This window comes from Amycolatopsis sp. NPDC043885, assembly GCF_056435685.1.
Map to the genome: position 1 here is coordinate 110970 of NZ_JBWKEA010000007.1, position 106577 is coordinate 217546.

Sequence of the window (106577 nt, forward strand, 5' to 3'; positions counted from 1 at the left end):
TCCGCGACTCGCCCTTGACTCTCACATCTATGTGAGACTTTAGCGTCACGGCATGTCCGACCGACACCTCGAAATCTCCGCCGGGCCGCGGGAATGGCTCGGCCTCGCCGTGCTCGTCCTGCCGACCGCACTGCTGTCCATGGACGCCACGGTGCTCTACCTGGCGCTTCCCAGTCTCTCCGCCGAGCTGGCCCCGAGCCCGGGCCAGCTGCTGTGGATCTCCGACGCCTACGGCTTCCTGGTCGCCGGTTTCCTCGTCACCATGGGCACGCTGGGGGACCGCGTCGGCAGACGACGGCTCCTGCTGATCGGCGCGGCGGCCTTCCTGGTCGTTTCGGTATTGGCGGCCTACGCGCCGTCGGCCGAACTGCTCATCGTCGCCCGCGGGCTGCTCGGCATCGCCGGCGCCACGCTCATGCCGTCCACCCTCGCGCTGATCGGGAACATGTTCCGTGATCCGCGTCAGCGCGGTGTCGCGATCGGGCTGTGGTCCGCCGGCCTGTCCGGCGGAGTGGCGCTCGGTCCGGTGGCGGGTGGGCTGCTGCTCGAGTGGTTCTGGTGGGGTTCGGTGTTCCTGCTGGCCGTCCCGGTGATGCTCCTGCTGCTGCTCGCCGGCCCGTTCCTGCTGCCGGAGCACCGCGATCCCGAACCCGGCGAACTGGACGTGGCGAGCGTGGCCCTGTCCCTGGTGACCGTGCTGCCGATCGTCTACGGCATCAAGCATCTCGCGGAAGGAGGATCGGTTGTGCCTGGCGGGATCGCCCTGCTGCTCGGCGGTGGCACCGGAATCGTGTTCCTGCGGCGGCAGCGGCGGCTGAGCGTGCCTTTGATCGACCTCCGGCTGTTCGCGGCGCGGCCGTTCCGGAACGCGCTGCTCATCCTCCTCGCCGCGCTCGCCTGCGTCGCCGGGATCTATCTGTTCGCCGCGCTTTATCTTCAGCAGGAAGCCGATTTGTCTCCGATCGTGGCCGGGATGTGGCTGGTGCCTTCCGCGGTCGCGATGGTCCTCACGTCGGTCGCGGCTCCGGCGCTGGCTCGCCGGATCCCGGTCCACCGCCTGTTCGCGTCGTCCTTGGTGGTGTCGGCGCTCGGCTTCGCCGTGCTGGCCTGGACCCCGGCCGAAGAGGGGATCGCGCCACTCGTCGCCGGTCTCATGCTCATCTACCTCGGTCTGGGGCCGGTGATGGCGCTGAGCACGGAGATCGTGGTCGGCGCGGCACCGCCGGCCCGGGCAGGTGCGGCATCGGCGTTGTCGGAGACCAGCGTCGAGTTCGGGCTGGCGCTCGGGGTCGCGGTACTCGGCAGCATCGGCACCTTCGTCCAGCGTGGGCACGGTTTCACGACCGGGCTCGCCGTGGTCGCGGTGATCGGTGTGGCGGTACTGTGTGGACTCGCCGTACTCGCCGGCAGGCGACCGGCGGCCTGACCAGCGCCGCGCTCAGTTGCCAATCAGGCATCCGTGAGGATCTTCCGCAATCGCGTCAAGGCCCGGTGCTGCGCCACCCGCACGGCCCCCGCGGTTGAGCCGACCACGCCGGCGGTCTCCTCCGCGGACAGGCCGACGACGATCCGCAACACGACGATCTCCCGCTGTTTGTCCGGCAGGATCCGCAGCAGTTCGCCCATCCGGTCGCTCAATTCGTTGTGCAGCGCGTGCTGTTCCGGGCCGGCGGATTCCGAGACCCCGTCGGGGACTTCGGCGACGGGTTCGGTGCGGTTGCGGGCGGCGGAGCGGCGGGCGTCGGCGACCTTGTGGTGGGCGATGCCGTAGACGAACGCGAGGAACGGCCGCCCTCGTTCGCGGTAGGTCGGCAGCGCGCGGAGGATCGCCACGCAGACCTCCTGCGCGACGTCGTCGGCCGAGGCGAAAGTCCGTTCCTGTCTGCCGATCCGTGCCCGGCAGTACCGGATCACGAGCGGGCGGATGGTGGTCAGCAGCTGGTTCAGGGCCCGCTGGTCACCTCGTCCGGCGGCCGCGACGGGTTCGTCGAGGGTGTACCAGCGCGACGGCGTCACCTGTTCGGGTTCCGACTCCGCCGGGGCGCCCGGCGCCACCAGCGCGAGTTCCCTGATCATCGCGCGGTTCTTGATCCGGGACAGGGTGTCGTCGACGTCGAGGCCCAGCCTCAGCGCGTCGATGAAGGCGCTGTTGGCGCCGTCCAGGCGGTCGACGAAGCCGGGGTCGTGCTCCGCCAGACGGTCACGCGCGTGGCGAAGGGTCGCGCTGACCGCCTCGTCCGAGATGCCGAGCACGCCGGCGATCTCTCGCGACGAATAGCCGTCCAGCGCCCATGCCATGCCGAGTTGCTGACGTTTCGGCAGCTCCCCCAGCATCGTCAGGACGGACGACGCCTCGTCGGCGAGGATGGTGAGTTTGTCCTCCCGGCCGGCGTCGTCGAAGGCCCAGTCGGCCCGGGCCGCTGTCTGTTCCTTCGCCCGCCGATGCCCGACCCGGCGGACCCAGGCCTTCGGCTGGATGATGCCCGGCCAGCCCTCGTAGGCGTTGAGCATCGCCTCCGCCGCCGCGTCCCGCGCGGGGGCCAACGCGAAGCCCGCCTTGCACAGAAAGCCGGTGAGCAGCGGAAATTCGGCGTGGAAGAACTCGTCGAACCCTTCGTGGCCCATCACCCGCACTCACCGCTCTCCGCCGCCTGACGCGAATGCCCTCACAGATCAGGTGCAGTGAGCGGGCCGCTGAGTGTAACGATTCGGTCAAGGTGATGTTTGCGTGGTGCGCCCGGCCGGATACCCGGCGTCGAGGGAGAAGTCGTTTGACGAGGAAGGGAAAATCGGGAAAAAGGAGGTGATAGGAAAATGGAAATGAGGATGGCGGGTGACCTGAGTGAGGCCGCTTGCCGCGGTGAGGATCCCGAACTGTTCTTCCCGGTCACCGAAACCGGTCCCGGCGCACGGCAGGCGGCCAGGGCGAAGGCCGTCTGCGCACGGTGCCCGGTCATCTCGGCCTGCCTGGCCTGCGCCGTGGAAAACGGGCTGGCCCATGGAATTTTCGGCGGGCTGACCGGCAGTGAGCGGCGCCAGGTGATTCGCGTCGGCTCTGCCGCCTGAAAGCGTTTGATCGCGTTATCGAATTTCCGTCGTGTTCTTCGTGCGCGCGAAAAAAGAGGGGCCCGGTTCCGTGAACCGGGCCCCTCTGTCAATGATGGTCAGGCGGCAGCGGTCTCCTCGGCCAGCCGCTCGTTGCCCGACTGTGTCTTGAGCGGCTTGTGCTTGAGGAAGGCGACGGCGACGACGACCAGCAGCGCGATCGGCGCGCTGATCAGGAACAGTTCGCTGGTCGCCTCCCCGTAGGCCTCGCGGACGACGTTCGCGACCGGTTCGGGCAGCGTGGCGATGTTCGGCACCGCGCCGCCGTCGCCACCGCCGGGCAGCGGCCCGAGCTTCTCGCTCATCAGCGCGAGGACCCGGTTCGCGAGCACGGCGCCCAGCGCGCTCACCCCGATGGAGCCGCCGAGGCTGCGGAAGAACGACAGCGTGGAGGTCGCCGTGCCGAGGTCGTGCGCGTCGACGTCGTTCTGGGAAACCAGGACCAGGTTCTGCATCAGCATGCCGACGCCCACGCCCAGCAGCACCATGTACGCGCCGAGGACGACGAGGTTCGTCTTCGCGTCGATGGTGCCCAGCAAGCCCAGGCCCGCGGTCATCAGCGCCGCGCCGAGCAGCAGGTGGCTCTTCCACTTGCCGGTCCGGCTGATCAGCTGGCCGGAGACCGTGGAGGACACGAGGATGCCGAAGATCATCGGCAGGCTCAGCAGTCCGGCCACCGTCGGCGACTTGCCGAGCGAGAGCTGGAAGTACTGCGACAGGAACACCGTGCCGCCGAACATCGCGACACCGACGAGGAAGCTCGCCAGGGTGGTCAGGGCCACCGTGTGATTGCGGAAGAGGCCCAGCGGCAGGATCGGCTCCGCCACCTTCGACTCGACGTAGACGGCGAGGGCGAGGATGACCACGCCGGCGGTCACCAGGCCGACCGTCCACCAGGAGCCCCACGCGAACTGGTGCCCGGCCAGCGACGACCAGACCAGCAGCGTCGAGACACCGGCCATGATCAGGAACGCGCCGAGGTAGTCGACCTTCACGTCACGTTTGATCGTGGGCAGGTTCAGGGTGCGCTGCAGCAGCAGGATCGCCGCGATCGCGAACGGGACGCCGAGGAAGAAGCACCAGCGCCAGCCCAGCCACGAGGTGTCCACCATGACGCCGCCGATCAGCGGGCCCGCGATGGTCCCGACGGCGAACACGGCACCGAAGATGCCCGAGTACTTCCCGAGTTCCCGCGGGGAGACGATGGCGGCCATGATCACCTGCGCGAGCGCGGTGAGCCCGCCCGCGCCGATGCCCTGCGCGACCCGGCTGCCGATCAGGAGCTCGATGTTGCCCGCGAACCCGGCGACCAGCGAACCGATCACGAACAGGCCGAGTGAGAGCTGGATCAGCAGTTTCTTGTTGTACAGGTCGGAAAGCTTGCCCCAGAGCGGAACCGTCGCGGTCATCGCGAGCAGCTCGGTGGTGACCACCCAGGTGTAGGAGGCCTGCGAGCCGCCGAGTTCGGAGACGATCCGCGGCAACGCGTTCGCGACCACCGTCGAGGCGAGGATGGCGACGAACATGCCCATCATCAGCCCCGACATCGCTTCGAGGACCTGTTTGCGGTCCATCGAGCCCGCCGGGGCCTCCGGTTCCCGTGGTTCGGTCATGGATACGGACATGGTCGTCCCCCTTCGTGTTCTGTGGTGCCGTGCGCGTCAGCGCGCGCGGCCGCCGGGCTCCGGGAGCCCGGCGAGAAGCGTTTCGACGGCGTCGTCCAGCAGGTCGAGCGCGGACACCCGGCCGTCGTGCTGGTACCAGAGCATGAGCACGGCGTTCACCGCGCCGCCGAGCGTGGACAGCAGCAGCGCCGGGTACAGATCGGCCTTGGGATCGGCGCCGGTACGGCGCGCGATCGCCTCGATCAGCGGCGCGATGGTGTCGTGGTTCATGGCCACCGCGCGCGAATGCAGGGTGGCGTTCTCCTGAATGGCCTTCATGCGGCCGAGCCACTCTTCGCGGTTCTCGTCGACCTGGGCGAAGTCTTCCTTCAACGCGTCGGCAAAGGCGCGTGGAGTGCTGACTTCCTTCGGTGTGGCAAGGAATTTGTCGATGGTGCGCTGGGTCCGCTCGGCGGTGTCGGCGTGCGCGATGACGACAGCGTCCTCTTTGGACGCGAAGTAGTTGAAGAAGGTGCGCGGTGAAACCCCCGCCGCCGCGCTGATGTCCTCGACCGTCACCTGGTCCAGGCCGCGTTCGGCGACGAGCCGGACGGCGGTGGTCGCCAGCGCGCGGTGGGTTTCCAGCCGCTTGCGCTCGCGGAGACCTTTGACGGGTTCGGGCATGAGCACCACGATACGCCCGAAGATGCAGATACTGCAAAATTGCAGTCTGTGAAGCGTGCCACTGGCGGACGGCGGCGGGCCGCCTGGCAGACTGCGGCGGGTGAGCGGAACGGTGCTGGTACTGGGCGGACGCAGCGAGATCGGCCTCGCGGTCGCGGAACGGCTCGCCAAGGGCGGGGCGCGCCGGATCGTGCTGGCCGCGCGTCGGAGCGCGGACCTCAGCGCGGAGTCCCGGCGACTGCTTGCCGCGGGGGCGGAAACCGTCGAAGCCGTCGAGTTCGACGCCGACGACCTAGCCGGACACGGCCCGTTCCTGGAGAAGGTCGTCTCGGAGCACGGGCCGCTCGACGTCGTCGTCACCGCTTTCGGGATCCTCGGCGACCAGGCGCGCGCCGAAGCGGACGCCGCTCACGCCGTCGCGATCGTGCACACGGACTATGTGGCTCATGTGAGTGTGCTGACGCATGTGGCCAAGGTGCTTCGTGAGCAAGGAAACGGAAGCCTGGTGGTCTTCTCGTCGGTCGCCGGGGTGCGGGTCCGGCGGGCGAACTACGTCTACGGTTCGGCGAAAGCGGGTCTCGACGGTTTCGCGAGCGGCCTGGCCGACGCCCTGCACGGCACCGGCGTGCACCTCCTTCTCGTCCGGCCGGGGTTCGTGATCGGGCGGATGACCGAGGGAATGTCGCCCGCCCCGTTCTCCAGCACCCCGGACCAGGTCGCCGACGCGACGGTCGCCGCGCTCCGGAAGCGCCGGGGAACCGTGTGGGTGCCGGGACTTCTGAGGCTGGTGTTCTCGGTGATGCGCGTGGTGCCACGCGCGATCTGGCGCCGGATGCCCCGGTAGGGGAGCGCTGCGCGGTCGGTCCGGCACTCGGTGTCGCGGCCGGTTGTCTGCTTGATCACTCCGGCTGGTCCGAACGGGCTTTAAGACCCGGTTATGACACGTTTCTCAGGTAATTCCCAGCTAACGCGGTGATCCTCGATCACGGGGGATCATTCACGGAAGCGGGGAGAAGTCGTGCTGCTCACGTCGCGAGGACGGCGGATCGGCGGCCGCGTCGCACTGGGCCTGGTGTCGACGGCCGTACTGGGTGTCACGGGTTTCGCGTGGACCCAGTTGAGCCGTTTGGACCAAGCGATCGTCACGGCCGACGTCATCGCGCCGTCCGCCCAGGTGCCCGAAGGGCCGGCGGGTGAACCGCTGAAGGTGGCGCAGAACATCCTGCTCGTCGGAATCGACTCCCGCACCGACACGAACGGGAACCCGTTGCCGCAGAACGTCCTCGACGCGCTGCACGCCGGGGACAGCGACGACGGCGGTGACACCACCGACACCATGATCGTGGTCCACATCCCGGCGGGCGGAGCGGGCGCGACGGCCATCTCGATCCCGCGCGATTCCTATGTGGACATCGCGGGCGGGCTCGGCAAGCACAAGATCAATTCGGCGTACAGTCGCGGCAAGAACGCCGCGATGAACTTTCTGCGCGCGCAGGGGCTCTCCGGTGCGCAGCTCGAGGTCAAGGCCAACGAGGCGGGCGCCAAACTCACGATCCGGACGATCGAGCAGTTCACCGGGCTGTCGATCAACCACTACGCGGCGGTCAACCTCGCCGGGTTCTCCGCGCTGAGCGAAGCCGTCGGCGGGGTCGAGGTCTGCCTCAACGAAGCGGTGCAGGACAAGTTCTCCGGGGCGTCGTTCCCGGCGGGCAAACAGCTGCTTTCCGGGCCGCAGGCGCTCGCTTTCGTGCGGCAGCGGCACGGGCTGCCCAGCGACCTCGACCGCATCGCGCGGCAGCAGGCGTTCCTTTCGAGCATGGCCAAGACCGTCCTGGATGCCGGGACGTTCACCGATCCCACCAAGCTGAGCGATCTGGTCGGCGCGGTGCAGGGTTCGGTCGTGCTCGACCGCGGCTGGGACGTGCTCAGCTTCGCGCAGCAGTTGCGGGGGATGAGTTCCGGGGCGCTGAAGTTCCAGACGATCCCGGTCCAGAGTCTCTCCCTGCCGACGCCGTCGGACGGCGACGCGGTGAAGGTGGATCCGGCCGAGGTGCAGGCGTTCGTGAAGGCCGCGCTGAACTCGACGAGCGTCGCCGCGGTGGGGGAGCCGACCGGCGGGATCGGGATCAAACCGGTCGCGGCCACCTCTTCCGTTGCAGCGCCGCCTTCGTCTTCCACACCGCCCGCGATGGCGGGCTGCGTGAACTGAGCGGTCAGCTTTCGGCCAGTTTCGTCCGGCCGTCGACGATCGCGAGGCCCAACTTGACCTGGGTGTCAGGCACGATCTCGCCGCCGGTTGCTCGTGAGACGCGAGGGCCCGGGATACCGGAGCGCACGGGTGCCGGTCATCGCTTCGATCGGTTCCGCTGGGCCGCGGGCGGGATGTAGCGCCGCGAATTGCTCGCAGATCGTGCTGTAGACCAAGAGTGATCCGATGCCGCCCTCGGCCACCAGGTGCGCCCGGCCGTCGACGGTGATGGTCTGGGTGCTCAGCTCGCCGCCGGAGGGCTTGTCTGAACTTTGGACATGCCGAGGGGCCCGTCGCCGGTGTGGCTGGCGGGCTCCTCGGGGTTCAGCGGTGGTGCAGGGTGTTGCGGCGGGGTTGTCGGAGCGGATCTCGGTATTGGGGCGGGATGAATTCCGGTAGCCTGTCGGCTGTCATGCGGGCTTGCCAGTCGCCGTGGTGGATCAGCCGGTGGTGGAACCCGCACAGCAGCACCAGATTCCGGGGATCGGTGGGTCCACCGTCTGCCCAATGGTGAATGTGATGGGCGTGGCAGTGCTTGGGTTTCCGATGACATCCGGGGAAGGCGCAGCCCCGGTCGCGGATGTTCAACGCACGTCGTTGGCCTGGCGTGACGAAGCGTCGTAGCCGTCCCACATCGAGGGGTTCTCCGGCAGCGCTCATCACCACGGGCAACATCAGGCAATCGCAGGCTGCCAGCCGGGCTTCGCGGGCGGTCATCGTGCCGGCGAAGTCCAGGCACGCGGTCCCGAGGCCGGTTTTGAGTTCGTCGAGTCCGATGGTGACATTGACGAGGGTGCGGTAGCCGCTGGTGCCGGGCTGGTCGGGGCAGGCGATGGCCAGGTCGAGGATGTCGGCCCAGGCGTCTCCCAGGCGTTCGCATTTCATCCGCGGATCCGCTTGGCCGAACTCGTCCACCGGCCGTGGCTGGGCATACGCCTCCAACGCGGCCGCGGTGCGGGCACCGGTCTCGTCGTCCAGGATACCGGTGAGTTTCCAGAACCCGTCCTTGCGGCGCTCCAGGGTGGCTTCCCGGCGCGGCTCCTTGGGTTCGGGATCCTTCGGCTCGTTGCCGTCCGGGTCCAGCAAGCCGAGCAGGTTCGCTTCAGCGTCCGCCAACTGGCGGGGACCGGCGTCGCGGGCGAGGGTGGCGAGAATCTTCTCCGCACTCGCCCGATCCTCTGCGGAGGTGTCGGCGGGGAGGTTCTTCACGATCTCCAGGATCTGATCGATCCGCTCATCCCCGACCAAGCCTTCGGCGGCGACAACGGCAGTAGCCGGTGCCGCAGCAGGAACCTCGGTGCCGTCCAACGCACGCGTGGGATTAAGCGCGATGGCCCGGTTCACCACCGAACGGGCTTCACCGACCGACAACCCCGCGATATCGGCGAACCAGTTGGCCGTACGGCCATACCCGTACAAGTCCTTGACGCGCCGAGACTCGATCTCCGCCAGGACCGCTGCACGCCATGCGCAAGCTCCAGTTCGCCGGCACGCTACAACTCCTGTGGCAACTCGGGAAGGAAAGCCTCGGACACCCCTCAACACTACCGCAAAACAATCGAACAAGCGTTCGCAATTTTAAGCAACAAGCGAAACGCGCGAACAACACTGAAGAGTGATTCGGCCGCGAAACCGCGACTACCCTAAAGCAATTAGTCGCCTAATTGCGCGGGACGACGCACATGTTCCGCCGGGAGCGAGCAGGCCGGGAGCAAGTAGCCGGCTAATTGCGAAGACGGGGCACGAGGCGGCCACCACGGAAACCGGCCCCAAGATTCTTTTGAACCGCGCCGCGCCGCCGTCCGTGTCACTGGCGTCGGGGAAGTCGCCGAAACGGGGATGGTGTGATGAAGCGTCGGCCGGGCTGGACGATTCTGGTGGCTCTCTCCCTCTGCCTCGCCGGTTGTGCCGCGACCGTGGGCGGGGTGGCGCAACCGGTGGATCCCACCCGGGTCGCCGGGCTCGAGATCACCGACGGCCCCAGTGGTCTCAAACCCGGCGTGCTCGACGCCGGTCTCCCGGTCGACGGTGGTGACGGCGGGGAGATCGACAGGCTCGCGGCCAACGCCGTGGCCGACGTCCAGCGGTACTGGCGCGAGTATCTGCCCGCGACCTTCGATCGCGCGTTCCGGCCGCTGGCCACTCTCGTCTCCTACGATTCGGCGGGTCGCGGGCGTGAGATCTGCGGGGCCTCGACGGCCGGGCTGGTGAACGCCTTCTACTGCTCGGGGCAAGACGTCGTCGCGTGGGATCGCGGGGAGTTGCTGCCGACACTCAACGACTCCATCGGCCCGGCGGCGGTCATGGCCGTACTCGCCCACGAGATCGGCCACGCCGTCCAGTTCCGGCTGGGTCTGCCCGCCGCGAGCCCGTCGATCGTCAAGGAGCAGCAGGCCGACTGCTACACCGGGGCGTACTTTCGCTGGGTCGCCGAGGGCAGGTCGCCGATGTTCCAGGTTTCCACCGGCCGCGGGCTCAATGAGGTGCTCACAGCACTGTTCCAGATCCGTGACTCCGCCGGGGTGGCTTTCGACGACGACGGCGCGCACGGCAACGCGTTCGATCGGGTTTCCGCGTTCCAGTTCGGCTTCACCGACGGGCCCGCCCGGTGCGCCGAGATCGACGAGCGGGAAATCGAAGGCCGGAGCACACAAGGCGGATTCGGTTCGGCCGGGGAGAACGTCCGCCTCGACGATCGTCAGGCACTCGCCGACCTCACCACCAGTCTGCGGCAGGCTTTCCGGCTCGCGGCCACCCCGCCGACGCTCACCACCGGAGCGGCCTGCGGTGTGACGGCGGAGGACGCGCTCGCGTCGTACTGCTCGGAGTCCAACCAGATCAACCTCGACCTCGACGGGCTCGTCCGCATCGGCACCCCGCCGCGCCGGGGGCGGCAGGGCGGCATCGGTGACTTCGCCGCGTTCGCGGAGGTCGCGTCGCGCTACACGCTTGCGGTCCAGCAGGAGGGCGGGTTCCGGCTCGACGGTCCGGTGGCCGCGCAACGCACGGCCTGCCTCACCGGCTTCTGGGCGTCGACCATCGTGGACGGCGGGGCGCTCACGTTGTCACCGGGCGACCTCGACGAGGCCATCGCCGAGATGCTGACGCGGAACAGCCTGATCGCCGCGGACGTCCGGGGCCGGACACTCCCGGCAGGCTTCGCCAGGGTCGCCGCCTTCCGTGACGGCTTCTCCTCCGGCAGCCAAAGGACTTGCGGCGACAAGTACCGCTAGACGCAAGTCCGTGAAGGCCTCCTTCCCTACCCTCAAGGTAGTGAAGGAGGCCTTCACGGACTTGGCCCTCAGGTCATACGAAAGCGCTCTGGCCGGTGATCGCCTTTCCGACGATCAGCGTGTTCATCTCCCGCGTGCCTTCGAACGAGTAGATCGCCTCGGCGTCGGTGAAGAACCGCATGATGTTGTTGTCCAGCACGATCCCGTTGCCGCCGAAGATCTCGCGGCCCCAGGCGACGACTTCCCGCATCCGCGAGGTCACAAAGGCCTTCGCGAGTGACGAGTGTTCGTCCTTGAAGATCCCGGCGTCCTGCAGCCTCGCCAGTTGCACCAGCATGCCCCACGACGCGGTGATGTTGCCGAGGCTCTTCACCAGCAGGTCCTGCACCAGTTGGAACCGCGCGATCGGACGGCCGAACTGCTGGCGTTCCTTGGCGTAGTCCAGCGCCAGTTCGTAGGCGCCGATCATCACGCCCAGCGCCTGCCAGGCCACGCCGCCGCGGGTCGCGCGCAGGATCTCGGCGACGTCGCGGAACGAGTCGATGCCCTGCAGCCGGTTGGCCTCCGGCACCCGGACGTCGGTCAGCGTGATCTCGGCGTTTTCGACGATCCGGAACGCGAACTTGTTCTCGATCTTGACCGGCACGAACCCGGGCGAGTCCTTCTCGACCACGAAACCCTTGACGTGGTTGTCCTCCTCGTCGCGGGCCCACACGATGACGAGGTCCGCGAAGGTCGCGTTGCCGATCCACTTCTTGGCGCCGTTGAGGATCCAGGTGTCGCCCTCGCGGCGCGCCGTCGTCCGCATGCCGCCCGCGACGTCGGAACCGCCGAGCGGCTCGGTCATCGCGAAGGCGCCGATCTTGTCCATCGCGGCCATCGACGGGAGCCAGCGGTCGCACTGTTCCTGGTCACCGCCCGAATGGATGCTGTACATCGCCAGTCCGTTGTGGACACCGAAGAAGGTGGCCACCGACGGGTCCGTGCGGGTCATCTCCATCGCCATCATGCCGCTGAGCAGGTGGCTGGTGGCCGGAAGGTGCTCGCCATAGCCCTCATAGGGCAGTCCGGCGACGCCGAGTTCACGGAACTTGCCGACGAGTTCGTGCGGGAACTCGCCCTTGGCCCAGTGATCGTTCACGAGCGGCTTGACCTCGGCGCGCATGAAGTCACGCGTCTTGAGCAGCAGCTTGCGCTCCTCCTCGGGCAGCAGGTCCTCGTAGGCGTAGAAGTCGGCGGTCATGTCAGTTCTCCTCCTTGTCGGCACTGTCCAAAGCGGACAGCACCGCGAGCTGCTTGCGGTCGCGCGCCTCGGCGAGTTCCGAGTACGTGGAGGAGCCGTAAGCGGATTCCACGGCTTCGATGAGCCGTTCCTGTTCTTCGGGGGTCTGCGAGGGCGTGCCGAGGCCCGCCCACATCTTCTTCATCGACTCGCCGATGTGCTCGGCCATGTGCCGGTACCCGCCGGGGCCGCCGCCCAGATGCGAGCCGAGGAACGGCCCGACCGTGGACCAGCGGATGCCGAGCGAGTTCGTCATCACCGCGTCCAGTTCGGACGGTGACACGACGTCCTGTTCCACCAGGTAGATCGCTTCGCGGCTCAGCGCGTTCTGCAGCCGGTTGCCGACGAAGCCGGGGATCTCCTTGCGTTCCACCACCGGCGTACGGCCGACGAACCGGTAGAACCCCACGGCCCGCCCGACCGACTCCGCGCTCGTGCGCTCGCCGGGGACGACCTCGACCAGCGGGATCAGGTGCGGCGGGTTGAACGGGTGTCCGATGAGGACTCGCGACGCGTCGTCCAGCTCAGCCGCGAACGCCGTCGAGGGGATCGCGGACGACGAGCTGAGCAACAGCGCGTGCGACGGCGCTTCGCGGACCAGGGTCGCGAACAGTTCCTTCTTGAACTCGACGTTCTCGGGCCCGTTCTCCTGCACGACATCCGCGTTCCGGACCGCTTCGGAGACGTCCGCTGCGAGGTGGACGCGAGGGGAGAGATCCGCGACGGTCCGGCCGAGATGCGGGGCGAACGCCTCCAGCGCGCCGGCGACGGCGTCGGCGAGATCCGGTCGCGGGTCCGAGACCCGGACCTCCATGCCGTGCGCGGCGAACAACGCCGTCCACGAAAGGCCGATGGTGCCCGCGCCGATCACCGCGGCGTTCCGAAAAGTCATGACCGTGCTCCCTTCAAGTAGTCGAAGACCGGCTTGACCGGGGCGAGTGTCAGGTCGGTGAGGATGTGGCTCGCCGAAACGACCTCCAGCACCGGGAGATCGGCGAGCGGGGCCAGCACGTGCTGGAACAGCTGCAGCCGCGCCGGCCCGGTCCACGCTTCCTTGACCGCCACGTCGGTGATCTCGGTGCGGACCAGCTCGAAGACCCGGGGCGATCCGTCGTAGTCCGGGATGGTCTTGAGCATGAACGTCGGCACGGTGATCTGCGTTTCGGCCTCGCGGACGTCCAGCCGGTGGTGCTTGTAACCCATGGTCGCGGTCGCGACGCGCTGGCTGCCGTAGTCGAGCGTCCCGACTAGCGCGCCGTTCTCGGCGAACAGCCTCGGCGAGCCGATGGTCTTCGGGTAGGCGCTGATCTCGCGGCCGGACGCGGTGGCCGGGAAGTTGTCGAGGTACATCGCGTGCAGGTACTCGCCACGCTCGCCCTCGAAGCTCACCGGGATCGCCTGCCCGGACTCGGTGTAGGGCCCGTAACCGCTGACGTCGCCCATCTTCATCACCTCGAACCGCACCAGCGGCTCGTCGATCTCCAGCGGCTCCGGCACGACGGCGCGCAGGGCGTCGGCGTCGGTGCGGTAGACGATGTTCAGGTACTCACGGTTCGTGAACCGGGGTACCACCGGCGCGTACGCCGGATTCGTGAGCGGCGTGGTCACGTGCCGGAGGACTTCTTGCTGTTTCATCTCACTCACCTGTCCACTGTGGAGCGCGGCGCTCGGCGAAGGCCCGCATGCCCTCGCGGACGTCGGCCGACTTCATCAGCGCCGGGAGGTCCGCACGCTGGGTGGCAAACGCTTGCGCGTCGGGAACTCCGTCGGCGGCGCGGACGATCTTCTTGACCAGGGCCAGCGCCAGGGGAGCGTTGGCGGCGATCTGTTCCGCGAGTTGCAGAGCGACGGCGGCGGCCTCGCCGCTCGGGACGACCCGGTTCACCAGACCGAGGCTTCCGGCGCGTGCGGCGCCGATCGGCTCGCCGGTGAGCAGGAACTCCATCGCCAGGTGGTGCGGGATCCGCTTCGGCAGCCGGATCACGCCGCCACCGGCGGCGATCAGCCCGCGTTTCACCTCGGGCATCCCGAACTTCGCGTCTTCGGCGGCGACGATCAGGTCGCAGCCCAGCGCCAGTTCGAAGCCGCCGCCCATGGCCCACCCTTCGACGGCCGCGATCAGGGGCTTCGACAGTTCGGCCTCGGTCAGCCCGCCGAACCCGCGGCCGGGGACCTCGGGCGATTCACCTTTCAGCGCCGCCTTGAGGTCCATCCCGGCGCTGAACGAACCGTCCGCGCCGGTCAGGACTCCGGCCCGCAGCGCGGGATCGGACTCCAGCAGGTCGAGTGCCTCGGCCAGACCGGCGGCGACGGCGGCGTTCACCGCGTTGCGGGCCGAGGGCCGGTCGATCGTGATCAGCAGCGTGCCGCCGACCCGTTCCGTACGTACTTCGGTGCTCATGGTTTCTTCCTCAGCGAGTGGTGGCGAGTTCGCGCAGGACTTCTTCGGTGTCCTGCCCCGGCAGGGGAGCCAGCCGCCGGACGGAGCCGGGGGTCGCGGAGAACTTCACCGGGATGCCGATGGTGCGGATCGAGCCCTCGCTCGGGTGCTCGACGACGTCGAGCAGGTGGCCGTCGCGGACGTATTCGTCGTCCTGCGCCTTGTCGAGTTCGAGGACGGGGGCCATCGGGATGCTGTGCTTCGCGCAGACCTCGGTCCACTCCTCGGTGGTCAGCGCCGGGGCGCATTCGGCGATCATCGCGGCCAGCGCCTCGTGGTCGGCGCCGTCGATCGCGTCGCCGTTGACCCGTGGGTCCTCGGCCAGTTCCGGCCGTCCGGCGGCGTGGAAGAAGTCACGGAAGTTCCGCGGGTTGTACGGGATCACGCAGGCCATGCCGTCCTTGGTGTGCACCGCCTGGTGGCCCGGATTCAGCGACGGGCTGAAGCCGGTCGGGCCCTCCGCGGGCTCGAAGACGTGCCCGGCGAGGTGCTCGACCAGGTTGAACGCGATCAGCGTGTCGGTCATCGGGATCTCGACCCGCTGGCCCTCGCCGGTCCGGTCACGGTGCACCAGCGCGGCGAGCACGGTGTAGGCGATGGTCAGGGAGGAGACCTTGTCGCCGATGATCGTCGGCAGGTAGACCGGCTTGCCCAGTGCGCGGTTCGCGACGTCGACCAGCCCGGACGACGCCTGCACGGTCTCGTCGTAGGCGGCGTGCCCCGCGCGGTCGGAATCGCCGCGGAACCCTTGCGCGTGGGCGTAGATCAGGCCGTGATTGCGCGCGGCGAGGTCTGCGTAATTCATGCCGAGCCTGCTCAGCGCGCCGGGACGCATATTGGTGATCAGCACGTCTGCGGTGTCGATCAGGTTGAGCGCCTGCTCTCGCTCCTCTTCGTCCTTGAGGTTGAGGGCGACGCTGCGCTTGTTGCGGTTCACGTTCAGGTTGAGCGGCGTCATCCCCGGTGTCGTGCGGAACCTGCCCACCCGCACGGTGTCGGCGGGGGACTCGATCTTGATCACGTCGGCGCCGAGGTCGCCGAGGATCTGCGCGGCGTACGGCCCCATGACCACCGTCGAGAGGTCGATCACGCGAACGCCGTCCAGTGGGCCGGTGGCGGTCTGAGTCATTTTGCTTCCCTTCGCCGTTGTTCGCTCTACAACCGAAGTTAGGCGCGAATAGCGGTAAAGGGAATGATCAAGAAACGAAGAATGGTATGACCGCGGTGGTCATACCATTCTTTGCGGCTCGTGAGTGGTAAGGACGGTTAGAACCGTCCTTACCACTCACGAGCCCCGAGTCGGACCTGGACCTTTGCCGCCTCAGGTCGAAAGCTGTTCGGCGAAGATCTCGCGGACCGCTTCGACCAGTCCGGCGAGGTCGCCCTCCTCGGCGCGGTCGCGCCGCCAGACCAGTGCGGTCTCCAGCTGGGGCCGGAAATCCGAGAAGGGGAGGATGGTGGCGCCGTCGACAAGGAACAGATGCATCGGGCTGGCCGGATCCAGCATCGTGATCGAGAACGACGAACCGTTCGCGACCAGCTCGGAAATGCCCGAATATTCGGTTCCGCCGACTTTGAGCCTTTTCCTGATGCCCGCCTTCGACAGGGTGTGGTCCATATCGTCCGAATAGGCCGGAATGCTTTCCGATGCGGACGGGATATAGGACAGATCGCTCAATTCGGCGATGGTGACGGTCTCCCGTCCGGCGAACCGGTCCGCCGGGACGACGGCGCCGAGCCGCTCCACCTGCACCGGGACGATCTCCAGCGCGGGATCGACGACCGGCATCCGGACCAGCGACAACGCCAGTTTGCCCTCGTGCACCGCGGCGACCAGATCGGGTGTCGTGCCCGGCCAGCGCTTGAGTTCGAAGCGGTCGCGGCAGCGTTCTTCGAGGCGTTTGACCCGTTCCCGCAGAGCCGGGTGCACGCCGGCGGGGATGCCGATGAACACGGTGCTGCGCTGGGGTTTCACCGCTTCCTTCAACCGCCAAGGGATCGCGTTGACCTGTTCGAGGACGTCCCGCGCGATCGGCAGCAGCGCGGAGCCCGCCGCGGTGAGCGTGACGTGATGCGTGCTGCGGTCGAACAGCCGGTGACCCAGTTCGTGTTCGAGATCCTTGATGCGCTGGCTCAGCGGGGAGGCGGCCATATGCAGTCTTCGGGCCGCCTGGGAGAAGTTCAGTTCCTCGGCGACGGCCACGAAATACCGCAGGTGCAACATCTCCACGTGCTCACCCTAACCGCAGAGCCACGGTGAACGCGGCGCCGCCTTCGGGCGCCGGGCCCGCCGTCAGCGTCCCGCCCATGCGGGTGATCAGCCCGTGCGCCAGCGCGAGCCCGATACCCGAACCGACCGGGCGGCGGTCGCGGTAGCGCTGGTTCAGCACCCCGCGCTCGAACGCGACCGGGTAGTCCTCCGGCGCCAGACCGGGCCCGCCGTCCCGCACCGCCAGCCGGGCCTGCCCGCCGGCCGCCACCAGGGAGAACATGATCGGCGCGCCCGCCGGGGTCACGCGCAGGGCGTTCTCGGCCAGCCCGTCGACGACCTGGCGGAGCCGCCGCGGATCGGCGACGACCGGGACCTCGCCGGGCGGCCGCTCGACCAGCAGCGTGACGTCCTGCCGCGCGCACCGCAGCCGCCAGACGTCCGCGCATTCGTCGAGCAGCGCCGCGAGATCGAGGCGCGCCGGGTCGAGGCGGAACTCGTCCGCGCCGAGCCGTGCCAGTTCCAGCAGGTCGCTGACCAGTCGTTCCAGCCGTTCCGCCTCGCGATGGATGGTCCTCCCGGCGCGCCGCGCGTCCTCGCCTTCGGCCACGCCGTCACCGATCGCCTCCGCGAACCCGGTGACGGCGGTCAGCGGTGTCCGCAGTTCGTGCGACACCGAAAGCAGGAACTCGCGCTGCCGAGCCTCGCTGTACTGCAGGGCGTCGGCCAGTTCGTTGACCGATTTCGCCACGTCCGCGACCTCGGACGGCCCTTCCACCGGAACACGCAGGTCACGGCGCCCGGCCCGCATCCCGTTCGCCACCGACGCGGCCCGGCGCAGCGGCCGCGACAGCATCCGGCTCAGCAGCAGCCCGGCGATCGCGGCGACCGCCAGCCCGGCGCCGAGTGCGAGCACGGTGTTGCGCACCAACGTCCTGCCGCGCGCTTCGCCGATCTCCGTCGACTGGACCAGGGCGAACGCGGCACCTCTCGCGCCAACCGCGCGGACTTCGACGAGGTACTGCCTGCCTTCGACGACCACTGTGCCCGAGCGGGTGAACCCCGTTTTGGTGGCGGCGATCGCCGCCACCGTCCCGTCACCGTCGACCGTCCCGTTCGGACGGCGGACGACGACGTCGATCCCTTGTCCCCGAACCACTTCCGCGGCCTTTCCGACACGGAGCCGGTTGCCGATCCCGGTCTCGTCGAGCTGGCTCGCGACCACGTCGGCCTGCGCGGAAAGCGACTGCCGGAGCACGTCGCTGCCCGTGGTGCGGATGAGCCGGGCCGCGACCAGTCCGGCGACCACCACCGCGACCGCGGCGACCGCGAGGCACACCACGGTGATCCGCAGCGCGAGCGAAGTCCGGTTCATCCGGTGTCCGCCGCGTAACCGATCCCACGGACCGTCCTGATCGGACTGTGCTCGCCCAGTTTCCCGCGCAGCTGGGCGATGTGGACGTCGACGGTCCGCGTGCCCGCCGACGCGGCGTAGCCCCAGACGGAACTGAGCAACTGCTCGCGGCTGAACACCTGACCGGGCCGTCGCACCAGATGGGTGAGCAGATCGAACTCGGTCGACGTCAGCGTGATCTCGGTATCGGCGGCCCAGGCACGACGCTGGGTGACGTCGACGCGCACGCCGCCCGCCGTGTAGGTCTCGGCGCGCGAAGGCGCTCCGGCGGCGCGGCGCAGGACGGTCCGGACCCTTGCCGAGAGCTCACGCGGGCTGAACGGTTTCGTCAGGTAGTCGTCGGCGCCGATCTCCAGGCCCAGCAAGCGGTCCAGCTCGTCGTCGCGCGCGGTCACGAACAGCACCGGCGTCCAGTCGCCGTCCGCGCGCAGCGTCCGGCAGATCTCGATACCGTCCATTCCGGACAGTCCGATGTCGAGCACGATCGCGACCGGGCGCAGCCGCCGGATCGTGGCCAGCGCCGCGCCGCCGTCCGCCTCCACGTGCACGCCGAACCCGTCCCGCCGCAAGTACAGCGAAGCGAGTTCGGCGATCGCGGGGTCGTCCTCGACGACCAGCACCAGCCCGCGTCCCGGTTGTGTCGTCACCGGCCGATCCTGTCACGGGGCGGGGTCGCCCGCCATGTCCTGCTCGATCGAGTCGAGCGTGTGCTGGACGTCGCTCAGCTCACCCGGCGCCGGGCTCGAAGCGGGTTCGTCGTCGGTGCACGCGACCGCGCCGAAGAGCGCGAGCGCGGTCAAACCGGCGGCCAGGAGACGTTTCACTTGCCCGCCTTGCAGTGCGCGCCCGCGAACGCGTCGAGCTTCTGCTTCGCCGCGGTGAGCTCGGGCAGCCTGCCGTTGCGCTTGTCGGCGCGCTTCTGAAGCTTGTCGGCGGCGTCGTTGTGCCCCTTCTTGCGCTGGCCCTCGGCCCTGGCCTTGAGATTCGCCACCGAACCGCGGATCTCGGGGCCACCGTTGATGCGTTCGGTGAGTTTGGTGGTGCGCTGGGTGAGTTTCGGCAGCCATTCGGCGCACAACTGCTGGGACTCTTCGGGGCTCAGGGTGATCGGTGCCTGGGCCGAGGCCGCGGGAGCGAGAGCGACGAGGCCGGCCGCGGTCAGGCAGACGGCGATGGTGTGTTTCAGCATGCGAAGAGCGTCGCGCGGCCGGATACGAGGAATGTGGGGGAAATGTTCGGGTTTCGTAAGCGATACTCGGACGATGGGGCTCAAGACCTTGACCGCCACCGTCGTGGCGACACTGCTGCTCACCGCCGCACCCGCCGTCGCGTCACCCGTGTTCGTCCTGCGTGACGGCGTCAGCGAGCCGGTGTTCTCCTACGAGAAGGCCATCCGGGAGACCGCCTGGGTCGAGACCGGCCAGGACCTCGACCGCGACGGGCGGACCGACCGGGTCGCCGCCGACATCATCCGCCCGGCGGAACCGGCCGCGCGCGGTCAGCGCGTTCCGGTGATCATGGACGTGAGCCCGTACTACGAGAAGGTCGGGCGCGGCAACGAGCGTCAGCCGAAGACGTACCTCCCCGACGGCACGCCGTCGCAGTTCCCGCTCTTCTACGACAACTACTTCGTCCCTCGCGGATACGCGGTCGTGCTGGTCGACGTCGGGGGCACCAATCGCTCGTCCGGGTGCTTCGACGACGTCGCGTCCGGCAACGGCGTCGTGAACTGGCTCAACGGGCGCGCTCAGGCTTTCCGCACGCCGTTCGGCCCCGAGCGCGTGCGGGCGGAGTGGGCGAACGGGGCGGTCGGCGCGATCGGGAAGTCGCAGGACGGGGCGACCGCGATCGGGATGGCCGCGTCCGGGATCGAAGGCCTGAAGACCATCGTGCCGATCGCCGGGGTCAGCTCGTACTACGAGGTCCACAACTCGCACGGCGCCTATTTCGGCTGGGCGGGCGGCCCCGGTTTCTACAACGAGCGTGCCGGGAAGCTGTGCCGTCCGTTCGAAGAGGACAACGCGCGCCGCGCGGGGACGGACGGGAACTTCAACGACTACTGGCGCGAGCTCGACTACGTGGCGAAGACCGGCAAGGTGCGTGCGAGCGTTTTCGCGTCGATGGGCTTCCACGACCTCAACGTGAACCCCATCCAGTTCGGACCCTGGTGGGAGGCGCTGAACGCGCACGGCGTGCCGCGCAAGGCGTGGCTGCACCAGGCGGCGCACGTCGACCCGTTCGACCTCGACCGGTCACGGTTCGTGCGGACGCTGCACCGCTGGTTCGACCGCTGGCTGCTCGGCGTCCGCAACGGTGTCGAGACCGAGCCCGCGATCCGGATCGAGCACACCCCGGACCGCTGGACCGACGAACGCCGCTGGCCCCCGGACTCGCGGTCACGCACCCTGTGGCCCACGGTGTCGGGTGGGCTGGGGAACCGGCCTTCGTCAGGTTCCGCCGCGGTGACCGACGATCCGGCGCGCGGAGCGTCGCAGTGGGTGGAGAACCCGTCGGAGCCGAGTCCGGATCGGGTCGTTTTCGCAGGTGAGCCAGTGCGGGCGGATACCCGCGTCGCCGGGACGGCCACCGTCACGGTCACCGCCCGCTCGGACAAACCCGCCGCACGGATCGGCGCGGTGCTGGTCGACTACGGCCCCGCGACCGCGCGGAACACGAAATTCCCCGCGCTCGGTACGAAGAACCTGACCACCCGCTCCTGCTGGGGCGCGGGCACCGCCGCGGACACCGGCTGCTTCCTCGACACCGTCGCGGATCTGACCACTGTGGACAAACGGATCGTGGCGACCGGCTGGGCGGACCTCGGCCACCACCGCTCACTGTGGCGGGGCGAACCGCTCGTGCCCGGCAAGGCGTACACGATGACCTTCCGGCTGAGCAGCCTCGACCACGTCGTCCCGGCGGGGCACCGGCTGGCCCTCGTCCTGGGCGGGACCGACGGGGACATGTTCGACCCGGCGCTGCCCGCGCTCGGTGCCCGGGTGACCTTCGAGCTGGGCGCGACTTCGCTCTCGGTGCCGGTCGCCGGGCGCATTTAGTCCTCTGAATGCGAGAGAGAAGGAGCACGGATGGCGAAGATCCAGCGCATTTCCGTCCACGGTCACACGAGCGCGAGCCCCGAAGCCGTCTACGCCCTCCTCGAAGACCGCGAGCGTTGGCCCGACTGGTCACCCATGGGCGCGTTCCGCCTGCTCCAGAAGGGGGACGAGAACGGCCTCGGTGCCGTCGGCGTCTTCAGCACCAACGGCGTCCACAGCTGCGAAGAGGTCATCGCGCTCGAACCCGGCAAGCGTTTCGGCTACGCCCTGAAGAACGGGCTCCCGCTGCGCGACTACCGCGCCTACGTGGACCTCACTCCCGAGCGGAAGGGCACCGCGATCCACTGGCATTCCACGTTCACCGCCAAGATCCCGGGCACCGGCTGGTTCTATCGCCGGTTCCTCGGCCACTTCATCGGGCGTATGGTCGAGAGCCTCGTGGCGCGCGCCTCGCGTGGCGCACCATAAAGTAGGCGCATGGCAGCCCCACGACGCACCCAGGAGGAACGCAGCGCCGCGATGCGCGTCAGGCTGCTCGACGCCACGATCGACTGTCTCGTCGAATACGGCTACGCGGGCACCACGACCACCCGCGTCGCGGATCGCGCCGGGGTGACCCGCGGCGCGCAGGTGCACCATTTCCCGACCAAGACCGACCTCGTCACCTCCGCGATCCGGCATCTCGCGGCCAAGCGCACCGAGGTCGCGATGGCGGAGATCGACCGGCTCAAGGCCTCGGCGGATCCGGTCGGGGACGCGTTGCAACTGCTGTGGGAGATGCACCAGGGGCCGGTCTTCTCGGCGACGGTTGAGCTGTGGGTGGCGTCGCGGACCGACGCGGAACTGCGCGCCCAGATGGCGGTGGTCGAGCCGATCGCGACGAGCAGCCTGGTCGAGTTCGGCAAGGCGCTGCTGCCGGACCATTCGGCGCATCCGGAGTTCCTGCACGCGGTGTACACGGCGATGGACGTCGTCCGCGGCATCCTCATCGCCAGCTGGGCGACCCGCGACCGGACCGAGCTGGAGGCGCGCTGGGAGCGTGGCCGCCGTCATCTGATCCTGCTGTTCGAGGCGCTGATGCGGCCCACTCCCTCTCGCTAGGCGTGTTACTCTCCTCAGGAGAGTGAGGAGGTCACGTGCTCGGAAACCCGTACGACCCCGACTGCCCCACCCGCGCGCTGCTCGACCGCATCGGCGATCAGTGGACCGTGCTGATCGTCGGCGTGCTCGGCGACGGTCCGCTCCGGTTCACCGAGATCGGCAAACGCGTGCGCGGCATCTCGCAGAAGGTCCTCACTCAGACGCTGCGCAGCCTCGTCCGCGACGGCATCCTGACGCGCACCGCGTACCCGGAGATTCCTCCGCACGTCGAGTACGAGCTGACCGCGCTCGGCCGCAACCTCGCCGAACCGCTCGAGATGCTCGACCAGTGGGCTCGTGTCCACATGGGCGAAGTGCTCGACGCGCGCAAGAACCACGACGGTCAGCTCTCGGCCTGACCGAACAGCCGGTCGAGGTAGTAGTCCACAGTGGACAGCGCCTCCTCGGGCGTGCGGTGGTTCATCACGATGTTGGTGCCCTGCGAATCGGCGAGTGCCCAGAGGATCGCGGATTCGTGCATCGGGTCGGCCGACTTGTCGACATCGCCCGCCTCCTGGCCCTGGCGGATCAGGACGGCGAACAGTTCGAACAGCTGCGGGACGCCGTCGGTGAACGCGGCCGCGAACGACGGATCGGAGATCGCGCGGATGAAGAACGCGACGCCCATCAGCCAGTCGCCGCGCCCGCGCTCGTCGAGCGGCAGGATCTCCGTCATGATCGCGCGGATGATGGCCTTCGGTGCCGACGGCAGTTCGCCGGCTTCCAGCTGGGCCTTGATGCGCTCTTCGTAGACCTGTGAGCGGCGTTCGACGGCGAACAGCAGCATCTCGTCCTTGGTCTTGAAGTAATGCTGCACCAAACCCATCGACATGCCCGCTTCGGCGGCGACGTGCCGGAGGCTGACTCCTTCGAGGCCTCGCGTGGCCGTCAGCCGCGTCAGCGCCTCGGCGATCTCCGCTCGTCGCGTGGCGTGATCCACCTGCTTCGGCACCTTCACCGCCCGTTCCGCTGTTTGCCATGCGATCGCATTGCCACTACTGTCCGACGCTATTACGATGCGATCGCATTGTAAACGCTCGTCGGGGGTGATTTCGGTGGAAGCCGAACGGGGGAAGGTGCGGTTGAGGCCGCCGCGGAACGCGCTGGATCAGCGGGTCGTGGGCTGGTGGAGGCTGCAGGGAACGCTTTTCTGGGGTGCGCCGGTGCTGGTACTGGTGGTGCTCGGGCTGCTCATCACGCCCGCGCGCTTCTGGCTGCTGACACCGGCGGCGGTATTCGCGGTGCTGGGCCTGGTCTGGGTGATCGCGATGCCGCTGTGGTGGTTCAAGGTGCATCGCTGGGAGGTCACGGAGACGGCGGTGTACGCCCGCTCCGGGTTCTTCTGGCAGGAGTGGCGCGTCGCGCCGATGTCGCGGATCCAGACCGTGGACACCCTGCGCGGTCCGCTGCAGCAGCTGTTCAAGCTCGCGACCGTCACGGTCACCACGGCGTCGGCGCGGGGCGCGGTCAAGATCCGCGGGCTCGACCACGAACTGGCCGCGAGCCTGGCGGAGCAGCTCACCGAAACGACGCAGGCGACGCCGGGGGACGCGACATGACCTCGGGCGAGTTCGAGGGCTGGAACACACTCGACAAACGGACGCTCGCCGTCACCGCGCTGATGATGACCGGCGCGGCCGTCGGTGCCGCGATCCCGACCACGGCCGCGATCGTGAGCGGCGGAGGAAGGTTCTGGGTCGCGCTCGTCTGGGTCGTCGCCGGCGGGGTGGTCCTCATCGGCGGCGGCGTACTGGTGGAGCTCTTCTACTGGAAGGGCGTGCGCTACCGGGTCACGCCGGACCGGCTGGAGACGGCGTTCACCCTGGTCTTCAGGTCGCGGAAATCCCTGCAGCGGGAACGGATCCGCAACGTCGACCTGACGGCGAACCCGCTGCATCGGCTGTTCGGCGTCGCGGTGGTGACCATCGGCACCGGGTCGCACGAGTCGGGCGGGCAGGGCCGGATCAAGCTCAACCCCGTCTCACGCGCCGAGGCCGAACGGCTGCGCGCCGACCTGCTGCGCCGCGCGGAAATCGCGGAGGCCGACGAGAACGCGCCGCTCGCCGAGCTGGACCGGAGCTGGATCCGCTACGCACCGATGTCGTTCCTGACCCCGACCCTGGGACTGGCCGCGGGCGGCGGCCTGATGCAGGTCTCCGAATGGGTGGGACTGCAGAAAGGCCTGATCGACTGGGTGATCGGCCTGTTCCGCGGTATCCCGCTGGTGGTGGCGATCCTGATCCTGCTGGCGATCGCGATGGTCGTTGGCCTGATCGGCGCGCTGGGCCTGTGGATCGAGATGTGGTGGAACTTCCGGCTCGACCGCGAACCCGGCGGCACCCTGCGGGTGCGCCGAGGCCTGTTCACCACGCGCTCGATCTCGATCGAGGAACGCCGGATGCGCGGCATCGACCTCGTCGAGCCGCTCGGGAACCGGATCTCCGGCGCGGCGCGCGTCGACGCGATCGCCACCGGCATGCGGCAAAGCGACGACAAGGACAAGACCGACTACCACACGCTTTTGCCCGCCGCGCCCGTCGTGACGGCCAACCGGGTCGCCGCGTCGGTCCTGCGCGAACCGGTCTCGCCGACCGAAGCCGTCCGGCTCACCGGACACCCCCGCGCCGCGCGGGGACGGCTGCTGCGCTGGTGGGTCGGTTCGGTGGTGGTCCTGCTGGCGATCTTCGCGCTCCTCGGCTTCCTGCTGACCGACGTCCTCCTGGTGATCGGCGCCGCGCTCGGCGTCGTGCTGCTGCCGGCGTCGGTGCTGCTGGCGCTGGACGCCTATCGCAACCTCGGGCACGGGATCACCGGGCGGTACCTCGTCGGACGGCACGGGACCGTGCGGCGGAGCACGTTCGCCCTGGAACGCGAAGGCGTGATCGGCTGGACGGTGAAACAATCGATCTTCCAGCGGCGCAAGGGATTGCTGACCGTCGTGGCGACCACGGCCGCCGGTGCCGGGGCGTACTCCGTGTACGACGCGGGGGAGGAGCAGGGCCTGCTTTTCGCGGAGGAGTCCGTGCCGGAGCTGTTGACGCCCTTCCTGGAACGGGCCTGACGCTTCAAGGCGGGCGACCGTGTCGCGAAAGCCACTTTCGCAACTTCGCCGGGGGCGGTTGGCCTGGCGTGTTCTTGACTGTCCACAAGGGACATCGAGTTAGGACAAGGTGACCGATTGGGGTGCCTTGGGTGGGTTTTGCGTGGGGGTCGTGAGTGACGATTCGGGTTAGAACACGAATCGCCACTCACGACCCCCGCGCAAAACCGCGCATATGGCACTAACTGGACATCTGGCCGCCACGGCCGGCGGTCGTGTTGCGAAAACCACGTCGCCGGGAGCGCCGCCCATCGCTTCGGTCGTCACCGAAGCGTCCACTGGCTACCGTCGTGACATGACCTCATTCGCCGCCCTGCACGTCCCCGGTTCCCCGCTGCTCCTGCCGAACGTCTGGGAGTTCGGCACGGCCGCCTTCCTTGCCGTGCATGGCTTCTCGGCGCTCGGCACGACCAGTCTCGGGGTCTCGGCCGCCGAGGGCGAGCCGGACGGCGCCCCGTCCTCGAAGGAAGCCACCGTCCGGCTGGCGCGGCGGCTCACCGGGCTGGACACGCTCATCAGTGTCGATCTCGCCGACGGGTTCAGCGAAGACCCGGGCGAGGTCGGCGCGCTGGCGGCTGAGCTCGCCGAAGCCGGTGTCGCGGGCATCAACCTCGAAGACGCGCTGGGCGATCCCGTGCGGCACGCCGCCAAGATCGCGGCGGTGAAGGAACGCGCTCCCGGTCTCTTCGTCAACGCGCGGACGGACACGCATTGGCTGGGGGAGCCCGACATCGGCACCGCGATCGACCGTTCTCTGTCCTATGTGGACGCGGGCGCCGACGGGGTCTTCGTGCCGGGGCTCGCCGAACCCGCGGACGTCATGCGGCTGGTGAAGGCCGTCCGGGTGCCGGTGAACCTGCTGTTCCTGCCCGGCAAGGTCACCGTCGCGCGAGCGGCCGAACTCGGCGTCGCCCGGGTCAGTCTCGGTTCGCTGCCGTACCGGATGGCGCTGGCCGCCACGCTGCGCACGGTGGAGGCCGTTCGCGACGGCGGTGAACTCCCGTTGGCCCCGCCGTCGTACGCCGACGTCGCCGCCGTGCTCCCGGAATCTCATTAATCTCGGGAGCATGCAGACCTTCGGAGCCGAATTCGCCGTCCCGCCCGGTTATCTGAACACGCCCAGTATCGGCATCCCGCCGTCGCACGTGGCCGACGCCGTGGCGGAGGCGGTCGAGCGGTGGCGCCGCGGCGAAGCCCGTCCGGCGGACTTCGACGAGCCCGTCGCGCGGACCAGGGCGGGGTTCGGCGCGCTGATCGGGGTCCCGGCGGAGCGGGTCGCGATCGGGGCGTCCGTCTCGCAGCTGATCGCGAACGTGGCCGCCGGTCTGCCCGACGGCGCCAGTGTGCTGGCCGCCGCGAACGACTTCACGAGCGTCACCTTCCCGTTCGCGGCCCAGGCGCACCGCGGGGTGAAGGTCACCGAAGTCCCGTTGGCCGAGCTGTCCGCACGCGTCGAGGGGCACGACCTCGTCGCGGTCAGCGTCGTCCAGTCGGCCGATGGTGCCCAGGTCGACCTCGGCGCGCTCAGGGCCGCGGCCGAGGCGGCGGGTGCCGCGGTCCTGCTCGACGCCACGCAGGCCGCCGGGTGGCAGCCACTGGACCTCGGCTGGGCCGACTGGGTGGTCGCCGCCGGATACAAATGGCTGCTCGCGCCGCGCGGGGCGGCGTGGCTGGCCGCGCATCCGCGGGTGCTGGAGCGGGCGGTGCCGGTCGCCGCGAACTGGTACGCGGGGGAGGACCGCTGGCAGACCGTCTACGGCCTCCCGTTGCGCCTCGCCGAGGGCACCCGCTCGCTCGACCTGTCCCCGGCCTGGCTCGCGTTCGCCGGCGCCGCGGTGTCGCTGGACTACCTCGCGTCCCTGGACCTCGCCGCCGTCCGCGCGCACTGCGTGGGGCTCGCCGACTCACTCCTCGAAGCGCTCGGCTCACCCGGTCAGGGGAGCGCGATCGTCTCGCTCGACGCCGACGCCCGCCGGGTGCAGGAAGCGGGCATCGTGGCCGGTACCCGGGCCGGAAGGCAGCGATTCGGCTTCCATCTCTACAACACGGCTGACGACGTCGAACGGGTGATAAGCACGTTCAGGTGAACCGCCGGAGCGGCGTGAACTACCGTATGTTCCCGTGGTTGGTGCGCAATTTACCCCGGGACCGACGGAAACGGCCCGGCTTCAGCCGGTGCGACCGGCAGGGCCGGGCGGGCCGCCGCCCGCGCCGAATCCGCCGAGGGACACCAAGGGCCTGGCGCTCAAGGGCGCCGGACTGGTCGCCATCGCGGTCGTGTCCGCCCTGCTCTGGTGGCTGATCCGGCACGAGCCGGAACCCACCCCGGTCGCGGACCCGCCGTCGAAGAGCGGCCAGTTCCAGTACACGCTGGTCGAGGGGCCGCAGGTGACCACCGACTGCGCGAGCAAGGCCTACGGCGACACCAAGAAGTTCTTCACCGAGACGCCGTGCACGCGCCTTTCACGGGCGCTGTACACGACCGAGACCGGTGGGAAGAAGGCACTGGTGTCGGTCGTCCTGGTCACCATGCCCGGCGAGGTCACCGCGACCCAGCTCAAGGCGCTCACCGACAAGGACGGCACGGGCAACGTGTCCGACCTGGTGCGCGACGGGACCTTCAAGGCGCAGGGCGCTCCGAAGATCTCCGGGCAGGACGCGGCCTACGACTCCCACGTCAGCGGGCCGGAAGTGGCCATCGTGCTGGCCGGTTTCTACAACAAGCAGACCGACAAGCAGCTGCTGGAGCGGATCGCGACCGACGCCCTGCGGCTTTCGGGTGACCTGCGCCGCTGACCGGACCCTCAAGCGCTATGAAAGGTCCCTTCCTTGCAAAATTTGCAAGGAAGGGACCTTTCATAGCACGCGCGACGGGACCGAAGCCGCGCGAAAGACCTCAGACCGACTGGCCCGGCATGGCGATCGCCACCGGCTTCGCGCCGAACTCGGCCCGCCACGCCGTCCCCCGCCGCGCCGACCCGATCAGCGCGTTCAGCGCCGTCGTCCGCAAAGCCGCGTCGTCCGTCCGGTCGATCACGCCGAGCCAGGCCGAGGTCGCGTCCGCCTCGGCCGTCGCCACCAGTTCCATCGCCGAGTTCGCCTCGGTCACCGGCCTCGGCGGCACGTACGCGGCCTCCGGACCGGTGGGCGTCTGACCCGCCGCGGAAAGCATCCGTTCGCAGACGTCCCTCCGTTTGACGTGCTCGGCCGTGCCCCTGGCCACCGCGCCGGTGAAGGCGGCGGGCAGATACGCGCTGACCAACCCGTACACCCAGATCGCCGCGTGTTCGGCCGCCAGCGCCTGCTGGACGGCCTCCGCGCTCTCCCCGCCGAGCCGGACCCCGGCGGGCACTTCGACCGCGCCGGCGTCGTCGCCGCGGCCGAGCTTCTCCGAACTCTGCTGCAGCGCCGCGCAGCCCGCCGCGATCGAGGCGACCATCCCGGCGCGGTAGCGGGGCAGCGAAGGCACGAGGCCCTCGGCCTGCTTGCGGGCCTGGGCGAGCCGTTCCTTGAGCCCGTCCACCGACGACGGCGGGGTCTCCGCGGGACCGGACTGCTCCGGCTTCGGCCGGTTGAGCCGGTCGACCTCGGTCTTGAGCGCGGCCGCGTGCGCGGCCCGCGCGGTGGCGACCGCTTCGCCTTCGGCGCCCAGCGCCTTCGCGCCGGCCGCGTCGGTCTCCGCCGCGCGCAGCAGGGGACCCAGCGGGTCGGGGCTTTCGTCGAAGCCGGGGGAGCAGGCGGACGCCAGCGGCACGGCCAGCGCGGCCAGCGCTCCCATCCGCAGGAAAGTGCGACGGCTCGGCTCTGTCGATCTTCCGGTCACGCCGCCCCATCCTGCCAGTAGCCCGCGCGGGGCCGCCGCTCGCGCGTCACGCTGGGGTGACCGGATAAGCTGGACCACTACCGAACCCGGATCCACGCCGCCGGGTCGCCCACAGCCGAACAGGAGCGCTCCACCGTGCCCAACGACCTCGCCAGCAGGCTGGAGCCCATCGTGGCCGAAGCCGTCAAGGCCGCGGGTTTCGACCTCGATTCCTTCGAGGTCCAGCAGGCAGGCCGCCGCCAGCTGGTCAAGGTCGTCGTCGACGGGGACGACGGCGTCGGGCTGGACGAGGTGGCGAGCGTCAGCCGTGCCGTCTCCGCCGCGCTCGACGAGAACGAGCACGTGATCGCCAGCGCGTACACGCTCGAAGTCACCTCGCCGGGTCTCGACCGGCCCTTGACCTTGCAGCGGCACTGGCGGCGCGCGAAGTTCCGCCTCGTCAAGGTCACGCCGGCCGAAGGCGCGGCGTTCATCGGCCGCGTCGGGCACGCGGGGGAGAAATCCGCGCGAGTGCTCGTGGACGGCGAGATCCGGGACGTCCCCTACGCCTCGGTGACCAAGGCGGTCATCGAGATCGAGTTCAAGCAACCACCTGCCGAGGACCTGAAACTGTTGGAAAACGATGCGTCGGCCCTGAACGCCGCCACCACGGAGCCGAAGGAGGAGCCGAAGTGAACGTCGACATCGCCGCGCTGCGCGCGATCGAACGGGACAAGGACATCCCCTTCGAGACGGTGATCGAAGCGATCGAAACCGCGCTCCTCACCGCGTACAAGCACACCGAGGGCCACCAGCCGCACGCCAGGATCGACATCGATCGCAAGAGCGGGCTGGTCCGTGTCCTCGCGCACACCCTCACCCCGGACGGCCAGACCGACGAGGAGTGGGACGACACCCCCGAGGGCTTCGGCCGGATCGCGGCGACCACCGCGCGGCAGGTCATCCTGCAGCGGCTGCGCGACGCCGAGCACGAGAAGACCTTCGGCGAGTTCTCCGCCAAGGAGAACGAGATCGTCGCCGGCGTGGTGCAGCGTGACGCCCGCGCCAACGCCCGCGGCATGGTCGTCATCCAGGTCGGCGACATCGAAGGCGTGCTGCCCGCGATCGAGCAGGTGCCCGGCGAGACCTACGAGCACGGCGACCGGATCAAGGCCTACGTCGTGACCGTCTCGCGCGGCAACCGGGGCCCGCAGATCACGCTGTCCCGTTCGCATCCGAAGCTGGTGCACAAGCTGTTCGCCCTCGAGGTCCCCGAAATCGCCGACGGCACGGTCGAGATCGCCGCCGTCGCGCGGGAGCCGGGACACCGGACCAAGATCGCGGTCCGCTCGACGGTGCCCGGCGTCAACGCCAAGGGCGCCTGCATCGGCCCGGTCGGCGCGCGCGTGCGCAACGTGATGAGCGAGCTGGCGGGCGAGAAGATCGACATCATCGACTTCTCCGAAGACCCGGCGAAGTTCGTCGGGAATGCGCTGTCGCCCGCGAAGGTTGTCTCCGTACAGGTCGTCGACGAGCGGGCCAAGACCGCTCGGGTCGTCGTCCCGGACTACCAGCTTTCGCTCGCGATCGGCAAGGAAGGGCAGAACGCCCGCCTCGCCGCCCGGCTCACCGGCTGGCGTATCGACATCCGCAGTGACGCCGCCCCTGAGCAGGGTGACGAAGCACACGCCGGGCAGGCGCGGCCCGCCGCGGCAACCGGTTCGGCTGAGTGAAGGTCGAAGCGCTAGACTTACGAGTGGTTCAGAGCCCGCGGCCGGGAACCGACCTCCAGCATGACCGGGAAACTCCGGTTCGCACCTGTGTGGGTTGCCGTAAGCGGGCCTTGATCGGCGAGTTGCTGCGAGTGGTCGCGGCGGACGGTCGGCTGATCGTCGACGAACGTCGGCGGTTGCCGGGCCGGGGTGCCTGGTTGCACCCCGAGCCGGACTGTCTGGCCAAGGCCGAGCGGCGCAGAGCGTTCCCCCGGGCACTTCGTGTTCCAGGGTCGCTCGACGCCCAGGGTGTCCACGAACGCCTGGAGCGGCTCGCCGAGGAATGAGGGGCGCCGGGACATCCCCGGTGCCGGATGGAATCAGGAAGCAGGTCGACCCGTCATGAGTCAGCCGTGAAGCTGAATCAATGAACGCGCGACAATAGGACGAGGTCTGCGGGTCTGCCGCCGGCCTCCCCAGATGAGGAGAGCTGTGCCAGGCAAGGCCCGAGTACATGAGCTCGCGAAAGAGCTCGGCATCACCAGCAAGGAAGTTCTCGCCAAGTTGAAGGAACAGGGCGAGTTCGTGAAGTCCGCGTCGTCCACCGTCGAGGCGCCGGTCGCCCGTCGTCTCCGTGACGCGTATCCGTCCAAGGACGGCAAGAAGAAGCCGGTTCCGACCCCCGGCCCGCGCCCTTCACCCGCGCCGCCCGCGAAGCCCGCTGCCCCGGCTCCGGCCGCGAAGCCCGCTCAGCCCGCGCCCGCGGCGAAGTCCGAGGCCCCGGCCGCCCCCGCGGCATCCGCTCCGGCGGCGTCTGAAACGTCGGCCCCGGCCCAGCAACCGTCCCGGCCCGCTCCGGGCGCCCGCCCGGGTCCGCGCCCCGGCCCCCGGCCGCCGGCGCCCAAGGAAGAGGTCGCTCCGGCGGCGAAGGCCGCTCCGGCCGAGCCGAAGAAGGAGACCCCTCCGGCACCCGCCACCCCGCCCGCGTCCCAGACGCCGTCGCAGGGTTCGGTCGTGCCGCCGAAGCCGCAGGGCCCCAAGCCCGGCGGTCCGAAGCCCGGCCCGCGCACCCCGCGTGTCGGCAACAACCCGTTCGGCGTGGGTTCCGGTTCCCCGGCCCCGCGCCCGTCCGCCCCGCGTCCCGGCGGCGGCAACCAGCAGGGCGGCGACAACCGTCCGCCGCGTCCCGGTGGCGGGCAGGGCGGCGACCGTCCGGCCCCGCGTCCCGGTGGCGGCGCTCCCGGCGGTAACCGGCCCAGCCCGGGCAACATGCCCCCGCGCCCGAACCCCGGCATGATGCCGGGCCGCCCGGCCCGTCCGGCCGGTGGTCCCGGTGGCGGCCGCGGTGGTCCCGGTGGCGGAGCCCGTGGTGGCCCCGGCGGCGGCGCTCGTGGCGGTCCCGGTGGCGGCGGCGGAGGTTTCCGCGGTGGTCCCGGTGGCGGCGGCGGTGGCGGTTTCCGTCCCGGCGGCGGTGGCGGCGGTTTCCGTCCCGGTGGCGGTGGCCCCGGTGGCGGTGGCGGTGCCCCGGCCGGTGGCGGCGGTTTCCGTGGCGGCGGCGGTCGTGGCGGCCCCGGTGGCCGTGGCGGTACCGCGGGTGCCTTCGGGCGTCCCGGTGGCCCCTCGCGCAAGGGGCGTAAGTCGAAGCGGCAGAAGCGCCAGGAGTACATGGACAACATGCAGGCGCCCAGCGTCGGTGGTGTCCGTCTGCCCAAGGGGCAGGGCGAGACGATCCGCCTGCCGCGTGGTGCCTCGCTGACCGACTTCGCCGAGAAGATCGACGCCAACCCGGCTTCGCTGGTGCAGGTGCTCTTCCACCTCGGTGAGATGGTCACCGCGACGCAGTCGGTGTCCGACGACATCCTGGAACTGCTCGGCGGCGAAATGAACTACAACGTTCAGGTCGTCAGTCCCGAGGAAGAGGACCGGGAGCTGCTCGAGACCTTCGACATCACCTACGGCGAAGACGCGGGTGAGGAAGAGGATCTGCAGGTCCGTCCGCCGGTCGTGACCATCATGGGTCACGTCGACCACGGTAAGACCCGACTGCTCGACACGATCCGCAAGACGAAGGTGCGCGAAGGTGAAGCCGGTGGCATCACCCAGCACATCGGCGCCTACCAGATCGAGACCGAGCTCGAAGGCAACCCGCGTCTGATCACCTTCATCGACACCCCGGGTCACGAGGCGTTCACCGCCATGCGTGCCCGCGGTGCCAACTCGACCGACATCGCGGTGATCGTGGTGGCGGCCGACGACGGTGTGATGCCGCAGACGGTCGAGGCGATCAACCACGCGCAGGCCGCCAAGGCGCCGATCGTGGTCGCGATCAACAAGATCGACAAGGAAGGCGCGAACCCGGACAAGATCCGGCAGCAGCTGACCGAGTACGGCCTGGTCGCCGAGGAATACGGCGGCGACACGATGTTCGTCGAGATCTCCGCGCGGCAGAACATCAACATCGACGGCCTGCTCGAGGCGATCCTGCTGACCGCCGACGCCGCGCTGGACCTCCGGGCCAACCCGGACATGGAGGCCCAGGGTGTCGCGATCGAGGCCCACCTCGACCGCGGCCGCGGTCCGGTGGCCACGGTGCTGGTCCAGCGAGGCACGCTGCGCGTCGGTGACTCGGTCGTGGCGGGTGACGCCTACGGCCGCGTCCGCCGGATGGTCGACGAGCACAACGTCGACGTCACGGAGGCGTACCCGTCGCGTCCCGTCCAGGTCATCGGGTTCACCTCGGTGCCGGGTGCGGGCGACACCTTCCTGGTGGTCGACGAGGACCGCGTCGCCCGGCAGATCGCCGAGCGCCGCTCCGCCCGGACGCGCAACGCCCTCAACGCGTCGCGCCGCAAGCGGGTCAGCCTCGAGGACCTCGACTCCGCCTTGAAGGAGACGAACAGCCTCAACCTGATCATCAAGGGTGACAACTCCGGTACCGTCGAGGCCCTCGAAGCTTCGCTGGTGCAGCTCGAGGTCGGCGACGACGTCGAACTCAACGTCGTGCACCGCGGTGTCGGTGGCGTCACCGAGTCCGACATCGACCTGGCGACCGCGTCCGACGCGATCGTCCTGGGCTTCAACGTCCGTGCGCAGGGCAAGGCGACCGAGCGGGCCACCCGCGAAGGCGTCGACGTCCGGTACTACACGGTCATCTACCAGGCGATCGAGGAGATCGAGCAGGCTCTGAAGGGCATGCTCAAGCCGGAGTACGAAGAGGTCGAGCTCGGCAAGGCGGAGATCCGCGACGTCTTCAAGTCGTCGAAGATCGGCACCATCGCCGGTTGTCTCGTCGTCTCGGGCGAGATCCGCCGCAACGCGCGGGCCCGCCTGCTCCGCGACGCGACCGTCATCGCCGAGAACCTGCCGATCAGCTCGCTGCGGCGGTTCAAGGACGACGTGGTCGAGGTCCGCGACGGGTACGAGTGTGGTCTGACTCTGGGGTCGTACAGCGACCTCAAGGTCGGCGACATCATCGAGACCTACGAGCAGCGCGAAAAGCCGCGTGCGTAAGTGACAAAGCGGCGCTCCTCCGCATCTGGGCGGGGGAGCGCCGCTTCACCTTCGAAACAACCCAGAACCCCACATGTTCGTAGGAGCTCTTGAGCTCGACATCCTGCTGGGCGACGTCCACTCGCTCAAGCAGAAGCGATCCGTGATCAAGCCGGTGCTGGCCGAGGTGCGCAGGCGTTTCGACGTCTCCGTCGCCGAAGCGGGCCATCAAGACCTGCACCGGCGCGCGCTGATCGGTGTGGCCGTGGTCGCGGCGAGTGGCGAGCAGGTTCGTGACGTGCTCGACTCGTGTGAGCGCCTCGTGGCCGGAAGGCCGGAGTTCGACCTGCTCTCCACCCACCGCCGGCTGCTCGGCCCGGATGACTGAACCTGTCGGCGGAGTTGAGATGTAATCGGAGAGATGACCGTGCGCGCGAACCCGCCCGGCCGAAGGCCCCGCTATCGCGGTGGCAGGACGCCATGGTCGCGTGTCGTGACGTGGATGACCAGGCAGCGTCCTGCCGACGTCGATCGCGGTCGCGGGTTCACCGACAGACACTGAATGAAGATCTTTCGAGGAGACGAAATCCCATGGCCGACCCCGCTCGGGCTCGTAAGCTCGCCAAGCGGATCTCACAGATCGTCGCGCACGCGATCGAGCACGACATCAAGGATCCGCGGCTCAACCACGTGACGATCACCGACACGAAGATCACGGCGGATCTGCACGACGCCACGGTCTACTACACGGTGCTCGGCGAGAACCTGGAGTCAACGCCCGACCACGCCGGCGCCGCGGCGGCGCTCGAATCCGCCCGCGGTGTCCTGCGCACGAAGGTCGGTCAGGGCACGGGTGTCCGCTACACTCCGACGCTGGCCTTCGTGGCCGACAGCATTCCTGAGGACGCCAAGCGCATCGAAGACCTCCTCGCGAAGGCCAGGGAAGCCGACGCGGAGGTCGCCCGGCGGGCGACTGGGGCGCAGCACGCCGGTGAAGCCGACCCGTACAAGCCGCCGCGGGAAGAGGCCGAAGACGATGAGTTCGCCGACGAGGAGACCCGTCGCTGATCGGGTGGACCACGCCGTGAGCCGGCGTGGCCTGCTGCTGGGAGCCGCGGCTCTCGGCGGCTCGGCGCTGGTTTCCGCTTGCGGCGCCGAGAAACCGCCCCTGGTAGGGCCGCCCCCGGTGGCCCCACCGAGCACTCCGACGCCGCTCACCGAAGCGGTCACGGTGCAGAAGATGCGGTCCGCGGCGCGGAACCGCGACGTCAACCTCGTCATCATCGCGCCGGACGGGGTGTCACGGGTCGGGATGCCGGTCTGCGTCGCCCTGCACGGGCGCGGCGCCGACGCGCGGACGTTCCTGAACCTCGGCGTGCAGGACGCGCTGAACCAGGCCGTCGCGGCCGGACGGCCCGGGTTCGCGGTGGCCGCCGTCGACGGGGACAACTACTGGGTGGACGTCGGCAAGGCCGACGACCCGCAGCGGATGCTGTCCGACGAACTGCCCGGCTGGCTCGCCCAGCGCCAGCTGCGGCCGCCGTCGGCGATGTTCGGGATCTCGATGGGCGGATTCGGCGCCCTGCGCTACGCCCGCGACCACAAGGACCTGAAAGCCGTCGCCGTCGCCAGCGCGGCGTTGTTCGTGAGCTGGCCCGATGCCAAATCCCGCAAGGTCTTCGCGGATCGCGCGCAATGGGAATCGCACGAGCCGTTGCTGCACACCGCCGATCTTTCCGCCGAATCGACCGGGGTGTGGTGCGGGAACTCGGATCCCTTCGCCCGCGCCGACCGCAAGCTCATCCAGGCACTGGACCCCGTCGTCGCGAAGATGACGCCGGGTGGGCACAACGACGACTACTGGCGCGAGATCATGCCGGACGTGCTGAAGTTCGTGGGGGAACGCATCGCCTGACGCCGCGTTTCGTCCTCTGAATGCGGTAGTGCGCGATGCCAACTACCGCATTCAGAGGACGAAACGCGGGGGGTCAGGCCGGTTTGGCCGCGACGATCAGGTCCCGCACGATCGCCTGGTCCACCCGGTGCGCGAACTCCGCGAACGGGCCGCCCTCGCGGACTTCCAGCCCGGCCTTGTCCAGGATCGCGGCGAGTTCCTCGCGGGGCGCGACGTTGGTGTTCCAGGAGATGCCGAGCGCGCCGCCGGGCCGCAGCACCCTCGTCCACACCGGGACCGCGGCCGCGAGCAGGTCTCGCGGGCTGCGCGCGAGCGACGCGTCCTGGGTGCGGTGGCTGCCGTGCTGCACGCCGTACGGGGCGTCGGTGACGATGAGGTCCACCGAGTTCGGCCGCAGCAGTTCGTCGGTGGTGAGCGTGTCGCAGTTGAGGTAGCTCAGTTTGCGGACGTCACCCGCCTTGTACTGCTCCTTGGTGATCCCGAAACCGATGTCGAGCCGCCTGCCGAGCCGGGCCTTGTTGCGACGGACCTGACCGGATTCGGCGCTGTGCTTGATCCGCTTCTGCTTCAGCCAGGTCTTGACGAACAGTTCGTAAGAGTCGAAATCCTTGCCGTCGACGTCGAGGCCGGTCGCGTCGAAGCCGTACATCATCGCCTGGTTCAGCGTGGTGCCGCGGCCGCAGAGCGGATCGAGCAGATGCAGCGGCTTGTCCAGCATCGCCGCCGGGTTCGCCGTCGACATGAGGGTGACGTTGACGAGCAGTTTGGTGAACAGCTCGTTCGTCTTGCCCGGGTACTTCTGGATGGTCAGCAGATCCGAGTCGAAGTTCGCGAGCGGGCTGATCGTCACCGGCTTCAGGACGCCGTCGCCGAGTTCGAACAGCGCGTACAGCGCGGAAAGGTTCGAAAGGAGCGCGAGATCGCGTTCGCTCAGCGGGGCGGGCGTGGTGAAGGTGAGGTAGCCGACGCCGCCGAGTTCCGTCTCGCCGATCTCGGAGACTTCGGTCTCCAAGGCGGACAGACCGAACACCGCCAGCTCCGCGCGCAGCAGGGCCGGAGTGGAGTCGGTGTAGACCCGGTTGGCGGACGGGTAGACCAGGATCGCGTACTCGGACATCCGGTAGAGCGTAGCTTGACTGATTGTGACAGCCACTCCAGTGCCGAACCTGAAGGAAGCCGCCGCCCTGCTGGCGCGCGCGAACGACGTGACCCTGCTCGGCCATGTCCGCCCGGACGCCGACGCGCTCGGCAGCGCGCTGGCGCTGGGCCGGGCACTCCAGCTGCGTGGCGGCGTCAAGGTCCGCGTCTCGGTCGGCGAGCCCGAGGAGATGCCCGAAACCCTGCGGAGCCTGGACGTCGGCGGGCTCTTCGTCCCCGCGAGCGAGCTGCCGGAGAGTGAACAGCTGCTGGTCGCGCTCGACACACCAACCCCGGGCAGGCTCGGGAAGCTCGCGTCGCGGGTGGACGCCGTCCGCGCGGCGGGCGGCGATGTCCTGGTGATCGACCACCACGCGTCCAACGTCTTCTACGGCACGCACCACGTCGTCGACGACACCGCCGAGGCCACCGCCGTCCTCGTTTTCGCGTTGCTGGCCGAGCTCGGCACCGAGATCGACGAGCCGATCGCTCGCTGCCTGTACGCGGGGCTCGTCACGGACACGAGCGGGTTCCGCCGGGCACGGCCGTCGACCCATCTGATGGCCGCGAAGCTGCTCGAAGCCGGTGTCGATCCGGACAAGGTGGTCCGCGAGATCGTCGACGATCACCCGTTCGCGTGGTTGCCGATGCTTTCGGACGTCCTCGCGGGTGCCCGGCTCGAGCCGGAAGAGGCACGCGGCTTCGGCCTCGCGCACGCCGTGGTGACCCTCGACGCCGCGCGATCCGTGCGCGCCGAGGAGGTCGAAGCGGTCATCGACGTCGTCCGGTCCACTCGCGAGGCCGGGGTCGCCGTGGTGCTCAAGGAAACCGAACCGATCGGACCGCGGCAGCGATGGACGGTCTCGCTTCGGTCGGCGGGCGGCGTCGACGTCTCGGCGGCCGCGGGGGAGCTGGGTGGCGGCGGACATCGCCAGGCCGCCGGGTGCACCGCGGAGGGGACTGCGGACGAGGTGCTCGGCAAGCTGCGGGAGGCCTTGTCGAGGGCGCCGCTGCTGTGACGGTGTCATCGTAATTTCATCGGTCGTTCCTAACGTGATCCCCACGATGAACGAGCGAGCCTCCCTCCGCCGCCGGATCCTGGTCACACTGGGCGTGATCGTGTTGTTCCGGCTGGGCCAGAGCCTGCCCACCCCTCATGTGACCGTCCGCGCGCCGGAAGCCGATCACCCGCTGAGCTGGATCCTCGACCTCCTCACCGGCGGCGGCCTGGCCACCCTGCCGGTGTTCGCGTTCGGCGTCCTGCCCTGCCTGGCCGCCCCGCGACTCCTGTCAGGACTGATCGTCCTGATCCCGCGGCTGGCCGCGCTCCGGGCCGAAGGTGAAGCCGGCGCACGGGTGCTGAAGCGGTACCAGCGGCGGCTCACCGTCGCGCTCGGCCTGCTGGGCGCCGTCGGGGTGCTCGCGTTCCGCGGCCAGAACGTCCTCGATCGACCAGGGGCCATCGTCGTCGTGTGCCTGACCGCGGGAACCGCCCTGGTCCTGCGGCTGACCGAGGTGATCACCGACCGGGGATTCGGCGACGGCGTCCGGATCCTGCTGCTCGCGCAGGTTTTGGCGGTGCTGCCCGCGGAGTTCCTGCGTCTGTACGCAAGGGCGGGCTGGGCCGCGATCGCGGTGATGACCGTGGTGACGCTGTCGATCACGGTGCTCACGATCGTCATCGCGCAGGGACAGCGCCGCGTCCCGGTGCAGTACGCCAAGCGGATGATCGGCAGACGCGCCTTCGGCGGGACCTCGACGTACATTCCCCTTCGCTTCCCCCAAGCGAACAGTCCGGCCGTCGTCGCCGCGGTCCTGCTGTCGGTGCCGGTGTATTACTTCGGCCTGGGAGATCCCGGGTGGACCGCGGTCTACTTCGTCCTCGTCTGCCTCTTCGCCTTCGCGAGGGCGGCTGTGGCGCAGGACATGGACAAGGTGGCGGGCGAACTGGTGCGGGTGGGCGGTTTCGTCCCCGGGATCCGGCCGGGGAACTGGACCGCCGAGTACCTCGATCACGTGAACCGCCGGATCCTCGCCTTCGGAGCGCTCTGCTCGGGACTGGTCGCGCTGATCCCGGCCGCCGGTCTGGCCCTGCTGGACGCGAGCCCGGCGCTGCTCGTCGCCGGGGTGACCCTGCAGGTGGTCCTCGTCTTCCTCGTCAGTGTTTCGCTCGATACCACGCGGCAGATCGAGTCGCTGCGCCGGCAACGACGCCACGAACCGTTCCTCCGCTGAGCGAACGGTCCGCGCCCGGGGTGGGGCGCGGACCGTGGCCGCCTCAGAAGTGCGGGAGCCAGCCGCCGCCGAGGGCGTCGGCGGCGCCGAACTTGTTGGCGCCCTTGCCGTTCCAGAGGTAGAGGGTGCCGGTGGTCTGGTGGATGGCGCCGATGTCGCTGTGGCCGTCCTTGTTGACGTCTCCGAGGGACATCAGGGTGGCGTGGTAGTCACCCCAGCCGCCTCCGACGGCATCGGCCGCGCCGAATTTGTTGCCGCCTTTGCCGTTCCAGATGTAAAGCGTGCTGCCGTCCCTGACCGCCGCCAGATCGGTCTTCCCATCGTTGTCGAAGTCTCCGGCGACGGGCGCGGTGAAGGGTTCCCAGCCACCGCCGACGCTGTCGGCGGGGGTGAAGTGGTTGTTGCCCTTACCGTTCCAGATGTAGAGCGTCCCGTCCTTCACTGCGGAGAGGTCGCTGATGCCGTCGTTGTTGAAGTCTCCGGCGACGGGCGCGGAGAAGGGCGCCCAGCCGCTGCCGACGGCGTCGGCGGCGCCGAATTTGTTGCCGCCTTTGCCGTTCCAGACGTAGAGGGTGCCGTTCTTGACGGCGGCGAGGTCGGTTTTGCCGTCCTTGTTGAAGTCACCGGCGGCGGGGCGGGTGAAGCCGTCCCAGCCACCTCCGATGGGGTCGGCGGTGCCGAAGTTGTTGTTGCCCTTGCCGTTCCAGATGGTCAGGGTGCCGGTGCCGGTGGCGTAGATGTCGCCGGCGCCGTTGCCGTCGAAGTCCCCGCCGTCCGCGGCGGAGCGCTGCCACAGCGCGCTGACGATCTTCTGCGCGTCACCGGCCTCGGTCTGATAGCGGTCCGGGTAGGCCGAGACCTGCACCGCCTGGCACACCTCACCGATCGGCGCCGAGCTCCATGAGCCGTTCGGGTACACCCGCACCATCTTGTCGAGGAAGGCGTTGGTGGCCCAGACGGGGTTGAGCCGGTTCGCGGCGCTGCCCCAGGACGCGCGTTGCTGGAACAGGCCGAGGCTGTCGTGGTCGACCTCCTCGCTGATGTTCTGGAGACTCGTCTCCACGATCACCGTGGCGATGGCGATGGCCGCCGCTCTCTGACTCAGCCCGCGGGCGCGGACGGCTTCCACCACCACTCGGGCACAGGAAACGCGGTACGCGGTCAGGTATCCCCGCATCTTCGCGGTCAGGGTGCCGTTGAGTTGCGTGGCCAGGGCGGCGTCCTGGCTGGTCGTGCCCGAGCGGTCGCACGGGGCCGTCGCGTAGGCGGCGGTCACCAAGCCGGCCGGTTCTTCTTCGGCGTGCGCGACGGGGGACAGGGCGGTGATCGCGAAGACGGTCAGGGCTGCCGTGGTCGCACGGCGGGCGAAGTTCTTCGACACTGGTCGACCCTCCAAGGTCGTGGGGTGGGGACGGAACCGGTCAGAAGTGCGGGAGCCAGCCGCCGCCGAGGGCGTCGGCGGCACCGAACTTGTTGGCGCCTTTGCCGTTCCAGAGATAGAAGGTGCCGGTGGTCTGGTCGATGGCGCCGATGTCGGAGTGACCGTCCTTGTTGACGTCGCCCAGCGACATCAGGGTGCGGTGGTAGTTGGCCCAGCCGCTGCCGATCGAGTCGGCGGCGCCGAATTTGTTGCCGCCCTTGCCGTTCCAGATGTAAAGCGTGTTGCCGTCGCGGATGGCGGCGAGGTCGGTCTTGCCGTCGTTGTCGAAGTCTCCGGCGACGGGCGCGGTGAAGGGTTCCCAGCCGCCGCCGACGGTGTCGGCGGGGGTGAACCTGCCGTTGCCTTTGCCGTTCCAGATGTAGAGGGTGCCGTCCTTGACCGCGGAGAGGTCGCTGATGCCGTCGTTGTTGAAGTCTCCGGCGACGGGCGCGGAGAAGGGCGCCCAGCCGCTGCCGACGGCGTCGGCGGCGCCGAATTTGTTGCCGCCTTTGCCGTTCCAGACGTAGAGGGTGCCGTTCTTGACGGCGGCGAGGTCGGTTTTGCCGTCCTTGTTGAAGTCACCGGCGGCGGGGCGGGTGAAGCCGTCCCAGCCACCTCCGATGGGGTCGGCGGTGCCGAAGTTGTTGTTGCCCTTGCCGTTCCAGATGGTCAGGGTGCCGGTGCCGGTGGCGTAGATGTCGCCGGCGCCGTTGCCGTCGAAGTCACCACCGTCGAGGGACTTTTCGATGACCTTGTCGTAGCGGATGCCGCGGTAGGTGGTCATCTCCGACCAGCTGTTGATGTTGTGGTTGGTCTTCTGGCCGTAGGTGTTCTCCGAGTAGACCCAGGCGCCGGCGCTGTGGTCACCGGTGTCGACCCACTTCTCGAACAGCTCGATGTGACCGTTCTTGAGCAGCGCGTCACCGGGCAGCAGGTCGTGCAGGCTCGGCACCCAGGACTTGTGCGAATAGGACTCGAAGTCGTCGGTGTTGAGATCCCAGCCGTCGGACTTCTTGGGCAGGTGCCAGGCCATCGCGACCAGGCCGGAGCAGTCCGGCCGGTACTTGCCGCCGGTGCCGTCCGAGATCGCGTCCGACTGGTTCTGGCTGTACCAGGTGTCGCCCCGGTCGTACCAGTACTTGGCCCTGGCGATGATCTCCGCGCGGGTGATCGATCCCCCCACCGTGGAAGCCGCGCTGGCCTCGTTCCGCGTGCCGAACGTGAGCAAGCCTGCGACCAGTGTCACGAGGGCCGTGATCGCGGCGGCGAACCGGACCGCCGTTGGAGAACCGGAGCTGTTCATGACGACCTTTCCTGAGCATGATGTTCGTGGACGACACAGAGGCTCCGGGAGGCCGCTGTAGCCACGCTTCAGCGCGGGCTACAGCGAGGCGGCGCGCTGTGAGGGATCCGCTCTGGGGAGGGACGGATGAGGTTTTCTCTGCTCGGGCCGATGGAGGTGACCGGCCCGTCGGGGCCGATCGCGCTCCCGGGGACGAAGCCGCGCACATTGCTCGCCGCGCTGCTGCTGGGATACGGCCGGACGGTGCCCGCCGAACGGCTGATCGGCGTGGTGTGGGGAGAAGAGCCACCCACGACCGCCCGCGCGGTGGTGCAGACGTATGTCGCGACGTTGCGCCGGGCATTCGACGCGGCCGGGTTGCCGCAGGTCATCGTGTCCGACCGGAACGGTTACCGCGCCGACGTCGCCGAGGACGCCCTCGACGTACGGATGTTCGAACAGCTGGTGGAACGGGGACGGCAGGCCGCGCAGAGCGGCGATCACACCGAAGGCGCGGACCTCTTCCGCACCGGCCTCGCCCTGTGGCGCGGGCCCGCGCTCGGCGGGATCGGGGAGTCGTTCCTGCGCGCCGAGGCGACCCGGCTCGACGAGTTGCGGTTGACCGTCACCGAGGAGCGGGTCGACGCGGATCTCGCGGCGGGACAGGGGCCGCGGCTGCTCGCGGAGCTCACCGAGCTGGTCGCCCTGCACCCCACCCGGGAACGGCTGCGCGGCGGCCTCATGGTCGCGTTGTACCGGTCCGGGCGGCAGGCCGAAGCGCTTGAGGTGTACGAACGCGGCCGGAAGGCGCTGAGCGACGAACTGGGCCTCGATCCCGGGCCGGAGCTGCGGCGCGTGCACGAGTCGATCTTGCGCTGCGACGCGGCCCTGCTCCCGGCGGTCACCTCCCGTACACCGCGGCAGTTGCCGTCGCCGCCACCCGATTTCACCGGCCGCGCGCCGGAACTCGCGGCACTGCGCACGACCTTGGTGCGGCCCGGCACGATGCCGGTCGCCGTCGTCGCCGGTGCGGGCGGCGTGGGCAAGTCCACTTTGGCGCACCGGGCCGCGCACGAGATCGCCGAGCGGTTCCCCGACGGCCAGGTCCATCTGGAACTCCACGGTTCCACCGGCACGCCGTCGACCGCCGAGGAGGTACTCGGCCGCGTCCTGCGTGATTTCGACCCCGCGACGACGCCGCCCGGCTCACTCGAAGAGCGGGTCGCCCGGTACCGGACGCTGCTCGCGGGCACCAGGACCCTCGTCGTGCTCGACGACGCCGCGAACGAGGCGCAGGTCCGGCCATTGCTGCCCGGGAGCCCGGGGTGCGCGGTGATCGTGACCTCGCGCAACCGGCTGCCGGCGCTGGCGGGTGCGACCTTCCTCGAACTCGGCGTGCTGCCCGCCGACGCCGCGCTCGATCTGTTCACCCGCATCGTCGGAGCGGATCGCGCGAGCACCGAACCCGCGTCGGCCGCCGAGATCACCGAGCTGTGCGGGCAGTTGCCGCTCGCGATCCGCGTCGCCGGCGCGCGGCTGGTCTCACGTCGGCAGTGGACGCTGTCCCGGCTGGCGAGCCGGTTGGCGCACGAACAGCGGCGTCTCGACGAACTGGTGGTCGGCGATCAGGAGGTGCGGGCCAGCATCAACCTGAGCTACACGCTGTTGCCCAAGGCGGTGCGGACCGCGCTGCGAAGACTGGGGCTGCTCGGTCTGGCGCATTTCCCCGCCTGGGTCGCCGCGTCGGCGATGGAGGCCGAGCTCGACGACGCGGAGCAGGTGCTCGAAGACCTCGTCGACGTCTCCCTGCTCGAAGTCGACGGCGTGGATTCCTTGGGGCTCATGCGGTACCGGCTGCACGACCTCGTCCGCCTGTTCGCGCTGGAACGCGCTGTCGAGGAGGAATCGGCCGCGGACCGGGCCGCCACCGTCGAGCGGGTGCTCGGTGCCTGGATCTGGCTGGTCGAGCGGGTCAACGAGACCCTGCCGCCGGTCGTGCCGTCGATCCAGGGCACGTCCCGGCTGGGCCGTCCCGTCGACGAGGAGATCGCGCGACGCGTCGAGGCCCGGCCGTACGAGTGGTTCCGCGCCGAAGAGGAGGCGATGACCACCGCCGTCGATCTGGCGGCTTCACTGGACCTGGTGGACATCGCGGTCGAACTCGCGTCGGCCTTGTGCGGCACCGCTTTCGGCGGGCACAACCGGGTCCTCGACGACTCGCTCGGGTCCTGGCGGCGCACCCACGACGCGGCGCTCACCGCGGCCCGCCGCACCGAAAACGCACTGGGCGAGGCGACTCTGCTGGCGGGGCTGGGGCAGCTGTACTACGAGCACGACGACTTCCCCCGCTCCCGCGCGCATCTGAGCCAGGCGTTGTCGATGTTCCGCGCCGCCGGTGACGTCCGGGGCGAGGCGGCCACCCTCGCCGCGCTCGGCGCCGCGTGCCGCGAGCAGGGCTATCTGCCCGAGGCGGTGCACTTCCTGGATCGTGCCGGGCGGATGTGGTCCGGTTTGGACGATCCGGGGGCGATGGGCCACGTCCACCGGCTGGCGGGCACGGTCCGGCTGGAAATGGGGGACTACCCGAGGACGCTGACCGCGCTGACCGAGGCACGAGCGTCGTTCGCGGCGGCGGGCTCGCGGCGCGGCGAGGGACTGACACTGCGCAGCCTGTCGCTGTACCACCGGGCCCGCGGCGAGTGGGCCGAAGCCGAACAGTTCGCGCGTGAGGCGCTCGCGGTCTTCGAGGGATCCGAAGACCGCATGCTCGTCGCCTATTCCGAACGCGCCCTGGCCAAGGCCTTGCTGCGGCGCGGGGACTCGGTCGCCGCGCGGCGGCTGGCGGACCACTCGCTGGAGGTCTGCCGCGAGCTCGGCGACGCCTTCGGTCATGCGTGCACCCTCCGCGTCGTCGGGGAGGTGCATCTCGCCGAAGGCCGGTTGTACCAAGCGAAAGACTGCCTGGATGACTCGCTACAGCGGTGGACCGAGCTGCGCGCCGAACTGTTCCGGGCACGGACGTTGCGCACCCTCGCCGAGGTGCACGACGCGCTCGGCGACGCGCCGGCGGGGGAGCGGATGACGGCGGAAGCCCTGGAGACCTTCCGGACCTACGGCGCCCGCGAGTACGAGGAACTCTCCGCTGTAACGGGGTTACAGCGTTCCTGAAGGACGCCGGTGGACAGTGGTGCGCATGTCTTCGTTCGTGTCCTTGTCGGATCCTCGTATCGCAGCCATGTCCGTCCGGGAATGCGGCGAACCGTTGGTGGACCTGCGGGAAACCGGCGCGATCCGGACAGACCCCAGGCTCGCCGACGAACGGGGCGCCTACGCGCACGTGCGGCTCAGCGTCGCGGACCGGCTCGTCGCGGCGCAATGCCAGCTCCCGCGCGGGCTGCGTCTGCTCGTCGTCGAGGGGTTCCGGCCGCGAGAGGTGCAGGAGCGCTACTTCGCGGACAGCAAGGCCCGGATCGCGCGAGCCAACCCCGGCCGGCCGTCCGAGCAGGTGGCCGCCGAAGCCGCCACCTATGTGTCACCGCCCGAAGTCGCGCCGCATGTCGCCGGGGGAGCGGTGGATCTCACGCTGTGCACCGTCGACGGCGTCGAGCTGCCGATGGGGACCGACGTGAACGCGACGCCGCCGGAGTACGGGACGGAATGCTTCACCGGATCCGCGCTGATCGGCCCCGAGGCGCGCGCCAACCGGGAAACGCTCATCGACGCGATGACCGCGACCGGATTCGTGAACTACCCGAGCGAATGGTGGCACTGGTCCTACGGCGACCGGTACTGGGCGTACGTCACCGGCGTGAAGCACGCCCGCTTCGGCCCGGCCGCTTTCCCGGTGTGAGCCTCGCCGCTCAACCCAGGCCGAGGTCCAGCCGGGCCAGCTCCCGCCGGGACCGTACGCCGAGTTTCGGGTACGCCCGGTACAGGTGATGCTCGACAGTACGCGGGCTGAGGAACAGCTGTGCGGCGATCTCCCGGCTCGTGCTGCCGTCCGCGGCCAGCCGGACCACCTGGAGTTCCTGCGACGTAAGACGATCCAGCGGGTTCTCCGCGGCGGGTTCGGCCATCGGGCCGGAGTCGCCGGTGGCCCCGAGTTCGATCCTGGCCCGGTCGGCCCACGGTTTCGCGTGCAGCCGGGAGAAGACATCCAGTGCCGAGCGCAGCGGAACGCGGGCGTCGCTACGGCGTTTGGCTCGGCGCAGCCATTCGCCGTAGCGCAGTTCGGTGCGCGCCCGTTCGAAAGGCCGTTCGTCGAACGAGTGCGATTCCAGCGCTCGCAGGTAATGCGGCTCGTCGTCGTCCAGCATGGCGCGGCAGCGTGCCGCCACCGCCTTGGCCCACGCCTGATCGCCCGCCTCCGCCCACGCCTCGAACCGGCGAAAGGCGGGTTCCGCCCTGCTCGGGTCGCCAAGGCGTACCGCCGCCTCCAACTGGTCGGGGGCCGCCGCGATCGCCACCGTCGTATATCCGAGCGGACCGCGCTGCAAGGTCTCCAATCGGTCCAAAGTGGACTCGTAGCGGCCGAGCCCGAGGTCGAGCAACGCGAGTGCCACCAGGCTCGCCGCGCCACCCGCGTCCGGCGGCACCTCCGCCAGCTCCCGGCAGCGCCGTTCGTCCCCTTCGATCGCCGCCACCCGCGCCACCACGGCGTTCAGCCGGGGCAGCCGCCGGTGCGATCCGGTGTCCCGGGAGATCCGTACCGCTTCGGCGACCGACGCGGCCGCGTCCCGGTGCAGTCCAGCCGAAACCTGCGCCCCCGCCAGGTCTTGCAACACCTGAGGGAGCAGACCGATCAGTCCTTCGCGACGGCAGCGAGCCACTTCGGAGAGCGCGAGTTCCCTCGTCACAGTGTCATCGCCGAGGATCATCGCGCAGTAGGTCCTGCCGGGATCGGTGCCCGGCGCGTGCGCGACGTACTCGGCCAGCAGCGGCAACCCGGCCGCGAAGTCGTCGTCCACCAGCACGGCCATGCCCTTGACCACCGGGTCGCCGCCGTCCAGCGCGTCGTTCGCGGCGCGCACGGTCTCCCGGTCGCCGGAGGACCACGCGTACCGGGCGCCGGTGCGCGCCATCGCCACCGCATCGGACGACTCGGCGGACCGTGCGTGCTCGACGAGAAGGCGGGCGGCCGCGCGGCCGTCTCCCAGTTCGAACTCCGTGGCCGCCTCCACCTGCGCCAGCGAGGCGCGTGCCTTGGTGTCCTCGGTCAGCGGTGCCGCCTGCCGGACCAGCTCGGCGGCCTGCTTCCCGTGCCCGGCGGCGAGTGCCAGGGACGCGGCCTCTCCCAGCCGCGCCGCTCGCATCCCGGCCTCGGCGGTGAGTCGCGCGGCCTGCCGGTACAACCCGGCGGCCGCGGTGAACGCCGTGCGCACCCGCGCGCGTTCGGCCGAGCGCACGATCTCCGCGGCGACCCGCTCGTCGGGGGCGGTGGTGGCGGCGGCGAGATGCCGGACCCGGCAGTCGGCGTCCGAAGTGGACTCGGCGAGCGCCTGGTGCACCGCGATCCGGCGGGCGAGGACGGCACCCTGGTAGGCGGCCGTGCCGATCAGCGGATGCCGGAAGGTGACCGTACCCCCGGTGACCTCCAGTAGCCGCGCGGTCTCGGCCTGTTCCAGGTCGGCGAGGCCGACTCCCAGCGTTTCGGCTGCCCCGAGCAGCGTCGGAAGGTGCCCGCGTCCCTCGGCCGCGGCGATGAGCATCATCAGCCGGGTCCGCGACGGCAACGCGCTGATCTGCGCGCGGAAGCCCGCCAGCACGCGGTCGGCCACCGGCAGCGGTCCGGCTGCCGCGTCGGGTTCCCGTTGCGAGGCCGCGAATTCGAGCAGTGCCAGCGGATTGCCCGCCGATTCCGCGAGCACCCTCGCCGGTGACGGCGGTGCCAGCCCTCGTTCGGCCAGGAGCCGCGCGGCGTCGTCCGGGTCGAGCCGGGCCGGGCGCAGTTCCGGCAGATCCGCCGCGGCGAAACCGGTCTCCCTCGCCCCGAACACCATCGCGACGCGATCCGCGGCCAGCCGCCGGGCGGCGAACAACAAGGCGTCCGCTGTCGCGCGATCCAGCCACTGCGCGTCGTCGACAAGGCACAGCACCGGACCGTCGTCGGCGACGTCGGCGAGCAGGGTGAGTACGGCGAGCCCGGTCAAGAACCGGTCCTGGCCGCTGGTGCGGCCCGAGTCCAGCACCGCATGCAACGCTTCGGCCTGAGGGCCGGGCAGTGCGGAGATCCGGTCCTGTACCGGCCACAGCAACTGGACCAGCCCGCCGAACGCCAGATCGGCTTCGGCTTCGATTCCCTTGACCCACAGCACGCGCAGCCCGGAGGCGGCTTCGGCCGCCCAGCCCAGTAACGCGGATTTCCCGATACCCGCCTCGCCGCGCAGTACCAGCGCGCCGCTGCGGCCGGCGCGAGCCGCGGAAAGCAGCGTTTCGATCGCCGCCTGCTCGCCGGCCCTGCCGTACAACACACCGGCCTCCGTAACCGTGAGTGAGGTACGGACGCCGAATCCCAGTACCCCGGTACCGAAACCTTACCGATTCGGGAACAGCCCGCCCGGATCAAGCTTCCGGGTATGAACGAGTTGCTGGCCCCGGTCTCCGCGGGCACCCTGTCCCTCCCGAACCGCCTGGCGATGGCGCCGATGACCCGCAGCCGCGCGAAGGGCGGCCACGTCACCGGGCTGACCGCCGAGTACTACGCGCAGCGCGCCGCCGCCGGGCTGATCATCACCGAAGGCACACAACCCTGCGTCATCGGCCAGGGCTACATCGACACGCCCGGCTTGCACACCCCGGAGCATGCCGCCGCGTGGCGCGCGGTCACCGAGGCCGTGCACGAGCGCGGGGGCCGGATCTTCGTCCAGCTGATGCACTCCGGCCGGATCGGGCACCCCTCGCTCTACCCGGACGGCAGCCTGCCACTGGCCCCGACGGCGATCCCGTCGGGCGAAAAGCTGTACACCCCGGACGGCCTGCTCGACCACCCGCGACCGCGGGAAATGACGTTGGCGGACATCGCGCGTTCCGTGGACGAGTTCACCGCCGCCGCGCGGCTCGCGATGGAGGCCGGATTCGACGGCGTCGAACTGCACGGAGCCAGCGGCTACCTGATCCACCAATTCCTCGCCGACAACACCAACCGGCGCACCGACGCCTATGGCGGCCCGATCGAGAACCGCATCCGGTTCGCGGTGGAGGTGGCGCGGGCGGTCGCCGACGCGATCGGCCCGGAGCGCACCGGCATCCGGCTGTCTCCCGGCTCCACTCTCAACGGCACCCGGGAGAGCGACACCGAAGACCTCTACCCCGCCCTCGTCCGCGCGGTCGGTCCGGCAGGGCTGGCTTACGTGCACGTCTCGGAGTTCGGCACGCGGGACATCACCAAGCTCATCCGCGCCGAATGGCCGGGCACCCTCATCCTCAACCCGCACCCGGCAGGCCCGGAACCGGCGACCGTGGCGGACGGCGTGGACGCGTTGCGAGAAGGGGTCGCCGACGTGATCAGCCTCGGCCGGCTGTGGCTCGCCAATCCGGACCTGCCCGCCCGGATCGCCGCCGGCGGTCCGTTCGCCGACGCCGATCCCGCGACCTTCTACGGCGGCGACCACCGCGGATACACCGACTACCCGACCATGGCCGCGCGATGAGCGTGCCGGTACGCGCCGGGATTCCGGGGCCGTGGCTGGCTTTGCTGGCCGGTCCGTTGTCGTTCGGCATCGCCGGGCCGTCGTTGATCCTGCCCGACGCGGCCGCGGCGCTGGGCACCGGAATTCCGGTGGTGACGTGGATCGTGACGGCGTTCGGCTGGGGGATCGCCGTCGGCACGCCGCTGCTCGGCGGGCTGCAGAACCATCGCGGGGTCCGGACGGCGGTGCTCACCTGCGCCGCGCTGGTGCTGGCGGGTGCCGTCGCGGTGGCGACCGTTCCGTGGTTGCCGGTGCTGGTCGCCGGCAGTGCCTCGCAGGGGCTCGGCACCGCCGGATTCACCACGATGGCCATGACCCTGGCCGGGTCGGCGCGAGCGATGGGCCTGGTCACCTCTTCGCTGGCGGTCGTCGGCTCGACGTCGCCGTTGATCGGTGATCTGATCGGCGGCGCGTTCGGCTGGCAACTCGCGCTGGCGCTTCCCGCGCTCGGCCTCCTCGCCGTGCCCGCGGTACTGCGAACGGCGCCCGCGACGCCGGTCGCGCCGTCACGCTTCGACCCGATCGGCGCGATCCTGGTGACCGCGCTGGTCACCGCGTTGGTGTTCGTACCGCACGTGTGGCTGCCCGCGGGCGGCGCGGTCGTCGTCGTAGCGGTTCTGCTGGCCGGGCACCTGAGGGCGCGGCCGGACGGGTTCGTGCCCGCCGCGCTCCTGCGCACACCGGTGTTCCTCGTCGCGGCAGGGCTCGCGTTCGCGCTCGCGGTGGCCAACTTCGGGTTGATGTACGTGCTGCCGCCGCGGCTGACCGGGGAATCCGGCTGGACCAGCGGCGAAGTCGGACTCGCCATCCTGTGGCCGCTGCTGTTCGGCGGGCTGGTGTCCTATGTGGTCATCGCGGCGACGGCGAAAACGTCGTTCCGGACGGTGGCGGTGCTGTTCCCGGCACTCGCCGCCCTCGCGCTGGTGCTGGCGGGGGTGAGCGTTTCCCCCGTCGCGTTGCTGATCGCACAGGCACTCGCTTCGCTCGCGGCGGCCTCGGGCCAGGGTGTCTTCGCCGTGCGCGCCGGAGCCGCCGCCGGAGCGCACCGGGCGGCGGGAATGGGCCTGTTCAACCTCGCCTACCTGCTGGGGGCCGCCTTCGGCCCCGCGATCGCCGCACTCCTCTGAAACCAGCCGTGGGGCCGGTCATGGCGACAACGCAGCCGCGTGTGGCCGACCGGCCTCCGGCTTGGCGTGGGGCGTCTCTTGGCCGCCACGGGCTCGCCGGCGTCGCACCTCCGACCTTTAGTCTGCGGTGGTGCCTGAAGCCTCCGAACTCGACGAGCGCGTCCCGCCGAAACGCGTGCTCGGCCTCGCCGTGCCCGCGCTCGGCGTCCTCGCCGCCGAACCGCTGTACGTCCTGGTGGACACGGCCGTCGTCGGCCACCTCGGCGCGCTGCCGCTGGCCGGGCTCGCCGTCGGCGGTGTCGTGCTGTCGCAGGTTTCGAGCCAGCTGACGTTCCTGTCGTACGGCACCACGTCGCGGACCGCGCGGCTGCACGGCGCGGGCCGCCGTGGCGACGCTGTCCGCGAAGGTGTCCAGGCGACCTGGCTGGCGGTGATCGTCGGGCTGGTCGTGATCGTCGCCGGGCAGCTGCTGGCCGCGCCGATCGCCCGGGTGCTTTCCGGCGACGCCGCGATCACCGACGCCGCCGTCTCCTGGCTGCGGATCGCGCTGTTCGGGACGCCGTTCATCCTGATCACGATGGCGGGCAACGGCTGGATGCGCGGCGTCCAGGATTCCGCGAAGCCGTTGCGCTATGTGCTGGCGGGCAACGGGATCTCCGCCGTGCTGTGCCCGGTGCTGGTGTACGGCGCGGACTGGGGGCTGGAAGGGTCGGCGATCGCGAACGTCGTCGCGCAGGTGATCTCGGCGTCGCTGTTCATCGCGGCCCTGGTGCGGGAACGGGTCCCGCTGCGCCCGGAACCGAAGGTGATGCGTGCCCAGCTCGGCCTCGGCCGGGACCTGGTGCTCCGAAGCCTCGCCTTCCAGGCGTGTTTCGTCTCCGCCGCCGCGGTCGCCGCGCGGACGTCCACCGAGGCCGTCGGCGCGCACCAGGTCGTGCTACAGCTGTGGACCTTCCTCGCGCTGGTGCTGGATTCACTCGCGATCGCCGCGCAGTCGCTCGTGGGTGCCGCCCTCGGCGCCGGGGCGAGTGAACGAGCCCGCGGGCTGTCGCGGCAGATCACCGGCTACGGCCTGGTGTTCGGCTGCTTCCTCGGCGTCGTGTTCGCGTCGGTGGCCGGAGTTCTGCCGCAGGTGTTCACTTCGGACGCGGCCGTGCTCGGCCAGATCCCGCACGCGTGGTGGTTCTTCGTCGCGCTGCAACCGATCGCCGGGGTGGTGTTCGCGCTGGACGGTGTCCTGCTCGGCGCCGGGGACGCCGCCTTCCTGCGCAACGCGACCCTGCTGAGTGCGGCGCTGGGGTTCCTGCCGCTGATCTGGCTGTCGCTCGCGTTCGGCTGGGGGCTGGCCGGGATCTGGACCGGGCTCTCGCTGTTCATGCTGCTGCGGCTGGCGACCCTGCTGGTGCGGTGGCGGTCGGGGCAGTGGGCCGTCGAGGGCGCCGTCCGCGCGGCCTGACCTTCCCCCGCGTTTAGTCCTCTGAATGCGGTACTTGCGTGTGCAACTACCGCATTCAGAGGACTAAACGCGGGGGTGGAGCGCCCCTTGACACCGGCAGCCGGGTGAACTGCGGCGTTGTGGCGAAAAGCACCCGGGTAACGGCTATGTTTCGTCATTGCTTACGCGCTACAACTATATGAGGCGGCAGTGCGGGCGTCTCTTCGCCCGAACCGTGCTCAAGGAGGAAATACTGTGACAGGCCGAGCCACCCGCCGGTCCTGGTTCATCTGGTTCGCCGCCGTCACCGTCTATCTCCTCGCCGTCTTCCATCGCACCTCGTTCGGCGTCGCCGGGCTCCAGGCCGCCGACCGCTTCGGTGTCGGCGCGGCCGCGCTCGGCACGTTCACCGTCCTGCAGGTCGGCGTCTACGCCGCGATGCAGATCCCCACCGGCGTCCTCGTCGACCGCTACGGCCCACGACGGGTGCTCACCGGCGCCGTGTTCTTCCTCGGACTCGGCCAGATCCTGCTCGCGGTCGCCGACTCGTACCCGCTCGGCCTGCTCGCCCGCGCCGTCGTCGGCTTCGGTGACGCCCTGACCTTCGTGAGCATCCTGCGGCTGATCGCCGCGCATTTCCCCGGCCGCCAGTACGCCCTGCTCGCCGCGCTGACCGGGGCGATCGGTTACGTCGGCAACCTCGCCGCGACCCTCCCGCTGGGCCTGCTGCTCGACGGCCCCGGCTGGACCTCGACGTTCCTCACCGTCGGCCTGGTGACGGCGCTGTACACCGCCGTCGTCGCCCTCCGCGTCGAAGACACCCCGCGCGGCGTGCCGGAGCCCGTGCGCGAAAAGGTCCATCCGAAGGTGCTGGGCCGCCAGGTCGCCGACGCGTGGCGCACCCCGGGGACCCGGCTGGGCTTCTGGGTCCACTTCAGCACGATGTTCGCCCCCAACGTGCTGACCATGCTGTGGGGTGTCCCGTTCCTGGTGCAGGGCCAGGGATATCCGAAGGCCACCGCGAGTTCGCTGCTGATCGTGTTCGTGTTCGGTTCGATGATCGGCGGACCGGTGATCGGCGGGCTGATCGGACGGCGCCCGTCGCTGCGGATGCCGCTCGTCGGCGGGTACATCGGCGGCGCCGCGGTGATGTGGGCGGTCCTGCTCGGCTGGGGCGGCACGATCCCGGTCGCGGTCCTGGTCCCCGTGTTCGCCTTCCTGTCCCTCGGCGGCCCGGCGTCGATGATCGGTTTCGCGCTGGCGCGGGACTACAACCCGCTCTCGCGCGTCGGCACCGCGACCGGCGTGGTGAACGTCGGCGGATTCGTGGCCACGACGATCTCGGCGCTCGCGGTCGGCGTGCTGCTGGAGTGGACGGGCGGCACGTTCCGCCTGGCGCTGCTGTCGGTGATCGCGGTGCTCGCGTTCGGCACCTTCCGGATGCTCGTGTGGTGGCGGCGCACCCGCGCCGTGCTGTTCGAGGCCGAGGCGCGAGGCGAGGCGATCCCGGTGCAGATCCGGCGCCGCCGTTGGGACGCCGAAGTGCCGATGCCCGTCTCGTCCTAGGCGAAGGCCCGAAAGATAGGGTTCGGCCCGTGTCGCGCCCCAATCAGGCTCAAGCCAAGAAACGTCCCGCTCCGCCGCCCGGTCTCGTCATCGTCGACAAACCGTCCGGGATGACCTCCCACGACGTCGTCGCCAGGGCGCGGCGCTTCATGGGCACCCGCAAGGTCGGGCACGCCGGCACCCTCGACCCGATGGCCACCGGCGTCCTCGTGCTCGGCATCGAACGCGCGACGAAACTCCTCGGCCACCTGGCGCTGGACCGCAAGACCTACCTCGCGACCCTCTCCTTGGGACTGTCCACCACGACCGATGACGCCGAGGGCGAGCCGATCGCCGAAGCCGCGCCGGACGTCGTCGAGAAGATCACCGACGAAGCGATCGCGGCCGGGATCGCCGCGCTGACCGGCGACATCCAGCAGGTGCCGAGCGCGGTCAGCGCGGTCAAGATCGACGGCAAACGCGCGTACGCCCGCGTTCGCGCCGGCGAAGAGGTCGTCATCCCGCCGCGGCCGGTCACCGTGCACCGCTTCGACCTGCTCGCCACGCGCCGCGAGGCGAGCCGGATCGAACTCGACGCCGTCGTCGAATGTTCGTCGGGGACCTACGTCCGCGCGTTGGCCCGCGATCTCGGCGCCGGGCTCGGTGTCGGCGGGCATCTGCTCGCGTTGCGCCGCACCACGGTCGGGCCGTTCACCCTCGCCAAGGCCCGTACCCTCGACCAGCTCGAGGACAAGCCGGAACTGACACTGGACCTCGACGCCGCCGTCGCCGCCGCGTTCCCGCGCCGCGATCTGGACGTCCGCATGGCACAGGCGGTCCGATATGGACAGAGGGTGCCCGCGGCCGGGATCGAGGGCACGTACGGGATGTTCGGACCGGACGGCCGGGTGCTCGCGCTCGCCGCGGACGAAGGCGAACTGGCCCGGTCGGTGGTCGTGTTGCTGCCCGCCTAGGTAGGAGAACTCGTGAGTGGTAAAGACGGTTCTAACCGTCTTTACCACTCACGAGTCAGGGGCCGCTTGGGCGCGAAGCCCGCGAGCGTGCCGCACAGGGCACGGCCTAGGGTGGTGCACGGAGCGGGCCTGAGGAGACGGGGCTAGAAGTGCAGCGTTGGCGTGGTTTGGGTGACCTCCCCGGGAGCTGGGGACGGTGTGTGGTGACGATCGGCGTCTTCGACGGCGTGCACCGCGGTCATCAGGAGCTGATTTCGAGGACGGTCCGCGCCGCCGCCGAACGCGGCGTGCCGAGCGTGGTGCTGACCTTCGATCCCCATCCGTCGGAGGTGATCCGGCCGGGCAGTCATCCGGCGCAGCTGACCACGTTGCGCCGCAAGGCGGAACTGGTCGAGGGCCTGGGGGTGGACGTCTTCTGCGTGCTGCCGTTCACGCTGGAACTGTCGCGGCTGACGGCGCACGAGTTCGTGCACGAGGTGCTGGTGGACAAGCTGCACGCGGCCGCGGTGATCGTGGGGGAGAACTTCACCTTCGGCGCGAAGGCGGCCGGTGACGTCGAACTCCTCCGCACGCTGGGGAAGCGGTTCGGTTTCGTGGCGCAGGGCGCGGAACTGCAAGGGCTGCTCGCCCAGGAGCAGGCGGACAACGACATCACCTTCTCCTCGACCTACGTCCGCTCGTGCATCGACGCCGGAGACGTCGTCGCCGCGTCCGAAGCGCTCGGCAGGCCGCACCGGCTGGAGGGCATCGTCGTCCGGGGCGACGGCCGGGGGCACGATCTCGGGTACCCGACGGCGAACCTTTCGACGCCGCGGTTCGCGGCGGTGCCCGCCGACGGGGTCTACAGCGCCTGGTTCACCCGTTCGTCGGATCCCGGCCGACGGCTGCGTGCCGCCGTGTCGGTCGGCACCAACCCGACCTTCTCGGGGCGGGAACGCACCGTCGAGGCCTTCGTCCTCGACATCGACGAGGATTTCTACGGGCAGCACGTCGCGCTCGATTTCGTCACCAAGCTGCGGGATCAGGTCCGGTTCCCGACGTCGGAGGGGCTGGTGGCGCAGATCGACGAGGACGTCGCCCGTACCAGGGAACTGCTCGGCGGGCAGGACTGACCGGTTCCGGCCTTGGCCGGATGACAATCGACAAACACACCCGCTCACGTGCGTTCCGGTGGCAAGATGTCACGGACCGCGCATGGCGTTCGATGGGGTTAAGGGGAGCGGACCAGGTGGAGGACCACAAGATCGTCCAGCGGAACATCGCGCTGCAGAAGGAGTGGTACGGGGAGCCGCTCGGCGATCGCGTGCGGAGACTGGTCGTCGCCTTCGACATCTCCCAGGCCTTCCTCGCCGAGGTCCTCGGCATCAGCGCGCCCATGCTCAGCCAGGTGATGAGCGGGCGCCGCGCGAAGATCGGGAATCCGGTCGTCCTCGCCAAGATGATCATGCTGGAGCGCAAGGTGCTGGTCCCGGCGGTCGCCGCGGGGGACCGCAAGGCCATGCAGGAGGCCCTTGAGGACGTCCGCGATTCGCGGCCGACGGTGGGCAGGGACAGCATCCCGGTCGGCGCCGTCGCCGACGACCAGGGTGTGCTCGTTGCGCTGCGGGACATCGGTGAGGACGAAGACCTCACCGAAGCCGCGAAGCTGCTCGACGAAGACTTCCCGTCGCTGGCGGACCTGCTGCGCCGCGCCGCGCGGAACGGTTCCTGACGTGACTCGCGTGCTTCGCGACGTGACTCGCGTGCTTGGAGGCGGAACTCACGAGTTCCGCCTCCAAGCACGCGAGTCACGGGTTTGAGCACGCGAGTCACGTGCCTATGACGATCTTCAGCGCGTTGATCCCGCCCGACGAGGTCCTCGACCAGGTAGCCGCCGCGCTCGGCACGCCCGAAGACGGCGATTTCCGCTGGTCGGTGCGAGAGGACTGGCATATCACCCTCGGTTTCCACGGCCAGGACGATCCGGCCGAACGAGGCGACTGGCTCGCCGGGCGGCTGGCCGGCGCGGGGCCGATCGATCTCCGGCTGGAAAAGGCCGCGACATTCCCCGGGGTGCTGTGGTTGAGTGTGTCCGGAACCGGGCTCCACGAGCTGGCCGTGAAGGCCGGCGCGGAGAGCGAAGGCAGGCCGTACGTGGCCCACCTGACACTGGCCCGCTTCCCCCGCGACCGGCCGCGAGCCGCGAGCGCGTGGGAGGAGCGGCTGGCCGGGTTCACCAGTGAGACCTGGACGGCGACCGAGGCCGTTCTGATGAGCAGTGACCGTGAACAGGGCGTTTCGCGTTACCGGGTGATCCGGTCGTACGCGTTGGACCACGCCCGCGCCTGAAGCCGCTGATCACGAGGCTGGTAGCCTTGACGATCGGGTCCGGCTGCAGTCCGTGGCGGCCGTGACCGTCTCACCCGGCGTGAAGACATCGTCCGGGCCGCACGGCACAGATATCTAGGAGCACCACTGTGGCTTTGTCCACCGAAGAGAAGAAGTCGATCCTTGCCGAGTACGGCGTGCACGACTCGGACACCGGATCCCCCGAGGCCCAGGTCGCACTGCTGACCAAGCGCATCGTCGGCCTCACCGAGCACCTCAAGGCTCACAAGCACGACCACCACTCCCGTCGCGGGCTTCTGCTGCTGGTCGGCCGCCGCCGCCGGCTGCTGAACTACGTGATGAAGGTGGACATCGAGCGTTACCGTGCGCTGATCCAGCGTCTCGGCCTCCGCCGATAGCTTGAACCCGAGGGGGAGTGACCACATCGGTCGCTCCCCCTCGGTCTAAGAACACAGGCGCGAGCGCGCACGAGGTACCGTCCGCCGGTCCTCGGTAGTGGTTCCCGGGCAACGGCCCGGGGGCTTCGATCGAAGACCGGCCTCACTCCTCGAGCGTCCGCAGGCGAAACAGGTCCCAGGGTGGGAGACTCGCGCCGTTACAGAGGATCAAAAGAGGAGATACACCCTATGACCGACTCCACCGGAGTCACCGTGCACGAAACCGAAGCCGTGATCGACAACGGCCGTTTCGGCACTCGCACCGTCCGCTTCGAGACCGGCCGTCTGGCCCGTCAGGCCGCCGGTTCCGTCGTCGCGTACCTGGACGAAGAGACCATGCTGCTCTCGGCGACCACCGCGTCGAAGCACCCGAAGGAACACTTCGACTTCTTCCCGCTGACCGTGGACGTCGAGGAGCGCATGTACGCCGCGGGCCGCATCCCCGGCGCGTTCTTCCGTCGTGAGGGCCGCCCGTCGACCGACGCGATCCTCACCGCCCGCCTGATCGACCGCCCGCTGCGCCCGTCGTTCACCGACGGCCTGCGCAACGAGATCCAGGTCGTCATCACCGTCCAGAGCCTCAACCCGGACGACCCGTACGACGTGCTCGCGATCAACGCCGCTTCGGCGTCGACCCAGATCGCCGGTCTGCCGTTCTCCGGTCCGATCGGCGGCGTCCGCGTCGCGCTGATCGAGGACCAGTGGGTCGCGTTCCCGACCTGGAAGCAGCTGGAGCAGGCCACCTTCAACATGGTGGTCGCCGGCCGCATCGTCGGTGACGACGTCGCCATCATGATGGTCGAGGCCGAGGGCACCGAGCAGACCCTCGACCTGATCGCCGCCGGCGGCAAGGCGCCGGACGAGGTCTCGGTCGCCGAGGGCCTCGAAGCCTCGAAGCCGTTCATCAAGGTGCTGTGCGAGGCGCAGCAGCAGCTCGCCGAAGTCGCCGCGAAGCCGACCGGCGAGTTCCCGGTCTACCTCGCCTACGAGCAGGACGCGTTCGACGCCGTCGCCGCCATCGCGACCGACGACCTCGCGAACGCCCTGACCATCGCGGGCAAGCAGGACCGCGACAACGCGACCGACCAGGTCAAGGCCGCGGTGCTGGAGAAGGTCGGCCTCGGCGAGGGCGAAGCCTTCCAGGGCCGTGAGAAGGAGATCGGCGCGGCGTTCAAGGCCCTGTCGAAGAAGATCATGCGCAAGCGCGTCCTCACGGACAAGATCCGCATGGACGGCCGCGGCCTGACCGACATCCGCTCGCTCGCCGCCGAGGTCGCCGTGATCCCGCGGGCGCACGGTTCCGCGCTGTTCGAGCGCGGTGAGACCCAGATCCTGGGCGTCACCACGCTGAACATGCTCCGCATGGAGCAGCAGATCGACTCGCTCTCCCCGGAGACCACGAAGCGGTACCTGCACCACTACAACTTCCCGCCGTTCTCCACCGGCGAGACCGGCCGCGTCGGTTCGCCGAAGCGGCGCGAGATCGGCCACGGCATGCTCGCCGAGCGCGCCCTCGTGCCGGTCCTGCCGAAGCGGGACGAGTTCCCGTACGCGATCCGCCAGGTCTCCGAGGCGCTGGGTTCCAACGGGTCCACCTCGATGGGCTCGGTCTGCGCCTCGACCATGGGTCTGCTGAACGCGGGTGTCCCGCTGAAGGCGCCGGTCGCCGGCATCGCCATGGGCCTCATCTCCGACGAGGTCGACGGCGAGACCCGCTACGTCGCGCTGACCGACATCCTCGGTGCCGAGGACGCCATGGGCGACATGGACTTCAAGGTCGCCGGCACCAAGGACATCATCACCGCGCTGCAGCTGGACACGAAGCTCGACGGCATCCCGTCGGAGGTCCTCGCGGCCGCGCTGAAGCAGGCGAAGGACGCCCGCCTCACCATCCTGGAGGTCATCGCCGAGGCGATCGACGGCCCGGACGAGATGAGCCCGTTCGCCCCGCGCGTCACCAGCGTGAAGATCCCGGTGGACAAGATCGGCGAGGTCATCGGCCCGAAGGGCAAGATGATCAACTCGATCACCGAGGAGACCGGCGCCGACATCTCCATCGAGGACGACGGCACGATCTACGTGGGCGCGGCCGACGGCCCGTCGGCGGAGGCGGCGATCGACAAGATCAACGCCATCGCCAACCCGCAGCTGCCCAAGGTCGGCGAGCGCTTCCTCGGCACCGTGGTGAAGACGGCCGCGTTCGGCGCGTTCGTCTCGCTGCTGCCGGGCAAGGACGGCCTGGTGCACATCTCGAAGCTGGGCAACGGCAAGCGGATCGCCAAGGTCGAGGACGTGGTCAACGTGGGCGACAAGCTCCGCGTCGAGATCGCCGACATCGACAACCGCGGCAAGATCAGCCTGATCGTGGTCCAGGAAGAAGACTCGGCGGACGCCAAGGCCGCCGACGGCGACAAGGCCGAGGCTCCGAAGGCCGACGCCCAGTAATCCTGGCTAGACCGATGTGAAACGTCAGGAAAGGGTCGTTCAGGACAGTTTTCGTCCTGAACGACCCTTTCCTGACATGTGAGTAAGGAATCCGTTGGCTCGTCAGGTTCCCGGGCACGAACAGCCCGTCGGCAGCACCCGCACGCTGGAGTCCACTTCGGACGGTGCGGTGGTCAAGCGCAGTGTGCTGGCCGGTGGCCTCCGGGTCATCACCGAGCACGTCCCCGCCTCTCGTTCGGCGACGGTCGGGCTGTGGGTCGGGGTCGGATCGCGTGACGAGCCGTCGTCGGTCGAGGGCGCGGCGCACTACCTCGAACACCTGCTGTTCAAGGGCACCACGAACCGGGACGCCACCCAGATCGCCGAGGAGATCGACGCGGTCGGCGGGGAGTTCAACGCGTTCACCGCGAAGGAGCACACCTGCTACTACGCGCAGGTGCTCGACGAGGATCTGCCGCTCGCGATGGACCTCGTCACCGACGTCGTGTTCGAGGCCCTGTGCACGGACAAGGACGTCGAGACCGAGCGCAGTGTCGTGCTCGAAGAGATCTCGATGCGTGACGACGACCCCGAAGACCTGCTGCACGAGACGTTCGTCGGCGCGATCCTGGGCAACCACGCGCTGGGCCGCCCCGTGCTCGGCAGCGAGAAGTCCATCGTCGAGATGTCCGCTTCGGCGTTGCGCGGGTTCTACCGGCGCCGCTACACCCTGCCGCGGATGGTGCTCGCGGTCGCCGGGAACATCGAGCACACCCAGGTGCTTCGCTTGGTGCGCAAGGCTTTGCGGACCAAGCTGATCGGGACGGCGACGCCCGTGCCGCCGCGCGGCGGGCGGGCACGGATCGCGATGGCGCCGAAACTCGCGCTGCACACCGACGACACCGAGCAGGCGCATGTGATGCTCGGCCTGCGTTCGCTGTCGCGGCACGACGACCGCCGGTTCGCGCAGTCGGTGCTCAACGCCGCGCTCGGCGGCGGGATGAGCTCGCGCCTGTTCCAGGAGGTCCGGGAGAAGCGGGGGCTGGCGTACCAGGTGTACTCGTCCGTCGCGAGCTACGCCGACACAGGGCACATGGCCGTCTACGCGGGCTGCCAGCCCGAGAAGCTCGGCGAGGTCGCCGGGGTGATCCGCGAGGTGCTCGAACTCGTCGGCAAGGACGGGCTGAGCGAAGCCGAGGTCGCGCGGGCGAAGGGCCAGTTGCGGGGCGGGCTCGTGCTCGGCCTCGAGGACACCTCGTCGCGGATGTCGCGCATCGGCAAGAACGAACTGAACTACGGCCGCTACCTCGGCGTCGACGACACGGTGGCGCGGATCGACGCCGTCACCACCGACGAGGTCTGTGCGCTCGCTCGCACTCTGCTGGCCCGTCCTGGTGGCGTCTCGGCGGCGGCGGTGGTCGGGCCGTACGCTCACGCCGACGACCTTCCGGACGATCTGCACGAGGTGATCGCATCATGACCGCTGGAATTCGCGTCGGCGTGCTGGGCGCACGCGGCCGGATGGGCCAGGAAGTGGTCAACGCCGTCAACGGCGCCGACGACATGGAACTCGTCGCCGCGCTCGACGCCGGTGACGACTTCTCGGCGCTCAAGCAGGCTCAGGTCGTCGTCGACTTCACCCACCCCGAAGCGGTGATGGACAACCTCGAGTTCCTGACCGGCAATGGGATCCACGCCGTGGTCGGCACCACCGGGTTCAGCGAAGAGCGGCTGGAAAAGCTGCGCTCGTGGCTCGCGGCCGACCCGTCGCTCGGCGTGCTGATCGCGCCGAACTTCGCGCTCGGCGCGGTGCTGGCCATGCGGTTCGCCCAGCAGGCGGCGCGGTTCTACAACTCGGCCGAGGTCATCGAGCTGCACCACAACCGCAAGGCCGACGCGCCTTCCGGCACCGCCGCGCACACCGCGCGGCTGATCGGCGAAGCCCGCGCGGAAGCCGGTCTCACGCCGGGCGAAGACGCGACGACGTCCGAAGTGGACGGTGCCCGCGGCGCACTCGTCGACGACGTCCGCGTGCACTCGGTCCGGCTGCCCGGACTGGTGGCGCACGAGGAGATCCTGTTCGGCGGCGAGGGGGAGACCCTGACCATCCGGCACGATTCCCTGCACCGCACGTCGTTCATGCCGGGTGTGCTGCTCGGCGTGCGTTCGGTGCTCACGCAGCCCGGCCTCACGGTCGGTCTCGAGAACATCCTCGACCTGTGAGGGCCCGCAACTTCGCGCTGGTGATGACGGCGGCGCTCGCCGTTTACGTCGTCCTGCTGGCGGGCCGGGGCATCGCGCTGGTGCGCACCGGGGAGACGGTGCCGGTGCTCTTCGGCGTCGGGGTCCTGCTGCTGCCGCTGCTCGGGATCTGGATCATCGTGACCACCTGGCGTTCCGGCGTCCAGATCCAGCGGCTTTCGCGGCGGCTGGACGAGGAAGGCGGCCTGCCCGACGTCTCCGATCTGCCCCGGCGGCCTTCGGGCCGGGTGGATCGCGACGCCGCCGACGCCTGGTTCGACGAACGCCGCGCCGAAGTCGAGGCCGACCAGGAGAACTGGCGCGTCTGGTACCGGCTGGCGTACGCGTACGAGATCGCCGGCGACCGGAAGCGCGCCCGTGCCACGATGCGGCGCGCCGTCGAACTCGAAGCCGCCTCGCGCAACTAGTCACCTGATTGCGGGGGCCGGTGGCCTGGGCTGTCCGTCTGGGGCATCAGGCCAGATCGCAGCCTTCATTTCGGGTACCTTCGCGCTTATTTACCGGCCAGGTGTCGCAGTTACGTGAGGGCTTTAGTGCCTCGTAACTTCGGTTGATCATGGCCTGGGAGCTGGGCTTTGGGGGCCTTCACGGACCTGATCGAGGTCAGCCGCAGCTACGCGCAATTAGTCCTCTGAATGCGCAGGCTCGATTCCGAGGACGGGCAGGCATTCGCGAACGGCGACCAGTTCGATGTCGTCCCGGCGCCGCCAGTGTTCGCGGAGCAGCCGCCACTGCTTGATCTGCGCGGGCTCACCGCGCCGGGTGTCCCAGGTGACGCCGTTCGAGGCGTGGTTGTCGAAGAAGGCGTCGCTGGACGACTCGCGGGCTCCGATCCCCTCGAAGGCAAGATGCAGCACTGCCTGCCGCATCTCCTTGCCCAGGCCGCGGCCACGCAGGTCCGGACTGAGTCAGGAGAACGTGGTGACCGTGCCGAACGTGGCGAAGTCGGTGCCGATCAGATCCTGCATGCCCACCGGCTCCCCGTCGACGACCACGACGAAGTACAGCCGCCACTGGCTCTCGCTCACCCGGCCCCGGCCCAGCCAGATGCCGCGTAGCCGGCGCCATTCGCGCTCCGGGCTTGTCTTCGTAGAGCGAGGCCGGATCGTCGAACGGCCACGGGGTTCGGTGACCACGCCCCTGCGGACCGTCGGGATCAACCGCTCCAGGTGGATACGCGGACGAAGTCGGCACGGGCGAAGACACTAGGGGGCGGCCGCCATGGCGCGCATCACAATATCGGTGCTCAGTAGTGGAACCAGCCCGCGAACAGGGCGGGGGAGGCGGCCAGCAGGCTGAACCGCAGCCAGCGGCCGAGGAAACCGGTGGCCAGAAACGTCGCCAGCGGCATCCGCACCAGCCCCGCGAGGACACTCGTGGCCATGTACGGCGGCAGGCCGACGACCGAGCTCACCCCGTACGTGCCCGCCATCCAATGCGGATGCCGATGGCACCGTTCGCGCAGTGCGTCGAGCCGGGCGCGCATCTTCTTGGTGCGCGCCCGCCATCTTTCCCGGCGCGGGGTGGGCGGCCGCTCCCGGTGCAGGCGGTCGTGCAGCGGTTTCGGGAGTTTGATCGTGCCCTTCGCGGCGAGGTAGTAGAGCGTCTTCCCGCCCACCTGACCGGCCGCGACGATGGCGCCGAGCAGCAGCCACGGCATCGTCGGCTGGCTCGCGCACAGGCCGATGAGGAACATCTCGATGCTGACGACGGGGAGGATCGCGGAACCGAAGGCGAGGCCGAACGACAGGAGCAACCAGCCCACCATCGTTGCCTCCCCGTTATCTTCGTTCTCTCCAAGCTATCAGCTGAAAACCAGGACGCACTGGGGCCAGCCCCCGTTCCCGGCTTCCGGGCCGCACCAGAAGATCACCTGTTCGTCGGCTCTCGGCCACCTGCCGCTGCCATGCTGGAGCCGTGGCCGACGTGCACGACGCGGTCCGCGGAAAGGGTTTCGCGGATCGCTTCGCCGACTTCTGCGCGGCCGTGGTGCGGCGCCTCCCCTTCGGGCTTTCCCGGCTGGTGGCGCCGAGTTTCCTCGGTTTCGCGCTCATCAACGGGTTCACCTTCGGGGTCGACCTGATCCTGCTGACCCTGCTTCGCGGCTGGCTCGGCCTGCCGGTGTGGCTGGCGATCACGCTCGCGTACGCGACGGCGTTCGGGCTGAGTTTCGTGCTGAACCGCAGCATGAACTTCCGCTCGCACGCGCCCGTCGGCAGGCAGGCGGTGCTGTACGTCATCGCGATCGTCATCAACTACGTGGCGTTCCTGCTCGGCGTCGGGGCCGGGCTGGCCGCGCTGGGCGTCGACTACCGCCTCTCCCGGCTCATCGCCGGGGCGTGCGAAGGCGTCTTCATGTACTCGGTGATGCGCTGGGTCGTGTTCGCGAAGTCAGGGAGTGAGCTCGAGCTCGAGGCCTCCGGTGAGCCGGACTTCGCGCACGTTCGTGCTTCCGGTGTCGAGGATGCGGACGGTTCCGTCGGGCGACCAGCCCGCGCGGCGGAAGAAGCCCAGTGACGCGTGATCGGTCTGGGCGACCCAGCTGATCCCGCGCGTGGCGCCGTCCTCGCGCAGCCAGGCGGACGCGTTCGCCAGCAGCCGTCCCGCGTGCCCGCGCCGTCCCCACCGCGGCTCGACCAGCAGCGAGGCGATGAGCGCCGTCGTCGAAGCGTCGTCTGGCAGCGAACCGTCGGCGGTGGCCACCTCGCTCTCCGGAGCGCGGCCGGCGACGCAGAAGCCGACGGTGAACTCGCCTTCGGTGGCGAGGAAGACGCGCGTGCCCGGGTACTCGATCGTTTCCGCCCAGGTCTTCTCGAGCTCCTCGATGTCGAGCCCGGCGACAGCCGCTTCGCCGAGCAACTCCGTGTAGGCGCTTCGCCAGGTGTCGCGTTGGATGCGCGCGATTTCGGGGGCGTCGGACACGACTGCTGGGCGGACTTCGGCGGCGGCCATGCTGCGCAGATTAGCGGTGCGGCCGAAAACTGTCGGTGGTGGATGGCAGCATGCGAACGATGAGCACTACGACCATCAGCGGGCCGGTCGCGCGCCGGATCGCGCTGGCCGCACAGGGGTTCGCCGAGGCACGTCCGGGCGGAGCGGTGACAAGGCGACATCTGCAGCGCGTGCTGTCCCGAATCCAGTTGCTGCAACTGGATTCGGTGAACGTCGCGGTCCGCGCGCACTACATGCCGCTGTTCTCCCGGCTCGGCGCGTACGACTCCGCGCTGGTGGACGACGCGGCCTGGTCCCATTCCGCGCGCAAACCCCGGCTGCTGGTCGAATCCTGGGCGCACGAGGCGAGCCTGCTGCCGGTGGCGGACTGGCCGCTCCTGCGGTCAGGGGCGAAACGCATGGGCTGGTGGACGAACTACGCCCGGGTACTGGAGCAGACGCCCCAACTGGTTGACGACATCCTCACCGTCGTCAAGGAACACGGACCGATCGGCGCGGGCGGTATCGAGCGTGCGCTGGAGAGCGACTCGGGTCGTGGCAAACCCGGTTCGTGGTGGGAGCGGTCGGAAGTCAAGAAGGCCTGCGAGTGGCTCTTCGGCATGGGGCAGCTGACCACCGGCACGCGCCGGTCGTTCGAGCGGCTGTACGACCTGACCGAACGCGTCGTCCCGCCGGAGATCCTGTCGCGGACCGTGAGCCCGGAGGAAGGCGCCCGCGAACTGATCACACGCGCGGCCGTCGCGCTGGGCATCGGCACCGAACCGGATCTGCGGGACTACTACCGGCTGGGCCCCGACGTCAGTAAGCGGGCGGTGGCGGAACTGGTCGAGGAGGGTGTGCTGGAACCGGTGACCGTGGACGGCTGGCCCGCCCCGGCGTACCGGCACTTCGCGGCGAAGGCGCCGCGGTCGGTCACCGGCCGGGCCCTGCTGTCGCCGTTCGACCCGCTGATCTGGGAACGCGCCCGCACCGAGCGCATCTTCGACTTCTTCTACCGCATCGAGATCTACGTGCCCGAGCCGAAGCGGATCTACGGGTACTACGTGTTCCCGTTCCTGCTCGACGGCGAACTCGTCGGCCGGGTCGACCTCAAGGCCGACCGTGCCGCCGGGGTGCTTCGCGTCCAGGGCGCCTTCGCCGAGCCTGGGGTGGATGTCGCGCGGGTCGCCAGTGAGCTGGCCGGCGAGCTGCGGCTGATGGCGGAATGGCAGGGGCTGGACGGGGTCGCGGTGGGGGAGCGGGGCGATCTCGCTCCGGTGCTTTCGCGCCTCGTGCGCTGAAGTGACCGAGCTCGTTGATGAAGGATTCGGGACACTCAACGTCCCAAATCCTTCATCGACGGCCGATTCGTGAGTGAAGGTCACGGCGCCCTCAGGCATCATGGCCCGATGCGGCCGGTCCTTTTCCTCGACGTCGACGGCCCGCTGAACCCGTTCGCCGCCAAGCCCAAACCGCCGGGATTCGTCGAGCACAAGTTCCGGATCCGGGGCTGGAGCCGACGGCATCCACTGCGGATGTGGCTCAACCCAGGCCACGGGACGGCGCTGCTCGACGCGGCCGGGGACGCGGAGCTGGTCTGGGCGACCACCTGGGGGCACCAGGCGAACACCATGGTGGGTCCGGCCATCGGCCTGCCCACGCTTCCCGCCGTGGACTGCGCGAACGTCGACAGCGGCTGGAAGTTCGACGCCGTCGCCCGTTACGCCGGGCCGCGCCCTCTCGTCTGGCTCGATGACGATTTCGACCTACATCCCACCGCCAGGGACGCGTTCCTTTCCCGGCGGGACGGGATGGTCACGCACCTGGTGCGGGTCGATCCGCGCACGGGTATCACCGATGTCCATCTGGCGGCCCTTCGAACGCACTTGAAATGAGCGAGGGACCTTCGCTCCCACCCCCGTGGAAAAGTGAGAGCAAAGGTCCCTCGATCCCCCTGCGGCCCGCGGCTCAGCTGGCCGCGCTGGTCACCACCGCGTCGCCGGTGCCGGTGCGCGCCCGCACCTTCAGCGAGACCTCCGAAGGCGCGGTCTCCGCGACTTCCAGTTCGCTCGACACCGAACCGGTCGTCGACGAAAGGTCGATCTCGGCCTGAACGCCGCCGCGGATCCCGACGCGGACCTCACCCGATCCGGTGGTCAGCTCCAGCGTCCCGGAGGCGGCGTCCGCCACCGAGAGGGAGCCGCTGCCGGTGCGCGCCAGGACCTCGCCCGCGACCTCGCCGAGCCAGACGTCACCCGTGCCGGTCGCGAGCGTGGCCGAACCGCTCACCGAGGCGGCCTCGACGGAGCCGCTACCGGTGCGCAGCTGGAGACCCGAGAGGGTCGGCCCGAGTTTGATGTCGCCGGTGCCGGTGCGGACGATCGCCGAACCGTCGGCCCGTTCGAGGCCGATCTTGCCGGCGCCGGTCATGAGGTCGGCCCGCCCGGCGGAGCCGGTGACCGTGACGTCGGCCGCCCCGGCCCGCACCTCCAGGTGCGAACCGGCGGGCGCCCGGACGGTCATGGCGAGCGGGACGTTCTTCAGCTGCCAGGCCTTCGGCGCCTGGACGACCAGCCGGTTGCCGACCTTCTCGATCCGAGTCTGCGCCACGGCGTCGCCCGCCGACCCGGCCGGCGAACCGCCGAGCTGGTCGCCGAAGCGTTCCCCGACCCAGCTGAGCAGGCTCGTCATCCCGTCCACCCACGGCTGCTGTTCGCCGCCGTCCCGGCGGACCTCGGCGTGGACGCCGTTCTCGCCGGTCAGTTCGATGGTCACCCGGCCGATGGCCACGCTCACGTCGATCTCGATCGGGCCCTCGGCCTGGAAGTCCTCGACGCGCACGGTCTCTTCACCGGCGGGAATGCTTTCCTCGGTCATTTCCGTCCCCTCAGCCCTGGACCCAGCCGTGCAGGTGGGAACCGGCACCGCCGCCCGGCTTCTGCTTGTAGTGCCAGTGCTCGCTTCCGCTCTTGCCCAGCGCTCCCTGAACGGCCTGCGAGACGAACGTGTTCAGCGAGACACCCTGAGCGGCGGCCGCCGCCTCGGCCTGGCCCTTGACCTGCTCGAACAGGCGCAGCGTGATGCGGGTGATGTCGCCCGTGTCCACCTTGGGCGCACGCGGGGCCTCCCGCGGTGCCTCCTGTCGGGGCGGGGACTGCTCGGCGCTCTCGGCCGAGCCGGTGACGACGACGCGCACGTCGCGGCCGTCGAGCCGGACGTCGACGACGTGCCCCGGCAGCGCGGAGGTCACTTCGGCGGCCAGGTCGGCGAGGGCGTTCATGATGGTCAGGCGGGCGGCGGGCTCCAGCGCCGACGACAGCAGCGCGGCAGCGCGCCGCGTCTGCTCGTCGCCGGCCGAAGCCGTGTTCGCGAGGTCCTCGCGAAGGCTTGTGATGTACGGCGTCAGATCCATGACACCACTATGACGTCATTTCTGATGTCAGTCAAGGAGGGCATGACGTCACCGTGATGTCGCCCCGGCGTCAAAGAGGGTTGCGGTTACGCTGCCCGGAGTCGTGGAGCAAGGGTCGTAAAGGAGTGCGAACGTGGCCGAGACCGTGTCACCCAAGGTTCAACTGATCGCGAAGACGGAGTTCTTCCCGCCGTCGGACGTACCGTGGTCGACCGATGCCGACGGTGGTGAGGCGCTGGCCGAATTCGCGGGCCGGGCCTGCTACCAGTCCTGGAAGAAGCCGAACCCGAAGACGGCCACCAACGCCGGCTACCTCGAGCACATCATCGACGTCGGCCACCTTTCGGTGCTGGAGCACGGATCCGTCAGCTTCTACATCACCGGGATCTCGCGCTCGCTGACGCACGAGCTGATCCGCCACCGGCACTTCTCCTACTCGCAGCTTTCGCAGCGTTACGTGCCGGAGCGCGACGCCGCGTTCGTCGAGCCCGACGTCATCGCGCATGACCCGGAGCTGCACGCGAAGTTCCTCGCCGCCTCGCAGGCCGCCGTCGACGCCTACACCGAGCTGCTCGCCGGGCTGGAGGAGAAGTTCGCCGACGTCCCGAGCGCGACGCTGCGCCGCAAGCAGGCCCGCCAGGCCGCCCGCGCCGTGCTGCCGAACGCGACCGAGACCCGCATCGTGGTCACCGGCAACTACCGCGCCTGGCGGCACTTCATCGCGATGCGGGCCACCGAGCACGCCGACGTCGAGATCCGCGCCCTGGCCATCGAATGCCTGCGTGAGCTGCAGAAGGCTTCGAGCAACGTGTTCGCGGACTTCACCATCTCCGCGCTGCCCGACGGCACCGAGGTCGCGTCCAGCCCGAAGGTTCTCGAGGGCTGATGCGACGCCTCGCGATCGACGTCCGGCCCGGCGAGTACGCGGTCGCCCGCCTCGCCCCGGACGCGCCGGTTCCGGCGAACCTGCTCGACCCCGGCGAGCCCGTGCTCGTCTCTCTCACACGGACGCCGGAGGAGTTGTCGGTGATCTGCCCGGCCGGTCTCGCGCCGGCCGGCGCCACCGTCGAGGACGGCTGGCGGCTGCTGTCGGTCCGCGGGCCGCTGGCCTTCACGCTGACCGGCATCATCGCGGCGCTGTCGAGCGAACTGGCCGCCGCCGGGGTGGCGCTGTTCTCGATGTCCACCTTCGACACCGACCACGTGCTGGTCCGGGCCTCGGAGCTGGAGCGCGCGGTGAAGGCGCTCCGGGAAGCCGGGCACGAGGTCACGGTCTGATTCACCAGCCGGGCGAAGGAACCTTTCGGAGCGCGAACGGGTCCGAGTTAGCATCCTGCGCGAATCGAAGGAGCACCGAACCTTGACCGACGAACAGACCCGTCCGTACGGGCCGCCCCAGCAGACGCATCAGGCCGCCGGCGCGCGGATCGTCGCCGGCCGATACGCCCTGCTGGGCGAGCTCGGCCGCGGCGGGATGGGCATCGTCTGGCGCGCGCAGGATCAGGTGATCGGCCGTCAGGTGGCGATCAAGGAGCTGAAGTTCCCGAACGCTCCCGAGGACGCCTCGGTGCTGACGGAGCGGATGCTGCGCGAGGTCCGCTCCGCCGGGCGCCTCAACGACCCGGCCGTCGTCACCGTGTACGACGTCGTCACCGAGAACGGCGCCACCTACATCGTGATGGAACTGGTCGAGGCGCCGACGCTGGCCGACCTGGTGCGCGACCGTGGCCCGCTGCCCGCCCAGCAGATCGCGCTGGTGGGGGAGCGGGTGTTGTCCGCGCTGCGGGCCGCGCACGCCGCCGGGATCGTGCACCGCGACGTCAAACCCGCGAACATCATGGTCGCGCCGGACGGCCGGGTGAAACTCACCGACTTCGGCATCGCGCACGCCGCCGACGACCCGCGCCTGACCACCAGCGGCATGATCGTCGGCTCGCCCGCGTTCATGGCGCCGGAACGGGTCGAGGGCCGTGACGCGATGCCCGAATCCGACCTCTGGTCGCTGGGTACGACGCTGTTCTTCGCCGCGGAAGGCATCGTCGCGTTCGAACGGTCGACCACCGCGGCGACCCTGCACGCCATCATGACCGAGGCCCCGTACCTGACCCGGGTCCAGGGCCCGCTGGCCGCCGCGATCCTCGGCCTGCTGGTCACCAAGCCCGAAGCGCGCATGTCGTACGACCAGGTGCGCAGCCTGCTCGCGGCCGCGCAGGGCGTGCAGGCCCAGCCGACGCCGCCCTCGGGCGGCACGGCGATGCTGCAGCCCGGCCAGCCGATGACCCGGCTCGCCCCGGCCCCGGCGAAGCGCAACCTGCGTCCGCTGTGGCTGAGCCTGGCCGCGGTCGCCGTGATCGGCGCGCTGGTCGGCGGGATCTTCCTCGGCCGGTGGATGGCCGCGCCGGAGGGGAACAACCAGGCCCAGCCCACCCTGACCTACGGCATCAACGGGCAGGTCAAACTCGGTTCCTCCGGAGACTGCTACAACGTTCCCCTCATCGAGGGCGTCAACCTGAACGACGGCATCAGCTGCGACAAGGACCACCTGCTGGAGGTCTTCGCCAAGGGCAGCCTGCTCGACGTCCAGTCGTCTTCGGACGACGACGCCCAGGTCGCGGTGTATCCCGGCGCGGACGCGGTCAACCGGATCGCCGAGTCGCTCTGCTCGGCGGCCTTCAATTCGAACGTCGTGCCCGGGGCACAGCGGGCCTCGCTGACCTGGCGGGCCGTCGTGCCGACCGAAGCCGAATGGAACCGGCCGCCCAACGAGGAGGACCGGAACTATTCGCGCGGCTTCCTCTGCCTGCTCGCCAAGACCGACGGCAGCCAGATCCCCGCTCAGATCACGACCAAGGTCAAATAGCTCACAGAGAGTTTGCGCCGAGCTCGCCTTTGTCGCGGAAAATTTACCGTGATTCTCGGGAACGACCACGTCGGCAAGGGGTTCGGCGCTCGCAGGAGGTACCTTCACAGCATGTCCACTCCACCTACCGCAGCGCCGGGAAGACCGTTCGGGCGCGTGCTCACCGCGATGGCCACCCCCTTCGACGCCGACGGCGCGCTGGACCTGAAGCGGGCGCAGGAGCTGGCCGAACACCTCGTGGAACTGGGCAACGACGGTCTCGTCGTGAACGGCACGACCGGGGAGAGCCCCACCACGACCGACGCCGAGAAGGCCGAGCTGGTCCGCGCCGTCGTCGAGGCCGTCGGTGACCGCGCGACGATCGTCGCCGGGGCGGGCACGAACAACACCGCGCACAGCATCGAGCAGGCGAAGCAGGCCGAAGCGGCGGGCGCCCACGGCATCCTCGTCGTCACGCCGTACTACTCGCGGCCCAGCCAGGCCGGGCTCTACGCGCACTTCACCACGGTCGCCGACGCCACCGGGCTGCCGGTGATGCTCTACGACATCCCGCCGCGCTCGATCGTCCCCATCGAGGTCGACACGCTGCTGCGGCTGGCCGAGCACCCCCGCATCCTCGCGGTCAAGGACGCCAAGGGTGACCTGATCGCCGGCTCCGAGGTCATCGCGAACACCCAGCTCGCCTACTACTCCGGTGACGACGGCCTCAACCTCCCGTGGGTGTCCGTCGGCGGCGCCGGTGTGGTCAGCGTGATCGGGCACGTCGTGGCGGGCCGCATCCGCGGCATGATGGACGCCTACGAGTCCGGCGACACCTCCACCGCGCGCACCAACCACCGCGGCATGCTGCCGGTCCTGCGGGCGATGTCCCGCGTCGGCGGCGTCGCGTTCTCGAAGGCGGCCCTGCGGCTGCGCGGCTTCGACATCGGCGACCCGCGGCTGCCCATCGTGGCCGCGAACGACGAGCAGCTCCAGGCGATTTCCGCGGATCTCGCCCAGGGGGGCGTGCCGCTCGGGGAAAGCGCCGCCAGTGACTGGCATGGTGCACGAGTGGCACAAGCAGATTCAGCGGCGGCCTATACGGCGCCGACTTCACATACCAGCGTAGGGACCATGCCTCGGTGAGTTCATTGCCAACCGGACCCGGACCGACCACCCCGCCGCCCGCGTTGCCCGAAGGCGCCTTGCGCGTGGTCGCGCTCGGCGGGATCGGCGAAGTCGGCCGCAACATGACCGTCTTCGAGTTCGGCGGCCGTCTGCTGATCGTCGACTGCGGGGTGCTCTTCCCCGAAGACGACCAGCCCGGCGTCGACCTGATCCTGCCCGACTTCCGCGCGATCGAAGACCGCCTCGAGGACATCGACGGCCTCGTCCTCACCCACGGGCACGAGGACCACATCGGCGCCGTCCCGTTCCTGCTGCGGCTGGTCCCGGACCTGAAGATCTACGGCTCCCGGTTCACGAACGCGCTGCTCGCGGCGAAGGCCAAGGAACACCGGCAGCGGCCGAACCTGATCGAGGTCCGCGAGGGCGAGCGACGCAAGGTCGGCGAGTTCGACCTCGAGTTCTTCGCGGTCAACCACTCGATCCCGGACGCGCTCGCGGTGGCCATCCGCACGCCGGCGGGTGTCGTGCTGCACACCGGTGACATCAAGCTCGACCAGCTCCCGCTCGACGGCAGGCTGACCGACCTCGCCGGGTTCTCCCGGCTCGGCGACGAGGGCGTGGACCTGTTCTGCGTCGACTCGACCAACGCCGAGGTGCCCGGGTTCGTCATGCCGGAACGCGACATCGGCCCGGTGCTCGACGACGTCGTCCGCAAGGTCGGCCAGCGCGTCATCGTCGCCTGCTTCGCGAGCCACGTGCATCGCGTCCAGCAGGTGCTCGACGCCGCCGTCCGGCATGGCCGCCGGGTCGCGTTCGTCGGCCGGTCGATGGTCCGGAACATGGGCATCGCCGCCGACCTCGGGTTGCTGAACGTGCCCGACGGCCTGCTGGTCAACCTCGACCAGGCGGGCGACCTGCCCGAGAGCAAGGTGCTGTTCGTGTCGACCGGTTCGCAGGGCGAGCCGCTGTCGGCGCTGTCGCGGATGGCGCGCGGCGAGCACCGGCAGATCTCGATCCGCGCCGGCGACACCGTCGTGCTGGCCAGCTCGATGATCCCGGGCAACGAGACCGCGGTTTTCGGCGTCGTCAACGGCCTCACGCGGCTCGGCGCGAACGTCGTGCACCAGGGCAACGCCAAGGTGCACGTGTCCGGGCACGCGTCGGCGGGCGAACTGCTGTACCTGTACAACGCGGTGCGCCCCAGCAACGTCATGCCGGTGCACGGCGAATGGAAGCACCTGCGTGCCAACGGCGAACTGGCCGTGCGCACCGGTGTCGCGCCGGAGAACGTGGTCATCGCCGAGGACGGCGTCGTGGTCGACCTCGTCGACGGCAAGGCCACGCGGACCGGACGGGTCGAGGTCGGGCACGTGTACGTCGACGGCCTCTCGGTCGGCGACGTCGGCGAGTCGACCTTGTCCGACCGGCTCGTGCTGGGTGAAGGCGGTTTCATCGCCATCACCGTCGCCGTCGACACCAGCACCGGCCGCGCGGTGACCCGCCCGACGGTGTCCGGACGCGGGTTCTCCGACGACCCGAAGGCGCTCGACGCCGTGCTCCCGATGGTGGAGATGGAACTCGCCAGGACCGAGGCCGAGGGCATCACCGACACGCACCGCATCGCGCAGGCCGTGCGCCGCGTCGTCGGCCGCTGGGTCGCCGACACCTACCGGCGCCGTCCGATGATCGTGCCGACGGTCATCCCCGTCTAAAAGCTCGTGAGTGGTAAGGACGGTTCTAACCGTCCTTACCACTCACGAGGCGCGAAGCGAGCAGCAGGGCGAAGGCGACCGTGATCGCTTGACCGAACAGGGCGTTGCGGGCTTTGCGCTGTTCCGCACGGGTGGGCCGGTTCATCACGAATTCCCCCGATTTCGAGTGCTTTCCTTACCGGGCAAGTGTTCCGCGACCCGCGTCGGGGCACCTCCCGCCTCGGTGGGGTTTTTCTACGCCGAAAGTCGCAGCCTTCCCCTAGGGGTGCTCGCGGCGTACCCTCGGACGCTCCTCGAGCCCCATGCCGGGAGAGTCGATGGGACGCCACGCCACCACCCGGAACCGAAGACGGATGCTGATCCCGTTGCTGGCGGCCGTGCTCGGCGCGGCCACGTGGGTGGCGGTGGCCATGGCGAGGTCCGAACCCGCCTGCGAGCCCGTGCGGGTGGTCGTCGCCGCGTCGCCCGACCTCGCCCCCGCGGTCACCGAAGCCGCCCGGGTCCTCGATCTCGCCTGCGTAGCCTTCGACGTGCAGTCCCGGGAATCCGTCCAAGTGGCGGAAGAGCTGTCCGGAACCGCGCCCAAGCCCCAAGCCTGGATCCCGTCCTCGACGCTCTTCCTCAGGCGAGCCGACGGTGTTCCCGCCTCAGGCCCGTCGATCGCCAGTTCGCCGGTGGTGCTCGCGGTCGCGGAGCCGGTCGCGCGGGCGCTCGGCTGGCCGCGCAAGTCGCCGACCTGGCCGGAAGTACTCGGCCACGCCGGAATCGTCGCGGGAATGCCGGATCCGGTACGCGATCCCGCCGGGGTTTCCGCACTGGTGGCACTCCGCGAGGTCACGAAGGACGCCTCGGATCCGGCCGCCGCGTACGTCGCTTTGCTGCGGAAGTTTTCCGCCACCACGTCCGGCGCGACGGTGTTCCCCGCGGCGGAGAACGCGGTGCTACGGCACAACTCCGGGCTTTCCGAAGGCAAGACTGCGCTGGTGGCCGTGTACTCGCCCGCCGTTCCAGCGCTCGACTACCCGTTCGTCGAGGTCGCGGGGGCGACCCCGCAGCAGGGCGAAGCCGTCGCGGAACTGAAACGCACCCTGCTCTACGGTGCCGCGACGGGCCCGCGGTCCGAGCTGCGTGCCCCTGGCGGGCAAGCGTTGCGGCTCACCGAAACCGATCGACGCGTCGAGACTCAAGGCCAGCGCAGCGCCGAGATCCCGGCCGCCGAGGAGGTCGCCAAAGCGCTCAGTCAGTGGGCCGGGGTGAACGCGAGCGCTCGGGTCCAGGTGTTGATCGACGTGTCCGGCTCGATGAGCGCGCCGGTCCCGGGAACCGGCAAGTCCCGCCTGCGGATCACGCTGGAGGCGGCGGAGAACGCTTTGCATCTGTTCAGATCCACGTCACAGGTCCGTTTTCTGGCCTTCGCGACCAAAGTGGACGGTGAGCGGGACTACCGGGAGATCCTGCCGATGGCGCCGGTCCGGCAGCAGTTGGCCGCCGTCGACCGGTTGCGCGCCGTCCGCGCCGTGCCGGACGGGCAGACCGGGCTCTACGACAGCGTCCTCGACCTCTACCGGCTCGCGCACGAGGAATGGGAGCGGGGGAAGCTGAATCTCGTCATCGTGATGACCGACGGCCGCAACACCGATCCCGGTGGCATCAGCCGCGAGAACCTGGTGGCGGAGCTGGGAAAGCTGAGCGACCGGGACCACCCGGTGCCGTTGATCGCCATCGGGATCGGGCCGGAGGCCGACGAGGCCGAGCTCCGTCAGCTCGTCGCGCCCGCCGGCGGCCAGGTGTTCCTCAGCCGTGATCCCGCGAAGATCGGAGAGGTGTTTTACGGCGCTCTCGGCCGGATCGCCGGCGTTGGATGAAGTAGACGCCGAGGATCACCGCCAGGCTGACCAGGCTCAGGTACAGCTGAGCCCGCGTGTCCGCGTCCACGAACAGCATCGACGCGACCACGGCCAGCGTCCCGGCGAGCGTGAGCCTGCTCAGCCACGGGTAGCCCCACATACGCAGCTTCAGCCGTTCCGGCGCTTCGGCTTCCAGGCGGCGCCGCATCCGGAGCTGTGAGCCGGCGATGATCGCGTAGACGAACAGCGCGACCGCCCCGGCGGAGTTGATGATGAAGTAGAAGATCTTGTCCGGGGAAACGAAGTTCATCACCACGGCCACGTAGCCGACCGAGGTGGACACCAGGATCGCCTTCCACGGCACGCCGCGCCGGTTCGTGTCCGCGACCCATTTCGGCGCCCAGCCGTTGCCGCGCAACGCGAACAGCATGCGGGAAGCGGTGTACAGCCCCGAATTCAGCACCGACAGCACGGCGGTCAGCACCACCGCGCTGACCACCGTCTCGGCGGCGGGGATGCCGAACCGGCCGAACGCGGCGGCGAACGGGCTCGTCGTGGTCGGGATGTCGCGCCAGCCGGTGATCATCACCAGCAGTGTCACGGAGCCGACGTAGAACACGATGACCCGCCAGACGATCGACGAGGTCGCCTTGCGCACGGCCGTTTCGGGCTGCCGCGATTCGGCGGCGGCGATGGTGACGATCTCCGCGCCGAAGTAGGAGAAGATCACGATCACCACTCCGTGCACCACCGAGAACGGGCCGTTGGCCAGGAAACCGTCCTGCGCGATGTTGCCGACCGAGAACGAGCCGCCGGGCCACGCCCCGAGCACGAACAGGATGCCCACCACGAGGAACACCACGATCGTGGCGATCTTGACCGACGCGAGCCAGAACTCCGTCTCCCCGAACGAGCGGGCGGAGGCGAGGTTGGTCGCGGTCAGCAGCAGCATCAGCACGAGCGAGAAGATCCATTGCGGCACAACGGGAATCCACGTCTGCAGGATCTTCGCCCCGGCGACGGCCTCGAACGCGACCACGCCGACCCAGAAGTACCAGTACAGCCAGCCGACGGTGAAACCCGCCCAGCCGCCGAGCGAGGTCCGCGCGTATTCCATGAAGGAACCCTGTGACGGCGCGGCCGTCGCCATCTCGCCCAGCATCCGCATCACCAGCACGACGATCAGGCCGCCGATGGCGTAGGAGAGGACGGCCGCCGGGCCGACGGTGTGGATCACCGCGCCGCTGCCGATGAACAGGCTCGCGCCGATGATGCCGCCGAGCGCGATCATCCGGACGTGGCGCTGCCGCAGGTCCGGGCGCAGACCCGCCCGTTCGGTCGTGGTCTCTGCGCCCATTCGCGGTGACCTCCTGACGGAGTGACGGCGGATCGCGGGATTGTCGCACCGTGAGCCCGGGAGGAAAAGTGTTTGCGCAACCCCCGGTGAACAGGCCGATGCGGACTCTGCCAACCTAGGCACCTCCACCGCGTTCCGAGGAGCTCTTCGATGCCGCACGCCGTCCTCCGGTTCCTGCCCGCCGTCGCCCTGGCCGCCGTAGCGCTCGCGGGCTGCTCGGACGAGGCACCCCAGTCGCAGACGGCGCCTCCCGGGTCTTCACCGGTGGCGCAGCAGGCAGCCGTTCCGTTCAACGACGCCGATGTCGCGTTCGCGCGGCAAGCCCTCGCGCACCACCAGCAGGGCGTGGATCTGGCTTCCCTGGCGGAAACCCGCGCGGCGAACGAGCAGCTGAAGGCACTCGCGAAGCGGGTCATCGACACGCACGAACCGGAGATCGCGCGGCTGTCCGGGCTCATCGAGGCGTGGGGTCAGCCCGCGCCGGACGACCCGAACCTCGAACACATCCAGCGCGACGGGTACATCAGCCCCGGCGACATGGCGGCACTGGCCGGATTGTCCGGAAAGGACTTCGACCGCCAGTTCGCCGTGCGGTTGCTGCGCCAGCGCGAAGCGGGCGTCCGCATCGCCGACGCCGAAACCCAGCACGGCCGCAACCCCGACGCCCGCGATCTCGCCGCGACGACTTCGCGTTCGCAGCAGCAGGAGATCAGCGATCTACGGGGCTTCCAGCAGGGTTGAGTCCGTCTGGACCACGTTCGAATTCAGCTGGACGATGTACGCGCCGGTCAACAGCACCACCGCGCCGGCGGCTTGGATCCAGCTGAGGGCCTCACCCAGCAGCAGCCAGGCCGCGGTGGCGGCGATCAGCGGCTCCACCAGCCCGACGACGCTCGCCACCGACGCCGGGAGATGCCGCAGCGCCGCCATGCCCGTCGCGTAGGCGAGGACGGTCGCGATCAGCACGAGCGCGATCAGCAACGACCACACCGGCGGCTCCCACGGACCGAACGTCGCCGGGGTGTCGAGGACTCCCCACGGGATCGTCCACGGCGGGGCGACCGCGCACACCAGGACCGCGCCGATCGTCATCCCCCAGGTGACCATGCCGAGCGGATCGCGGTCCGCGACGCCACGTTCGCCCAGGAGGAAGTAACCCGCCGAGCAGACGGCCGCGCCCAGCCCGGCGAGCAACCCGAGGACGTCCAGGCTGAGTCCCTCCCAGACCTGCGCGACCAGCATGAGCCCGGTCATCGCCAGCGCGATCCCCGCCCACATCACCTTCGGCAACCGCACCCGCCGCACGAACCGCACCCACAGCGCGATCAGCACCGGCGAGGTGAACTCGAGCAGGATCGCGATCCCGACCGGGATCCGGCCCGCCGCCAGGAAGTACATGAGCTGGACGCCCGCGACACCGAGCGAGCCGTACGCGAGCAGCAGCGGCCACTCGTTCTTCGTGACTTTGAGGAGCCTCGGCCGGAAGAGGGCGACCAGCGCGAGCAGCACGATCGCCGACAGTCCGATGCGGATCGCCGCGACCTGCTCCGGGGACAGCCCGGCCTGCATCGCCGGTTTGCCCAGCACACCCGAGGTCCCGAAGAAGAGCGCGGCGAGCAGGATCAGGGTGATGCCCCGTCCGCGACGCGCGACGTGCTGGGTGGGGGCGGCGGCGAGTTCGGCGGTCACGGCCGGAGGGTAGAGCCCGGGTGACCGCGGGTCGACCCGTTTTCCCAGCGTGTGGGCCGGGCGCGGGGTGGTCGTGAGTGAGGCCTGTCCGTGAAGGCCTCCTTGCCTACCCTGAGAGTAGTGAAGGAGGCCTTCACTACCCAGGTGTCCGCTCCCCGATCGAATCGCTCATGGCGGTCAGAAGGAGGTGCCGCCGTCGGTCCAGTTCGTCTGGGCGAAGTCTTCGTCGTCGACCGGAGCGCGACGCGGTTTGCGCACCGGCTCCGGTTCCGGGGGAGCGGCGACCGGCTCCTCGGGTCGGGTGCCTTCGAGGGCCTGGGGTTCGGGTGTGCCGTTCGGCCAGACGCACGGTGAGGTCGCCCCGACGTAGAACTTGCCGAGGTCGTTCGCCTGCACGGACATGTCGAAGGCGTCCGCGTTGTTCCTGGCGAACACATATCGGTCCTTCGGCCGCGAATCCGTCAGGACCGTGAAGTCGTGAGCCGACCACCACCGGACGACCGCGTCAAAGTATTCCTCGAACCGGGCCGGTTCGAGGCCGGTCACCTCATAGGTCGCGGAGATCTCAAAGCGGCCTTGGGGACCGTTGTCGGTGGGGTCGGTGCATTCGGACCTGTGCTGGGTGAACGGTTTCCGTTCCGCCGAGCCGGGCAGCGCGGAGAGCGCGCCCTCGATGTACCGCTCGACCCTGTCTTTCGCCTCGTGTTCGGTGATGGTCGGTTTCATGGCGTCTCCACCTCCGGAAGAACAAGCGGACAAGAGCACGAGAAGAGCGGTCAGGAGCGGGAGTCTCACGAGGCGGGCTTTCCCGCGATGATCAGGCCGATGTTCCGGAGCGACGGGTTGTTGTCTTCCCAGTATTCGCTGTGTGCCTCCGTGCTGTACCCGCCCCACCCGTCCGTGCCCGGCGCCGAGGTGAACACTTGCCCGCCGAAGTCCGCGTCGGTCGGATCCTGGCCGAGGATCGGGTCGTATCCGGCGATTTCGACATTCGCCAGGTTGATCATGTCGTGTTCGGCCACCGTCGCGTGCACGTGTTCGCCGATCTCGTCCTGATTCACCCCGTCGAGATGCAGTTCGCTCACGTCGTGCGCGCCGACGCCCGGGCTCGCGACGAAGACGAGTTCGTCCGCGGCGAGGCCACCGTCACCGGCCGCGTGCCCGACGACGGTGGTGCCGTAGCTGTGCCCCAGCACCGTGTTGTGCGAGGGCGATCCTTGGTGTGTTTCCCGCAGCCCGTCTTGGAATTGCGCGAGGGCGGCCTTGCCACCGTCGGCGTACTTGTCGCTCGCGGCGTCGGTGATCTCGTTCGGCGCGTCATAGCCGAGCCAGGTGATCACAGCGGTGGAGGGGGAGCCCGAAGTGGTCGCCGCGGCCCACATCTTGTCGGACCGGTTGAGGTCCCCGCCGATCTTCGCCAATTCCGAGCCCGTCCCCGGCACGTAGGTCGCCACGTTCGCCGCGGTGTCGGGATTCCCCGCGGAAACGATCGCCTTCCCGTCGCCGCTGGTGTCCAGTCCCAGCAGGAACGCCTGCGGCTCCGACCGGTCCAGCCGCTGTTGGATGGCTTCCAGGCCCTTGAGTTCGGGGTCGCCCTGGAGCCGCGCGATCTCACTGGCGAGGACGGCGCGGTTGGCGGCGTCGCGGTCGGCCGCCGGGATACCGTCGAGATTGCCGACGAGCCCCGGGTTTCCTCGCAGCAAAGCGACTTTCGCCGTGTCCGACAGGCTCGCCCACCAAGCCTTGTTGTCGCCGGGGGTGCCGTTCTCCGGTGGGCCGATGATCGACAGGCCGCTCTGCGCGGCTCCGGCGGCCGCCGCCTGGGCGAGCGTGCTGCCACCCTGTTCGGTGATTTCGCCACGAAGGGCCCGTCGCAGAATGTCGGCGAAATCAGCGTCGACGTCGGCCGCGCGGCGCAGGCCCTGTTCGACCCTGTCGGCCAGCTCCGCCCTGACGCGAGCCTGGTCAGGCCGCGGAACGCCGACGGAGATCTCGCCTCCGGCGCCGATGGCCAGGCCGTTCCGGTGGGCCAGTTCGTCGGTCTCCCGCACGAACGCGACGATCCGGTCCAGCGCGATCTGCACCTCGTGAGCGCCTCGCCGGACCGCGGACGCCTCGGCGACGAGCCGCTCCAGAGTGGAGGTCAGCGACGCACCCCGCGTCGCGGCGGCGGTGGCCGCGTCACCGGTCCAGCCCGTGAAGCGGGCCATGGCTTCGACGTCGTCGTTCGCGGCGATGATCTTGGCGCAGCCGTCGTTGAGCGCGTCGGCGACGCGGCCGATCGCGGCCGGATCCCACCGGCGCACGTCTCCCCAGGTGAGCATCAGACGGGGAGTTCCCGTGATGCCGCCAGCTCGTTCGAGCGGTAGCGGACGGCCGCCGCGTCGAGCCGTGCGGAGTAGTCCGCGGTGTTCTCGGCCCAGCCTGGCACCGCCCGGCCCCAGGCGTCCGCGAGCAGGCGGGCCGCTTCACCGGATACGCCACCCGGCAACCCCGCCGCGACTTCGGCGAGCGTGGCCGCGAGGTTCACCTTCCCGACGTCGTCCGAAGCCCGTTTCGCCGCGCTTGACGCCGCGCCGATCGCCTCCAAGGCCACCTCGTACCCGCCGGTCATCCCGCTTCCTCCCCGTAACGTGACGCTGTGTGACCGCACTACGACGCGGGAGACGGACGCGCGGTTCCCATCACCTGTCCTTGAAAAGACCGTCGGAGGGCGTCCAGGGCCAGTTCGTCGGGTTCGGCGGACTCGCGTGAGACGGACGAGCCGCCATACGGATTGCCCGATTCGAGCAGCCGCGGATCGGTGTAGCCGAGCGGCAGGACGATGGCGCCCCAGTGATAGAAGATGTTGTTCGTCGCCAGCACGGTCGCTTCGAGCCCGCCGTGCGCGGTGGAGGCGGTGGTGAACGACGTCGCGACCTTGTTCACCAGCTTTCCCTTGGCCCACAGGCCGCCGGTACTGTCCAAAAAGGACTTCAGCTGCGCGGCGGGACCGCCGAACCGGGTCGGGCTCCCCGCCGCGAACCCGTCGGCCCACTCCAGGTCTTCCATCGTCGCCGTCTCGTGGTTCGGTCCCGCGTCCACCCACGCCTGCCAGCGCGGATTGCTCGCCACCGCGGCGGGCGGAGCGGTTTCGGGAACGGTGCGGACGCGGACGCCGGCTTCGGCCTCGCGGGCGCCGTCGGCCAGCGCCGACGCCAGTTTCGCGGTGTTGCCGGTCGCGCTGTGGTGGACGACGAGGATGCGGGTGCTCACGTCCGCCGGCCTTAGGCGAGCGCGAGCACCCGTCTCAGGATCCGGACTCAGTACTTCTTCCAGGGGCTGACGGTGTCCGTCGGCCGCGTCGGGTCGTGGAAGCGCGGCTTGTCCAGTTCGTCGCGGCGCAGTGGGACCAGCCCGTCGGTGATCGCCTGCATGATCTTGGCGTGCGCGCGGACCCCGGCGCCCGGCCGCTCCGGCTCGACCTCCGACAGGTCCACCGGCTCGCCGAAGTGCACCTTGAACCGCGGCCGGCGCATGGGCGCGCTCAGCCCGGACTTCGCGAGCGGCACCAGGTCGGCGGGACCGTTGACGGTCTCCGTGCCCCAGTACACGGCTTCGTGCGCGCCCCATTGGCTGATCGGGATCACCGGCACCCCGGCGGCCAGCGCTAGCCGCGCCGCGCCGGTCTTGCCCCGCTCCGGCCACAGGCCGGGGTCGTGGCTGATCCGGCCCTCGGGGTAGACGATCAGCGGGTCACGGGTGGTCCGCAGGGCCTCGGTGGCTTCGGCGAACTGGCCGATGGCCGTCGAAGCCTGTTTGCGGTCGACCCGCAGGTGACCGCTGAGCCGCAGTGCGGGGCCGATGACCGGCGCGTCGAGGATGCCGCCCGCCAGCATGAACCGCGGGTTGATGCCGATCCGCTTGCAGGCCGCCATCAGCACGAACGCGTCGAAGACGCCGATGTGGTTGGCCGTCATGAGCAAGGGCTTGCGGCGCAGTTCCGCCGGGACACCGCCGGTCACGGTGAGTTTGCCGACGAAGTTGACCAGCCCCCGGTCGATGTTCAGCATCGTGCGCCAGATGGCCGGGGCGCGGCGAGCCGAATTCTCATCCTGATGCAGCGCGAACATGGGGCAGAGCATGTCATGACCCGCTTTTCACCCGGATGGCCGCTCAAGCTGTGACCTGAGACGAATGTTCTCCGATGTGCTCCGAGTGGCAGCCGGGGCTGGAGGGTCGAGGCGGCTACCGTGGAGACATGGCTAGCGGGTCGACGACCAGGAAACGGAGTACGGCGCGAAGCGGCGGCAGCAAGGGGCCGGCGCGAAAGCCGCGTACCCCGGCGAAGCCCAGGTCAACGGCTGCGAGGAAACCCGCTCCACGGCGTCCGGCACCGCGGAAGAAGTCGTCCGGCACGTTCGCCAAGGGTGTGCGCGGCACCTGGAATCTGCTCGCGAAGGGCCTCGGCACCCTCGCGCGGACGGTCGGCCGCGGCCGCGAACTCGAACCCGAGCACCGTCGCGACGGTCTCGCGCTGGGTCTCATCGCGCTGGCACTGGTGATCGCTTTCGGCGTCTGGTGGCGGGCCGCGGGCCCGATCGGCGGCTGGGTGGAGGTCGGCACGCGCTCTCTGCTGGGCGCCGGTGCCGTGACGCTCCCGCTGGTGCTGACCGTGGTCGCCGTCGCGCTGATGCGTTCGGAACCGATGCCGGAGGCCCGGCCGCGGATGGTCATCGGCACCCTGCTGGTGATCCTGTCCGTGCTCGGCCTGCTGCACATCTTCACCGCGCTGCCCGAGACCAACGACGGCCGGATGTACGCCGGCGGCGTGATCGGCGCGTTCTCCGGCGGCCTGCTGACCATGGGCGTCACCACATGGGTCGCGGTGCCGCTGCTGGTGCTGGCACTGCTGTTCGGCACGCTCGTGTTCACCGGGACCCCGGTCCGGGAGATCCCGCACCGCCTGCGGAACTGGGGTCTCGACCCCGAAGAGATCGAAGAGGCCGAGGCTGAGCGCCAGGCCATCCACGAGGAACGCAACGCCGTCACGGAAGCCGATCCGAAGTCGGTCCGCCTGCGGAAGCCGTCGCGCCGCCGCCAGGCTTCGGGCGACCACGAGGGCGAGCAACTCGACATCGAGGCCGCGCTGGCCGAAGCGCCGACGCCGCTGCGCCCGCCGAAGCCCGCGCCCAAGCCTGTCGAAGAGAAGAAGCCGAAGAAGGCCGAGGCGCCGCTTGCGGTCACCAGGACCGTCGAGGGCGACTACAAGCTCCCGCCGCCGGACCTGCTGAAGCTCGGCGACGCGCCGAAGTCCCGCAGCAAGGCCAACGACGCCATGATCGAGGCGATCACCGGCGTGCTGGAGCAGTTCAACGTCGACGCGCAGGTCACCGGCTTCACGCGGGGCCCGACGGTCACCCGGTACGAGGTCGAACTCGGCCCCGGCGTGAAGGTCGAGAAGATCACCGCGCTGACCAAGAACATCGCCTACGCGGTGGCGACCGACAACGTCCGGCTGCTGGCGCCGATCCCCGGCAAGTCCGCGGTCGGCATCGAGGTGCCGAACTCCGACCGTGAGATGGTGCGCCTCGGCGACGTGCTGCGCGCGCCGTCGACGGTCAAGGACAACCACCCGATGGTCATCGGGCTCGGCAAGGACATCGAGGGCCATTTCGTCACCGCGAACCTGACGAAGATGCCGCACCTGCTGGTGGCGGGGTCCACCGGTTCCGGTAAGTCGAGCTTCGTGAACTCGATGCTGGTGTCGCTGCTCGCGCGGTCGACGCCGGACGAATGCCGGATGATCCTGATCGACCCGAAGATGGTCGAGCTGACCCCGTACGAGGGCATCCCGCACCTGATCACGCCCATCATCACCCAGCCGAAGAAGGCCGCCGCGGCGCTGGCCTGGCTGGTGGAGGAGATGGAGCAGCGCTATCAGGACATGCAGGTCAACAAGGTCCGGCACATCGACGACTACAACAAGAAGGTGCGCTCGGGCGAGATCACCGCGCCGCCCGGCAGCGAGCGCGTCTACCAGCCGTACCCGTACATCATGGCGATCGTCGACGAGCTCGCCGACCTGATGATGACCGCCCCGCGCGACGTCGAGGACGCGATCGTCCGGATCACCCAGAAGGCGCGTGCCGCCGGTATCCACCTGGTGCTGGCGACCCAGCGCCCGTCGGTCGACGTCGTGACCGGCCTGATCAAGACGAACGTGCCGTCGCGGCTGGCGTTCGCGACCTCGTCGCTCACCGACTCGCGGGTCATCCTCGACCAGCCGGGCGCGGAGAAGCTCATCGGTATGGGTGACGCGCTGTACCTGCCGATGGGGGCCGGGAAACCGGTCCGCATCCAGGGCGCCTTCGTCGGCGACGAAGAGATCTCCGCGGTGGTGAACTTCGCCAAGGAGCAGGCGCAGCCGGACTACCAGGACGGCGTCACCGCGGCGAAGGCCGGCGAGAAGAAGGAAATCGACTCCGACATCGGAGACGACCTCGACGTGCTGCTGCAGGCCGCCGAGTTGATCGTCACCTCGCAGTTCGGCTCGACGTCGATGCTGCAGCGGAAGCTGCGGGTCGGCTTCGCCAAGGCCGGGCGGCTGATGGACCTGCTGGAAAGCCGCGGCGTCGTCGGCCCTTCGGAGGGCTCGAAGGCGCGGGACGTGCTGATCAAGCCGGAAGAGCTGGAGTCGGTGCTGTTCATGATCCGCGGTGGCGGGGACGGAGGAGGCGGCGACGTCTCCGACGACTGACTGAGCCCCTCGTGAGTGGTAAGGACGGTGAGAACCAACCGTGTCTCAGGTACCTACCCGCTCCTGGATGAGCCTCGGTCGCGGGCCGGTCCGTGAAGGCCTCCTTGCCTACCTTGAGGGTAGGCAAGGAGGCCTTCACTACCTCTGGGACTGCACGCTCGTGTCGTCCGCCGGATCACGCGTGTCGTCCGGTCGGTCACGTGACATCGCCGCTGCCGGCCGGGTCTCGTGAGTGGTAAGGACGGTTAGAACCGTCTCTACCACTCACGAGGCGATTGAAGGACCGATGCAACGGACCGGAGCCTCCGCTACGTCCAGAACACGTGGACCCCAAGAAGCTGCTCGTCGTCCTCTGCGCCCTGATCGGCCTCGCGTGCGGAGCCGGTAGCTCCGCGGCGCGCGAACAACCCGCCGCGAGCAGGCCCACGGTGGTCCAGCCCGCGCCGGTACAGCGGCCCCAGCCTGCTCAGGGCGCGGTCGAGCTGGGGGAGACCGTCGATCTCAAGGCCGGTGAAACGGCCGAGGTCGCGTCGAAGGACGTCAGCATCCGCTTCGCTCGCCTGGTGTCCGACTCCCGCTGCGCCGCGGGAATGGTCTGCGTCTGGGAAGGGGAGGCCGTGATCGAACTGACCCTGGCCGAACCGGGACGCGGAGAGCGGACGACGGCGGAGGTCGCCTCCACCGGACGTGGTGGCGGGCAGTCCGTCGAGTTCGCCGCCTGCCGGGTGGACCTGGTCGCCGTGAGTTCGGGGGGCGACCAGGTCACCCTGCGGGTGTCCAAGGCTTAGGGGAAGTCGGTACCGCCTCACTGAAGGGCGTTGCCCCAACCGTCGAGGTACGCGACTTCCGACAGCGGCACTCGCGAAGCGGGTTTGAAGTCCGGCACCGTCGTGTAGGCGACCGGCAGCAGCCCGACCTGCGTGACGTCGGCGGGGATGCCGAGGATTTCGGCCGCCTCCGCCTCGTGGGTCAGGTGGTACGTCGTGAGCGTCGAGCCGAGGCCGCGCGACCGCAGCGCCAGCTGGAAGTTCCACACCGCCGGGAAGATCCCGCCGTAGAACGCGGCGTCGGCCGCGTTGTCACCGCTGGGCCTGCCGGTCAGGCACGGGATGACGAACACGGGCACCCGGTCGATCACGTCGATCAGATGCTGCCCCGACGCGAACGCCCGCGCCACCGAGGGCTCGGTGATCGCTTCGCCCAGGGCGGCCGCGTTCGCTTCCAGGTACGCCTTTCCAACTCGCCGGAACAGCTCGGACAGCCGGTCCTTCACTCCCTGATCCCGCACCACGAGCCATCGCCACGCCTGCTGGTTGCCCGGCGTGGGCGCCTGCAACGCGAGCCGCAAGCACTCTTCGAGCACCTCGGGTTCCACCGGCCTGTCCAGGTCGAGCTTGCGGCGGACCGCTCGCGTCGTGCTGAGGAGGTGGTCGGTGACCGAGGTGTCCATGAGCCGCCTTTCAGAGATGTTCCGCGAGGAAGCGGTCGATCAGCTCGCTGATCGGTTCGAGGTCCTCCTCCAGCGCGAAGTGCCCGGTGTCGAAGAGGTGAACTTCCGCCGAGGGAACATCATTCCGGAACGCTTCGGCGCCCGCAGGGACGAAGAACGGGTCGTTGCGCCCCCACACGGCGAGGACTGGCGGCTGGGCTTCGCGCAGCCACGCCTGGAACCGCGGGTACGCGGGCGGGTTGTTCCGGTAGTCCCAGAACAGGTCCAGCATCGCCTCCGCCCGGCCGGGAAGGCCGAGGAAGTACTGGTCCAGCAGGTGGTTCGCGGGATCGATGGTCTCCGGATCGCGGGCGCCGGTGTACTGGTACCGGATCTGCGCCGGTTCGAGGATCTCTTCGAACCCGCGCCGTGCCTCGGTTTCGTCAGTCAGGGAAGGGAAGTCCGGCATCGCCGGGCCGAGCCCTTCGACGTAGGCGTTGCCGTTCTGCGTGATGAGCGCCGTCACCTGGGACGGGCGCGAGACGGCCAGCCGCAGGCCCGTCGGGGCACCGAAATCGAAGACGTAGAGCGCGTAGCGGCGCAGTTCCAGCGCGTCCACGAACTCGCCGACCACTTCCGCGAGCCGGTCGAAGGTGAACGTGAAGCCCTCGGGCGTGACGGTCTGCCCGAATCCGGGCAGGTCCGGCGCGATGAGCCGCCACCGGCCCGCGAGACGCCGCATCAGCCGCACGAACTGGTGCGAAGACGTCGGGAAGCCGTGCAGCAGGAGCAACACGGGAGCTTCGGGGTCGCCTGCTTCGCGATAGAAGACCTCGACGTCGCCGAGTTCGACGGAACGGTGCCGGATGGTCGCCATGAACACTCCCTAATGGTTGAAACTGTCTTGAACCATTAGTACCTGATAGTGTCAAGGCATGCTCGATCTCGACTCGCTGCCCGGTGACGATCTCGCGGTGAACCTCGCCGACACCGTGATGCTGGCCGTCTCACCGTCGATCGACCTGCTCGACGACGGTCACGCGAAGTTCTGGGCGACACAGGCGCCACTCCTGCCCGAAGGCGCCCGGCCGCCGTCCGCCGAGCGGACGAGGCGGCTGCGTTCAGCGGTGCGTGAGGTACTCGAGGCGGTCGTCGCCGCGCGGGAGCCCGAAGCGTGGGCGGTCGAGCGGGTCAACGCCGCCGCGGCCGCCGTGCCCACCAGCCCGCGGCTGACCGCCGAGGGGGCAAAGAGGTCCTGGCACGGCGAGGACGGCGGCGAGATCGCGCTCGCCGCGGTCGCGGTCGCGACGATCGACCTCGTGTCCGGGCCGCGTGCCGCTCAGCTGCGGCGATGCGGCGCGCACGATTGCTCGATGCTGTTCGTGGCGGCCAACAGCAGGCGGGTCTGGTGCACGCCGTCGCTGTGCGGCAACCGGGTCCGGGTGGCCCGGCACGCGAAGAAAAGCTAAAGGCGTCGCTCGCCGCGTGTTCGGTGTCCCCAATGTGGCATCAGGGTCGCTGAGCGTCTCCAATGCCACATTGGGGGCGGTGGCTGGGGCACCCCAGAAGCTAAAGCTCCAGCAGCATCCGGCTGTTGCCCAAGGTGTTGGGCTTGACGTACGGCAGGTCGAGGAACTCCGCGACGCCCGGGTCGGCCGAGCGCCGCATCTCCTCGTAGACCTCCTGGGTCACCGGGGTGCCGTCGATCTCGACGAACCCGTGACCGGCGAAGAAGTGGGTTTCGAAGGTCAGCACGAACAGCCGCTTCAGCCCGATCTCGCGGGCGAAGTCGATCAGCTGTGCCACGAGCGCGTGCCCGATGCCGCGACCCCGGGAGTCCTTGTCGACCGCGATGGTGCGCAGTTCGGCGATGTCCTCCCACAGCACGTGCAGCGCGCCGCAGCCGAGCACGTCGTCACCGTCTTCGACCACCCAGAACTCCTGGACGCTCTCGTAGAGGGTGACGAGTTCCTTCTCCAGCAGCACCGTCCCGGCGTCGGAATCGACCAGCGCCTTGATCTTGCGGACGTCCGCGATCCGCGCCCGGCGAACGGTGGGGCGGCGGTGGAGGAGGGGGTCTGAGGGCACGCCCACCATTAAGCCATCCCCGGCGCCCGGGCCGGTCGAGGGCTCGCCCGAGCGAGCGATCGCCGACCCCGCGAGCAGGCCAGCTACCCTAAGGCACGTGCCTTCTCCCACCACTGATCCTGTCGCCACCCGTCGCGTTTCCTTGTTGACCCTCGGTTGCGCCCGCAACGAGGTCGATTCCGAGGAACTCGCCGGACGGCTGGCGGCGGGCGGCTGGGAGCTCGCCGCCGAGCCCGAGGACTCCGACGTCGTGGTCGTCAACACCTGCGGCTTCGTCGAGTCCGCCAAGAAGGACTCGGTTGACACGCTGCTCGCGGCGTCCGACACGGGCAAGAAGGTCGTCGCCGTCGGCTGCATGGCCGAGCGCTACGGCAACGAGCTGGCCGAGAGCCTGCCCGAGGCCGACGCGGTCCTGGGTTTCGACCACTACGCCGACCTCGCGGAGCGTCTCGACGACGTCGTGGCCGGCCGCAAGGTCGAGTCCCACACCCCGTCCGACCGCCGCAAGCTCCTGCCGATCAGCCCGGTCCAGCGCCCGACGGCCGCCGAGTCGGTTGAGGTGCCGGGGCACGCGCAGCACGGCTGGGGCCCGCGCGTGCTGCGGACCAGGCTCGACACCTTCCCGGTGGCCGCGCTGAAGATCGCGTCCGGCTGTGACCGGCGCTGCTCGTTCTGCGCGATCCCGTCGTTCCGCGGGTCCTTCGTGTCCCGGCAGCCGGACGAGATCGTCGCCGAGGCGATGTGGCTCGCGGAGAACGGCGTCAAGGAGGTCTTCCTCGTCTCGGAGAACTCCACCTCCTACGGCAAGGACTTCGGCCGTGACGGCGCCCGCGCGCTGGAGCTGCTGGTGCCGCGCCTGGCCGCGGTGCCCGGGATCGAGCGCGTCCGCGTCTCGTACCTGCAGCCCGCCGAGACCCGGCCCGGTCTGGTCAAGGCCATCGCGACCACGCCCGGCGTCGCCGACTACTTCGACCTGTCCTTCCAGCACTCAAGCGAGACCGTGCTGCGCCGCATGCGCCGCTTCGGCTCCACGGACTCCTTCCTCGCGCTGTGCGACCAGATCCGGGAGCACTCGCCCGACGCCGGCATCCGCACCAATGTCATCGTCGGCTTCCCCGGCGAGACCGAAGAGGACCTCGCCGAGCTGGAGCGCTTCCTGACCGGCGCGCGGCTGGACGCGGTGGGTGTCTTCGGGTACTCGGACGAAGACGGCACCGAGGCCGAGACCTTCGACGGCAAACTCGACGAGTCCGTGGTGGCCGAGCGGGTCGCGCGCATCTCCGCGCTGGTCGAGGAGCTGACCTCGCAGCGGGCCGAGGACCGGATCGGCGACTTCGTCGACGTCCTGATCGAGCAGGCCGAGGACGGCGAGGACCCGATCGGCCGCGCCGCGCACCAGGCCCCCGAGGTCGACGGCGAATGCGTCCTGATCGAGACCGAAGACCTGCCGTCGCTGGCGGTGGGTGACTTCGTGCGCTGCGAGGTCGTCGACTCCGAGGGTGTCGACCTGATCGTGCGGCCCGCGCCGCTCGAGGCCGACCGGTGAATGCCGCCCCGAGCGACGCCGGGGCCGGTGAGGGGACGGGCGGTGAGCACGCCCGGGTTCCCGAGGCCACCCCGGTCCCGACACTGAACCTGGCGAACCTGCTGACGATGTCGCGGCTGGTGCTGGTGCCGCTGTTCGTACTGGCGCTGTTCGCCGGTGACGGGGAGGACACGTTCTGGCGCGCGATCGCCACCGCGCTGTTCGCGATCGCGTCGTTCACCGACCAGGTCGACGGCTGGGTCGCGCGCAAGTACGGGCTGATCACCGATTTCGGCAAGATCGCCGACCCGATCGCGGACAAGGCACTGATCGGCGCCGCGCTGATCGGGCTGAGCGTGCTCGGCGAACTGGGCTGGTGGGTCACCATCGTCATCGCGATCCGCGAGATCGGCGTGACGCTGCTGCGGTTCTGGGTGATCCGGCACGGCGTCATCCCGGCCAGCCGGGGCGGCAAGGCCAAGACGCTCGCCCAGATCGCGGCCATCACCGCGTACCTGCTGCCCCTGCCCGCGTCCGCCGAGCCGGTGCGCTGGGTGCTGATGGGGCTCGCGCTCGTGCTGACCGTCGTGACCGGGCTCGACTACGTCGTGCGCGCGGTGCGGCTGCGCGCCGCCGGGAGGCGTGCCGCGGGCGCATGAAAGCTGAGACCTTGATCACTCACCTGATCGAGCGGGGGGAGACGGTGGCGACGGCCGAGTCGCTGACCGCCGGACTCGTCTGCGCGACGCTGACCGAGGTCCCCGGTTCGAGCGCCGTCGTCCGGGGTGGACTGGTGGTCTACGCCACCGACCTCAAGGCGAAGCTGGCCGGGGTCGACGAAGGCCTCCTCACCGCGCATGGCGCCGTTCATCCCGAGGTCGCGGCGCAGTTGGCCGTCGGCGCGAGAGACCGGTGCGGCGCCACGTGGGGACTCGGCCTGACCGGCGTCGCGGGTCCGGACGGGCAGGACGGCGTCGCGCCGGGCACCGTCCACGTCGGTCTCGCGGGCCCGGGGGTGCTCACCGTCCGCACACTGGACTTGAGCGGTGATCGAGCCTCGGTCAGGGCAGGTGCGGTCTCGGGCGCGTTCGCCCTGCTGGGGGAACATCTCGCATGATCGCCGCGTTCGCCCTTGGCGTATTGCCGTGTCAACACCTGCGCCCGGGGCACCGCTCTGGGTAACGTAGGGGGTAGTCAGTCCTGGAAGGGAGGCGCGTGATGACCGTGCTGTTGCGCGAGGCGATCGGCGACCGGCTCCGACACGCCCGCACGAACCAGCGTCGAACGCTGCGGGACATCTCCCGCGCCGCCAGGGTGAGCCTCGGCTACCTTTCCGAGGTCGAGCGCGGGCAGAAGGAGGCGTCCAGCGAGCTGCTGGCGTCCATTTGCGAGGCCCTGGACCTTCCGCTGGGCGAACTCCTGCACAAGGTCGCGGCGGACGTCTCGGCGATGGACAACGTCGAGGTCGCCCCGGTGGACGAGAAGGTCGAAGCGGGCAAGCGGCGCGCTCCGGAGCGGGAAGGCGCCGAAGCGGGCCTCGAAGGCGGCCGTCTGGTGTCCGAGCTGATCGGCAACGACCTGGCCGACCTGCGGATCTCGCCGCCGCCGCGGATGAGTCCCGCACTGCGGACGACGATCTCCGCACCGAAGATGGTCGCCGCCTAGCAAGGCTGTGAACGGGAAAGGCCCCAGGCAGTCCGCCTGGGGCCTTTCCTGTCAGTTCGCGGCGTTGTCGAACGTGCCCGGCTGGTAGGAGCCGCCCTTGGTCTGCGTGATGACGAGCAGCCGGTTGGCGGCGTTGATCATCGCGACCAGGTAGACCAGCGCGGCGATCTGGTCGTCGTCGTAGTGCTTCCGCACCCGGTCCCAGGTCTCGTCGGAAACACCCTGGTGCGCGTCGGCGATCCGGCTGCCTTCCTCGGCGAGGGCCAGCGCGGCCTGCTATGCCTCGGTGAACACCGTCGACTCGCGCCAGGCGGCGACCAGGTTGACGCGGACCGCGGGTTCGCCGGCGGCCGCCAGGTCCTTGGCGTGCGCGTCGACGCAGAAGCCGCAGCCGTTGAGCTGGCTGGCTCGCAGCGACATCAGCTCCTGAGTCACCGTCGGCAGGGTCGACCCCTTGATGGCCACACTGACGTTCGCGAAGCGCTTGCCGAGCTTCGCGCCGAGCTCGTTGCTGTTCAGATCGAAACGGGAATCCATGGTCTCGTCCTCTTTCGTGGTCGTGTGCTGAACCGGACGACCACCGGATGCCGGCGGCCCGGCCCCGCTGACAGCATCGGAGCGTGACCTGCGCCACGGCATCGACGTGTCAGAAATCGAGGGGACGCGGCGTCTGGTGGGGACACCGTCGCCGAGCACAGGAGCCGTCCATGTCCGACACCGCCACGGAGGCGTTCGTCGCCCACCGGAACCTGCTGTTCACCGTCGCCTACGAAATGCTCGGCTCGGCCGCCGACGCCGAAGACGTCCTCCAGGAGACGTGGCTGCGCTGGTCCGGAGTCGACCTCGGCACCGTGGAGAACCCGCGGGCGTACCTGGTCCGCATCACCACCAGACAGGCGCTGGGCAGGCTGCGCACGCTCGGCCGGCGCAAGGAGTCCTACGTCGGTCCGTGGCTGCCCGAACCCCTGCTCACCAGCCCCGACGTGGCCGACGACGTCGAACTGGCCGACAGCGTCTCGATGGCCATGCTGCTGGTCCTGGAGACCCTCACCCCGACCGAACGAGCGGTGTTCGTGCTGCGCGAGGTGTTCGACGTGCCCTACGGCGAGATCGCCGAAGCCGTCGGCAAGACCCCGGCCGCGGTCCACCAAATCGCCCACCGGGCGCGGGCGCACGTCGCCGCGCGGAGACCGCGTGGTGCCGCGTCGCCCGGCGAGACCAAGGACGTGGTCGACGCGTTCCACCGCGCCGTCCGGACGGGTGACCTGCAAGGACTGCTCGACGTCCTTTCGCCGGAAGTCGTCTTCCTCGGTGACGGCGGCGGAGTGGTGCAAGCCGTGCTGGAGCCCGTGGTCGGGGCAGCCCTGGTCGCGCCGCTGCTGGCCGGTAGCCGCCCGGTCCGCGACGACGCGGCGACGATGCGGACCGCGCAGGTCAACGGGCATCCCGCGCTGATCCTGCGGCTCGGTGACGAGGTCGACACCGTCGTCGCGCTGCGTGTCGAGCACGGCCTCATCACCGGCCTCTACGCGGTGCGGAACCCCGAGAAGTTGTCACGGATGGACCAGGAGACCGCGCTGCGCCGCTGACGCGGGTCGTCTTCACCCACCGTCACCGGACGGTGAACCCGAAGGTCGTGGACATCACAGTCAGGGGGATCCCTGAATTCCGTCGGGGTCGCCTGGAACGCGGGACGCCGACCTGACACGATGGAACTCAACGCCGGGGTCGGGACGTTGCAACATCACAGAGGGGACGCCCCACCTCGAGGTAACAGCCCGTGGGATGCGAGAAGGCAGGCGGAGGAGATGGCCAACCCGTTCGTGAAGTTCTGGAAGTACATGATGGCGGCGTTCTCGTCGAAGATCGACGAGCACGCCGACCCGAAGGTACAGATCCAGCAGGCCATCGAGGAGGCGCAGCGCAACCACCAGGCGCTGACCCAGCAGGCCGCCTCGGTGATCGGTAACCAGCGTCAGCTGGAGATGAAGCTGAACCGCCAGCTCGGCGACGTGGAGAAGCTGCAGGCTTCGACCCGCCAGGCGCTGGTGCTCGCCGACGAGGCGCGCGCCAAGGGCGACGAGCAGAAGGCGACCGAGTTCGAGAACGCGGCGGAGAGCTTCGCCGCGCAGCTCGTCACCGCCGAGCAGAGCATCGAGGACCTCAAGACCCTGCACGACCAGTCGCTTCAGGCTGCGGAGCAGGCGAAGAAGGCCGTCGAGCGCAACGCGACCATGCTGCAGCAGAAGCTGGCCGAGCGCACCAAGCTGCTCTCGCAGCTGGAGCAGGCGAAGATGCAGGAGCAGGTCTCCGCTTCCCTGAACCAGATGAGCCAGCTGGCCGCGCCGGGCAACACCCCGTCGCTGGAAGACGTTCGCGACAAGATCGAGAAGCGCTACACCACCGCGCTGGGCTCGGCCGAACTCGCACAGAACTCCGTCCAGGGCCGGATGATGGAGGTCCAGGCCTCCACGACGCAGCTCGCGGGGCACTCGCGGCTGGAGCAGATCCGCGCGTCCATGAAGGGTGACTCCGTCGCTCAGGTGACCGACGGCAAGACCGCCGCCGCGCCGAAGGCGTCGAGCTCCGCGGACATCCAGCGTGAGATCCAGGCACGGGTTCAGGCCGAACAGGGCAAGAACCCCGCCTGACACACCACCTAGAGCCGGTCCCGCACCCACGCGGGTGCGGGACCGGTCTCACCTGAAGACAGGGGAGAGGGCAATGGGCCAGGGCAGGCGCAAGGACTTCGGGGAGTTCACCGCCAAGCTTGAGAAGCACATCGAAAAGCTGCCCGACTACGCCCAGCGCGCGCAGGAGAAGCTGCAGCGCTACATCCCGCCCTCCGAGCAGGCTTCTTCGCGGCCCGCTCAGCCGGCGCCACCGCGGCCCCGCCCGCAGGTGCCCGCCATGCCGAAGATCTCGCAGCAGCTGACGTCGATGGCCGCGGGCCAGATCCCGGTCGTCGCCGACGCGAAGGCCAAATGGGCGCGCTGGAACGAACCCGCCGCCAAACTGGAGCGCCGCAAGCGCCGGACTTCGCGGGCGCTGACGTTCTGGATCCTCCTCACCTTCCTTTGTGGACTGTTCGCCGTCGTCGCGGGCACCGGCCTGTTGAAGGACGGCCAAGCCGACGTCCTCCAGGCCATCGCGGGCGGCGCGTTCGCCGTCATCTTCGGCACCTTCGGGGTCAAGTCGGGGCTGCGGCTGCGGACGCTGAACCGCACCGTGCTGCCCGCCGCTCCCGCCACCCCGCCGCCGCTGCCCCCGGCACGGTCCGTCGCGCGTGAGCCGATGGAGCGCCTCGCCGAGAGCGAGGCTTCGCTGGCGGAGCTGCTTCGCCAGCTTTCGCAGCCGACGTCGCTCGGCACCATGCCGGTCTCCGAGATCGCCGTGGCGGACGCCCGGACGACCGCGGCCGAGGCGGCGCAGGCGCTGCGCGGCCTGGCCGGCCGGATCCAGGCCATCGAACGCGGACGTGACGCCGCGCCCGAGCGGGAACGCGGCGCCCTCGACGCCGCCGTCAAGCAACTACGCGAGCAGCTCGACGACGGTCTCGACGGCTACGGCGGTCTCGTCGCGGCCGCCGGGCACACCGTCGCCGCGAGCTCGGACGGCATGACGTCGTCCAAGGAGCAGCTGTCCGACGCGACCGACAAGCTCGCCGGACTGGCCATGGCGCTGCGCGAACTTTCCTGAAGCCGTAACTCGCGTGCTCGGACGCCGAACTCGCGTGCTTGGAGGCGGATCTCAGGAGATCGCCCTTCAAGCACGCGAGTTCCGCCTCCAAGCACGCGAGTTACGCAATCGGGTAGCGCCTGAGCAGGCGCTTTCCTGGACCATCGTCTCATTCGTCGTCACTAATACTCCATTGCGTAACGACTCGCTCACTGTGTGGTAGCGAAACGCTCGCGTAACCCGAATCCGCTGGTGACGGCGCCCCGCGATGCCTAACGTTTCTTACATGCACGCAGTGCTCTTCCCAGCTCGGGCCTGAACCCAGCCCGCGTGAGCGGGCGTTCCAGGGTGGCGGACCGGACACAGTGGATCTCGCGCAGTGGTCTTTCTCGTCCCCACCGAGGAAAGGACGCCCAGTGACGACGCTCCCCCCGGAACCAGAACCGACTCCCACTCCTCTTCCCAGCTCCTATCAGCGCGTCATAGCCGCTTACGACCGGATCGCCGAGGTCGACCGGCCCGACGTCTGGATCACCCTCCGCGCGGTGGAAGACGCGCTCGTTGACGCGAAGGCCGTGGACGAACGGCTTCGCGCGGGCGCGGACCTGCCGCTCGCGGGGACACTGGTGGCGGTCGCCGACGTCATCGGCGTCGCCGGCCTTCCCACGGCGGGCGAGGACGTCTGCTGTGTCGGCGCCACATCCGTGTCCCGGCTGACCGCGGCCGGGGCGGTCGTGATCGGCAAGACCAACTGCGACCGGTTCGGCAGCGACCTCGAGCACACCCACAGCCCGTACGGCGCCGTGAGCGCCGCGCTCAACACCGACCGGGTCTCCGGGAGCGCGAGCAGCGGCGCGGCCGTCGCCGTCGCGCTCGGCCTCGTGGATCTGGCCGTCGGCACGGACACGGCCGGAGCGGGCCGGGTTCCCGCGTCCCTCAACGGGATCGTCGGCTTGAAGCCGACGCTGGGCCTCGTTCCGAAGACCGGCGCCGCGCCGTGCGGCGGGATCGCCCTGTTCGCCCGCAGCCTCACCTTGGGGCAGCGCGCGCTGGGACAGATGACCGGTCCCGACGGGATCGACCCGCTCGCCCGCGACTGGCCTCCGGACGTCCGGCTGTCCGCGGGCGATCGGCCGCGGGTGGCGATCCCGGGCTCCGACACGCTCACCGGCCTTTCGCTGCAATCCCGGTCCGCCTTCCTCGGCGCGGTTTCGGCGCTGCGGGCGTCCGGCGCCCGGGTGGAGACGGTGGAGGTCTCGGCACTGCTGACGGTGGGCGGCTTGATCCACGACGACGGCTTCACCGCCGACAGGCAGCGCGTCGCCGAGGCCGGGATGCTCGCGCTCCGGATGCTGTCGGAGTACGACGCCCTCGTCCTCCCGACGGTCGCGGACCATCCCTCGGTCTCCGAGGCACTGTCCGATCCGGACGGGGTCGCGAAACGGCTGGAGCGGTTCACGGCGTTCGTCAACCTGCTCGACCTCGCCGCGGTCACGGTGCCGTCTTCGCCGTCGGATCTGGGGCCGTACGGGGTTTCCGTGGTGGTGCGGCCGTTCGACGACCAGATCGCCATCGACCTCGCCGCCGTGCTCACCGACGAACAGGCCGATTTCCCTTATCCCGCACCGGGCGCGGATCTCGTGGTGTTCGGGGCGCAGCTGCGCGGGCAGCCCTTGAACGGAAGCCTGGTCGCCGCGGGGGCCCGGTTCACCGGACTGGTCCAGACCGGCGAGGGCTACCGGATGCTGTTGCTGCCCACCGATCCGCCCCAGCCGGGGGTGGTGCCGGTGAGCGCCACGGGCGAGCACACGATGCTCTCGGGTGAACGCTGGCGGCTCTCGCCCGCCGCGCTCGGTGCCTTCGCGGCCACGCTGCCCGCCCCGTTCGTCCTGGGCCGGATCCGGCTGGAGAACGGGGAAACGCCGCTGGCGGTCCTCTGCGACCAGGCCGCCGCGGCGACGGCGACGGAGCTGACGAGGTACCAGTGCTGGCGTGCCTACCTGCGGTTCGTCAGTACGGCCGGGCCGCGAGACCTCGGGCGACCCGCTTGACCAGACCGGGACCGTGCAGGGCGAAACCGGTGTAGAGCTGGACCAGTCCGGCGCCGGCGTCGAGCATCCGGGCGGCGGCGCCGGCGTCGAAGATCCCGCCGACGCCGATGATCGGCAGCTTGCCGTCGGTCTCGTCGTGCACGAACCGCACCACCTCGACCGAGCGCGCGGTGAGCGGGCGGCCGGACAGCCCGCCCGCCTGCTCGCCGACGGCGGCCTCCGCCGGGGCGATCCCTTCGCGCGACAGCGTCGTGTTGGTCGCGATCAGCCCGGCGACACCGTGTTCGAGGCAGACCTCCAGCAGTTCCGCGAGCGCTTCGTCGGTGAGATCGGGGGCGACCTTCACCAGCACCGGAGTCGGCTTCGCGTCACCGGCGAGCTCGGCCGAGGTCTTCCGCAGCTCGGCGAGCAGCTCGGCCAGCGCGGACTTGTCCTGCAACGCCCGCAGGCCCGGCGTGTTCGGGGAACTGACGTTGATCGCGAAGTAGTCGGCGTACGGGTACAGCGCCCGCAGCGAGAACCGGTAGTCCTCGACGGCCTCGTCGAGCGGGGTCACCTTGGACTTGCCGATACTGACGCCGAGCGGCACTGGCGGTTTCCCGCCCGCGGCGAGGCGAGCGGCGAGCGCCTCCGCGCCCTCGTTGTTGAAGCCCATCCGGTTGATCACCGCGTCGGTCTCGGCGAGGGTGAACAGCCGCGGTTTGTCGTTGCCCGGCTGCGGATGCCGGGTGACCGTGCCGACCTCGACGAAACCGAAGCCGAGCGCGGGCCAGGCGTGCAGGGCCCGGCCGTTCTTGTCCATCCCGGCGGCGAGGCCGACCCGGTTCGGGAAGCGGAGCCCGAGGAAGGTGACCGGATCGTCCGTCCGGTAGACGCGGCCGAGCGCGGCGAGCGCGGGGGAGACCCGGCTCAGCCTGGCGAGCATGCCGATGGTGCGTTCGTGCACGGTTTCGGGGTCGCTGCCGGAGACTCGGTAGAGGGCGGGACGGACGATCTTGTCGAAGAGCACGGCCCCATCATGCCTGGTGAGCTCTAGCGGCTCGCCTTCCACTCGTCTTCGAGCATCGCGAAGACGAGTTCGTCACACCACTCGCCCTTCACGATCTCGTTCTCCCGCAGATGCGCTTCCTTCTTCATGCCGAGACGGTCCATCAGCGCGGCGGACGCGGTGTTGCGCCCGTCACAGCGGCCGATGATCCGGTGCAGGCCGAGATCCTCGAACCCGAGCCGCAGCACCTCGACGGCGGCCTCCGCGGCGAGCCCCTTCCCGTGGTGATCGGGATGGAAGACGAACCCGATCTCGCCCTGGCGGCGCTCGCTGCTGAGGTATTCGAGGTTCAGGTCGCCGATCAGCTGTCCGGTCTCGGTCAGTTCCGCGGCCACCGCGAGGAACTGGCCTTCCTGCGACAGGGTGCCGCTGTGCACCCGTTTGGCGAGCGCGGCGGCGGATTCGGCCCGGCTGCGCGGGCCCCAGTAGAGGTAGCGGGCGACGTCGGCGCGGGACTGGAAGGAGTTGAGTTCGTCGAGATCCGCCGGAGTGAAGGCGCGGAGGGTCAGGCGCTGGGTGATGATCGGGAAATCGGGCCTCAGCATGGCGTCAGGCTATCCAGTCGGCTGGGTTCCTGGGGGCGGAACTGCGGCGGACGGTCCTTCGGAGCGGCGGGCGGCACACCCCGGAAGCAGGGGTACCCCCGAGGCGCCTCCCGGACGCCGGAATCGGCGGCCGGGCCCGAGCCGGACCGGTGCTCGGGAACCTCGGGGGCCCGGTGACTGCCTGGTATTCGCTATCAGGCACCACGCGAAGCAGAGACGACGAGCCGAAGGTGGCTCCAACTTGCGTTGTATCGCTGCTCAAAAGTCCTACGCGTGCGGTCCGCTAGCGGACAGCCACCTCACGAGTCCTGTTGGAATACAACTTTGGACCACCTCCTCTCTCGTGTACCGCCAAACTATGCGAGGAGTTCGGGGTCCTGCAACAAGATTTCTTCGATCTCCGCCGTCAGGGCCGTCTTGTCCGCCGACGGCAGAAAAGCCGCTTCCACGGCATTCTTCGCGAGCAGGGCAATTTCGGCCGCCGTCAGCCGCAGGGTTTCGGCCACCGCCACGTACTCGCCGTCGAGGGTGGCCCCGAACATCGGCGGGTCGTCGGTGTTGAGCGTGACCAGCACGCCGTGATCGAGCAGCCGTCGCACGGGATGCGCCGCGATCGACGCGCATTGCCCGGTCCGCACGTTCGACGTGGGGCAGACCTCCAACGGGATCCGTTGCACGGCAAGGTATTCCAGTAACGCCGGATCGGTGTGCGCGCCGACGCCGTGCCCGATCCGCTCGGCGCCGAGATCGTGCACCGCCGACCAGACGGTGGCGGGCCCGGTGGTCTCGCCCGCGTGCGGGACGCTGCGCAGCCCAGCCTCCCTGGCCGCGGTGAAGAAGGGGGCGAACTGCGCACGGCCGACACCGACCTCCGGGCCGCCGAGCCCGAAGGACACCAGGCCTTCGGGACGTTCGCGGAGCGCGAACACCACCGTCTCCCGGCCGGCGACGATCCCTTTCTCGCCGGGAATGTCGAAGCACCAGGCCAGTTCCACGCCGTGGTCCGCCCGTGCCGCCGCCCGCCCGGTCGCGAGACCGGTGAGGAGATCGTCCGGCGGCATCCCGTCGAGGACGTGGTTGTACGGCGTCACGGTCACTTCCGCGTAGCGCGCGTTCTGCGCGGCCAGATCCGCCGCCAGCCCGGTGACGAGGGTGTGGATGTCGCGGGCGTCGCGTACCAGCGACGTCACCGCCAGGTAGTTGCGGAGGAAATGCGGGAAATCGCGGAAGGTGAAGAACTCGGCGAGCTCCGACGGCTCCGTCGGCACACCCGCGGACGGGCGGCGGCGGGCCAGTTCCAGCACCGTGGGCAGGCTCGCCGAACCGACGAGGTGGACGTGGAGTTCGACCTTGGGCAGGGCGTGCACGAACGCGCGCAGCGCCGTGCCCGTGAGGATTCCGGGCATGACAAAGCTCCCTGGGATGAAGAAGTGAAGGGTGACGTGCGGAGGGAGCGGGTGGCTCAGGGAGCGAGGTCGCCGCGTTCGGTGTCGGCCCCGTAGAGCGGGAGCTTGAACAGCGTCACCAGGCCAGCTTAGCCGCTCGGAGCGGGTCCGGACTGGCATTTCGGGCAGAACCAGGTCGGCCTCGCCTGGTGTCCGGCACCCTGGGGAGCGACCTTGAGCCTGCCGCCGCAGCGGAAGCAGCCCTGTTTGGTCCGTTCGTAGACCCAGTGTTCACGGCCGCGGCGCAGATCGCCGGTGGTGGTCTGCGACGTGCGCCAGGCGTTGGTCTTCAGCAGCTTGCGTCCGAGCGCGACGGCCTTCGCGGTGTCCACTTCGGACACCGGTGTCCATGGTGTGACGCCGAGCAGGAAGCACATCTCGACCTTGTACATGTTCCCGATCCCCGCCATGATCCGCTGGTCCAGCAGGGCGTCGCCGAGTTCGCGATCCGGGTCCGCGGCCAGCGCGGCCGCCGCCCGCTCCGCGAGTTCGTCCGTCCACCGTGGATCGAGCAGATCCGGGCCGAGGTGCCCGACCAGGCGGTCTTCTTCGTCCGTGGGCACGAGTTCGAGGTCGTGCACGCGGAAGCCGATCGCCTGCAGATCCTCGGTGGCGAGGATGACCCGCGCCTGATGGGCCGGATTGCGCCAGCGCGCGCCGGCCCGGTAGACGTCCCACTTGCCGTCCATGCGCAGGTGGCTGTGGAGGGTGAGGTCGCCGGAGAACCGCGTCAGCAGATGCTTGCCGACCGTGCCGACACCGAGCACGTCACGTCCGGCGAGATCCGTCGTGGCCAGCCGGGGGACCCTGAACTCGCCTCGCAGCAGGTTCTTCCCGGCCAGCGCCTTGTCGAGGACCTTGCCGGCGAGGAAGACGGTGTCGCCTTCGGGCATCGGACGTCAGCCCGTGCCGGTGTCGCTCAGCTTGGCGGGGGCTTCGGTGGTCTCGGGCTCTTCGTCGCCGCGGACGCGATGCCGTCCGGCCCGGCTCGAACGCAGGACCTTCGCGAGCACCATGTTGAAGGTGAGGGCGATCTCCTGCGCGCCGGGGGAGTGCCACTCGTGGATCGGGCTGCACGCGCCCTGCGCCTGCTGTACCGCGAGCCGGTCCGGGATGGCCGTCGGCATCACCAGCGGGCCGAAGTTCTCCCGCAGCTCGGCCACGCGGAACTGGTGCTCGTAGGAGCGCACGCGAAGCTTGTTGACCACGACGCCGATCGGCCGCAGCCCCGGGTTCTGCTCTTCGCGGATCTTCTCGATCGCGTCGAGCGCGCGGCGCGCGCCGGAGACGGCGTACATCGTCGGCTCGGTGACGATCAGGGCGCTGTCCGCGGCCACCAGCGCGGAGCGGGTCAGCCTGCCGAGTGACGGCGGGCAGTCGAGGATCACCAGCTCGTAGGGTTCCTCGCGCAGCGGGTTCGTGTGCAGCTCGTCGAGCGCGCGGGAGAGGTTCTCCAAGCGGCGGCTGTCGGCGTCCGGTTCGTTGAGCATCTCCAGCTCTTCGGCGCCGACGAGAACGTCGATCTGGTCGCTCCACACGCTGGGCGCGATCGCGCGTTCGAGCACCGAGCGCACCGGCGTCTCCAGGACATCGGCCAGCGTGCGATCGGTGAAGGGCGGGTCCAGCGAGGTGGTGGCGTTGCCTTGCGGGTCGAGGTCGGCCACGAGAGTCCGGGCGCCCCTACGCAGCGCGGCGGACGCGACACCGAGGGCGACCGTCGTTTTACCGACGCCACCCTTCAGGCTGAGAACAGCGACCGTGTGCACTCGATACAGCCTACGGGCAGCCGGCGGGGTGGCTCCTTGGCAAGGTGTCGAACACCGCATCGGACTACACCCGGCGGCGCCCGGAAGGCGGGCATTACCCTGTGCGTTTATGAAGACGGACACCGTGGCCACGCGGGGATCGGGGGCGGTTCGCCGGGTTCTCGAAGCAGAACTCCGGGCCGCACGGGCGCGAGGCGCACAACAGCCGCACGTCGTCGACGTCGGCGGCGGCAGCGGCGGCTGGGCGGTGCCGCTGGCCTCGGCGGGCTGCCTGGTGACCGTGGTCGAGCCGAACCCCAACGCGCTGGCGACCCTGCGCCGCCGCGCCGAGGAAGAGGGCGTCTCCGGCAGCATCACGGTGATCGCCGACGACTCCGACGCGCTCGGCGCCCACGTCGCGGCGGGCTCGGCCGACCTCGTGCTCGCGCACGGGCTGCTCGAAGTCGTCGACGACCCGGCGCTCGTGCTCGCCGCGCTGGCCGCCGCGGTCAAACCCGGCGGGGCGGTCTCGGTGCTGGTGGCGAACCGGCACGCCGCGATCCTGCAGCGCGCGCTGGCCGGACGGCTCGGTGAGGCGCGGGAACTCCTCGCGTCCGGCAGCGGCGTCCTCGGTGGCGGCCGGGAGACCGTGCTGCGGCGCTTCGACGCGGAGGCCCTTCGCGCGCAGCTGATCGCGGTGGGGCTCGAGGTGACCTCGTTGCAGGGCGACGGTGTCGTGGCGGACTTCGTGCCCGGTGGGGTGCGGGAAGAGGATCTGGCGGAGTTCGAGCTGGCGGCGGCGTCTGTTCCGCCGCTGCGGGACATCGCCAGCAGGCTGCACGTCCTGGCCCACCGTCCCTGACCCTCACGAGACTGTCGGTGGTCCGGGCTAGTTTCTGCCCGTGGGACGAAACGCTGAATTGCCCGGCGGGATGGCCCGCTACCGCGTGACGACCGGGGCCACCGCCTGGCCCGACGACACCGGCTGCGGCCTGCTGCACGTCGACATGGACGCCTTCTTCGTGTCCTGCGAGCTGCGCACGCGCCCGGAGCTGGCGGGCAAGCCGGTGGTCGTGTCCGGCGGGGGGCCGAGGTCCGTCGTCGCGGCGGCGAGCTACGCGGCACGCGAGTTCGGCGTCCGGTCGGCCATGCCGTTCTCGACGGCCAAGCGGCTCTGCCCGCAGCTGATCTGCATCACGCCGACACCGGGGCTCTACGGCGAGGTGTCCAAGGGCGTCATGGAGGTCTTCCGCGAGCTGACGCCGCTGGTGGAGCCGTTGAGTCTGGACGAGGCGTTCCTGGACGTCAGCGGGGCGCTCAAGCGGCTGGACTCCTCGCCCGCGCGGCTCGGCGCCTGGATCCGGGAGCGGGTGGCCGCCGACTTCGGGATCAGTTGCTCGGTCGGCGTCGCGAAGGTCAAGTTCGTCGCCAAGCTGGCGTCCGGGATGGCGAAACCGGACGGCATGGTCGTCGTGCCGTCGGCCGAGACGCTCGCGTTCCTGCGCCCGCTGCCCGTGTCGGCGCTGTGGGGCGTCGGCAAGCGCACCGAGGAGCAGCTGCGGCAGCAGGGGCTCGACACCATCGCCGACGTCGCAGCCGCTCCGCTGTCCAGGCTGAGGCGGTCGCTCGGGCGGGCGCTGGGGGAGCATCTGTACGCGCTCGCGAACGGGCACGACGAGCGCGAGGTGGTCCCGGAGTCGCCGGACAAGTCGATCGGTGCCGAAGTGACCTTCGACGTGGATCTCCACGACCGCGCGGCGCTCGGGCTGGAACTCCTCCGGCTGTCGGAACGCGTCGCCGCCACCCTGCGCCGCCGGGGGCTGCGCGGGCGGACGGTGTCGATCAAGGTCCGGTTCGCGGACTTCAAGACGATCACCCGGGCCAGGACAACCGCCGTCGGAGTGGATGTGGCCCGCGACATCCACCGCACCGCCGTCGAACTCCTCACCGAGCACGCGCCGACGGGCGCAGTCCGCCTGATCGGGGTAAGAGTCGAAGGGTTGGACACGGAGAGTGATGGAGAGCAGCTGCTTTTCGAGTCACCCGAACCCCGTTGGCGGGATGCGGAAGTCGCCGCCGACGTCGCGAGGTCGAAGTTCGGCGCCGCCGCGGTGCGGCCCGCGTCACTGCTGACCCCCCGTGACCAGTGACATCGCCTGCTCCGCCGCCTCCGAGAGGGGCGAGCCGGGTGGTTTCGGCCAATTCGATCCCTTCTGGATACGGGATCGGGTAGTCGGACGAGCGCGGGGCTCGTATCCTGGACAGAGACACCCCGCCTGGGGTTGTCTGTTGGGTCCATGACGTTGCGCGGCCCGGCGCCCGCGACAGCTGTGCCGGAGGAGGAAAGATGCCACTCTCCGAGCATGAGCAGCGGCTGCTCGATCAGATCGAGCGCGAGCTCTATGCCGAGGACCCCAAGTTCGCATCCACGGTGCGAGGCACCCGGTTGCGCCGCCCCGCCCGCCGACGGCGTTTGCAGGGCATCGCCCTGTTCGTAGTGGGCGTCGCACTGTTGGTGCTCGGCGTGGTGGTCAACATCCGGGTCGCCGAGATCCCCGTGATCAGCGTGCTCGGGTTCCTCGTGATGTTCTTCGGAGTCATGATGGCCGTCACATCGATTCGGCAAGGAGCCGAAACGGAAGGCGGCAAGGACAGCGGTGGCCCGGGGGCCGGCGGAGGTGGCGGCAAGGCGTCCCCGCGCCGGAGCTCGTTCACCCAGCGCATGGAAGAACGCTTCCGCCAGCGCTTCGAGGAGCAATAGCTCCCACACACGCGAACATGCCGGCAGGGCGATGCCTTGTCGGCATGTTCGCGTTGTCATGCCCCAGGGCGCTGGCCACACCGGAAGGTTCGGGGGCGCCGGTACCGCGTGGGTCGGGGTGGTCGTGAGTGGCGTTTCTGGTTCGAACCCCAAAAACCCCCCCCCACCCCCCCGACCGAGAGCCTCACAGGGGGGCCTTCCCTACTTGAGACCGTT

The 106577-nt window shown here is 69.7% G+C and carries 100 protein-coding genes and 4 pseudogenes; 62 read left to right on the top strand and 42 right to left on the bottom strand.

Going from position 1 to position 106577, the window contains the following annotated elements; genetic code table 11:
* The first annotated feature begins 52 nt into the window (after window positions 1-52).
* Window positions 53-1426 (top strand): MFS transporter, encoded by a 1374-nt coding sequence (locus AC069I_RS21885; RefSeq protein WP_478227367.1) that lies wholly within the window; start codon window positions 53-55, stop codon window positions 1424-1426.
* A 23-nt stretch (window positions 1427-1449) separates the two neighbouring features.
* On the opposite strand, the gene shbA is transcribed toward AC069I_RS21885, so the two are convergent.
* The gene (shbA, locus tag AC069I_RS21890) at window positions 1450-2625 is read right to left on the bottom strand and encodes an RNA polymerase sigma factor ShbA (protein WP_478266371.1); all 1176 of its coding nucleotides are present in this window, start codon (window positions 2623-2625) and stop codon (window positions 1450-1452) included.
* 189 nt (window positions 2626-2814) lie between these two features.
* On the opposite strand from shbA, the gene AC069I_RS21895 reads away from it, so the two are divergent.
* Complete coding sequence (locus tag AC069I_RS21895; RefSeq protein ID WP_478227366.1) at window positions 2815-3066, top strand: WhiB family transcriptional regulator; 252 nt, start codon at window positions 2815-2817, stop codon at window positions 3064-3066.
* A gap of 98 nt (window positions 3067-3164) precedes the next feature.
* Here AC069I_RS21895 and AC069I_RS21900 read toward each other — a convergent pair whose 3' ends face one another.
* A complete protein-coding gene (locus tag AC069I_RS21900; RefSeq protein WP_478227479.1) occupies window positions 3165-4679 on the bottom strand; it encodes an MDR family MFS transporter in 1515 nt (504 codons plus the stop codon).
* A gap of 87 nt (window positions 4680-4766) precedes the next feature.
* On the bottom strand, window positions 4767-5393 hold the full coding sequence (locus tag AC069I_RS21905) for a TetR/AcrR family transcriptional regulator (protein WP_478266291.1): 627 nt from the start codon (window positions 5391-5393) through the stop codon (window positions 4767-4769).
* 100 nt (window positions 5394-5493) lie between these two features.
* Here AC069I_RS21905 and AC069I_RS21910 point away from each other — a divergent pair, with 100 nt between their 5' ends.
* Both AC069I_RS21910 and AC069I_RS21915 read left to right on the top strand, forming a co-directional pair.
* Window positions 5494-6237, top strand: coding sequence for an SDR family NAD(P)-dependent oxidoreductase (locus AC069I_RS21910; RefSeq protein WP_478266372.1), 744 nt, complete (start codon window positions 5494-5496; stop codon window positions 6235-6237).
* A 174-nt stretch (window positions 6238-6411) separates the two neighbouring features.
* Entirely contained in the window at window positions 6412-7602 is a 1191-nt protein-coding gene (locus tag AC069I_RS21915; protein WP_478266292.1) for an LCP family protein, read from the top strand.
* Window positions 7603-7965: 363 nt separating this feature from the next.
* Here AC069I_RS21915 and AC069I_RS21920 read toward each other — a convergent pair.
* A pseudogene (locus AC069I_RS21920) lies at window positions 7966-9122 on the bottom strand (HNH endonuclease signature motif containing protein).
* A gap of 357 nt (window positions 9123-9479) precedes the next feature.
* Here AC069I_RS21920 and AC069I_RS21925 point away from each other — a divergent pair.
* Window positions 9480-10874: pseudogene (locus AC069I_RS21925) on the top strand (neutral zinc metallopeptidase); the annotation flags it as partial.
* Between the two features lie 73 nt (window positions 10875-10947).
* Here the strand turns inward: AC069I_RS21925 and AC069I_RS21930 are convergent.
* From AC069I_RS21930 to AC069I_RS21975, 10 genes are all read right to left on the bottom strand, one after another.
* Window positions 10948-12117 carry an acyl-CoA dehydrogenase family protein gene (locus AC069I_RS21930; protein WP_478266293.1) on the bottom strand — a complete coding sequence of 390 codons (1170 nt, stop codon included), beginning with the start codon at window positions 12115-12117 and terminating at the stop codon, window positions 10948-10950.
* A gap of 1 nt (window position 12118) precedes the next feature.
* Window positions 12119-13048 (bottom strand): 3-hydroxyacyl-CoA dehydrogenase NAD-binding domain-containing protein, encoded by a 930-nt coding sequence (locus tag AC069I_RS21935; protein WP_478266294.1) that lies wholly within the window; start codon window positions 13046-13048, stop codon window positions 12119-12121.
* Window positions 13045-13791, bottom strand: a complete 747-nt coding sequence (locus AC069I_RS21940; RefSeq protein ID WP_478227361.1) for an acetoacetate decarboxylase — start codon at window positions 13789-13791, stop codon at window positions 13045-13047. Before AC069I_RS21940 ends, AC069I_RS21935 begins: the two co-directional genes overlap by 4 nt.
* Before the next feature lies 1 nt (window position 13792).
* Window positions 13793-14557: a crotonase/enoyl-CoA hydratase family protein gene (locus AC069I_RS21945; RefSeq protein ID WP_478266295.1), complete on the bottom strand. Its 765-nt coding sequence runs from the start codon at window positions 14555-14557 to the stop codon at window positions 13793-13795.
* A gap of 10 nt (window positions 14558-14567) precedes the next feature.
* Window positions 14568-15725, bottom strand: coding sequence for a CaiB/BaiF CoA transferase family protein (locus AC069I_RS21950; RefSeq protein ID WP_478266296.1), 1158 nt, complete (start codon window positions 15723-15725; stop codon window positions 14568-14570).
* Between the two features lie 192 nt (window positions 15726-15917).
* A complete protein-coding gene (locus AC069I_RS21955; RefSeq protein WP_478266297.1) occupies window positions 15918-16826 on the bottom strand; it encodes a LysR family transcriptional regulator in 909 nt (302 codons plus the stop codon).
* A gap of 4 nt (window positions 16827-16830) precedes the next feature.
* Window positions 16831-18180: a HAMP domain-containing sensor histidine kinase gene (locus tag AC069I_RS21960; RefSeq protein ID WP_478266298.1), complete on the bottom strand. Its 1350-nt coding sequence runs from the start codon at window positions 18178-18180 to the stop codon at window positions 16831-16833.
* On the bottom strand, window positions 18177-18866 hold the full coding sequence (locus AC069I_RS21965; protein ID WP_478227356.1) for a response regulator: 690 nt from the start codon (window positions 18864-18866) through the stop codon (window positions 18177-18179). The genes AC069I_RS21960 and AC069I_RS21965 overlap by 4 nt, the downstream gene beginning before the upstream one ends.
* A 12-nt stretch (window positions 18867-18878) precedes the next feature.
* The gene (locus AC069I_RS21970) at window positions 18879-19043 is read right to left on the bottom strand and encodes a hypothetical protein (protein WP_340684001.1); all 165 of its coding nucleotides are present in this window, start codon (window positions 19041-19043) and stop codon (window positions 18879-18881) included.
* Window positions 19040-19408, bottom strand: a complete 369-nt coding sequence (locus AC069I_RS21975) for a hypothetical protein (RefSeq protein ID WP_478227355.1) — start codon at window positions 19406-19408, stop codon at window positions 19040-19042. The genes AC069I_RS21970 and AC069I_RS21975 overlap by 4 nt, the downstream gene beginning before the upstream one ends.
* Before the next feature lie 73 nt (window positions 19409-19481).
* Here AC069I_RS21975 and AC069I_RS21980 point away from each other — a divergent pair, with 73 nt between their 5' ends.
* Genes AC069I_RS21980 through AC069I_RS21995 form a run of 4 tightly spaced genes read left to right on the top strand, consistent with a single transcriptional unit; the run spans window position 19482 to window position 22774 of the window.
* Window positions 19482-21275: a CocE/NonD family hydrolase gene (locus AC069I_RS21980; protein WP_478266299.1), complete on the top strand. Its 1794-nt coding sequence runs from the start codon at window positions 19482-19484 to the stop codon at window positions 21273-21275.
* Window positions 21276-21305: 30 nt separating this feature from the next.
* On the top strand, window positions 21306-21743 hold the full coding sequence (locus AC069I_RS21985) for an SRPBCC family protein (RefSeq protein WP_478266300.1): 438 nt from the start codon (window positions 21306-21308) through the stop codon (window positions 21741-21743).
* 51 nt (window positions 21744-21794) lie between these two features.
* The gene (locus tag AC069I_RS21990) at window positions 21795-22376 is read left to right on the top strand and encodes a TetR/AcrR family transcriptional regulator (protein WP_478227477.1); all 582 of its coding nucleotides are present in this window, start codon (window positions 21795-21797) and stop codon (window positions 22374-22376) included.
* A gap of 35 nt (window positions 22377-22411) precedes the next feature.
* On the top strand, window positions 22412-22774 hold the full coding sequence (locus AC069I_RS21995) for a winged helix-turn-helix transcriptional regulator (protein ID WP_340683997.1): 363 nt from the start codon (window positions 22412-22414) through the stop codon (window positions 22772-22774).
* Here AC069I_RS21995 and AC069I_RS22000 read toward each other — a convergent pair.
* The gene (locus AC069I_RS22000) at window positions 22759-23355 is read right to left on the bottom strand and encodes a TetR/AcrR family transcriptional regulator (protein WP_478227352.1); all 597 of its coding nucleotides are present in this window, start codon (window positions 23353-23355) and stop codon (window positions 22759-22761) included. The two genes, AC069I_RS21995 and AC069I_RS22000, sit on opposite strands and share 16 nt — an antisense overlap.
* A 76-nt stretch (window positions 23356-23431) precedes the next feature.
* Between AC069I_RS22000 and AC069I_RS22005 the strand changes: the two genes are divergently transcribed.
* From AC069I_RS22005 to AC069I_RS22025, 5 genes are all read left to right on the top strand, one after another.
* Window positions 23432-23974 (top strand): PH domain-containing protein, encoded by a 543-nt coding sequence (locus AC069I_RS22005; protein ID WP_478227351.1) that lies wholly within the window; start codon window positions 23432-23434, stop codon window positions 23972-23974.
* Complete coding sequence (locus AC069I_RS22010) at window positions 23971-25476, top strand: PH domain-containing protein (protein WP_478266301.1); 1506 nt, start codon at window positions 23971-23973, stop codon at window positions 25474-25476. The genes AC069I_RS22005 and AC069I_RS22010 overlap by 4 nt, the downstream gene beginning before the upstream one ends.
* Before the next feature lie 334 nt (window positions 25477-25810).
* A complete protein-coding gene (locus tag AC069I_RS22015; protein ID WP_478266302.1) occupies window positions 25811-26572 on the top strand; it encodes an isocitrate lyase/PEP mutase family protein in 762 nt (253 codons plus the stop codon).
* 10 nt (window positions 26573-26582) lie between these two features.
* The gene (locus AC069I_RS22020) at window positions 26583-27602 is read left to right on the top strand and encodes an aminotransferase class V-fold PLP-dependent enzyme (protein WP_478227348.1); all 1020 of its coding nucleotides are present in this window, start codon (window positions 26583-26585) and stop codon (window positions 27600-27602) included.
* Window positions 27603-27690: 88 nt separating this feature from the next.
* Window positions 27691-28311: a hypothetical protein gene (locus tag AC069I_RS22025; RefSeq protein ID WP_478227347.1), complete on the top strand. Its 621-nt coding sequence runs from the start codon at window positions 27691-27693 to the stop codon at window positions 28309-28311.
* A gap of 100 nt (window positions 28312-28411) precedes the next feature.
* Here the strand turns inward: AC069I_RS22025 and AC069I_RS22030 are convergent, their stop codons facing one another.
* On the bottom strand, window positions 28412-29338 hold the full coding sequence (locus AC069I_RS22030; protein WP_478235925.1) for a ferritin-like domain-containing protein: 927 nt from the start codon (window positions 29336-29338) through the stop codon (window positions 28412-28414).
* Between the two features lie 135 nt (window positions 29339-29473).
* Between AC069I_RS22030 and rimP the strand changes: the two genes are divergently transcribed.
* The 7 genes from rimP to AC069I_RS22065 all read left to right on the top strand — a co-directional run bounded on the left by rimP (window position 29474) and on the right by AC069I_RS22065 (window position 36433).
* Window positions 29474-30013: a ribosome maturation factor RimP gene (gene rimP / locus AC069I_RS22035; RefSeq protein ID WP_340683989.1), complete on the top strand. Its 540-nt coding sequence runs from the start codon at window positions 29474-29476 to the stop codon at window positions 30011-30013.
* On the top strand, window positions 30010-31050 hold the full coding sequence (gene nusA, locus AC069I_RS22040) for a transcription termination factor NusA (RefSeq protein WP_034312226.1): 1041 nt from the start codon (window positions 30010-30012) through the stop codon (window positions 31048-31050). Before rimP ends, nusA begins: the two co-directional genes overlap by 4 nt.
* 110 nt (window positions 31051-31160) lie before the next feature.
* Window positions 31161-31376, top strand: a complete 216-nt coding sequence (locus AC069I_RS22045) for a DUF448 domain-containing protein (RefSeq protein ID WP_039919655.1) — start codon at window positions 31161-31163, stop codon at window positions 31374-31376.
* Between the two features lie 145 nt (window positions 31377-31521).
* Window positions 31522-34539, top strand: coding sequence for a translation initiation factor IF-2 (gene infB / locus AC069I_RS22050; protein WP_478227343.1), 3018 nt, complete (start codon window positions 31522-31524; stop codon window positions 34537-34539).
* Between the two features lie 73 nt (window positions 34540-34612).
* Window positions 34613-34906, top strand: a complete 294-nt coding sequence (locus tag AC069I_RS22055; RefSeq protein WP_478266303.1) for a DUF503 domain-containing protein — start codon at window positions 34613-34615, stop codon at window positions 34904-34906.
* Window positions 34907-35109: 203 nt separating this feature from the next.
* On the top strand, window positions 35110-35586 hold the full coding sequence (rbfA, locus tag AC069I_RS22060) for a 30S ribosome-binding factor RbfA (protein ID WP_007029396.1): 477 nt from the start codon (window positions 35110-35112) through the stop codon (window positions 35584-35586).
* Window positions 35587-35602: 16 nt separating this feature from the next.
* Window positions 35603-36433, top strand: coding sequence for an alpha/beta hydrolase (locus AC069I_RS22065; protein WP_478227342.1), 831 nt, complete (start codon window positions 35603-35605; stop codon window positions 36431-36433).
* Between the two features lie 73 nt (window positions 36434-36506).
* Here AC069I_RS22065 and AC069I_RS22070 read toward each other — a convergent pair whose 3' ends face one another.
* On the bottom strand, window positions 36507-37550 hold the full coding sequence (locus AC069I_RS22070; protein ID WP_478266304.1) for a TRM11 family SAM-dependent methyltransferase: 1044 nt from the start codon (window positions 37548-37550) through the stop codon (window positions 36507-36509).
* A 40-nt stretch (window positions 37551-37590) separates the two neighbouring features.
* Between AC069I_RS22070 and AC069I_RS22075 the strand changes: the two genes are divergently transcribed.
* Complete coding sequence (locus tag AC069I_RS22075) at window positions 37591-38589, top strand: DHH family phosphoesterase (RefSeq protein WP_478227476.1); 999 nt, start codon at window positions 37591-37593, stop codon at window positions 38587-38589.
* A gap of 46 nt (window positions 38590-38635) precedes the next feature.
* Window positions 38636-39805 carry a preprotein translocase subunit SecY gene (locus tag AC069I_RS22080; RefSeq protein ID WP_478266305.1) on the top strand — a complete coding sequence of 390 codons (1170 nt, stop codon included), beginning with the start codon at window positions 38636-38638 and terminating at the stop codon, window positions 39803-39805.
* Window positions 39806-39848: 43 nt separating this feature from the next.
* Here the strand turns inward: AC069I_RS22080 and AC069I_RS22085 are convergent, their stop codons facing one another.
* Both AC069I_RS22085 and AC069I_RS22090 read right to left on the bottom strand, forming a co-directional pair.
* Entirely contained in the window at window positions 39849-41186 is a 1338-nt protein-coding gene (locus tag AC069I_RS22085; RefSeq protein ID WP_478266306.1) for an FG-GAP repeat domain-containing protein, read from the bottom strand.
* Between the two features lie 40 nt (window positions 41187-41226).
* The gene (locus tag AC069I_RS22090) at window positions 41227-42528 is read right to left on the bottom strand and encodes an FG-GAP repeat domain-containing protein (RefSeq protein ID WP_478266307.1); all 1302 of its coding nucleotides are present in this window, start codon (window positions 42526-42528) and stop codon (window positions 41227-41229) included.
* A gap of 126 nt (window positions 42529-42654) precedes the next feature.
* On the opposite strand from AC069I_RS22090, the gene AC069I_RS22095 reads away from it, so the two are divergent.
* Together AC069I_RS22095 and AC069I_RS22100 are read left to right on the top strand one after the other, a co-directional pair.
* A complete protein-coding gene (locus AC069I_RS22095) occupies window positions 42655-45675 on the top strand; it encodes an AfsR/SARP family transcriptional regulator (RefSeq protein WP_478266308.1) in 3021 nt (1006 codons plus the stop codon).
* A 25-nt stretch (window positions 45676-45700) separates the two neighbouring features.
* Complete coding sequence (locus tag AC069I_RS22100; protein ID WP_478227337.1) at window positions 45701-46357, top strand: M15 family metallopeptidase; 657 nt, start codon at window positions 45701-45703, stop codon at window positions 46355-46357.
* A gap of 10 nt (window positions 46358-46367) precedes the next feature.
* On the opposite strand, the gene AC069I_RS22105 is transcribed toward AC069I_RS22100, so the two are convergent.
* Window positions 46368-48977 carry an ATP-binding protein gene (locus tag AC069I_RS22105; protein ID WP_478266309.1) on the bottom strand — a complete coding sequence of 870 codons (2610 nt, stop codon included), beginning with the start codon at window positions 48975-48977 and terminating at the stop codon, window positions 46368-46370.
* A gap of 105 nt (window positions 48978-49082) precedes the next feature.
* On the opposite strand from AC069I_RS22105, the gene AC069I_RS22110 reads away from it, so the two are divergent.
* The 13 genes from AC069I_RS22110 (at window position 49083) to AC069I_RS22170 (ending at window position 63134) form a co-directional block, all read left to right on the top strand.
* Window positions 49083-50156, top strand: coding sequence for an alkene reductase (locus AC069I_RS22110; RefSeq protein ID WP_478266310.1), 1074 nt, complete (start codon window positions 49083-49085; stop codon window positions 50154-50156).
* On the top strand, window positions 50153-51322 hold the full coding sequence (locus AC069I_RS22115; RefSeq protein WP_478227334.1) for an MFS transporter: 1170 nt from the start codon (window positions 50153-50155) through the stop codon (window positions 51320-51322). Before AC069I_RS22110 ends, AC069I_RS22115 begins: the two co-directional genes overlap by 4 nt.
* A gap of 127 nt (window positions 51323-51449) precedes the next feature.
* Window positions 51450-52778: an MATE family efflux transporter gene (locus tag AC069I_RS22120; RefSeq protein ID WP_478227333.1), complete on the top strand. Its 1329-nt coding sequence runs from the start codon at window positions 51450-51452 to the stop codon at window positions 52776-52778.
* A 234-nt stretch (window positions 52779-53012) separates the two neighbouring features.
* Window positions 53013-54323 (top strand): MFS transporter, encoded by a 1311-nt coding sequence (locus AC069I_RS22125; protein ID WP_478227332.1) that lies wholly within the window; start codon window positions 53013-53015, stop codon window positions 54321-54323.
* A gap of 29 nt (window positions 54324-54352) precedes the next feature.
* Entirely contained in the window at window positions 54353-55276 is a 924-nt protein-coding gene (gene truB, locus AC069I_RS22130) for a tRNA pseudouridine(55) synthase TruB (protein ID WP_478227331.1), read from the top strand.
* Window positions 55277-55425: 149 nt separating this feature from the next.
* The gene (locus AC069I_RS22135; RefSeq protein ID WP_478227330.1) at window positions 55426-56388 is read left to right on the top strand and encodes a bifunctional riboflavin kinase/FAD synthetase; all 963 of its coding nucleotides are present in this window, start codon (window positions 55426-55428) and stop codon (window positions 56386-56388) included.
* Between the two features lie 116 nt (window positions 56389-56504).
* The gene (locus AC069I_RS22140; protein WP_125675891.1) at window positions 56505-56987 is read left to right on the top strand and encodes a helix-turn-helix domain-containing protein; all 483 of its coding nucleotides are present in this window, start codon (window positions 56505-56507) and stop codon (window positions 56985-56987) included.
* Between the two features lie 107 nt (window positions 56988-57094).
* Entirely contained in the window at window positions 57095-57604 is a 510-nt protein-coding gene (gene thpR / locus AC069I_RS22145; RefSeq protein ID WP_478227329.1) for an RNA 2',3'-cyclic phosphodiesterase, read from the top strand.
* Window positions 57605-57732: 128 nt separating this feature from the next.
* Window positions 57733-58002, top strand: coding sequence for a 30S ribosomal protein S15 (gene rpsO, locus AC069I_RS22150; RefSeq protein WP_003084034.1), 270 nt, complete (start codon window positions 57733-57735; stop codon window positions 58000-58002).
* Between the two features lie 228 nt (window positions 58003-58230).
* A complete protein-coding gene (locus AC069I_RS22155; RefSeq protein WP_478227328.1) occupies window positions 58231-60486 on the top strand; it encodes a polyribonucleotide nucleotidyltransferase in 2256 nt (751 codons plus the stop codon).
* A 94-nt stretch (window positions 60487-60580) separates the two neighbouring features.
* Window positions 60581-61945, top strand: coding sequence for a M16 family metallopeptidase (locus AC069I_RS22160; protein ID WP_478227327.1), 1365 nt, complete (start codon window positions 60581-60583; stop codon window positions 61943-61945).
* Complete coding sequence (gene dapB, locus AC069I_RS22165; protein WP_478266311.1) at window positions 61942-62688, top strand: 4-hydroxy-tetrahydrodipicolinate reductase; 747 nt, start codon at window positions 61942-61944, stop codon at window positions 62686-62688. Before AC069I_RS22160 ends, dapB begins: the two co-directional genes overlap by 4 nt.
* Window positions 62685-63134 carry a tetratricopeptide repeat protein gene (locus tag AC069I_RS22170; RefSeq protein WP_340683973.1) on the top strand — a complete coding sequence of 150 codons (450 nt, stop codon included), beginning with the start codon at window positions 62685-62687 and terminating at the stop codon, window positions 63132-63134. Before dapB ends, AC069I_RS22170 begins: the two co-directional genes overlap by 4 nt.
* 216 nt (window positions 63135-63350) lie before the next feature.
* On the opposite strand, the gene AC069I_RS22175 is transcribed toward AC069I_RS22170, so the two are convergent.
* The 3 genes from AC069I_RS22175 to AC069I_RS22185 all read right to left on the bottom strand — a co-directional run bounded on the left by AC069I_RS22175 (window position 63351) and on the right by AC069I_RS22185 (window position 64495).
* Window positions 63351-63596, bottom strand: a complete 246-nt coding sequence (locus AC069I_RS22175) for a hypothetical protein (RefSeq protein WP_478266312.1) — start codon at window positions 63594-63596, stop codon at window positions 63351-63353.
* A gap of 39 nt (window positions 63597-63635) precedes the next feature.
* Window positions 63636-63863, bottom strand: a complete 228-nt coding sequence (locus AC069I_RS22180; protein ID WP_478266313.1) for a hypothetical protein — start codon at window positions 63861-63863, stop codon at window positions 63636-63638.
* A 110-nt stretch (window positions 63864-63973) separates the two neighbouring features.
* Complete coding sequence (locus AC069I_RS22185) at window positions 63974-64495, bottom strand: YqaA family protein (protein WP_478266314.1); 522 nt, start codon at window positions 64493-64495, stop codon at window positions 63974-63976.
* Window positions 64496-64749: 254 nt separating this feature from the next.
* Here AC069I_RS22185 and AC069I_RS22190 point away from each other — a divergent pair.
* Window positions 64750-65052: pseudogene (locus tag AC069I_RS22190) on the top strand (GtrA family protein); the annotation flags it as partial.
* Between the two features lie 66 nt (window positions 65053-65118).
* Here AC069I_RS22190 and AC069I_RS22195 read toward each other — a convergent pair.
* The gene (locus AC069I_RS22195; protein ID WP_478227323.1) at window positions 65119-65679 is read right to left on the bottom strand and encodes an N-acetyltransferase family protein; all 561 of its coding nucleotides are present in this window, start codon (window positions 65677-65679) and stop codon (window positions 65119-65121) included.
* 59 nt (window positions 65680-65738) lie between these two features.
* On the opposite strand from AC069I_RS22195, the gene AC069I_RS22200 reads away from it, so the two are divergent.
* Together AC069I_RS22200 and AC069I_RS22205 are read left to right on the top strand one after the other, a co-directional pair.
* A complete protein-coding gene (locus AC069I_RS22200; RefSeq protein ID WP_478235914.1) occupies window positions 65739-66959 on the top strand; it encodes a winged helix-turn-helix domain-containing protein in 1221 nt (406 codons plus the stop codon).
* Window positions 66960-67067: 108 nt separating this feature from the next.
* Window positions 67068-67553, top strand: coding sequence for an HAD domain-containing protein (locus tag AC069I_RS22205; RefSeq protein WP_478266315.1), 486 nt, complete (start codon window positions 67068-67070; stop codon window positions 67551-67553).
* A 73-nt stretch (window positions 67554-67626) separates the two neighbouring features.
* On the opposite strand, the gene AC069I_RS22210 is transcribed toward AC069I_RS22205, so the two are convergent.
* The gene (locus AC069I_RS22210; protein ID WP_478266316.1) at window positions 67627-68535 is read right to left on the bottom strand and encodes a DUF4097 family beta strand repeat-containing protein; all 909 of its coding nucleotides are present in this window, start codon (window positions 68533-68535) and stop codon (window positions 67627-67629) included.
* Window positions 68536-68545: 10 nt separating this feature from the next.
* The gene (locus AC069I_RS22215) at window positions 68546-69070 is read right to left on the bottom strand and encodes a toxin-antitoxin system HicB family antitoxin (RefSeq protein WP_478235912.1); all 525 of its coding nucleotides are present in this window, start codon (window positions 69068-69070) and stop codon (window positions 68546-68548) included.
* Between the two features lie 133 nt (window positions 69071-69203).
* On the opposite strand from AC069I_RS22215, the gene thyX reads away from it, so the two are divergent.
* From thyX to AC069I_RS22245, 6 genes are all read left to right on the top strand, one after another.
* Window positions 69204-69956 carry an FAD-dependent thymidylate synthase gene (gene thyX / locus AC069I_RS22220; RefSeq protein WP_478227318.1) on the top strand — a complete coding sequence of 251 codons (753 nt, stop codon included), beginning with the start codon at window positions 69204-69206 and terminating at the stop codon, window positions 69954-69956.
* Entirely contained in the window at window positions 69956-70348 is a 393-nt protein-coding gene (locus AC069I_RS22225) for an ACT domain-containing protein (RefSeq protein ID WP_478227317.1), read from the top strand. The genes thyX and AC069I_RS22225 overlap by 1 nt, the downstream gene beginning before the upstream one ends.
* A gap of 82 nt (window positions 70349-70430) precedes the next feature.
* Window positions 70431-71930, top strand: coding sequence for a serine/threonine-protein kinase (locus tag AC069I_RS22230; protein WP_478266317.1), 1500 nt, complete (start codon window positions 70431-70433; stop codon window positions 71928-71930).
* Between the two features lie 111 nt (window positions 71931-72041).
* Window positions 72042-73055 (top strand): 4-hydroxy-tetrahydrodipicolinate synthase, encoded by a 1014-nt coding sequence (gene dapA, locus AC069I_RS22235; protein WP_478227315.1) that lies wholly within the window; start codon window positions 72042-72044, stop codon window positions 73053-73055.
* On the top strand, window positions 73052-74749 hold the full coding sequence (locus AC069I_RS22240; protein ID WP_185927423.1) for a ribonuclease J: 1698 nt from the start codon (window positions 73052-73054) through the stop codon (window positions 74747-74749). Before dapA ends, AC069I_RS22240 begins: the two co-directional genes overlap by 4 nt.
* Before the next feature lie 317 nt (window positions 74750-75066).
* On the top strand, window positions 75067-76614 hold the full coding sequence (locus AC069I_RS22245) for a VWA domain-containing protein (protein WP_478266318.1): 1548 nt from the start codon (window positions 75067-75069) through the stop codon (window positions 76612-76614).
* Here the strand turns inward: AC069I_RS22245 and AC069I_RS22250 are convergent.
* Window positions 76544-77953 (bottom strand): amino acid permease, encoded by a 1410-nt coding sequence (locus AC069I_RS22250; protein ID WP_478266319.1) that lies wholly within the window; start codon window positions 77951-77953, stop codon window positions 76544-76546. The genes AC069I_RS22245 and AC069I_RS22250 overlap by 71 nt on opposite strands.
* Before the next feature lie 150 nt (window positions 77954-78103).
* Here AC069I_RS22250 and AC069I_RS22255 point away from each other — a divergent pair, with 150 nt between their 5' ends.
* A complete protein-coding gene (locus AC069I_RS22255) occupies window positions 78104-78694 on the top strand; it encodes a DUF305 domain-containing protein (RefSeq protein ID WP_478266320.1) in 591 nt (196 codons plus the stop codon).
* Here the strand turns inward: AC069I_RS22255 and AC069I_RS22260 are convergent.
* The 6 genes from AC069I_RS22260 to AC069I_RS22285 all read right to left on the bottom strand — a co-directional run bounded on the left by AC069I_RS22260 (window position 78671) and on the right by AC069I_RS22285 (window position 83754).
* Entirely contained in the window at window positions 78671-79642 is a 972-nt protein-coding gene (locus AC069I_RS22260) for an EamA family transporter (RefSeq protein WP_478227312.1), read from the bottom strand. The genes AC069I_RS22255 and AC069I_RS22260 overlap by 24 nt on opposite strands.
* A 177-nt stretch (window positions 79643-79819) precedes the next feature.
* The gene (locus AC069I_RS22265; protein WP_478235907.1) at window positions 79820-80368 is read right to left on the bottom strand and encodes a hypothetical protein; all 549 of its coding nucleotides are present in this window, start codon (window positions 80366-80368) and stop codon (window positions 79820-79822) included.
* Window positions 80369-80433: 65 nt separating this feature from the next.
* Complete coding sequence (locus tag AC069I_RS22270) at window positions 80434-81966, bottom strand: alpha/beta hydrolase (RefSeq protein ID WP_478227310.1); 1533 nt, start codon at window positions 81964-81966, stop codon at window positions 80434-80436.
* Complete coding sequence (locus tag AC069I_RS22275) at window positions 81966-82256, bottom strand: hypothetical protein (RefSeq protein WP_340683961.1); 291 nt, start codon at window positions 82254-82256, stop codon at window positions 81966-81968. The genes AC069I_RS22270 and AC069I_RS22275 overlap by 1 nt, the downstream gene beginning before the upstream one ends.
* A 38-nt stretch (window positions 82257-82294) precedes the next feature.
* Window positions 82295-82897 carry an NAD(P)H-dependent oxidoreductase gene (locus AC069I_RS22280; protein WP_478266321.1) on the bottom strand — a complete coding sequence of 201 codons (603 nt, stop codon included), beginning with the start codon at window positions 82895-82897 and terminating at the stop codon, window positions 82295-82297.
* A gap of 47 nt (window positions 82898-82944) precedes the next feature.
* Window positions 82945-83754, bottom strand: a complete 810-nt coding sequence (locus tag AC069I_RS22285) for a lysophospholipid acyltransferase family protein (protein WP_478227308.1) — start codon at window positions 83752-83754, stop codon at window positions 82945-82947.
* A gap of 299 nt (window positions 83755-84053) precedes the next feature.
* On the opposite strand from AC069I_RS22285, the gene AC069I_RS22290 reads away from it, so the two are divergent.
* Entirely contained in the window at window positions 84054-86381 is a 2328-nt protein-coding gene (locus AC069I_RS22290; protein ID WP_478227307.1) for an FtsK/SpoIIIE family DNA translocase, read from the top strand.
* Between the two features lie 323 nt (window positions 86382-86704).
* Complete coding sequence (locus AC069I_RS22295; protein ID WP_340683957.1) at window positions 86705-87169, top strand: hypothetical protein; 465 nt, start codon at window positions 86705-86707, stop codon at window positions 87167-87169.
* A gap of 17 nt (window positions 87170-87186) precedes the next feature.
* Here AC069I_RS22295 and AC069I_RS22300 read toward each other — a convergent pair whose 3' ends face one another.
* Entirely contained in the window at window positions 87187-87831 is a 645-nt protein-coding gene (locus AC069I_RS22300) for a nitroreductase family protein (protein ID WP_478227306.1), read from the bottom strand.
* A gap of 10 nt (window positions 87832-87841) precedes the next feature.
* Window positions 87842-88687, bottom strand: a complete 846-nt coding sequence (locus AC069I_RS22305) for an alpha/beta fold hydrolase (protein WP_478227305.1) — start codon at window positions 88685-88687, stop codon at window positions 87842-87844.
* A 58-nt stretch (window positions 88688-88745) separates the two neighbouring features.
* Here AC069I_RS22305 and AC069I_RS22310 point away from each other — a divergent pair, with 58 nt between their 5' ends.
* Window positions 88746-89279, top strand: a complete 534-nt coding sequence (locus AC069I_RS22310) for a CGNR zinc finger domain-containing protein (protein ID WP_478227304.1) — start codon at window positions 88746-88748, stop codon at window positions 89277-89279.
* A 100-nt stretch (window positions 89280-89379) separates the two neighbouring features.
* On the opposite strand, the gene AC069I_RS22315 is transcribed toward AC069I_RS22310, so the two are convergent.
* Window positions 89380-89907, bottom strand: a complete 528-nt coding sequence (locus AC069I_RS22315) for an amino-acid N-acetyltransferase (protein ID WP_340683953.1) — start codon at window positions 89905-89907, stop codon at window positions 89380-89382.
* 88 nt (window positions 89908-89995) lie between these two features.
* Here AC069I_RS22315 and rimO point away from each other — a divergent pair, with 88 nt between their 5' ends.
* From rimO to AC069I_RS22335, 4 genes are all read left to right on the top strand, one after another.
* Window positions 89996-91444, top strand: a complete 1449-nt coding sequence (gene rimO / locus AC069I_RS22320) for a 30S ribosomal protein S12 methylthiotransferase RimO (RefSeq protein ID WP_478266322.1) — start codon at window positions 89996-89998, stop codon at window positions 91442-91444.
* On the top strand, window positions 91441-92082 hold the full coding sequence (gene pgsA / locus AC069I_RS22325; RefSeq protein WP_340683951.1) for a CDP-diacylglycerol--glycerol-3-phosphate 3-phosphatidyltransferase: 642 nt from the start codon (window positions 91441-91443) through the stop codon (window positions 92080-92082). Before rimO ends, pgsA begins: the two co-directional genes overlap by 4 nt.
* Window positions 92079-92540 (top strand): CinA family protein, encoded by a 462-nt coding sequence (locus tag AC069I_RS22330; protein WP_478227302.1) that lies wholly within the window; start codon window positions 92079-92081, stop codon window positions 92538-92540. The genes pgsA and AC069I_RS22330 overlap by 4 nt, the downstream gene beginning before the upstream one ends.
* Before the next feature lie 101 nt (window positions 92541-92641).
* Entirely contained in the window at window positions 92642-93088 is a 447-nt protein-coding gene (locus AC069I_RS22335) for a helix-turn-helix domain-containing protein (RefSeq protein WP_199745438.1), read from the top strand.
* A 51-nt stretch (window positions 93089-93139) separates the two neighbouring features.
* On the opposite strand, the pseudogene AC069I_RS22340 reads toward AC069I_RS22335, so the two are convergent.
* A pseudogene (locus tag AC069I_RS22340) lies at window positions 93140-93625 on the bottom strand (carboxymuconolactone decarboxylase family protein).
* A 170-nt stretch (window positions 93626-93795) separates the two neighbouring features.
* On the opposite strand from AC069I_RS22340, the gene AC069I_RS22345 reads away from it, so the two are divergent.
* From AC069I_RS22345 to AC069I_RS22360, 4 genes are all read left to right on the top strand, one after another.
* Window positions 93796-94677: an RNA polymerase sigma-70 factor gene (locus AC069I_RS22345; protein ID WP_478235902.1), complete on the top strand. Its 882-nt coding sequence runs from the start codon at window positions 93796-93798 to the stop codon at window positions 94675-94677.
* Window positions 94678-94896: 219 nt separating this feature from the next.
* The gene (locus tag AC069I_RS22350; protein ID WP_007029352.1) at window positions 94897-95739 is read left to right on the top strand and encodes a PspA/IM30 family protein; all 843 of its coding nucleotides are present in this window, start codon (window positions 94897-94899) and stop codon (window positions 95737-95739) included.
* Between the two features lie 73 nt (window positions 95740-95812).
* Window positions 95813-96787, top strand: a complete 975-nt coding sequence (gene pspM, locus AC069I_RS22355; RefSeq protein ID WP_478227299.1) for a phage shock envelope stress response protein PspM — start codon at window positions 95813-95815, stop codon at window positions 96785-96787.
* 395 nt (window positions 96788-97182) lie between these two features.
* Complete coding sequence (locus AC069I_RS22360) at window positions 97183-98817, top strand: amidase family protein (RefSeq protein WP_478227298.1); 1635 nt, start codon at window positions 97183-97185, stop codon at window positions 98815-98817.
* On the opposite strand, the gene AC069I_RS22365 is transcribed toward AC069I_RS22360, so the two are convergent.
* The 5 genes from AC069I_RS22365 to AC069I_RS22385 form a co-directional block, all read right to left on the bottom strand.
* Window positions 98777-99826 (bottom strand): quinone-dependent dihydroorotate dehydrogenase, encoded by a 1050-nt coding sequence (locus AC069I_RS22365; RefSeq protein WP_478227297.1) that lies wholly within the window; start codon window positions 99824-99826, stop codon window positions 98777-98779. The two genes, AC069I_RS22360 and AC069I_RS22365, sit on opposite strands and share 41 nt — an antisense overlap.
* A gap of 23 nt (window positions 99827-99849) precedes the next feature.
* Window positions 99850-100410, bottom strand: a complete 561-nt coding sequence (locus AC069I_RS22370) for a GNAT family N-acetyltransferase (protein WP_478227296.1) — start codon at window positions 100408-100410, stop codon at window positions 99850-99852.
* 356 nt (window positions 100411-100766) lie between these two features.
* Window positions 100767-101816: an adenosine deaminase gene (gene add, locus AC069I_RS22375; RefSeq protein ID WP_478266323.1), complete on the bottom strand. Its 1050-nt coding sequence runs from the start codon at window positions 101814-101816 to the stop codon at window positions 100767-100769.
* A gap of 128 nt (window positions 101817-101944) precedes the next feature.
* Entirely contained in the window at window positions 101945-102748 is an 804-nt protein-coding gene (locus tag AC069I_RS22380; RefSeq protein ID WP_478227294.1) for a DNA-formamidopyrimidine glycosylase family protein, read from the bottom strand.
* Between the two features lie 6 nt (window positions 102749-102754).
* On the bottom strand, window positions 102755-103621 hold the full coding sequence (locus tag AC069I_RS22385; protein WP_340683940.1) for a ParA family protein: 867 nt from the start codon (window positions 103619-103621) through the stop codon (window positions 102755-102757).
* A 109-nt stretch (window positions 103622-103730) separates the two neighbouring features.
* On the opposite strand from AC069I_RS22385, the gene AC069I_RS22390 reads away from it, so the two are divergent.
* From AC069I_RS22390 to AC069I_RS22400, 3 genes are all read left to right on the top strand, one after another.
* Entirely contained in the window at window positions 103731-104462 is a 732-nt protein-coding gene (locus tag AC069I_RS22390) for a methyltransferase domain-containing protein (protein WP_478227293.1), read from the top strand.
* Between the two features lie 70 nt (window positions 104463-104532).
* Window positions 104533-105750: a DNA polymerase IV gene (gene dinB, locus AC069I_RS22395; RefSeq protein ID WP_478227475.1), complete on the top strand. Its 1218-nt coding sequence runs from the start codon at window positions 104533-104535 to the stop codon at window positions 105748-105750.
* 197 nt (window positions 105751-105947) lie between these two features.
* The gene (locus tag AC069I_RS22400; RefSeq protein WP_125675808.1) at window positions 105948-106361 is read left to right on the top strand and encodes a DUF3040 domain-containing protein; all 414 of its coding nucleotides are present in this window, start codon (window positions 105948-105950) and stop codon (window positions 106359-106361) included.
* Window positions 106362-106577: the final 216 nt, after the last annotated feature.

Excerpts from the sequence above, each read along its gene's own strand:
- AC069I_RS22335 (WP_199745438.1), top strand. The coding sequence starts at position 92,642 with ATGACCGTGCTGTTGCGCGAGGCGATCGGCGACCGGCTCCGACACGCC.
- AC069I_RS21895 (WP_478227366.1), top strand. The coding sequence starts at position 2,815 with ATGGAAATGAGGATGGCGGGTGACCTGAGTGAGGCCGCTTGCCGCGGT.
- AC069I_RS21980 (WP_478266299.1), top strand. The coding sequence starts at position 19,482 with ATGGGGCTCAAGACCTTGACCGCCACCGTCGTGGCGACACTGCTGCTC.
- AC069I_RS21985 (WP_478266300.1), top strand. The coding sequence starts at position 21,306 with ATGGCGAAGATCCAGCGCATTTCCGTCCACGGTCACACGAGCGCGAGC.
- AC069I_RS21885 (WP_478227367.1), top strand. The coding sequence starts at position 53 with ATGTCCGACCGACACCTCGAAATCTCCGCCGGGCCGCGGGAATGGCTC.
- AC069I_RS22310 (WP_478227304.1), top strand. The coding sequence starts at position 88,746 with ATGCTCGATCTCGACTCGCTGCCCGGTGACGATCTCGCGGTGAACCTC.
- AC069I_RS22205 (WP_478266315.1), top strand. The coding sequence starts at position 67,068 with ATGCGGCCGGTCCTTTTCCTCGACGTCGACGGCCCGCTGAACCCGTTC.
- AC069I_RS22200 (WP_478235914.1), top strand. The coding sequence starts at position 65,739 with ATGAGCACTACGACCATCAGCGGGCCGGTCGCGCGCCGGATCGCGCTG.
- AC069I_RS21950 (WP_478266296.1), bottom strand. The coding sequence starts at position 15,725 with ATGACTCAGACCGCCACCGGCCCACTGGACGGCGTTCGCGTGATCGAC.
- AC069I_RS22330 (WP_478227302.1), top strand. The coding sequence starts at position 92,079 with ATGAAAGCTGAGACCTTGATCACTCACCTGATCGAGCGGGGGGAGACG.
- AC069I_RS22345 (WP_478235902.1), top strand. The coding sequence starts at position 93,796 with ATGTCCGACACCGCCACGGAGGCGTTCGTCGCCCACCGGAACCTGCTG.
- AC069I_RS22080 (WP_478266305.1), top strand. The coding sequence starts at position 38,636 with ATGAACGAGCGAGCCTCCCTCCGCCGCCGGATCCTGGTCACACTGGGC.
- AC069I_RS22285 (WP_478227308.1), bottom strand. The coding sequence starts at position 83,754 with ATGTTCGCGCTGCATCAGGATGAGAATTCGGCTCGCCGCGCCCCGGCC.
- AC069I_RS21975 (WP_478227355.1), bottom strand. The coding sequence starts at position 19,408 with ATGCTGAAACACACCATCGCCGTCTGCCTGACCGCGGCCGGCCTCGTC.
- AC069I_RS22090 (WP_478266307.1), bottom strand. The coding sequence starts at position 42,528 with ATGAACAGCTCCGGTTCTCCAACGGCGGTCCGGTTCGCCGCCGCGATC.
- AC069I_RS22195 (WP_478227323.1), bottom strand. The coding sequence starts at position 65,679 with ATGGCCGCCGCCGAAGTCCGCCCAGCAGTCGTGTCCGACGCCCCCGAA.
- AC069I_RS22110 (WP_478266310.1), top strand. The coding sequence starts at position 49,083 with ATGAACGAGTTGCTGGCCCCGGTCTCCGCGGGCACCCTGTCCCTCCCG.
- AC069I_RS22210 (WP_478266316.1), bottom strand. The coding sequence starts at position 68,535 with ATGACCGAGGAAAGCATTCCCGCCGGTGAAGAGACCGTGCGCGTCGAG.
- AC069I_RS22305 (WP_478227305.1), bottom strand. The coding sequence starts at position 88,687 with ATGGCGACCATCCGGCACCGTTCCGTCGAACTCGGCGACGTCGAGGTC.
- AC069I_RS22275 (WP_340683961.1), bottom strand. The coding sequence starts at position 82,256 with ATGACCGGCGGGTACGAGGTGGCCTTGGAGGCGATCGGCGCGGCGTCA.
- AC069I_RS22400 (WP_125675808.1), top strand. The coding sequence starts at position 105,948 with ATGCCACTCTCCGAGCATGAGCAGCGGCTGCTCGATCAGATCGAGCGC.
- AC069I_RS22100 (WP_478227337.1), top strand. The coding sequence starts at position 45,701 with ATGTCTTCGTTCGTGTCCTTGTCGGATCCTCGTATCGCAGCCATGTCC.
- AC069I_RS22390 (WP_478227293.1), top strand. The coding sequence starts at position 103,731 with ATGAAGACGGACACCGTGGCCACGCGGGGATCGGGGGCGGTTCGCCGG.
- AC069I_RS22070 (WP_478266304.1), bottom strand. The coding sequence starts at position 37,550 with ATGTCCGAGTACGCGATCCTGGTCTACCCGTCCGCCAACCGGGTCTAC.
- thpR (WP_478227329.1), top strand. The coding sequence starts at position 57,095 with ATGACGATCTTCAGCGCGTTGATCCCGCCCGACGAGGTCCTCGACCAG.
- AC069I_RS21990 (WP_478227477.1), top strand. The coding sequence starts at position 21,795 with ATGCGCGTCAGGCTGCTCGACGCCACGATCGACTGTCTCGTCGAATAC.
- AC069I_RS22185 (WP_478266314.1), bottom strand. The coding sequence starts at position 64,495 with ATGGTGGGCTGGTTGCTCCTGTCGTTCGGCCTCGCCTTCGGTTCCGCG.
- AC069I_RS22315 (WP_340683953.1), bottom strand. The coding sequence starts at position 89,907 with ATGGTGGGCGTGCCCTCAGACCCCCTCCTCCACCGCCGCCCCACCGTT.
- AC069I_RS22005 (WP_478227351.1), top strand. The coding sequence starts at position 23,432 with ATGCGATCGCATTGTAAACGCTCGTCGGGGGTGATTTCGGTGGAAGCC.
- dinB (WP_478227475.1), top strand. The coding sequence starts at position 104,533 with ATGGCCCGCTACCGCGTGACGACCGGGGCCACCGCCTGGCCCGACGAC.
- AC069I_RS22020 (WP_478227348.1), top strand. The coding sequence starts at position 26,583 with ATGCAGACCTTCGGAGCCGAATTCGCCGTCCCGCCCGGTTATCTGAAC.
- AC069I_RS22270 (WP_478227310.1), bottom strand. The coding sequence starts at position 81,966 with ATGCTCACCTGGGGAGACGTGCGCCGGTGGGATCCGGCCGCGATCGGC.
- rbfA (WP_007029396.1), top strand. The coding sequence starts at position 35,110 with ATGGCCGACCCCGCTCGGGCTCGTAAGCTCGCCAAGCGGATCTCACAG.
- AC069I_RS22015 (WP_478266302.1), top strand. The coding sequence starts at position 25,811 with ATGACCTCATTCGCCGCCCTGCACGTCCCCGGTTCCCCGCTGCTCCTG.
- pspM (WP_478227299.1), top strand. The coding sequence starts at position 95,813 with ATGGGCCAGGGCAGGCGCAAGGACTTCGGGGAGTTCACCGCCAAGCTT.
- AC069I_RS21960 (WP_478266298.1), bottom strand. The coding sequence starts at position 18,180 with ATGAACCGGACTTCGCTCGCGCTGCGGATCACCGTGGTGTGCCTCGCG.
- AC069I_RS22225 (WP_478227317.1), top strand. The coding sequence starts at position 69,956 with ATGCGACGCCTCGCGATCGACGTCCGGCCCGGCGAGTACGCGGTCGCC.
- AC069I_RS22350 (WP_007029352.1), top strand. The coding sequence starts at position 94,897 with ATGGCCAACCCGTTCGTGAAGTTCTGGAAGTACATGATGGCGGCGTTC.
- AC069I_RS21935 (WP_478266294.1), bottom strand. The coding sequence starts at position 13,048 with ATGACTTTTCGGAACGCCGCGGTGATCGGCGCGGGCACCATCGGCCTT.
- AC069I_RS22255 (WP_478266320.1), top strand. The coding sequence starts at position 78,104 with ATGCCGCACGCCGTCCTCCGGTTCCTGCCCGCCGTCGCCCTGGCCGCC.
- AC069I_RS22095 (WP_478266308.1), top strand. The coding sequence starts at position 42,655 with ATGAGGTTTTCTCTGCTCGGGCCGATGGAGGTGACCGGCCCGTCGGGG.
- AC069I_RS21905 (WP_478266291.1), bottom strand. The coding sequence starts at position 5,393 with ATGCCCGAACCCGTCAAAGGTCTCCGCGAGCGCAAGCGGCTGGAAACC.
- AC069I_RS22245 (WP_478266318.1), top strand. The coding sequence starts at position 75,067 with ATGGGACGCCACGCCACCACCCGGAACCGAAGACGGATGCTGATCCCG.
- shbA (WP_478266371.1), bottom strand. The coding sequence starts at position 2,625 with ATGGGCCACGAAGGGTTCGACGAGTTCTTCCACGCCGAATTTCCGCTG.
- dapA (WP_478227315.1), top strand. The coding sequence starts at position 72,042 with ATGTCCACTCCACCTACCGCAGCGCCGGGAAGACCGTTCGGGCGCGTG.
- AC069I_RS22010 (WP_478266301.1), top strand. The coding sequence starts at position 23,971 with ATGACCTCGGGCGAGTTCGAGGGCTGGAACACACTCGACAAACGGACG.
- dapB (WP_478266311.1), top strand. The coding sequence starts at position 61,942 with ATGACCGCTGGAATTCGCGTCGGCGTGCTGGGCGCACGCGGCCGGATG.
- AC069I_RS21900 (WP_478227479.1), bottom strand. The coding sequence starts at position 4,679 with ATGGACCGCAAACAGGTCCTCGAAGCGATGTCGGGGCTGATGATGGGC.
- AC069I_RS21940 (WP_478227361.1), bottom strand. The coding sequence starts at position 13,791 with ATGAAACAGCAAGAAGTCCTCCGGCACGTGACCACGCCGCTCACGAAT.
- AC069I_RS22300 (WP_478227306.1), bottom strand. The coding sequence starts at position 87,831 with ATGGACACCTCGGTCACCGACCACCTCCTCAGCACGACGCGAGCGGTC.
- add (WP_478266323.1), bottom strand. The coding sequence starts at position 101,816 with ATGCCCGGAATCCTCACGGGCACGGCGCTGCGCGCGTTCGTGCACGCC.
- AC069I_RS21945 (WP_478266295.1), bottom strand. The coding sequence starts at position 14,557 with ATGAGCACCGAAGTACGTACGGAACGGGTCGGCGGCACGCTGCTGATC.
- AC069I_RS22265 (WP_478235907.1), bottom strand. The coding sequence starts at position 80,368 with ATGAAACCGACCATCACCGAACACGAGGCGAAAGACAGGGTCGAGCGG.
- AC069I_RS22115 (WP_478227334.1), top strand. The coding sequence starts at position 50,153 with ATGAGCGTGCCGGTACGCGCCGGGATTCCGGGGCCGTGGCTGGCTTTG.
- AC069I_RS21930 (WP_478266293.1), bottom strand. The coding sequence starts at position 12,117 with ATGACCGCCGACTTCTACGCCTACGAGGACCTGCTGCCCGAGGAGGAG.
- AC069I_RS22155 (WP_478227328.1), top strand. The coding sequence starts at position 58,231 with ATGACCGACTCCACCGGAGTCACCGTGCACGAAACCGAAGCCGTGATC.
- AC069I_RS22215 (WP_478235912.1), bottom strand. The coding sequence starts at position 69,070 with ATGGATCTGACGCCGTACATCACAAGCCTTCGCGAGGACCTCGCGAAC.
- AC069I_RS22250 (WP_478266319.1), bottom strand. The coding sequence starts at position 77,953 with ATGGGCGCAGAGACCACGACCGAACGGGCGGGTCTGCGCCCGGACCTG.
- AC069I_RS22380 (WP_478227294.1), bottom strand. The coding sequence starts at position 102,748 with ATGCCCGAAGGCGACACCGTCTTCCTCGCCGGCAAGGTCCTCGACAAG.
- AC069I_RS22370 (WP_478227296.1), bottom strand. The coding sequence starts at position 100,410 with ATGCTGAGGCCCGATTTCCCGATCATCACCCAGCGCCTGACCCTCCGC.
- AC069I_RS22175 (WP_478266312.1), bottom strand. The coding sequence starts at position 63,596 with ATGCGGCAGGCAGTGCTGCATCTTGCCTTCGAGGGGATCGGAGCCCGC.
- AC069I_RS22055 (WP_478266303.1), top strand. The coding sequence starts at position 34,613 with ATGTTCGTAGGAGCTCTTGAGCTCGACATCCTGCTGGGCGACGTCCAC.